Source organism: Actinacidiphila sp. DG2A-62 (assembly GCF_035825295.1).
In the GTDB taxonomy this organism is placed as follows: Bacteria; Actinomycetota; Actinomycetes; order Streptomycetales; family Streptomycetaceae; genus Actinacidiphila.
Genome location: NZ_JAYMGI010000002.1, coordinates 2,903,003 through 3,017,390 on the forward strand (window position 1 = coordinate 2,903,003; position 114,388 = coordinate 3,017,390).

89 protein-coding genes, 3 tRNA genes and 10 pseudogenes (2 of these 102 cut by a window edge) are annotated in these 114,388 nt (G+C 74.1%); 43 read left to right on the top strand and 59 right to left on the bottom strand.

From position 1 onward, the window contains the following. Window positions 1-837: the 5' portion of a M6 family metalloprotease domain-containing protein gene (locus tag VSR01_RS12820; RefSeq protein ID WP_326449364.1), read on the bottom strand. It extends 402 nt beyond the left edge of the window; 837 of the gene's 1,239 nt are visible here — the first part of the coding sequence; its start codon is at window positions 835-837; its stop codon lies beyond the left edge, outside the window. Window positions 838-842: 5 nt separating this feature from the next. Next, on the bottom strand, window positions 843-2,135 hold the full coding sequence (locus VSR01_RS12825) for a M6 family metalloprotease domain-containing protein (protein WP_442785445.1): 1,293 nt from the start codon (window positions 2,133-2,135) through the stop codon (window positions 843-845). Window positions 2,136-2,485: 350 nt separating this feature from the next. Here VSR01_RS12825 and VSR01_RS12830 point away from each other — a divergent pair, with 350 nt between their 5' ends. Further along, window positions 2,486-4,354 carry a putative bifunctional diguanylate cyclase/phosphodiesterase gene (locus VSR01_RS12830; protein WP_442785446.1) on the top strand — a complete coding sequence of 623 codons (1,869 nt, stop codon included), beginning with the start codon at window positions 2,486-2,488 and terminating at the stop codon, window positions 4,352-4,354. Between the two features lie 199 nt (window positions 4,355-4,553). Here VSR01_RS12830 and VSR01_RS12835 read toward each other — a convergent pair whose 3' ends face one another. Both VSR01_RS12835 and VSR01_RS12840 read right to left on the bottom strand, forming a co-directional pair. Next, window positions 4,554-6,371 carry a glycosyl hydrolase family 18 protein gene (locus VSR01_RS12835; protein WP_326453630.1) on the bottom strand — a complete coding sequence of 606 codons (1,818 nt, stop codon included), beginning with the start codon at window positions 6,369-6,371 and terminating at the stop codon, window positions 4,554-4,556. Between the two features lie 334 nt (window positions 6,372-6,705). Next, complete coding sequence (locus VSR01_RS12840) at window positions 6,706-7,908, bottom strand: LLM class flavin-dependent oxidoreductase (protein WP_326449365.1); 1,203 nt, start codon at window positions 7,906-7,908, stop codon at window positions 6,706-6,708. A gap of 583 nt (window positions 7,909-8,491) precedes the next feature. On the opposite strand from VSR01_RS12840, the gene VSR01_RS12845 reads away from it, so the two are divergent. The 3 genes from VSR01_RS12845 to VSR01_RS12855 all read left to right on the top strand — a co-directional run bounded on the left by VSR01_RS12845 (window position 8,492) and on the right by VSR01_RS12855 (window position 10,683). After that, window positions 8,492-8,983, top strand: coding sequence for a hypothetical protein (locus VSR01_RS12845; protein ID WP_326449366.1), 492 nt, complete (start codon window positions 8,492-8,494; stop codon window positions 8,981-8,983). Window positions 8,984-9,055: 72 nt separating this feature from the next. Further along, window positions 9,056-9,889, top strand: a complete 834-nt coding sequence (locus VSR01_RS12850; RefSeq protein ID WP_326449367.1) for a transposase family protein — start codon at window positions 9,056-9,058, stop codon at window positions 9,887-9,889. Window positions 9,890-9,978: 89 nt separating this feature from the next. Next, window positions 9,979-10,683, top strand: coding sequence for an IclR family transcriptional regulator (locus VSR01_RS12855; protein WP_326449368.1), 705 nt, complete (start codon window positions 9,979-9,981; stop codon window positions 10,681-10,683). Window positions 10,684-10,739: 56 nt separating this feature from the next. Here the strand turns inward: VSR01_RS12855 and VSR01_RS12860 are convergent. The 3 genes from VSR01_RS12860 to VSR01_RS12870 all read right to left on the bottom strand — a co-directional run bounded on the left by VSR01_RS12860 (window position 10,740) and on the right by VSR01_RS12870 (window position 13,407). Then, window positions 10,740-10,813 (bottom strand) — tRNA-Lys (locus VSR01_RS12860). Window positions 10,814-10,825: 12 nt separating this feature from the next. Further along, the gene (locus tag VSR01_RS12865; protein WP_326453631.1) at window positions 10,826-11,704 is read right to left on the bottom strand and encodes a pentapeptide repeat-containing protein; all 879 of its coding nucleotides are present in this window, start codon (window positions 11,702-11,704) and stop codon (window positions 10,826-10,828) included. Window positions 11,705-11,994: 290 nt separating this feature from the next. Next, window positions 11,995-13,407: a M1 family metallopeptidase gene (locus VSR01_RS12870; protein ID WP_326449369.1), complete on the bottom strand. Its 1,413-nt coding sequence runs from the start codon at window positions 13,405-13,407 to the stop codon at window positions 11,995-11,997. A gap of 380 nt (window positions 13,408-13,787) precedes the next feature. On the opposite strand from VSR01_RS12870, the gene VSR01_RS12875 reads away from it, so the two are divergent. Further along, entirely contained in the window at window positions 13,788-14,963 is a 1,176-nt protein-coding gene (locus tag VSR01_RS12875; protein ID WP_326449370.1) for a PP2C family protein-serine/threonine phosphatase, read from the top strand. Between the two features lie 223 nt (window positions 14,964-15,186). Then, window positions 15,187-16,368, top strand: a complete 1,182-nt coding sequence (locus VSR01_RS12880; RefSeq protein ID WP_326449371.1) for an MFS transporter — start codon at window positions 15,187-15,189, stop codon at window positions 16,366-16,368. A 485-nt stretch (window positions 16,369-16,853) separates the two neighbouring features. Here the strand turns inward: VSR01_RS12880 and VSR01_RS12885 are convergent. From VSR01_RS12885 to VSR01_RS12915, 7 genes and pseudogenes are all read right to left on the bottom strand, one after another. Further along, a pseudogene (locus VSR01_RS12885) lies at window positions 16,854-18,632 on the bottom strand (FAD-linked oxidase C-terminal domain-containing protein); the annotation flags it as partial. Between the two features lie 228 nt (window positions 18,633-18,860). Next, window positions 18,861-20,089 (bottom strand): annotated as a pseudogene (locus tag VSR01_RS12890) (FAD-binding oxidoreductase); the annotation flags it as partial. A 160-nt stretch (window positions 20,090-20,249) separates the two neighbouring features. Beyond that, the gene (locus VSR01_RS12895; RefSeq protein ID WP_326453632.1) at window positions 20,250-20,804 is read right to left on the bottom strand and encodes a Uma2 family endonuclease; all 555 of its coding nucleotides are present in this window, start codon (window positions 20,802-20,804) and stop codon (window positions 20,250-20,252) included. Between the two features lie 89 nt (window positions 20,805-20,893). Then, window positions 20,894-21,604 (bottom strand): class F sortase, encoded by a 711-nt coding sequence (locus VSR01_RS12900; protein WP_326449372.1) that lies wholly within the window; start codon window positions 21,602-21,604, stop codon window positions 20,894-20,896. A 5-nt stretch (window positions 21,605-21,609) separates the two neighbouring features. Next, window positions 21,610-22,731, bottom strand: a complete 1,122-nt coding sequence (locus VSR01_RS12905; protein ID WP_326449373.1) for a hypothetical protein — start codon at window positions 22,729-22,731, stop codon at window positions 21,610-21,612. A 240-nt stretch (window positions 22,732-22,971) separates the two neighbouring features. Continuing rightward, window positions 22,972-23,751 carry an HAD-IIA family hydrolase gene (locus VSR01_RS12910; protein WP_326449374.1) on the bottom strand — a complete coding sequence of 260 codons (780 nt, stop codon included), beginning with the start codon at window positions 23,749-23,751 and terminating at the stop codon, window positions 22,972-22,974. A gap of 291 nt (window positions 23,752-24,042) precedes the next feature. Next, window positions 24,043-25,527 (bottom strand): ROK family transcriptional regulator, encoded by a 1,485-nt coding sequence (locus VSR01_RS12915; RefSeq protein WP_326449375.1) that lies wholly within the window; start codon window positions 25,525-25,527, stop codon window positions 24,043-24,045. Window positions 25,528-25,761: 234 nt separating this feature from the next. On the opposite strand from VSR01_RS12915, the gene VSR01_RS12920 reads away from it, so the two are divergent. Both VSR01_RS12920 and VSR01_RS12925 read left to right on the top strand, forming a co-directional pair. Then, entirely contained in the window at window positions 25,762-26,805 is a 1,044-nt protein-coding gene (locus tag VSR01_RS12920; protein ID WP_326453633.1) for a Gfo/Idh/MocA family oxidoreductase, read from the top strand. Then, on the top strand, window positions 26,802-27,308 hold the full coding sequence (locus VSR01_RS12925; RefSeq protein ID WP_326449376.1) for a heme-degrading domain-containing protein: 507 nt from the start codon (window positions 26,802-26,804) through the stop codon (window positions 27,306-27,308). Before VSR01_RS12920 ends, VSR01_RS12925 begins: the two co-directional genes overlap by 4 nt. Window positions 27,309-27,322: 14 nt before the next feature. Here the strand turns inward: VSR01_RS12925 and VSR01_RS12930 are convergent, their stop codons facing one another. Together VSR01_RS12930 and VSR01_RS12935 are read right to left on the bottom strand one after the other, a co-directional pair. Beyond that, window positions 27,323-27,625 (bottom strand): GroES family chaperonin, encoded by a 303-nt coding sequence (locus VSR01_RS12930; protein ID WP_326453634.1) that lies wholly within the window; start codon window positions 27,623-27,625, stop codon window positions 27,323-27,325. 49 nt (window positions 27,626-27,674) lie between these two features. Beyond that, window positions 27,675-28,001 carry a DUF3618 domain-containing protein gene (locus VSR01_RS12935; RefSeq protein WP_326449377.1) on the bottom strand — a complete coding sequence of 109 codons (327 nt, stop codon included), beginning with the start codon at window positions 27,999-28,001 and terminating at the stop codon, window positions 27,675-27,677. Window positions 28,002-28,110: 109 nt separating this feature from the next. Between VSR01_RS12935 and bcp the strand changes: the two genes are divergently transcribed. The 3 genes from bcp to VSR01_RS12950 all read left to right on the top strand — a co-directional run bounded on the left by bcp (window position 28,111) and on the right by VSR01_RS12950 (window position 29,648). Further along, a complete protein-coding gene (bcp, locus tag VSR01_RS12940; protein WP_326449378.1) occupies window positions 28,111-28,578 on the top strand; it encodes a thioredoxin-dependent thiol peroxidase in 468 nt (155 codons plus the stop codon). Between the two features lie 84 nt (window positions 28,579-28,662). Further along, window positions 28,663-29,517 (top strand): HNH endonuclease signature motif containing protein, encoded by an 855-nt coding sequence (locus tag VSR01_RS12945; RefSeq protein WP_326449379.1) that lies wholly within the window; start codon window positions 28,663-28,665, stop codon window positions 29,515-29,517. Window positions 29,518-29,562: 45 nt separating this feature from the next. After that, window positions 29,563-29,648: transfer RNA gene (locus VSR01_RS12950), tRNA-Leu, on the top strand. A gap of 87 nt (window positions 29,649-29,735) precedes the next feature. Here the strand turns inward: VSR01_RS12950 and rdgB are convergent. From rdgB to VSR01_RS12965, 3 genes are all read right to left on the bottom strand, one after another. After that, a complete protein-coding gene (gene rdgB / locus VSR01_RS12955) occupies window positions 29,736-30,356 on the bottom strand; it encodes an RdgB/HAM1 family non-canonical purine NTP pyrophosphatase (RefSeq protein WP_326449380.1) in 621 nt (206 codons plus the stop codon). 158 nt (window positions 30,357-30,514) lie between these two features. Beyond that, on the bottom strand, window positions 30,515-31,057 hold the full coding sequence (locus tag VSR01_RS12960; protein WP_326449381.1) for a hypothetical protein: 543 nt from the start codon (window positions 31,055-31,057) through the stop codon (window positions 30,515-30,517). A gap of 152 nt (window positions 31,058-31,209) precedes the next feature. Then, window positions 31,210-32,343, bottom strand: coding sequence for an aminotransferase class V-fold PLP-dependent enzyme (locus tag VSR01_RS12965; RefSeq protein WP_326449382.1), 1,134 nt, complete (start codon window positions 32,341-32,343; stop codon window positions 31,210-31,212). Between the two features lie 472 nt (window positions 32,344-32,815). Between VSR01_RS12965 and VSR01_RS12970 the strand changes: the two genes are divergently transcribed. Both VSR01_RS12970 and VSR01_RS12975 read left to right on the top strand, forming a co-directional pair. Then, window positions 32,816-34,279 carry a DUF445 domain-containing protein gene (locus VSR01_RS12970; protein WP_326449383.1) on the top strand — a complete coding sequence of 488 codons (1,464 nt, stop codon included), beginning with the start codon at window positions 32,816-32,818 and terminating at the stop codon, window positions 34,277-34,279. Window positions 34,280-34,487: 208 nt separating this feature from the next. After that, window positions 34,488-35,342, top strand: coding sequence for a fumarylacetoacetate hydrolase family protein (locus tag VSR01_RS12975; protein ID WP_326449384.1), 855 nt, complete (start codon window positions 34,488-34,490; stop codon window positions 35,340-35,342). 51 nt (window positions 35,343-35,393) lie between these two features. Here the strand turns inward: VSR01_RS12975 and VSR01_RS12980 are convergent, their stop codons facing one another. Continuing rightward, window positions 35,394-37,715: a transglycosylase domain-containing protein gene (locus tag VSR01_RS12980; RefSeq protein ID WP_326449385.1), complete on the bottom strand. Its 2,322-nt coding sequence runs from the start codon at window positions 37,713-37,715 to the stop codon at window positions 35,394-35,396. A gap of 268 nt (window positions 37,716-37,983) precedes the next feature. On the opposite strand from VSR01_RS12980, the gene VSR01_RS12985 reads away from it, so the two are divergent. The 3 genes from VSR01_RS12985 to VSR01_RS12995 are packed head-to-tail and all read left to right on the top strand — an operon-like array spanning window position 37,984 to window position 40,697. Further along, window positions 37,984-38,790: an ABC transporter permease gene (locus VSR01_RS12985; RefSeq protein ID WP_326449386.1), complete on the top strand. Its 807-nt coding sequence runs from the start codon at window positions 37,984-37,986 to the stop codon at window positions 38,788-38,790. Further along, on the top strand, window positions 38,783-39,691 hold the full coding sequence (locus VSR01_RS12990) for an ABC transporter permease (protein WP_326449387.1): 909 nt from the start codon (window positions 38,783-38,785) through the stop codon (window positions 39,689-39,691). The genes VSR01_RS12985 and VSR01_RS12990 overlap by 8 nt, the downstream gene beginning before the upstream one ends. 4 nt (window positions 39,692-39,695) lie before the next feature. Next, a complete protein-coding gene (locus VSR01_RS12995; RefSeq protein WP_326449388.1) occupies window positions 39,696-40,697 on the top strand; it encodes an ABC transporter ATP-binding protein in 1,002 nt (333 codons plus the stop codon). A 30-nt stretch (window positions 40,698-40,727) separates the two neighbouring features. Here the strand turns inward: VSR01_RS12995 and rph are convergent, their stop codons facing one another. Continuing rightward, window positions 40,728-41,450: a ribonuclease PH gene (gene rph / locus VSR01_RS13000; protein WP_326449389.1), complete on the bottom strand. Its 723-nt coding sequence runs from the start codon at window positions 41,448-41,450 to the stop codon at window positions 40,728-40,730. Between the two features lie 46 nt (window positions 41,451-41,496). Next, entirely contained in the window at window positions 41,497-41,730 is a 234-nt protein-coding gene (locus VSR01_RS13005; protein WP_326449390.1) for a PTS glucose/sucrose transporter subunit IIB, read from the bottom strand. 149 nt (window positions 41,731-41,879) lie between these two features. Here VSR01_RS13005 and VSR01_RS13010 point away from each other — a divergent pair, with 149 nt between their 5' ends. Further along, window positions 41,880-43,196, top strand: coding sequence for a PTS transporter subunit EIIC (locus VSR01_RS13010; RefSeq protein ID WP_326449391.1), 1,317 nt, complete (start codon window positions 41,880-41,882; stop codon window positions 43,194-43,196). Window positions 43,197-43,211: 15 nt separating this feature from the next. On the opposite strand, the gene VSR01_RS13015 is transcribed toward VSR01_RS13010, so the two are convergent. The 7 genes from VSR01_RS13015 to clpS all read right to left on the bottom strand — a co-directional run bounded on the left by VSR01_RS13015 (window position 43,212) and on the right by clpS (window position 48,716). After that, window positions 43,212-43,961 carry an MBL fold metallo-hydrolase gene (locus tag VSR01_RS13015; RefSeq protein WP_326449392.1) on the bottom strand — a complete coding sequence of 250 codons (750 nt, stop codon included), beginning with the start codon at window positions 43,959-43,961 and terminating at the stop codon, window positions 43,212-43,214. 278 nt (window positions 43,962-44,239) lie between these two features. After that, complete coding sequence (locus VSR01_RS13020; RefSeq protein WP_326449393.1) at window positions 44,240-45,190, bottom strand: PLP-dependent cysteine synthase family protein; 951 nt, start codon at window positions 45,188-45,190, stop codon at window positions 44,240-44,242. Beyond that, window positions 45,190-45,516 carry a MoaD/ThiS family protein gene (locus VSR01_RS13025; protein ID WP_326449394.1) on the bottom strand — a complete coding sequence of 109 codons (327 nt, stop codon included), beginning with the start codon at window positions 45,514-45,516 and terminating at the stop codon, window positions 45,190-45,192. The genes VSR01_RS13020 and VSR01_RS13025 overlap by 1 nt, the downstream gene beginning before the upstream one ends. A gap of 111 nt (window positions 45,517-45,627) precedes the next feature. After that, window positions 45,628-46,038 (bottom strand): M67 family metallopeptidase, encoded by a 411-nt coding sequence (locus tag VSR01_RS13030; RefSeq protein WP_326449395.1) that lies wholly within the window; start codon window positions 46,036-46,038, stop codon window positions 45,628-45,630. An 81-nt stretch (window positions 46,039-46,119) separates the two neighbouring features. After that, window positions 46,120-47,658, bottom strand: a complete 1,539-nt coding sequence (locus VSR01_RS13035) for an amino acid permease (protein ID WP_326449396.1) — start codon at window positions 47,656-47,658, stop codon at window positions 46,120-46,122. A gap of 174 nt (window positions 47,659-47,832) precedes the next feature. After that, complete coding sequence (locus VSR01_RS13040; protein ID WP_326449397.1) at window positions 47,833-48,405, bottom strand: DUF2017 domain-containing protein; 573 nt, start codon at window positions 48,403-48,405, stop codon at window positions 47,833-47,835. Next, window positions 48,405-48,716, bottom strand: a complete 312-nt coding sequence (gene clpS, locus VSR01_RS13045; RefSeq protein ID WP_326449398.1) for an ATP-dependent Clp protease adapter ClpS — start codon at window positions 48,714-48,716, stop codon at window positions 48,405-48,407. Before clpS ends, VSR01_RS13040 begins: the two co-directional genes overlap by 1 nt. A gap of 88 nt (window positions 48,717-48,804) precedes the next feature. Between clpS and VSR01_RS13050 the strand changes: the two genes are divergently transcribed. Both VSR01_RS13050 and VSR01_RS13055 read left to right on the top strand, forming a co-directional pair. After that, window positions 48,805-50,142, top strand: a complete 1,338-nt coding sequence (locus VSR01_RS13050) for a nicotinate phosphoribosyltransferase (protein WP_326449399.1) — start codon at window positions 48,805-48,807, stop codon at window positions 50,140-50,142. A 338-nt stretch (window positions 50,143-50,480) separates the two neighbouring features. Beyond that, window positions 50,481-51,074 carry an isochorismatase family protein gene (locus tag VSR01_RS13055; RefSeq protein WP_326453635.1) on the top strand — a complete coding sequence of 198 codons (594 nt, stop codon included), beginning with the start codon at window positions 50,481-50,483 and terminating at the stop codon, window positions 51,072-51,074. Between the two features lie 39 nt (window positions 51,075-51,113). Here VSR01_RS13055 and VSR01_RS13060 read toward each other — a convergent pair whose 3' ends face one another. After that, window positions 51,114-51,437: a hypothetical protein gene (locus VSR01_RS13060; protein WP_326449400.1), complete on the bottom strand. Its 324-nt coding sequence runs from the start codon at window positions 51,435-51,437 to the stop codon at window positions 51,114-51,116. A gap of 106 nt (window positions 51,438-51,543) precedes the next feature. Next, window positions 51,544-53,970 carry an immune inhibitor A domain-containing protein gene (locus VSR01_RS13065; protein ID WP_326449401.1) on the bottom strand — a complete coding sequence of 809 codons (2,427 nt, stop codon included), beginning with the start codon at window positions 53,968-53,970 and terminating at the stop codon, window positions 51,544-51,546. A gap of 374 nt (window positions 53,971-54,344) precedes the next feature. On the opposite strand from VSR01_RS13065, the gene VSR01_RS13070 reads away from it, so the two are divergent. Beyond that, complete coding sequence (locus tag VSR01_RS13070) at window positions 54,345-54,647, top strand: hypothetical protein (protein ID WP_326449402.1); 303 nt, start codon at window positions 54,345-54,347, stop codon at window positions 54,645-54,647. A 17-nt stretch (window positions 54,648-54,664) separates the two neighbouring features. Here VSR01_RS13070 and VSR01_RS13075 read toward each other — a convergent pair whose 3' ends face one another. From VSR01_RS13075 to VSR01_RS13085, 3 genes are all read right to left on the bottom strand, one after another. Next, the gene (locus VSR01_RS13075) at window positions 54,665-55,138 is read right to left on the bottom strand and encodes an RDD family protein (protein WP_326449403.1); all 474 of its coding nucleotides are present in this window, start codon (window positions 55,136-55,138) and stop codon (window positions 54,665-54,667) included. Window positions 55,139-55,300: 162 nt separating this feature from the next. After that, complete coding sequence (locus VSR01_RS13080; protein WP_326449404.1) at window positions 55,301-55,732, bottom strand: RDD family protein; 432 nt, start codon at window positions 55,730-55,732, stop codon at window positions 55,301-55,303. A gap of 578 nt (window positions 55,733-56,310) precedes the next feature. After that, a complete protein-coding gene (locus VSR01_RS13085) occupies window positions 56,311-58,185 on the bottom strand; it encodes an RDD family protein (RefSeq protein WP_326449405.1) in 1,875 nt (624 codons plus the stop codon). Between the two features lie 317 nt (window positions 58,186-58,502). Between VSR01_RS13085 and VSR01_RS13090 the strand changes: the two genes are divergently transcribed. Beyond that, window positions 58,503-58,991, top strand: a complete 489-nt coding sequence (locus tag VSR01_RS13090; protein ID WP_326449406.1) for an SsgA family sporulation/cell division regulator — start codon at window positions 58,503-58,505, stop codon at window positions 58,989-58,991. 20 nt (window positions 58,992-59,011) lie between these two features. Here the strand turns inward: VSR01_RS13090 and VSR01_RS13095 are convergent, their stop codons facing one another. After that, window positions 59,012-60,382, bottom strand: a complete 1,371-nt coding sequence (locus tag VSR01_RS13095) for an FAD-binding oxidoreductase (protein WP_326449407.1) — start codon at window positions 60,380-60,382, stop codon at window positions 59,012-59,014. A gap of 118 nt (window positions 60,383-60,500) precedes the next feature. Then, window positions 60,501-61,625, bottom strand: a complete 1,125-nt coding sequence (gene hppD, locus VSR01_RS13100; protein WP_326449408.1) for a 4-hydroxyphenylpyruvate dioxygenase — start codon at window positions 61,623-61,625, stop codon at window positions 60,501-60,503. Window positions 61,626-61,779: 154 nt separating this feature from the next. Between hppD and VSR01_RS13105 the strand changes: the two genes are divergently transcribed. The 5 genes from VSR01_RS13105 (at window position 61,780) to VSR01_RS13125 (ending at window position 66,281) form a co-directional block, all read left to right on the top strand. Beyond that, the gene (locus VSR01_RS13105; RefSeq protein WP_326449409.1) at window positions 61,780-62,250 is read left to right on the top strand and encodes an Lrp/AsnC family transcriptional regulator; all 471 of its coding nucleotides are present in this window, start codon (window positions 61,780-61,782) and stop codon (window positions 62,248-62,250) included. Between the two features lie 42 nt (window positions 62,251-62,292). After that, entirely contained in the window at window positions 62,293-62,940 is a 648-nt protein-coding gene (locus tag VSR01_RS13110) for an ABC transporter permease (RefSeq protein ID WP_326449410.1), read from the top strand. Window positions 62,941-63,085: 145 nt separating this feature from the next. Then, window positions 63,086-64,345 (top strand): ABC transporter ATP-binding protein, encoded by a 1,260-nt coding sequence (locus VSR01_RS13115; RefSeq protein ID WP_326453636.1) that lies wholly within the window; start codon window positions 63,086-63,088, stop codon window positions 64,343-64,345. 59 nt (window positions 64,346-64,404) lie between these two features. Further along, window positions 64,405-65,262 carry an ABC transporter permease gene (locus VSR01_RS13120; protein ID WP_442785669.1) on the top strand — a complete coding sequence of 286 codons (858 nt, stop codon included), beginning with the start codon at window positions 64,405-64,407 and terminating at the stop codon, window positions 65,260-65,262. A 59-nt stretch (window positions 65,263-65,321) separates the two neighbouring features. Beyond that, entirely contained in the window at window positions 65,322-66,281 is a 960-nt protein-coding gene (locus VSR01_RS13125; protein WP_326453637.1) for a glycine betaine ABC transporter substrate-binding protein, read from the top strand. A 137-nt stretch (window positions 66,282-66,418) separates the two neighbouring features. Here the strand turns inward: VSR01_RS13125 and VSR01_RS13130 are convergent, their stop codons facing one another. The 8 genes and pseudogenes from VSR01_RS13130 to VSR01_RS13165 form a co-directional block, all read right to left on the bottom strand. After that, window positions 66,419-67,243 (bottom strand): S16 family serine protease, encoded by an 825-nt coding sequence (locus VSR01_RS13130; RefSeq protein ID WP_326449412.1) that lies wholly within the window; start codon window positions 67,241-67,243, stop codon window positions 66,419-66,421. A gap of 47 nt (window positions 67,244-67,290) precedes the next feature. Beyond that, window positions 67,291-67,467: pseudogene (locus VSR01_RS13135) on the bottom strand (IclR family transcriptional regulator); the annotation flags it as partial. A 75-nt stretch (window positions 67,468-67,542) separates the two neighbouring features. Beyond that, window positions 67,543-68,157: pseudogene (locus VSR01_RS13140) on the bottom strand (IclR family transcriptional regulator); the annotation flags it as partial. Between the two features lie 447 nt (window positions 68,158-68,604). Then, on the bottom strand, window positions 68,605-70,410 hold the full coding sequence (locus VSR01_RS13145; RefSeq protein ID WP_326449413.1) for a DEAD/DEAH box helicase: 1,806 nt from the start codon (window positions 70,408-70,410) through the stop codon (window positions 68,605-68,607). Between the two features lie 198 nt (window positions 70,411-70,608). Further along, a complete protein-coding gene (locus VSR01_RS13150) occupies window positions 70,609-70,980 on the bottom strand; it encodes a type II toxin-antitoxin system death-on-curing family toxin (protein WP_326449414.1) in 372 nt (123 codons plus the stop codon). Continuing rightward, entirely contained in the window at window positions 70,977-71,174 is a 198-nt protein-coding gene (locus tag VSR01_RS13155) for a hypothetical protein (RefSeq protein WP_326449415.1), read from the bottom strand. The genes VSR01_RS13150 and VSR01_RS13155 overlap by 4 nt, the downstream gene beginning before the upstream one ends. A gap of 26 nt (window positions 71,175-71,200) precedes the next feature. Further along, window positions 71,201-72,808 carry an MFS transporter gene (locus VSR01_RS13160; protein ID WP_326449416.1) on the bottom strand — a complete coding sequence of 536 codons (1,608 nt, stop codon included), beginning with the start codon at window positions 72,806-72,808 and terminating at the stop codon, window positions 71,201-71,203. Between the two features lie 105 nt (window positions 72,809-72,913). After that, the gene (locus tag VSR01_RS13165; protein WP_326449417.1) at window positions 72,914-73,744 is read right to left on the bottom strand and encodes a helix-turn-helix transcriptional regulator; all 831 of its coding nucleotides are present in this window, start codon (window positions 73,742-73,744) and stop codon (window positions 72,914-72,916) included. 251 nt (window positions 73,745-73,995) lie between these two features. Between VSR01_RS13165 and VSR01_RS13170 the strand changes: the two genes are divergently transcribed. The 9 genes and pseudogenes from VSR01_RS13170 to VSR01_RS13210 all read left to right on the top strand — a co-directional run bounded on the left by VSR01_RS13170 (window position 73,996) and on the right by VSR01_RS13210 (window position 80,128). Beyond that, the gene (locus tag VSR01_RS13170) at window positions 73,996-74,778 is read left to right on the top strand and encodes an SDR family NAD(P)-dependent oxidoreductase (RefSeq protein WP_326449418.1); all 783 of its coding nucleotides are present in this window, start codon (window positions 73,996-73,998) and stop codon (window positions 74,776-74,778) included. Between the two features lie 186 nt (window positions 74,779-74,964). Next, window positions 74,965-75,036: transfer RNA gene (locus VSR01_RS13175), tRNA-Cys, on the top strand. Between the two features lie 363 nt (window positions 75,037-75,399). Continuing rightward, window positions 75,400-75,594 (top strand): hypothetical protein, encoded by a 195-nt coding sequence (locus tag VSR01_RS13180; protein ID WP_326449419.1) that lies wholly within the window; start codon window positions 75,400-75,402, stop codon window positions 75,592-75,594. After that, the gene (locus VSR01_RS13185; protein WP_326449420.1) at window positions 75,587-76,105 is read left to right on the top strand and encodes a DUF6879 family protein; all 519 of its coding nucleotides are present in this window, start codon (window positions 75,587-75,589) and stop codon (window positions 76,103-76,105) included. The genes VSR01_RS13180 and VSR01_RS13185 overlap by 8 nt, the downstream gene beginning before the upstream one ends. Then, the gene (locus VSR01_RS13190) at window positions 76,102-76,932 is read left to right on the top strand and encodes a helix-turn-helix domain-containing protein (protein WP_326449421.1); all 831 of its coding nucleotides are present in this window, start codon (window positions 76,102-76,104) and stop codon (window positions 76,930-76,932) included. Before VSR01_RS13185 ends, VSR01_RS13190 begins: the two co-directional genes overlap by 4 nt. A gap of 162 nt (window positions 76,933-77,094) precedes the next feature. Next, the gene (locus VSR01_RS13195) at window positions 77,095-77,577 is read left to right on the top strand and encodes a hypothetical protein (protein ID WP_326449422.1); all 483 of its coding nucleotides are present in this window, start codon (window positions 77,095-77,097) and stop codon (window positions 77,575-77,577) included. Between the two features lie 77 nt (window positions 77,578-77,654). Further along, window positions 77,655-78,316: pseudogene (locus VSR01_RS13200) on the top strand (class I SAM-dependent methyltransferase). A gap of 146 nt (window positions 78,317-78,462) precedes the next feature. After that, window positions 78,463-79,034 (top strand): annotated as a pseudogene (locus VSR01_RS13205) (dihydrofolate reductase family protein). Window positions 79,035-79,135: 101 nt separating this feature from the next. Next, window positions 79,136-80,128 (top strand): GNAT family N-acetyltransferase, encoded by a 993-nt coding sequence (locus tag VSR01_RS13210; protein WP_326449423.1) that lies wholly within the window; start codon window positions 79,136-79,138, stop codon window positions 80,126-80,128. Window positions 80,129-80,139: 11 nt separating this feature from the next. On the opposite strand, the gene VSR01_RS13215 is transcribed toward VSR01_RS13210, so the two are convergent. After that, the gene (locus VSR01_RS13215; protein ID WP_326449424.1) at window positions 80,140-81,153 is read right to left on the bottom strand and encodes an alpha/beta fold hydrolase; all 1,014 of its coding nucleotides are present in this window, start codon (window positions 81,151-81,153) and stop codon (window positions 80,140-80,142) included. A 342-nt stretch (window positions 81,154-81,495) separates the two neighbouring features. Between VSR01_RS13215 and VSR01_RS13220 the strand changes: the two genes are divergently transcribed. The 4 genes and pseudogenes from VSR01_RS13220 to VSR01_RS13235 all read left to right on the top strand — a co-directional run bounded on the left by VSR01_RS13220 (window position 81,496) and on the right by VSR01_RS13235 (window position 84,451). Beyond that, window positions 81,496-82,212, top strand: a complete 717-nt coding sequence (locus tag VSR01_RS13220) for a TetR/AcrR family transcriptional regulator (protein WP_326449425.1) — start codon at window positions 81,496-81,498, stop codon at window positions 82,210-82,212. Window positions 82,213-82,537: 325 nt separating this feature from the next. Continuing rightward, on the top strand, window positions 82,538-83,086 hold the full coding sequence (locus tag VSR01_RS13225) for an AAA family ATPase (RefSeq protein WP_326449426.1): 549 nt from the start codon (window positions 82,538-82,540) through the stop codon (window positions 83,084-83,086). A 152-nt stretch (window positions 83,087-83,238) separates the two neighbouring features. Next, window positions 83,239-83,694, top strand: a complete 456-nt coding sequence (locus tag VSR01_RS13230; RefSeq protein ID WP_326449427.1) for a carboxymuconolactone decarboxylase family protein — start codon at window positions 83,239-83,241, stop codon at window positions 83,692-83,694. Continuing rightward, window positions 83,691-84,451, top strand: a pseudogene (locus VSR01_RS13235) (isocitrate lyase/PEP mutase family protein). The gene VSR01_RS13230 and the pseudogene VSR01_RS13235 overlap by 4 nt, the downstream one beginning before the upstream one ends. Before the next feature lie 148 nt (window positions 84,452-84,599). Here VSR01_RS13235 and VSR01_RS13240 read toward each other — a convergent pair. The 8 genes from VSR01_RS13240 to VSR01_RS13275 all read right to left on the bottom strand — a co-directional run bounded on the left by VSR01_RS13240 (window position 84,600) and on the right by VSR01_RS13275 (window position 95,059). Further along, entirely contained in the window at window positions 84,600-86,840 is a 2,241-nt protein-coding gene (locus VSR01_RS13240) for a xanthine dehydrogenase family protein molybdopterin-binding subunit (protein WP_326453638.1), read from the bottom strand. Between the two features lie 172 nt (window positions 86,841-87,012). After that, window positions 87,013-89,352, bottom strand: a complete 2,340-nt coding sequence (locus VSR01_RS13245) for a 2Fe-2S iron-sulfur cluster-binding protein (RefSeq protein WP_326449428.1) — start codon at window positions 89,350-89,352, stop codon at window positions 87,013-87,015. Then, complete coding sequence (locus VSR01_RS13250; RefSeq protein WP_326449429.1) at window positions 89,349-90,221, bottom strand: FAD binding domain-containing protein; 873 nt, start codon at window positions 90,219-90,221, stop codon at window positions 89,349-89,351. The genes VSR01_RS13245 and VSR01_RS13250 overlap by 4 nt, the downstream gene beginning before the upstream one ends. Before the next feature lie 302 nt (window positions 90,222-90,523). Further along, window positions 90,524-92,230, bottom strand: coding sequence for a beta-N-acetylhexosaminidase (locus VSR01_RS13255; protein ID WP_326449430.1), 1,707 nt, complete (start codon window positions 92,228-92,230; stop codon window positions 90,524-90,526). Window positions 92,231-92,465: 235 nt separating this feature from the next. Next, the gene (locus VSR01_RS13260; RefSeq protein ID WP_326449431.1) at window positions 92,466-93,839 is read right to left on the bottom strand and encodes a hypothetical protein; all 1,374 of its coding nucleotides are present in this window, start codon (window positions 93,837-93,839) and stop codon (window positions 92,466-92,468) included. 143 nt (window positions 93,840-93,982) lie between these two features. After that, window positions 93,983-94,147 (bottom strand): hypothetical protein, encoded by a 165-nt coding sequence (locus tag VSR01_RS13265; RefSeq protein ID WP_326449432.1) that lies wholly within the window; start codon window positions 94,145-94,147, stop codon window positions 93,983-93,985. Window positions 94,148-94,154: 7 nt separating this feature from the next. Then, window positions 94,155-94,454: a DUF3039 domain-containing protein gene (locus tag VSR01_RS13270; protein WP_326449433.1), complete on the bottom strand. Its 300-nt coding sequence runs from the start codon at window positions 94,452-94,454 to the stop codon at window positions 94,155-94,157. Between the two features lie 11 nt (window positions 94,455-94,465). Further along, window positions 94,466-95,059, bottom strand: coding sequence for a YqgE/AlgH family protein (locus VSR01_RS13275; RefSeq protein WP_326449434.1), 594 nt, complete (start codon window positions 95,057-95,059; stop codon window positions 94,466-94,468). 253 nt (window positions 95,060-95,312) lie between these two features. Between VSR01_RS13275 and murA the strand changes: the two genes are divergently transcribed. Beyond that, complete coding sequence (gene murA / locus VSR01_RS13280) at window positions 95,313-96,662, top strand: UDP-N-acetylglucosamine 1-carboxyvinyltransferase (protein WP_326449435.1); 1,350 nt, start codon at window positions 95,313-95,315, stop codon at window positions 96,660-96,662. Window positions 96,663-96,759: 97 nt separating this feature from the next. On the opposite strand, the gene VSR01_RS13285 is transcribed toward murA, so the two are convergent. The 4 genes and pseudogenes from VSR01_RS13285 to VSR01_RS13305 all read right to left on the bottom strand — a co-directional run bounded on the left by VSR01_RS13285 (window position 96,760) and on the right by VSR01_RS13305 (window position 102,807). Further along, entirely contained in the window at window positions 96,760-97,041 is a 282-nt protein-coding gene (locus tag VSR01_RS13285) for an HU family DNA-binding protein (protein WP_326449436.1), read from the bottom strand. Window positions 97,042-97,400: 359 nt separating this feature from the next. Further along, window positions 97,401-98,858 (bottom strand): NAD-dependent malic enzyme, encoded by a 1,458-nt coding sequence (locus tag VSR01_RS13290; protein WP_326449437.1) that lies wholly within the window; start codon window positions 98,856-98,858, stop codon window positions 97,401-97,403. A 455-nt stretch (window positions 98,859-99,313) separates the two neighbouring features. After that, on the bottom strand, window positions 99,314-101,581 hold the full coding sequence (locus VSR01_RS13295; protein ID WP_326449438.1) for a HelD family protein: 2,268 nt from the start codon (window positions 101,579-101,581) through the stop codon (window positions 99,314-99,316). 372 nt (window positions 101,582-101,953) lie between these two features. Further along, window positions 101,954-102,807 (bottom strand): annotated as a pseudogene (locus VSR01_RS13305) (LysR family transcriptional regulator). A gap of 244 nt (window positions 102,808-103,051) precedes the next feature. On the opposite strand from VSR01_RS13305, the gene VSR01_RS13310 reads away from it, so the two are divergent. The 3 genes and pseudogenes from VSR01_RS13310 (at window position 103,052) to VSR01_RS13320 (ending at window position 107,075) form a co-directional block, all read left to right on the top strand. Then, a complete protein-coding gene (locus VSR01_RS13310; protein WP_326449441.1) occupies window positions 103,052-103,801 on the top strand; it encodes an SDR family NAD(P)-dependent oxidoreductase in 750 nt (249 codons plus the stop codon). 373 nt (window positions 103,802-104,174) lie between these two features. Then, a pseudogene (locus tag VSR01_RS13315) lies at window positions 104,175-105,562 on the top strand (nitrate/nitrite transporter). A gap of 327 nt (window positions 105,563-105,889) precedes the next feature. Then, a pseudogene (locus tag VSR01_RS13320) lies at window positions 105,890-107,075 on the top strand (uroporphyrinogen-III synthase). Between the two features lie 71 nt (window positions 107,076-107,146). Here the strand turns inward: VSR01_RS13320 and VSR01_RS13325 are convergent. Together VSR01_RS13325 and VSR01_RS13330 are read right to left on the bottom strand one after the other, a co-directional pair. After that, window positions 107,147-107,878: a hypothetical protein gene (locus VSR01_RS13325; protein WP_326449442.1), complete on the bottom strand. Its 732-nt coding sequence runs from the start codon at window positions 107,876-107,878 to the stop codon at window positions 107,147-107,149. A gap of 117 nt (window positions 107,879-107,995) precedes the next feature. Continuing rightward, window positions 107,996-114,388, bottom strand: partial view of a polymorphic toxin-type HINT domain-containing protein gene (locus VSR01_RS13330; protein WP_326449443.1) — the 3' portion only. The gene runs 510 nt beyond the window's last position; only the last 6,393 of its 6,903 coding nucleotides appear in the window; the start codon falls outside the window, past its right edge — the gene reads right to left on this strand; its stop codon occupies window positions 107,996-107,998.

Sequence of the window (114,388 nt, forward strand, 5' to 3'; positions counted from 1 at the left end):
GCGGTCGGTGATCCAGCCGAGGCGGTACTTGTGCCAGGCGAACAGGTCCCCCTGCAGGCCCCAGTCGAGCGACATGCTGTCCCACTGCCCGGCCAGGACGTCGGTGCGCTGGAAGTCGTCGGCGGCGTAGAGGTCGGGCAGGCCCAGCGCGTGGCCGTTCTCGTGGCTGAGCACGCGTGAACCGGACTGGTCGTGGCCGTAGATGAGCGAGACCTTGTTCAACTGGGCGCCGTCGTCGGTGGTCGCGGCGGACGCGCCGGTCCAGGTGACCGAGAGCACGGCCTCGTCGGCGGAGGGCCCGGCGTTGGGCGTGACGAGGATGTTGACCAGGTCGTAGCCGCGGAAGTCGATGTCCTTGTCGGCCACTTGCAGCAGGTCGCGCATCATCGCGGTGTGCGCGTCCCAGCCGTAGCCGCGGCCGATCCCGTACGCGGAGAACGGCCGCGGCATGCGTATCCAGCGCAGCACCGGCGTGGAGTGATAGTCGAGCTTGCCGTAGGAGGCGGCGGCGTACCACTGCTTGACGGCGGGGAAGAACTCGCCGTAGCGCTCGCGGGCGCTGTACGGCGCGTGGGCGTCGGGGAAGTCGATGAGCAGCGTCAGCGCGCGCACCGTCCCGGTGGAGCGGGCGAACTCGCCGTCCGGGCCGGTGGTGGCGTGGTCGGGGAAGCCCTCCGACATCGCGACCCCGGGCACCGCGCGCAGCGCGCAGGGCCAGGCCGGCGGCGGGCCGTTGAGCACGCGGCGGTGCGCGCCCGCCGAGACCGTGGAGCTGACGGCGAGCGCCGCGAGGGCGGCCAGCGCGGCGATGCGCAGCCCGACCCGGGCCGTGGGCACGGCGGTCAGCCCCCGAGTCCGTGGTCGGCGGCGGCGCCCGGCGCGCGCTGGGTGACCCGGACCGCGTAGGAGCCGTCGGACTCCCGGCCGGTGACGGTGACCTGGGTGAGGCCCCCGGGCACGGTGTAGCTCTCGCCGACGTCCAGCGGGGCGTCGGCCAGCCGCGGGTAGACGGAGGTGGCCGGGCACGCGGAGGTGCGCGGATGGGTGTCGACCACGTCGATCGGGCCGTCGCCGGACTCGCGGTCCGAGCGCACCGTGTACAGCAGCACGCCCGGCCGGCACAGGGTGCGGTCGTTGCCGGCCGCGGTGCGCGCCTCGACGGCCAGCACGCTGTCCTGCCCGGTGCGCACCACGAGCAGCTTGCTGCCGCCGGGAGTCTCCAGCGGGCTGAGGTCGTGGTAGGTGATGCCGGTGCGGTCGACGCAGCCGACCTGCGCGGGCCACAGCCAGCCCAGCCGCCACTTGTGCCAGGCGAACGGCTCGGGGGCCAGGCCGAACTGGCTGCCCATCAGGTCCCAGTCGCCGACGTGGGTGTCCCAGTCGGCGTTGCTGCCGGCCGGCGGCCGGTAGTACAGGTCGGGCAGGTCGAAGACGTGGCCGGTCTCGTGGGCGAGCACGTCGCGGTCCGGCGGGTGGTGCTCGAAGACGGTGACCAGGCGGCGCAGCGGGGTGCCGTCGACCTCGATGGGCCGGGAGAGGTTGACGACCTTGGTGGCGTCGGAGTCCACGCCGGGCGCGTCCGGGTCGGCGACCAGGTAGACGACGTCGTAGCCGCGGAAGTCGACCACCGGGTCGGCGGCGGCGATGGCGTCGCGCAGGTAGCGGGTGCGGTCGGCGGCGTTCCAGTCCCGGTCGATGGCGTAGTCGGTGGACGGCCGCGGCATCCGCAGCCAGGTGGTCCGCGGGTGGACGTGCAGCCGGAACTGCCCGTAGGACGCGCTCTCCCAGAACCGCGCGGTGTGCGGGAAGTGGTCGGCGGCGATCTCGGCGGGGGTCAGCTCGGGCACGGAGTCGGGGAAGGACAGGAACACCATCAGCGCCTTGATGTCGCCGGACGGGCGGGCGTAGGAGCCGTCCCAGCTGTCGACGCCCTCCGAGTGGTGCACGTCGGTGCGCGGCAGCAGGCAGGCGGCGCCCTCGGCGGCGTGCGCGGCCGGCCCGGTCATCAGCGTCCAGGCCACCAGCCCGGCGAAGCCGGTGACCGCGGCCGCCGCCGAGCGCAGCAGGCGCCGGCGCAGGCCCGCGGGGCCGGCCGCGCCGGGGGGCGCGTTGTCGGAGCGCCGCACGAGCCGCACGTGAACCTCCGGGGAAGGGCTGGCAGGACCGTTCTGGAGACTTCCTCGCGTCGTGACCCGGCGTCGGCACGCCGGGTCGCACTGTCACCTTGCTATGGAATGGGGTGATATGAGGCGTTCGGATGCTCCGAGCGGGTGTCGGCCGCAGGGGCGCTGGTGTTCGTACCCCCACCCGTCCGGACGACTACACAGCGTCATGGCATGCGCAGTGTGGTCGGAGAGGTGAAGGAAACGAGCGGAATCGGTCATTCCGTCAGCATGGGTGCCGAGAATCACCGCGGCGGCGCTGGAACACCAACTCCGCCAGCCCATATGATCGCGGTGACGACATCGCGAACAGGGAGCAGGCCATGGGCGGACCCTCGGGCAGCCCCGGAAGCACGCCCGAGAGTACGGCACACGTCATCACACAGAGTCACCTCCAGGAGTGGTCCGCGCCCTCCGACGAGCTGGCCGGCGGCCCCCGGGACGCGGCGCTCCCGGACACCGGCCTCCCCGGCGCGGCGCTCCCGGGCGCCGGTCTCCCGGACACCGGCCTTCCCAACGCCGGCCCGCACGACTACCGCGCCGCCTTCGCCGTGGCCGGCACGGCGATGGCGCTGCTCGGCCCGGACGGCGCGGTGCTCGCGGCCAACCCCGCGCTCGCCGACCTGCTGGGCACCGCGCCCGAGCGGATGGTCGCGATGGGCGCGGCGGCGCTGCTGGGGCTGGGCGGCGACCCGCACGCGCACGCCGCCTTCCACGAGGTGCTCACCGGCCGGCGCCGGCGGCTGCGCTGCACCCGCAGGCTGGCCCGGCTCGACGGCGGCACGGTCCGCGCCGAGATCACCCTGGCCCGCACCGACGGCGCGCCGCTGCTGCTGACCGTCCAGGACGTCGGCGAACGCGACGGCCTGCGCGAGGAGTTGCGGCACCTGCGGATGCACGACCCGGTGACCCGGCTGCCGAACCGGGCGCTGTTCTTCGAGCGGCTCGCCGTGGCCTGCGACCGCGCGCAGCCGCCGGACGCGGACGGCACCGGCCGGATCGGGCTGTGCTACCTGGACCTGGACGGCTTCAAGGCGGTCAATGACACGCTCGGCCACCGGGTCGGCGACGAGCTGCTCGCGGCGGTGGCCGGGCTCCTGGAGATCGCGGAGCCCGGCGGCCACCTGGTGGCGCGCCTGGGCGGCGACGAGTTCGCGGTGCTGCTGCAGGACTCCACCGGCACCGGTCAGGCCACCGCGCTGGCCGCGGCGGCGCTGGAGGCGCTCCAGCGGCCGTTCGACGTGGCCGGGCACCGGCTGGCGGTGTCGGCGAGCATCGGCGTGGTGGAGCGGGAGGCGGCCGGCACCACCGCGACGCTGCTGATGCAGGCCGCGGACACCACGCTGTACTGGGCGAAGGCCGACGGCAAGGCGCGCTGGACGCTCTTCGACCCCGAGCGCAACGAGCACCGGATGACCCGCCAGGCGCTGTCGCGCACCCTGCGGCAGGCCGTCGAGCGCGGCGAGTTCGTCCTGGACTACCAGCCGCTGGTGGCGCTGGACACCGGCGAACTGCGCGGCGTGGAGGCGCTGGTGCGCTGGGAGCACCCGCACTTCGGGCGGCTGGCGCCGAACCGCTTCATCGGGCTGGCCGAGGAGGACGGCTCGATCGTGCAGCTGGGCCGCTGGGTGCTGGCCGAGTCCTGCCGCCAGGCGCGGGCCTGGGAGCAGGCGTTCCCCGCCGCGCCGCCGGTGGTGAGCGTCAACGTGGCGGTGCGGCAGGTGTGGGACTCCGACCTGGTGGCCGATGTGGCGGCGATCCTGCGGGAGACCGGGCTGCCGCCGCGGCTGCTGCAGTTGGAGCTGACCGAGTCGGCGCTGATGGGCTCGGCCGGGCGGCCGTTGCAGGCGCTGCACGCGCTGCACGAGATGGGCGTGCGGATCGCCATCGACGACTTCGGCACCGGCTACTCCAACCTCGCCTACATGAGCAGGCTTCCGGTGTCCGCGCTGAAGCTGGACGGCTCCTTCGTGCAGGGCTTCCGGTCCGCCGAGCACCCCAACCCGGCCGACGAGACGATCGTGGTGGCGCTGGTCGACCTCGCCCACCGGCTCGGCCTGACAGTGACCGCGGAGTGCGTGGAGAACGCCGAGCAGGCCGAGCGGCTGCGCCGGATCGGCTGCGACACCGGCCAGGGCTGGCACTGGTCCCGGCCGGTGGGCGCGGACGCGATCTCCGCGCTGCTGAACTGACGGCGCGGGCGCGTTCCCGGCCCCGCGCGGGCCCGGCCGCGAACGCGAGGCGGCCCGCGTCCTCGGGGGGAGTAAGGACGCGGGCCTGGTCAGGCGCCGGGCGCCTGGGTCTCGGCGGTGGTGCGGTCGTGCGCTGGTGAGGTGGTGCGGTGGTGCGGTCACGCGCTGGTTCGGTCGTGCAGTGGCGCGCCGACGCGGATCAGCAGGCGCCGAGGTCCAGCCAGACGCCCCACTCACCGGTGGTGCCGGGCACCTCGTTGGTGGTCCACCACTTGGCCTGCCAGTTGTGGCCGTTGTAGGAGACCTTGTCGCCGTTGACGTAGATGGCGGTGGAGCTCCAGGCCGGCAGCGTGCAGCCGCCGGTGCCGCCGGTCGTGCTGCCCGTGGTGGTGCCGGTGCTGGTGCCGGTCGTGGTGCCGGTGGTGGTGCCGGTGGTCGTGCCGGTCGTGGTGCCCGTGGTCGTGCCCGACGTGGTGCCGGACGTCGTGCCCGAGCTGGTGCCGGTCGACGTACCGGTGCTGGTGCCGGTCGACGTGCCGGTGGACGTGCCGCCGCTGGTGCCGCCGGTGCCGGAGCAGTCGGCCGGGGCGGACCCGTTGGTGGCGGTCACGATCTTGTTGAAGAGCGTGGCCGAGGCGTCCAGGTCGAGCAGCGAGTACATCATCGAGCCGCCGAGACCGTGGCAGTGCGCGTAGTCCGCCTTGGCCTGGATGCCCTGGCTGCCCAGTCCGGTCCAGAACTCGGTGCCGTTGTAGAAGTAGTTGGAGCCCGAGGCCGCGTCCCAGAAGGTGGTCGAGGCGTTGTCGACGATGCCGGACAGCTCCTTGTAGTACGCGGTGCCCGCGACCTGGCTGATGCCGCGCGCCGAGGCGGGTCCGGTGGCCGACTGGTACAGGCCGTGGTTGCTGCCGGCCGGCACGCCGGTCCAGCCGCGGTAGTACAGCGGGTAGCCCATGGTGATCTTGTTGGCCGGGAAGCCGCCGGGGATGCCGTACGCGGGGTCGCCGGTGGTCCAGGCCTTGATCGCCTCGTCGGTGCTGTACTTCGAGGTCCCGGGGCTGATCGCCGAGGACGGGTCGCTCGCCGACTGGTACGTGGGGTCCTGGTGGTTGGTCGGACCGGTCGCGTCCCAGGCGCCGTGCATGTCGTAGGTCATGATGTTCGCGTAGTCCAGGTACTGCCCGAGCTTGTCGGTCTGGAGGTTCGCGATCTTGTCCTGGCCGGACGGCAGCGCCGCGGTGAGCAGCATGTGCTTGCCGCCGTTGGCCGCGCCGTACGCGTCCAGCTCGGAGCGGAACTCGGCCGCCAGCGCGGTGTAGTTGGCCTTGTCGGCCGCGCTGTAGTGGTTGCCCACGTGGCCGTTGGGCGAGCCGGGGTACTCCCAGTCGAGGTCGAAGCCGTCGAAGATGCCGGCCGCCGAGCCGGTGCCCCCGTAGCCACCCTGGACCGGCAGGTTGCCCTTGATGAACATGTCGATGCAGGAGCTGACGAACTTCTTGCGGGAGGCGTCGGTGGCCGCGACGTCGGAGAAGTACTTGGAGTAGGTCCAGCCGCCGATGGAGGCGACGATCTTCAGCTTCGGGTACTTCGCCTTCAGCTCCTTGAGCTGGTTGAAGTTGCCCACGATCGGCTGGTTCCAGGTGTCCGCGGTGCCGTTGACGCTGATGTCGGCGCCGAAGGACTTCTGGTAGTCGGCGAACGCGTCGCCCGCGCCGTCACCGGCGTTGGGGTCGCTCTCGTTCGTGGAGTCCGACGCCTTGGTCGCCTCGAAACACGTGAGATTGGTCGGATCGATGTTCTCGAACGAGTAGTTGAGGATGTCCAGCTTGCCCGCGATGCCCTCGGTGTCGAGGTTCTTGGGGTAGAACGCGTTGCCGTACACGCTCCACTGGTCGTAGTAGGCGATCTTGACGCCGCCGCTGCTCGTGGCCGCGGCGGCGGCCGGCTTGGCGGCGGCGGTGTCCGCCTGCGCGGTGCCTCCGCCGAAGGCCAGCGCGGCCAGCGCACCGGCGGTCATCGCCGCGCTCGCGGCGGCGGCCACGAACGCTTTCTTCCTGGAATGCACGAGAACCTCCGGGGAGAAGGAGGAACGACGGGGGACTCGGGGGGAGTCGGCCCGAGGGCCCAAAGATGCGTCAACCCTCGTATTGATAGGGCCTCGTCAAGTGCACGTCAATGGTACGAACCAAGGTTGGGTCTAGACCAATTCGGCCCGGACCGACCGGACGGTAGCTTTCCGCGGCAACGACAAAGCCGCTCGTCAGGCGGGTGACGAGCGGCTTTAATCCTGGGTTAACCCAAGACCCGCGGTCGGTCGTCCGTTGGACCACCGCGGGTACGGACATCAGTTGTCAGGGAGCGGACACTCCTGTCGGGGCCCCGCGCCCGACGTCCGCGCCGCCGTCCGCGCCGGCCTCCTCGCCAGCGCCGGCGGCGGCGCCGGCGTCGACGCCGGCGGTGGCGTCCTGCGGGAAGCCGTAGGCGTCGGCGACGAGTTCGTACGAGCGCAGCCGGGCCGCCGGCGTGTGCGCGTTGGCGGTGATCACCAGCTCGTCCGCGCCGGTCCGCGCGACCAGCTCGTCCAGCCCGCGGCGCACCGACTCCGGGTCGCCGTAGATGACGTTCGCCAGCCAGGAGTCGACGAACTCCCGTTCCATCGGCCGGAACTCGTAGTCCGCCGCCTCCTCCGGGGTGGGCACCAGGCCGGGCCGGCCGGTGCGCAGCCGCAGCATCGACAGCGCGCCGGCCAGCACCTGGCGGCGGGCCTGCTCCGGGTCCTCGGCGGCCAGCGCGGACACCCCGATCGAGGCGTAGGGGCGGTCCAGCACCTCCGAGGGCCGGAACGACTCGCGGTACAGGGCCAGCGCGGGCACAGTGTTGGCGGCGGAGAAGTGGTGCGCGAAGGAGAACGGCAGCCCGAGCGCGCCGGCCAGCTGGGCGCTGAAGCCGGAGGAGCCCAGCAGCCACACGCTCGGCCGGTGCGGCGACTGCACCCCGCCCTCCGCGCTGCCCTGGACCGGGCCGGGGATGGCGTGGATGCGGGCGTAGGGGTGGCCGTCGGGGAAGTCGTCGTCCAGGAACCGGGTCAGCTCGGCGAGCTGGCGCGGGAAGTCGTCGGCGCCCTCGTGCAGCGACTCCAGCCGGCGCAGCGCGGCGGCGGTCGCCCCGTCGGTGCCGGGCGCGCGGCCCAGCCCGAGGTCGATCCGGCCGGGCGCGAGCGCCTCCAGCGTGCCGAACTGCTCGGCGATCACCAGCGGCGCGTGGTTGGGCAGCATCACCCCGCCCGAGCCGAGCCGCAGGGTGCGGGTGTGGGCGGCCAGGTGGGCGAGGATCACCGCGGGCGAGGAGCTGGCGACGCCGGGCATGGAGTGGTGCTCGGCCACCCACATCCGGTGGTAGCCGCGCCGCTCGGCGGTCCGTGCGATCGCCACGCTGGTGCGCAGCGCGTCGGTGGCGGTGAGCCCCTTGCCGACGGTGGCCAGGTCCAAAACCGACAGCGGTACGGGCGCGGTTCCGCGGGCCGGTCCGCGGATGCCCAGTCGTTCGTCACCCACGGCGGGCGCCTCCCAGTTCGTGCTCGGTGATCGTTCGTGCTCGGTGGTGCAGGTGCGGTTGCCCTTGCGCCAACCGGAGTGAGCGTCCGGTTGTTCCCGGGGGCGAGCCGACGGCTCCGGCGCACCCCGGAAATAGGGCAGTGACAACGGCATATGCCAGAGTGGCCCCTTCCTGCACAGACGCCCGGGGCCGCCGCTGTGCCCGCTCAACGCCCGCATCTGACAAGGGCTTTGGGGTTATCGTGGAGTTCCGGCCACGCGCCGTGGCCAGGCCCTTGCTCCTGGCCCGTGACCAGGCGTGAGGCGGGGGTCGCAGACGGTCTTACCGGCAGGGGGCTACCGTGGCGCTGGAACACCGACGCATCGGGCCGGTGCATGCGGTGCAGCACGCACTGCGCGTACTGGAATGATCGATTTTCATCCTGAATTCGCAGGTCGGGCCGCTGGTGTGGGTGGCGATTGACGCGCTCGCGCTGCTCTCGGCCGTGATCGTTAGCAGGTGATCATCTGCCACGGGCCGGTTCGCGGATTCTGGGGTGGCGCATCCGGGCGTCTCGTAGGTTCCGCAGCGGGAGGGAGGCGCATGGTGGACGTGCTGACGTGGACGATCGAGCGGCGGATGCGGCTGACGGAGCGGGCGGAGCTGCTGCGCAAGGAACTGGCGGAGATCGACGTCGAGCTGGGCCGGCTGGAGGCGGCCGAGGTGGTGTTCGGGCAGTGGGCCGAGGCGACGGACGGAGGAAGGCGGCCGTCGGGCATCGTGGAGCCGGAGCCGGAGCCGGAGCCGGAGCCGGAGCCGGAGCGGGTGGTGGTGGTGACGCCGGGGGCGGCCGGGATGCGGCTGGTTCCCGACCGTGAGGAGGGCATGGGGGTGGAGGTGCTGACGCCGGAGTACCGGCGGATCATGGAGATCGTGACGGCTGCGGCGGGGCCGGTGATGGCCAAGGACGTCGCGCTCGCGCTGGGCCGGGAGAACACCCCGGGGAAGGTCGAGCCGGTCCGAGGGCAGTTGCGCAAGCTGTCCGGCCGGGGCTGGCTGGCCCGGAACGGCTCCGGGCGCTATCTGCCGTGCTGACCACGCTGACGCCGGGCGGATCGGCCGGTTTCGGCCGTAACGTGAGGACCCCCGGCAGGAGTTGGCGCCTGTGTGAAGAAGCAGCCGCCCGCCGGGGGCTCTCCCGGTGTTGTCTACCAGGTCCGGCTTCCCGTGTCGAAGCGGACCGTCGATCTCGTCGCCGGACTGATACGCCGGCGCCGCAAGCAGCTGGGCACGCGCTGGCGCAAGGCCGCCCCCGGCACCCAGGCGATCGTCGTGCTCGCTGTCCTGCGTCACGACCAGCGCCTGGCCGACATGGCCGGCGGCAACGCGGTCTCGGCCGCCACCGTCCGACGCTGGGTCCTCGAAGTACTCGACCTGCTGGCCGCGAAGGCCCCACGTCTGGACCGCGCCCTGAAGAAGATCGCCCGTTCCGGCGGTGCGGTGGTCCTGCTGGACGGCACCCTGGTCCGCACCCGCCGCCGCACCGGGGCGGCCAACCGCAAGAACTACAGCGGGAAACACAAGGCCCACGGCCTGCTCTTCCTTGCTCTCACCGATGAGAAGGGCAACCTGATCTGGATCTCCTCGGCCCGTCCCGGCCGGGCCAGCGAGATCACCGCCGCCCGCCACGACCACATCACCGCGCATCTGCGCGAGGCCGGCCTCGGCGCCCTTGCCGACCTCGGCTTCGTCGGACTGGACGACGACCCTGACGACAATCCCGTGATCATCACCGGCCGCAAGGCGACGCGCTCCCGCCGCCTCACCGACGCCGAGAGGGAGGCGAACCGGCTGGTCAGCCGCGAACGCGCCGCCGTTGAGCACGGCTTCGCGAACCTGAAGACCTGGCGCGTCCTGACCAAGGTCCGCATGAACGCCCGTCACGCCACCACCCTGCTGCGGGCCCTGCTCGTCCTAGCGAACTCCGAGGTCCGACGGTGACGAACGATCACCCCAAGACGATCAGGCCCTCGGCCTGCACGAGCACCCCGTCACGGACTCACACCAGTACCGCGACCTGCGAATTCAGGGTGAAACGATCTCAATCCGTCGACTCGCACCGGCACGGCGTCACCGCCGAGCAGCTGGCGCGGGAGATCGGCGTGCCGATGGCGTATCTGGAACAGCTCCTGGGCATGCTGCGGCACGAGCGCTATCTCGGTTTCCTGCCCGGCGGCGGCTACGTAGTCGGCGAGTCCCTGGTGCTGCTCGGCGCGGCGGACCGCGACGCGGCGCTGGCCGAGAAGCTCAAGGCGGTGCTGGCCGAGCTGCGCGACGAGGTCGGCGCGGCGGTCTACTTCAGCCGCTACGACGACGGCGAAGTCAAGATCATCGACTTCGCCGACGGCCCGAACGCGCCGAAGGTCAACGAGTGGGTGGACTTCCGCTCCTCCGCCCACGCCAGCGCGGTCGGCAAGTGCCTGCTGGCGCAGCTGGACCACAACGGCCGGCTGGAGCACCTGTCCCGGCACCGCCCGGCCCGGCTCACCTCGCGCACCGAGGTCGACGACCGGGTGCTGCTGACGAAGCTGGAGCGGCAGCCGGCCACCGTCCCCACCCTGGACCTCCAGGAGTACGCGGTGGGCACGGTCTGCGCCGCCATCCCGGTGACCATCGGCAAGACGGTGGCCTGCCTGGCGCTGTCCATGCCGTACGCCCAGGCGCACCGGCTGCGGCCCGCGGCCGACACCCTGCACGAGCGCGCCGCGCCGGTGCTGCTGTCGATGAGCATCTGAACCTTGTCCGCGTACGCTGAAGGCCCCCCGCTTCCGCGAGGAGCCTTCAAACCAGGTGCGCCGCCAGGGACTCGAACCCCGGACCCGCTGATTAAGAGTCAGCTGCTCTAACCAACTGAGCTAGCGGCGCCCGCGAGGACAACTATACGTGATCTGCGGGGGTGCTCATGACCATGTCCGCGTCCGCCCAGTGGGCCGGCCGCGCCGGGCGGGCCGGCACGCGGGTGCGCGCGTCGCCCCTGGCGGCGTTCAGCTGGGCCTGGGTGACGAACAGCGCGCCGGTCAGGTCGGCGCCGCGCAGATCGGCCGCGCGCAGATCGGCGCCGATCAGGTCGGCCAGCCGCAGGTCCGCGCCGCGCAGGTCGGCGCCGATGAGGTAGGCGCCGCGCAGGTCCGCCGCGCGCAGGTCGGCGCCGCGCAGCCGGGCCCCGATCAGGTCGGCGCCCGGCCGTGCACGGGCGCCGCCGCGGCGGGCCCCGCGGCCCGGGGCCCCGGCCCTGACCAGCGCGCTCGCCCGCCGCAGCAGGCCGCCGACCGCGGCCCGCTCGGCGGCCGGGTCCACCGCGAGCAGCCCGGTGGGGTCGGTGTCGGTGAGCGCGCGCAGGCGGGCCAGCTCCCGGGCGGCCGGGCCGTGCAGCTCGGCGGCGGCCGGCCGGTCCAGCACGTCGGTGAGGTACCACAGCAGCTCGTGCAGCTGGCGCATCACCGGCAGTGCGGCGAACATCGCGGCGCCCCCGTCGGCGGCGTCCCGCCAGTCCGCGCCGCCGAAGGTGCGGCGGGAGACCTTCTGGCCGGCGCCGATGCAGTCGTAGACCGAGCAGCCGGTCCAGCCGGTGGCGCGCAGCCGGCCGTGGACGCCGCAGCGGTGGTCCGCGCCGAGGTTGCCGCAGGGCTCGCCGGCCGCCTTGTCGCGGGCGAAGTCCGCGGACCGGGTGAAGGCCAGGCCGACGCAGCACAGCGCGAAGCACGCGGCGCAGTCCGCCCGCAGCTCAGCGTCCGTCGGCAGCTCGGCGTCCGTCAGCGGATCGGCGTCCGTCGGCGGATCGGCGTCCGCCGCGCCCGCCCCCGCCGTGTCCTCGTCCGTGTCCACGTGCCCGTACGCTCCCCATGTGCCGCGGGCGGGTCGTCGGTCGGCCCGCCCGCGGTCCATGGTGCCTCACGCCCTCCCGCGCCGGCGTGTCCGTCGGCGCGGCGTGAGGACCCGCGGCGTGAGGGGGCGCGGCGTGAGGGGGCGCGGCGTGAGGGGGCGCGGCGTGAAAACCCGCGGCGTGAGGACCCGCGGCGCGAAGGGGCGCCGCATCTGGCCAGGGCTCAGGACCCGGCCGGGAAGCTCGCCGGCTTGGCCGGGGTGAACAGCCAGGTCTGGAAGAAGTCGTGCAGGTTCCGGCCGGACAGGTGCTCGGCGAGCGTCTCGAACTGCGCGATCGTGCCGTTGCCGTAGCGGTGCTGCGCGGGCCACGCCTTGAGCAGCGCGCGGAACGCGGGGTCGCCGATGGTGTCGCGCAGCGCCTGGACGGCGACCGCGCCCCGGTCGTAGACCGCGTCGTCGAACTGGTTGGCCGCGCCCGGGTCGCCGGGCTTCACCGTCCAGAACGGGTCGTCGGCCGGGTGCGCGTCGTAGACCTGCCGCGCGAGCTGCTGCGGGGTGCCCTTGCCCTCGTGCTCGGCCCACAGCCACTCGGCGTAGCTGGCGAAGCCCTCGTTGAGCCAGATGTCCGACCAGCGCTCCAGCGAGACGTCGTCGCCCCACCACTGGTGGGTCAGCTCGTGCGCGACGACGTCGGTGTTCACGCCCTTGGCGAAGAACGCCGGGCTGTAGAAGACGCGGGTCTGCGCCTCCAGGGAGAAGTGCGAGGTCACGTTCGGCACGTAGCCGCCGGCGGCGTCGAACGGGTAGGGGCCGAACCAGCCGCTGAGGAAGTCGATGATCTCGCCGGTGCGCTCGACCGACGCCCGGGCGTTGGCGGCGACGGTCGGGTCCAGTGCGGTGCTGTACGCGTTGATCACCGGCACGCCCGCGCCGGTGCGGCTGTGCGTGAGGTCGAAGCGGCCGACCGCGAGGGTGGCCAGGTACGTGGCCTGCTGCTCGTCCTGCCGCCAGTGGAAGGAGGTCCAGCCGTTCCGGGTCCGCGAGGAGACCAGCAGGCCGTTGCTGATCGCCTGCTCGCCGGACGGCACCTTCACGGTGACGTCGTAGGTGGCCTTGTCCGCGGGGTGGTCGTTGCTGGGGAACCACCACCACGCCGACTCCGGCTCGTTGACCGCCACTCCCCCGTCCGGGGTGCGCTGCCAGGAGGTGAACCCGTACCGCTGCACGGTCGACGGCACCCCGGAGTAGGTGACGGCGACCGAGATCCGCTGGCCGCGGGCCAGCGGGTGCCGCGGGGTGACCACCAGCTCCTGCTCGCCGCTGGTGGCGAACGCCGCGGGCCTGCCGTTCACCGTGACCTTGCTGACGTCCAGCGCGAAGTCCAGGTCGAAGCTGGTCAGGCCCTGCGTCGCGGTCGCGGTGACCGTCGTGGTGCCGCTGAGCGTGTCCGTCGCCGGCTGGTAGGACAGGTCCAGGTCGTAGTGGGAGACGTCGTAGCCGCCGTTGCCGTACGTCGGGTAGTACGGGTCGCCGATCCCGGGCGCGCCCGGGCCCGCGGTGCCGGCCGCGGCTGCCGGGATCACCAGCAGGCCCGCGAGGGCGGCGGTGGCGGTTGCGATCAGTGCCTTGCGCACAAGGTCCTCCAGCGCGTCGTGCCGTGGTCCGGGCCCGCCGACGGGCCCGAGTGGCAGGTACACGGCGACCCTAGGAAGTCCCGTGCGTCCCGGCCACCCCGAGGGCCCCCGCTGTCGCAGAACCTTCACCGGGCGCAACACAGGCGGCCGAAAACAGGCGGCTGAACACCGTCGGACGGGCACTCGGCCGAACACAGGCGCGTGCCGCCGCGCCCGATGAGTTGCGCGCGGCCCGCGGCTGGCTTGAGATGGGAGGACGCGGCGGACCGCGGGAGCGAGCGGCAGGCGGGCATCGAACGGACAGCAGCCGGGCGGCGGACGGGCAGCGGGCCGGACGCCGCGGGGACCGGCGGACCGACGAGCGCAGATGGGTGCACCGTGTGAAGAAGGCCTGGTTCACCCGGACAGTGGCGCGGCTGGAGAGCGAGCACCTGTCCCGGATGGGCATGTCGCTCCCGATCGGCGCGCTGCTCGTCGTGGTGGCCGCGGACCTGATGGCCGGCCGGGACCACTTCCTCACCCCGGGCATCGTCGTGGCGCCCGCGCTGGCCTCCATCACCGTCAACTGGCGCCGCACCCTGGTGGTCAGCCTGCTCGGCGCGGCCGTGCAGGCCGCGCTGTCGCCGTACGACGGGGTGACCGACATCCCCGACCACGACGTGCTCTTCGGCCAGCTCTTCGCCTACGGGCTGGTGTGCGTCTTCAGCGTCTACATCGCCTGGCGGCGGGAGACCGGCGCGAAGGCGTACACCGCGATCTCCTCGGTCGCCGAGGCCGCGCAGCACGCGCTGATGCAGCCGCCCGCGCCCCGGGTCGGCCCGGTGCGGGTCGCCGCGCGCTACGTCTCGGCGGCCGACGCCGCGCAGATCGGCGGCGATCTGTACGCGGTGCTGGAGACCCCGCACGGGGTGCGCGCGCTGATCGGGGACGTGCGCGGCAAGGGCCTCGCGGCGGTGCAGACCTCGGCGGTGGTGCTCGGCGCGTTCCGCGAGGCCGCCTACGACGAGGGCGGCCTGGACCGGCTGGCGGCCCGGGTGGACACCAGCGTGCGCCGGCACGTCACCGGCGGCGACTTCATCACCGCGCTGTTCGCGCAGTTCGACGCCCCTTGCGGCAGCGTGGAGCTGCTGCACTACGGGCACGTGCCGCCGCTGCTGGTGTCCCGCGACGGCAGCGTGACCAGGGCCGACCCGGCCGAGCCCTGGCTGCCGCTGGGACTGGCCGACATGGTGGCCGGCGGCCCGACGCCGTGGCGGGTGCCGCTGCGCCCCGGGGACGTGCTGGTGCTGTGCACGGACGGCGTGATCGAGGCCCGCGACCCGCGCGACGGCGCGTTCTACCCGCTGGCCGAGCGGGTCGGGCCACTGGTCGCGGGCCGCGGCGGCGACCTGGACTCGGCGGTGGAGGGCCTGTACGCGGACCTGCTGCGGCACGCCGGAGGGTCGCTGTCCGACGACGTGATCCTGCTGCTGCTGGCGCCCGACGGTCCGGGGGACGGCGCGGGGGAGGCGGCGCGGGCGGGGGACGCGAAGGCCGCGGGGGACGCGGAGACGTAGCGCCGGGGCGACACGGCGGCGGCCGGCGGGGCGGGGTTGCCCGCGGCGGGGCGGGACGCCTATGGTGCGCCGGCCGGGCGGACCGGCGGGGCGCCGCCGCGACGTCGGGCGGGCCCGCGGCCGACCGGCGTGCCCGCCCGCACGCGACCGTCCCGACCTGCGGTTTCCTGCCGCACGCAGCGCGCCGCACGACCTGGCGTCCGATCCGGCCAAGGAGGACCTCGTGAGCGGGCCACGGCTCGGACCGGCGCCGGCCTTCTTCTGCGTTGTCCTGTCGTTCACGGTGGTCATGGTCGGCACCACCATGCCGACGCCGATATACCCCCTGTACGAGCACCGGCTCGGCTTCTCCACCCTGGTGCAGACGGTGGTGTTCGCCGTCTACGCGGTGGGCGTGCTGGCCACGCTGCTGCTGTGCGGACGCTGGTCGGACGTGGTGGGCCGGCGGCCGATGCTGCTCGCCGGGCTCGGCGCGGCGCTGGCCTCCAGCCTGGTCTTCCTGGGCGCGGACCGGGTGTGGGTGCTGCTGGTCGGGCGGTTCCTGTCGGGGGTGTCGGCCGGGGTGTTCCTCGGCGCGGCGACCGCGGCGGTGATCGAGGCGGCGCCGCCGCGGTGGAGCCGGCGGGCCGCGCCCGTCGCCACGGCGGCCAACATCGGCGGGCTCGGGCTCGGCCCGCTGCTCGCGGGCCTCGCGGTGCGGTACCTGCCGGCGCCGCTGCGGCTGTCCTTCGCGGTGCACGCGGGCTGCGTGGTGGTCTGCGCGGCGCTGGTCCTGCTGGTGCCGGAGACCGTGGACGTGGCGCCGGGGGCGCGGCTGCGGCCGCAGCGGCCGTCGGTGCCGGCGGGGCTGCGGGGGACGTTCGTGACGTCCGCGACGGCCGGGTTCGCGGGGTTCGCGCTGCTCGGGCTGTTCACCGCGGTGTCCCCGCAGGTGGTCGCGCACGTCTTCGGCAGGTCCAGCGCGGCGGTCGCCGGGCTGGTGGTGTTCCTGCTGCTCGGCGCGTCGGCGGCGGTGCAGCTCGGCTCGCGGCGGCTGCCGGGGCGCGGGGCGCTGGTCGGGGGGTGCGCGCTGCTGGTGGCCGGGGTGCTCCTGGTCGGGGTCTCGGTGGAGGTCGCGAGCTTTCCGCTGCTGGTGGCCGGGGCGGTGGTGGCCGGGGCCGGCCAGGGCATGAGCTTCACGAAGGCGCTGGGGGCGCTGTCGACCGGGGCGGCGCCGGAACGCCGGGCCGGCGTCACGTCCAGCTACTTCCTGGTCCTCTACGTCGCGCTGGCCGTGCCGGTCGTCGCGCTCGGCGCGGCCACGCAGGCGTGGGGGCTGGTCACGACGACCTTCGCGTTCTCCGTGGCGGTGGCCGCGCTCTGTGCGGCGGCGCTTCTCCGCCTCCTTCGCTCGCGCGAGCGCTGATCCCGGGCTCCGGCCCCGCCCCCCACTCGGCTCCGCCGCCCGCGCCCCGGGGTCCCGGCGGGCTCCCGGCTGTCCCGCTCGGCCTCGTCGCCGTCCCCGGCTGCGCGGTGGTTGCTCGCGCAGTTCCCCGCGCCCCTCTCGGGGTCCCGACTGCCCCGCTGAGGCCCGCCGCCGTCCACCCGCCCGCAACGGTTGCTCGCGCAGTTCCCCGCGCCCCTGACGGGGCTCGGGTCGCCGCTGAGGTGACGTACGTTGCCGCGACCGCGTAGGTCAAGCACTCAGGGGCGCGGGGAACGGCGCGACCAGCCACCCGCCGGGGCGCACCCGGCAAACCACCCCGGCGGGGCACGACGCGACCCGAAGGGGCGCGGGGAACTGCGCGACCAGCCACCCACGAACCCGCACCCGGCAGACCACCCCGGCGGGGCAGGACCTGACCCGAAGGGGCGCGGGCCGGGAGGAGGCCGACCGGGGCAGCCGGGGGGTCAGGGGAGACGCTGCGCGCGGCACAACGCGGCGAAGACGGACTCGTACACCTCCCCCGTAGCGCGCTCCAGCGCAACCTCGCAGAGCCGGTTGCACGACAGATACGCGTCGTAGCCGCGCCCCGCGACCTCCTCCGCCTCGCGCCGCGTCGCAGACGCCGTCAGCTCCGGGTGGAGCATCCCGCGGTCCCCCGCGAAGCCGCAGCACCCCGCGTCGTCCGGCACCACGACCTCCTCCGCGCAGGCCTCCGCCAGGCCCCGCAGCGCCGCGTCGGCGCCCGGCCCGCCCACGCACGTGGGGTGCAGCACGACCGCCCCCGCCCGCGCCCCGGCGGGCAGCTTCGGCAGCAGGTGCTCCGCCGCCCACACCACCGCGTCGACCACGGCCAGCTCCGCGTGCAGCTCCCGGTTCGCCTCGGTGAGGTGCGGGACGACGTCGCGGCCCAGCCCCACCGCGCACGACCCGGAGTCGACCACGACCGGCAGCCGGCCGCCGCCGGTCCACGCCCAGGCGTGCTCCACCACCCGGTTGGCCATCACCGCGTCGGCCCCGGCGAACCCCTTGGAGCGGAACACCGTGGCGCAGCACGTCCCCGCCACGTCCGGCGGGATCCACAGCGGGACGCCGGCCCGTTCGGCGAGCGCGACCAGGGCCGCGGGGGCCCAGCCGCCGGTCCGCGCGGGCGGCCCGAAGATCCGGTTGACGCACGAGGGGAAGTAGACCGCCGCCGCGCCCTGTCGCCGGGTCCGCGGCAGCGCGGGCGCCGCGCCCGGGAGCTCCGGCAGCCAGCCGGGTATCAGCTCCCGCCCCGGCAGCCCCGCCGCCTCCGCCGCCGAGCGGGCCAGCGCCGTCGCGGCGGCCGGCGGCCGGTCGCCGGCCCGGCCGCGTACCGCGGCGGCGGTGGCGAGCGCGGCCCGCGCGGCGCGCTCGGCGGTGCGCCAGTGCGCCGCGGTGAACGCCGCCGCGCGCCGCGCGCCCGCCGGGTGCCGCTCCCGCCGGAAGCCCTTCATCAGCGCGCCGGTGTCGATGCCGACCGGGCAGGCCGGCCCGCACAGCGAGTCGCCCGCGCAGGTGTCGACCGCGTCGTAGCCGTACGCGTCGAGCAGCGCCCGGCGCACCGGGGAGCCGGCCGGCTGGCGGGCCATCTCCCGGCGCAGCACGATGCGCTGGCGCGGCGTGGTGGTCAGGTCGCGGCTGGGGCAGACCGGCTCGCACAGCCCGCACTCGATGCAGGGGTCGGCGGCGGCCTCGGCCGCGGGCAGCACCGGCAGCGTCTTCAGGCCGCGCAGATGGCCGCGCGGGTCCTGGTCGAGCACCACTCGCGGGGCGAGCACGCCGTCGGGGTCGAGCAGCCGCTTGACCCGCCACATCAGCGCGGTGGCCTTGGCGCCCCACTCCAGCTCCAGGTAGGGCGCGAGGTTGCGGCCGGTGCCGTGCTCGGCCTTGAGCGAGCCGTCGAACCGCTCGGCGACCAGGTGGCAGAAGTCGTCCATGAACGCGGCGTAGCGCGCGGTGTCGGCCGGGTCGGCGGCGTCGAAGGCGAGCAGGAAGTGCAGGTTGCCGTGGGCGGCGTGGCCGGCGACGGCCGCGTCGAAGCCGTGGGCGCGCTGGAGCGCGAGAAGTTCGGCGCACGCCTCGGCCAGCCGCTCGGGCGGCACCGCGAAGTCCTCGGTGATCAGCGTGGTCCCGGGCCGCCGCGCGCCTCCCACCGCCGACACGAACGCCTTGCGGGCCCGCCACAGCGCGGCGATCCGCTCGGGGTCGCGGGTGAAGGCGTTGTGCCCGTACGGGTCGGCGGGCCGGCCGCGGACCCGGCGCCGGGACGCGCGCCGGGACCGGCCACGCGGTCGGCGGCGGACCCGGCGGCGAACCCGGCGGCGAACCCGGCGGCGAACCCGGCCGCGGGACCCGCGGACCCGGCTGCCGGACCGGCCGGGCGCTCGGCACCGGCCCCGGCACCCGCTCCGGCGCCCGTCCCAGCACCCGTCCGGGCACCGGCACCGGCACGCGCCGGCGGCGGGGAGATCAGGCCGAGGTCGTCGCAGATCCGGCGGGCCGCCCGCTCGTACGCCGCCAGCTCCGTGTCGTCCGCCGCCCGGAACTCCACCAGCAGCGCCGCGCTGCCCGCCGGCAGGTCCGCCCACTGCGCGGGCGCGCCGGAGCGGCCGGCGCAGGCGGCGAGGGTGTCGCGGTCCATCAGCTCGACCGCCTCCGCGCCGGCCTGCGCGAACAGCGGCACCGCGGCCGCGGCGGCCGGGAGCGACGGGAAGAGCAGCAGCCCGGCGCTGACCGCGCGGCGCAGCGGCAGCGTGTCGTAGACCGCCTCGGCGACGAAGCCCAGCGTGCCCTGCGAGCCGATCATCAGCCCGCGCAGGATCTGCGCCGGGGTCTCGCCGTCGAGGAAGGCGTCCAGGCGGTAGCCGGAGGTGTTCTTGATCGCGTGCTTGGCGCGGATGCGCGCGACCAGCTCCGGGTCGCCCTCGATCTCGTCGCGCAGGTCCAGCAGCCCCTGGTACAGCTCGGGCTCGGCGGCGGCCAGCGCGCTGTCCGCGTCGGGGTCGCCGGTGTCCACGACGGTGCTGGAGGGCAGGACGACGGTCAGCGAGGCGACCGTGCGGTAGGAGTCGCGGGCGGTGCCGGCGGTCATGCCGGAGGCGTTGCAGGCGATGACGCCGCCGACGGTCGCGGCGGCGGCGCTGGCCGGGTCGGGGCCGAGCACCCGGCCGTGGCGGGCCAGCGCGGCGTTCACCCGGGCGAGGACGGTGCCGGGCAGCACCCGCACCCGGGCGCCGTCCGCCTCGACCTCCGCGCCGCTGAAGTGGCGCCGCACGTCCACCAGGACGTCCTCGCCCTGGGCCTGGCCGTTCAGGCTGGTGCAGGCCGAGCGGAAGACCAGGTTGCGGCGGTGGGCGCGGGCGTAGGCCATGAGCCTGACCACGTCCTGCACGCTGTCCGGCACGGCCACCGCCTGCGGCACGAAGCGGTACGGGCTCGCGTCCGAGGCGTACGCCACCAGGTCGGTGATCCGCCCGAGCACCTTGTGCGGGCCGCCGAGCGCCGCGGCCAGTCCGGCGGCCAGCCCCGCGGGCGTCCCCGCGGCCCTGACCTCCTCCACGGCGTCCACCGCGGCGTCCACCGCGCCGTCCGTGCGCGGCGCTCGCGCGCCCGCTCCCGCTCCCGTGCGCCCGGCACGCGGCGCTCCCCCGCTCCCCAGCTCCTCCTTGCGCACGGACATCAGGACCTCCGCAGACGGACGATCACCTGGCGATCACATGGAGCAGCCACGATAAGCCGCCCCCGCCCCGCCCGCGCGCCGGGAGACGGCCGCGCGGGCGTAAGGCCGTCCGCGACGTTCCTCAGCGCCGTCCGCGACGTTCCTCAGCGGTCCCCGCGCGTCAGCGCACCCACCCCTTGAGCGGCTCGGTGTCCAGCACCACCCCGACCGGCGCGGGCAGCTCCACCCGCTTGCCGAACAGGTAGCGGTCCAGGTGGCTGTACACGCCGCGGCTGTCCGGCGAGCTGTGCACCACGACCTCGCCGAGGGTGCGGTCGATCAGCAGGTAGACCGGAATACCCGTCTCGGCGTACGCCCGCGGCTTGTCCTCACGGTCCCGCTTGTCGGTGTCGCTGTCGTAGGACGTCACCTCGACCACCATCAGCACCTGGTCGGCGGCGGCCCACTCGCCCTGGCCGGCGAAAGCGCCCTCGGGAGCGAGCGCTCCGTCCGGCCTGGCGTGACCCGTGCGGTACGCCTCGACCTTCAGCCCCCGCTCCGGGTAGAGCCACAGCTCGGGACGCTGCTGCAGGCAGTGCTTCATGACGAAGCGGATGATCTCGTCGTGGTCCCCGTCCGGCACTGCTTTGACCCCGAGCTTTCCGTCGATGAACTCCAGGCGGATGTCGTCGCGTTCCGCCGCGGCGGCGAGCCGCTCGAACTCCTCGGCTCCCATCTGCGGCCGGTCGTGGGTGATCGTCACGGGACCCCTCCGTCCTTCTGGCAGCGCACGAACCCGACAGCACGTACCTTACCGGCTGCCGCCTATGCCCCGCGGGCTCCGGTGAGGGGGGCGGTGACGACGAGGTTCGCGGTGTAAGCGCGGGTCGCGGGGTCGAAGGCGCCGCCGCAGGTGATGAGGCGCAGCTGCGGGGGGCCGGTCGGAGAGCCGTAGGCGCGGGCGGGGTCGAAGTGGGCCCTGGGGACGGTGTCCACGGTGCGGGCGGTGAACTCGGCGACCGTGCCGTCCGCGCGGGTCACGTCGATGGCCGCGCCCGGCTTGACGGTGCGCAGCGGGAAGAAGACGGCGGGGCCGGTGTCGGTGTCGACGTGGCCGACGATCAGCGCCGCGCCCGCCGAGCCCGGCGCCGGGCCGCCGCGATACCAGCCGGTGGTCCCCGGGGTGGAGTACGGCGGCGGGTCCACCGTGCCGTCGGTCAGGCCGCGCGGGACGACCGGCGCGTGGATGCCCAGCGAGGCGATGTCCAGGCGCACCGGGTCGGCGGCGGCCAGCGGCGCGTGCGTCCCGCCGGCGCCGGACGCGGAGTGGCCCGCGGCGCCCGGCCCGGCCTCGGCGCCCGCGCCCGCCGCGGTGCCGGACCCGCCGTCCGCGCCGGGCTGGAGGCCGGCCTGGGACGGTCCGGCGGGCGCCGCGCCCGCCGGACCGTGGCCGGAGCCGAGCAGCCACGCCGTCAGCAGCAGCGCCGCCGCGCAGGCCGCCCAGGCGCGGCGCCCGGCCGCGGACTCCTCGGCCACCGGCGTCAGCCGCGCGTCGCGGCGCCGCGGGCGGCGCGCGCGGCCCTGCGGCGGACCGCGGCGACGCCCAGCCCCGCCAGCACGAACCCGCCGGTGGCCAGCAGCGGCCCGGTGCTGGAGCCGGCCGCGGCCGGGCCCGCCGCGAGCTGCGCCGCGCCGCCGGTGCGGTCGACCGCCAGGTGGGCCGCGCCGCCCCCGCCCGCGGGCACCGGCCGGACCGGCTGCGGCGGCGTCACCGGGGTCAGCGGCGTCGCCGAGGCGGTGACGGTGATCGACGCCGTCGCGGAGGCCGACGCGGAGTCCCCGTCGCACCACACCGAGACGGTGTACGAGCCGTCCGCCGCGTCGGACTTGATGAACGCGCTGGCTTCCAGGCCGCCCCGGCCGTCGGTGGCCGGGGCGAGCGTGACGCTGTCCACGAAGACGCTGGCGCTGGCCTTGGCGGTGTGGCCGGCGCTGCACGCGGTCGCCAGGTGCAGGGTGACCTGGCCACCGGGGGCGACGGTGGCCGGGCTGACGTCCATCGCGGCGGCGCCCGCGGCGCCGCCCGCCGTCAAGTCGGAGCCGGAGCCGGAGTCCGTGCCGGACGCGGTGTCCGGGTCGGCGCCGGGATCGACGGTGGCGTCCATCCCGGGGTCGGTGGCGGAGTCGGCGCCTGCACCGGAGTCCGCGCCCGTGCTCGTACCGGAGTCCGCGCCCGTGCTCGTACCGGAGTCCGCGCCCGTGCTCGTACCGGTGTCCGTGCCCGTACCGGAGTCCGCCGGGAGTCCGGTGCTGGGGTCGACCGCCTGGTCGGTGGCCGCGCCCGCGCCCGGATCGGTCAGCGTGCCCGCCCCCGCGTCGGAGCCGGTGCCGACACCGGCTCCGGCGTCCGAGCCCGTGCCGGCGTCCGGCGCCGTCGCGTCGGCGGGGACGCCGAGCGCCGCGAGGCCGGTCAGGGCGCCCGCCGGCGCGGGCGCCCGGGTCGAAGGGGACGCCGCAGCCGGGGCTCTGCCCGGTCCCGTGCCGGACTCGTCGGCGGCCGCGGCGGCGGCACACGGTGCTGCGGACAGGCCGCCGAGCGCGGCGGCGACCACCACGGCGGCGGCCGCGGGCAACGCGGCCACGGGCAGGGTGCGACGGGACATCAGGGGGACCTCCGCTCGGCCGGCCGCGGCGTTCCGCGCCCGGTGCTTACGAAGATCCCGGCGCCCGCCGCCGCCCGCACCCCGGGCGGCCCCTCACTGCGCCGCGCGGGTGACGTACGGCCTACGCAGCGTCACCGGCCGGCGATCCGGCGCCCGCTCCCCGCACCCGTCACCGGGACACGCGCGGCGGCCGGCCGCCGACGTCCGCGCGGACGGCGTCGAAGGCCCCCGACGTCGCCCTCAGATCTCGGCGACCAGGTCCGCGATCGAGTCCACGACCCGCGACGGCCGGAACGGGTAGCGGTCGATGTCCGGCACCGCGGTGAGCCCGGTGAGCACCAGGAACGTCTCCATCCCGGACTCCAGCCCGGCCAGCACGTCGGTGTCCATCCGGTCGCCGATCATCGCGCTGCTCTCGGAGTGCGCGCCGATCACGTTGAGCCCGGCCCGCATCATCAGGGGGTTGGGCTTGCCGACGAAGTACGGCGCCTTGCCGGTGGCCTTGGTGATCAGCGCGGCCACCGATCCCGCCGCGGGCAGCACGCCCTCCGGCGAGGGGCCGGTCTCGTCGGGGTTGGTGCAGATGAACCGCGCGCCGCCGTTGATCAGCCGGATCGCCTTGGTCAGCGCCTCGAAGCTGTAGGTGCGGGTCTCGCCGAGCACCACGTAGTCCGGGTCGTGGTCGGTGAGCACGTAGCCCACGTCGTGCAGCGCGGTGGTCAGGCCCGCCTCGCCGATCACGTACGCGGTGCCGCCGGGGCGCTGGTCGTCCAGGAACTTCGCGGTCGCCAGCGCGGACGTCCAGATGTTGGCGACCGGCACGTCCAGGCCCATCCGGGTCAGCCGGGCGTGCAGGTCGCGCGGGGTGTAGATGGAGTTGTTGGTCAGCACCAGGAACGGCTTGCCCGACTCCTTCAGGCCCTTGAGGAACGCGTCGGCCCCCGGGATCGGCGTGCCCTCGTGGATCAGCACCCCGTCCATGTCGGTGAGCCACGACTCGATCGGCTTGCGTGTCGACACGGTCCGGTCTCCTTGCTGCGCGGTCTGCTGCATGCGGGTGTACGTGGGTGGCGTGGGTGTACGCGGGCGTCCGCGCCCGGCTTCAGCGTAGCCGGGGCGGGTCGGGGGCCGCGCCGGGCGTCTCGCGGGCTGGGCAGGGCGCGGGCGGACGGCGGCGGGCGCGGGCTCGGTGGCGACGCGCGGGGGGCCACGCGGGGGGGCCGCGCTCGGCGGACCCGGGCTCGGCGGGCGCGGGCCGGACCCGGACCGGACCCGGGTTCGAGCTCGGGCTCGGCGGGCGCGGGCCGCGGCTCAGCGGAAGGGGCCGGCGGTGAAGAAGGGCTGAAGCACCAGCAGCGCCGCGCCCTCCGCGACGGCCCGCGGCGGCGCGACGTCCACGGGCACGCTCCGGCCGCGCTCGGCCAGCACCGCGGCGACCCCCGCGCGGTACGCCCGCGGCGCGGCGCGGACCCCGCCGCCGCCCAGCACGACCCGGTCGATGTCGAGCAGCGCCACGAGGTTCGCGGCGCCCACGCCCAGCAGCCGGGCCGCGCCCGCGGTGTCGCCGCGGTCCGCCGCGGCCAGGCACAGCGCCTCCAGGCAGCCGCGGTTGCCGCACTTGCACAGCGGCCCGTCGAGCTGCACCGCCTGGTGCCCGAACTCCCCCGCGCCGGTCCGTCCGCCCCGGTACACCGCTCCCTCCAGCACCAGCGCCGCGCCGAGCCCCGTGCCGAGGTGCAGGTACGCGAAGGACTCCGCGCGGCCGCGGTGCCCGGGTGCGTCCGCTGCCTCGGCGGGCGCGTCGACGCCGGAGGCCGCGGGGCCGGGGGCGTCCCGCCGGTCGGGCCCGGCTCCCGCAGGACCGGGGCCACCAGCCGACCCCCCGGGGTCGCCAGCCGAGGGGCCGCCAGCCGACCGCCCGGGGCCGCCAGCCGAGGGATCGCCCGCCGACCGCCCGGGGCCGCCAGCCGAGGGGCCGCCAGCCGACCCCCCGGGGTCGCCAACCGAGGGGCCGCCAGCCGACCCCCCGGGGCCGTCCGCCGAGGGGTCTCCCGCCGACCCCCCGGGGCCGTCCGCCGAGGGATCGCCCGCCGACCGTCCGGGGCCGCGCGCGGGCTCGTCCGTACCGCCCGGCGGACGCCGCGCGTCGGACGCCGGCCGCTCCGGGTCCGCCGGCGCGGCCAGCAGCGCGAGCGCCGCCGCGTTCGTGTTCTTGTCGACGGCGACCGGCAGGCCGAGGCGGCGGGTGAGTTCGGCGCGCAGCGGGCAGCCCTGCCAGTGCGGGAAGCCGGTGACGCGGTGCAGCACACCGGTGCGGTGGTCCAGCGGCCCGCGAACGCCGACGCCCGCGCCCAGCACCGGGCCGGGGGCGAGCGCGGCGGCCTCGCGTATGCCGTCGGCGATCGCCGCGAGCGCCTCGTCGACCGGGCGGCCGAGGTCCAGCGGCACGGCGAGGTCGGCCACCGGCCGGCCCGCCAGGTCGCTGACCACCGCGGTGAGCCGTACGCCGTCCAAATGCGCGCCGACCGCGTACCGCGCCCCGGCCGCCAGCCGCAGCCCGGCGCGCGGCTTGCCGCCGGTCGGGGCCCGGTGACCGGAGTCCTCGACCAGGCCCTCGGCGCGCAGCCGCGCGGTGATCTTGCTGATCGCCTGCGGGGTCAGGCCGGTGCGCTCGGCGAGGCCGGCCCGGCTGAGCCCGCCGCCGGCGCGGGCCGCGGCGCGCAGCAGGTCGAGCACGAGGGCGGCGTTGTGGTCGCGCAGTGCGGGCAGGTTCGCCCCGGAGGCTGACGGGTGCACGGTGCCATTGTGCCGCGCGCTTGCGCTTCGGCAACGCTGTTGCAAAAGTGGTCGGCATGAGTTCTGCCCAGACCCCCGGCGGCCGGCGCCGCCCCCGCCGCCTCCGCCGCCCCGGACGGCGCACGGGACCAGCACCCCGGTTCCGTACCGGGCCGGCGCCCGGAGGACGCGCCCGCGTCCGGACCGGGCACCCGGCCGGAACCCCGGCCGGAAGCCCGACCGGACCCCGCGCCGCTGCGCGTCGCGCTGGTCGGATACGGACCGGCCGGGTCGTTCTTCCACGCGCCGCTGATCGCCGCCACGCCCGGCCTGGAACTGGACACCGTCGTCACCCGCAGCCCCGAGCGCCGCGCGCACGCCCGCGCCGAGCACCCGGGCGCGGCCTTCGCCGACTCCGCCGACGAGCTGTGGGCCCGCGCCGGCGACCTCGACCTGGTGGTGCTCGCCTCCCCCAACCGCACCCACGTGCCGCTGGCCACCGCCGCGCTGGAGGCCGGCCTGCCGGTCGTCGTGGACAAGCCGCTGGCCGGCACCGCCGCGCAGGCCCGCGCGCTCGCCGCGCTCGCCGACGCGCGCGGCCTGATGCTGAGCGTCTTCCACAACCGCCGCTGGGACAGCGACTTCCTCACCCTGCGCGCGCTGCTGGAGCAGGGCGGCATCGGCGAGCCGTACCGCTTCGAGTCCCGCTTCGAGCGCTGGCGGCCGCGGCTCAAGGGCGGCTGGCGCGAGTCGGGCGACCCGGCCGACATCGGCGGGCTGCTCTACGACCTCGGCAGCCACCTCGTCGACCAGGCGCTCGCCCTGTTCGGCCCGGCCCGCCGGGTCTACGCCGAGGCCGACGCGCGCCGGGCCGGCACCACCGCGGACGACGACTCGTTCATCGCGATCACCCACGCCTCGGGCGTCCGCTCGCACCTGTGGATGAGCGCCACCGCCGCGCGCCTCGGCCCGCGGCTGCGCATACTCGGCAGCGAGGGCGGTTTCGTCACCTACGGGCTCGACCCGCAGGAGGCGGCGCTGCGCGAGGGCCTGCGGCCCGGCGAGGGCACGGCCTGGGGCGCCGAGCCGGAGCCGGCGTGGGGCACGCTCGGCACGGACGGCTCGGCCCGCCCGGTGCCGTCGGTCCCCGGCGACTACCCCGCCTTCTACGCGGCCGTCGTCGCGGCCCTGCGCGACGGCGCCCCGCCCCCGGTCACCGCGCTGGAGGCGGCGGCGGCCCTGGAGGTCATCGAAGCGGCGCGCCGCTCGGCGCACGAGGGAAGGGTGGTGGAGCTGTGAGCACGCGGGACGCGCGCGGCGGCGACGGGCTGCTGGAGGAACTCGCCGCGCAGGAGGAGGCGCTGGTCCTCCCGCGCTTCACCCACGACGACGCGTGGCGGCTGGGCTCCCTGCTGGTGGGCCTGGCCCGCGAGCGCCGGGCCGCGGTCACCGTCGACATCCGCCGCGGCGGCCAGCGGCTCTTCCACTACGCGCTGGAGGGCACCACCCCCGACAACGACGCGTGGCTGGAGCGCAAGGCCCGGGTGGTCGAGCGCTACGCCGCCAGCTCCCTGCGGGTCGGCGAACGGTTCCGGTCCAGGGGCACGACCTTCGAGGAGTCCTCCCGGCTCGACCCGGACCGGTACGCCGCACACGGCGGCGCCTTCCCGCTGCGGGTCACCGGCGCGGGCGTGATCGGCGTGGTCGGCGTCTCCGGCCTGCCGCAGGCGGAGGACCACGCGCTGGTGGTGGACGGACTCACCGCGTTCCTGGAGGAGTTGCGGACGTCCTGGACGGCGTGAGGGCGCGACGGCGGTCACAGATACAACCCCGTGGAGTCGTCCGTGCCCTGGAGCCGCTCGGCGGCCACCGCGTGCAGGTCGCGCTCGCGCATCAGCACGTACGCGACCCCGCGGACCTCGACCTCCGCGCGGTCCTCGGGGTCGTACAGCACCCGGTCGCCGACCTCGACGGTGCGCACGTTCTGGCCGATCGCGACGACTTCCGCCCAGGCCAGCCGCTTGCCGACGGCCGCCGTGGCCGGGATGAGGATGCCGCCGCCGCTGCGGCGCTCGCCTTCGGTTCTGTCCTGCCGGACCAGCACCCGGTCGTGCAGCATGCGGATCGGCAGCTTGTCGTGTTCACTGTTCGAGCTCACGACGACGACGTTACCGGCGGCGGCGCCGCACCGAGAGGCCGACCACCGTACCGACGACCACGGCCGCGGCGACCGCCGCCGGGACGATGCGGTCCGGCCGCGGCCGGCCCTTCTCGTCCACGAACTGCGCGCGGGCGCTGCTGATCGCGCGGTTCGCCGCGGCGTAGGCCTGGCCGACCGTGCGGTCCAGCGCCGACACCGCCTTGGCCTTGGTGTCCCGCGCGATCGTCGCCGGGTGCACCCGTACCGCGATCTCGTCGAGCGTCGCCGCGAGATCCTCGCGCCTGCGGGCAATCTCCGCCTCGATCTGGGCGGGCGTCCTGGCACCTTCGGGCACCGCACTGCCTCCATCGGCTCGTCGAACGATTCGGTAGCGTTCGGACAGTCTCTCAGCATGACGGGGTGCACGCCTCGTCGGCACCCCGTTCCTTGCCCTAGGAGCTTGCATGTCCGAGCGCCTCGCCCCCGGCGACACCGCACCCGACTTCACCCTGCCGGACGCCGACGGCAAGCCCGTCGCGCTGGCCGACCACCGCGGCCGCAAGACCATCGTGTACTTCTACCCGGCCGCGCTGACGCCCGGCTGCACCAAGCAGGCGTGCGACTTCACCGACAACCTCGACGTGCTGGCCGCCGCCGGCTACGACGTGATCGGGGTGTCGCCGGACAAGCCGGAGAAGCTGGCGAAGTTCCGCGAGAAGGAGTCCCTGAAGGTCACCCTGGTCTCCGACCCGGACAAGTCCGTGCTGACCGCCTACGGCGCGTACGGCGAGAAGACGATGTACGGCAAGACGGTGACCGGCGTGATCCGCTCCACCGTCGTCGTCGACGAGACCGGCCACGTGGCCCACGCCTTCTACAACGTCCGCGCCACCGGCCACGTCGCCAAACTCCTCCGCGACCTCGCCGTCTGACCCCGCCCGTGCCCTCGGGCCGCGCCCGTCGTTGACCGTTCGAACGCATCGAACGGATGTGTCGTACGGGAAGGGCGGGAGCCGATGGCGGGGGCGGGGAGCGCGCGCCGCAGGTACTCGGACGACGAACTGGCCGCGGCCGTCGCCGCGTCGACGTGCCTGCGCGAGGTCGCCGTCGCCCTCGGCGCGGAGCCGGCCAGCGGCACGCTGTCGCATCTGTCGCGACGGATCGACGCCGCGCGGATCGACCGAAGCCACTTCCCGGCCCGGCGACGGCAGCCGCCGCTGCCGTCCTTCGGCGAGGCGGAGCTTGCTTCCGCCGCCGCCCGCGCCACCAGCATCCGGGGCGTGGCGCGGGCGCTGGGCGTGCCGGACGACGGCCGCGCCCGGGCGGCACTCGGCCGGATGCTGCGGGCGCACGGCACGGACACCTCCCACTTCGGCGGCGTGCGCCGCGACGTCCCCGACGCGCGCCTGCGGCAGGCCGTGGCGGCGTCGACCGGCTACGCCGCGGTGGCCCGGGCACTCGGCCTCGAAGCGGGATACGCCACGCACCGGTGGCTGCGCCGGCAGGTGTCGCGGCTGGGGCTGGACACCGCGCACTTCGTCCGGCGTCCGTGGGCCGCGGCCCGGCCGCCCCGGAGCCGCGCGAGCGCGGAAGGGGTCCTGGTGGTGCTGCCCGCGGGTTCCGCGCGGACGAACCGCGCACGCCTCCACCGGGCGCTCCAGGAGATCGGCGTACCGCACCGCTGTGCGGAGTGCGGCAACAGCGGGCAGTGGCGGGGGCGGCCGATCACGCTCCAGATCGACCACGCGAACGGCGACTGGCGCGACAACCGGGCCGCCAACCTCCGCTACCTGTGCCCGAACTGCCATGCCGTCACCGAGACCTGGGGGCGGGGAGGGCGGCGGGCGGCGCGGGAAGCGGACGGACCGTGAACGGTGTATCGCGTGCCGTACCGCATGGCTACCATGGTGGGACGAGCGGCCGTGTCGAAATCAGGCAGCCGAGCTGGGTTTAGGTCCCAGTGGGGTAACCCCCCGTGTGGGTTCGAATCCCACCGGCCGCACATGGTGGGCCCGTCCCCGGGTGGGGGCGGGCCTTTTCGCGTGCCCGGGCCGGGGCCCGGACGACATCGGCGCCGCGTTTTTGTCGGTCAGGCCAGGAGTTCGGTGATGTGGGGGGTGAGGGCGCGGAAGGCCTTGCCGCGGTGGCTGATGGAGTTCTTCTCCTCGGGGGTCAGCTCGGCACAGGTGCGGCCGCGGAAGGCGTCGGGGCCCTCGTCGGGTTCGAGGATCGGGTCGTAGCCGAAGCCGCCGGTGCCGGCGGGGGTGTGGCGGAGGGTTCCGGTGAGGCGGCCCTCGGTGACGCGGGTGGCGCCGCCGGGCAGCGCGAGGGCGGCGGCGCAGGCGAAGTGGGCGCCGCGGTGCGGGTGGTCGATGTCGCCGAGCTGGGCGAGCAGCAGGTCGAGGTTGGCGAGGTCGTCGCCGTGCTTGCCGGCCCAGCGCGCGGAGAAGATGCCGGGGGCGCCGCCGAGGACGTCGACGCAGAGCCCCGAGTCGTCGGCGACCGCGGGCAGGCCGGTGGCGTCGGCGAGCGCGCGGGCCTTGAGCAGCGCGTTCTCGGCGAAGGTGACGCCGGTCTCCTTGACGTCGGGGATCTCGGGGTAGGCGTCGGCGCCGACGAGTTCGACGTCGAGCCCGGCGGCGCCGAGGATCGCGCGCAGTTCTCCGACCTTGTGGGCGTTGCGGGTGGCGAGGACGAGGCGGGTGGTCATGCGCCGATTATCCCGGTGGGCGGGGGCGGGTCCGCGGCGCGGTGGGCGGGGGCGCGCGTTCCGGCCCGGCGGGCGCGCGTTCCGGCGCGGTGGGGGTACGGGGAGCGGGCGGTGCTCCGCCGGCGGACCCGCGCGGCCGGCCGGCGGACCGGGTCGGCTCAGCCCCCGGCGCACACGTCGGTGAAGTGCCCGGCGGCCGACGCGACCGGCTTCAGGTCGGGGGTGCGGCCGTCCGCCGCCTGGTCGCGTGCCGCGCGCACGGAGTCCGACAGCCGGGTGACCGCTTTCTTCGTGTCGCCGTCCCCGTCCCCGCCGCCGTCGCGCTTGCCGATCCGGTCCAGGTCGTCTTGGAGCCGGTCGAGCGCGTCGACGGTGTCGTGGCGGCGCTCGGCCTCGGAGACCTGGCCGATGTTGGTGGCGGTGCTCTGCAGGTCCTGGACGTCTCCGGCGATGGTCGCGGCGGTCTTGGCGCAGTCCCAGGCGCGGGCGGCGGCGCCGTCGCAGGCGGTCGCGCCGACCGCGAGGACGAGGGCGGCGAGCACGGCCGCGGCGGCGGTCGCCGCAGGCCCGCGGGCCGGTCGGGCCCCGCGCGCGCCGGTACGGCGGCCGGCCCGCACCCCGGTGTCCCGGCCGCGGGCCGCGGGTCCGGCGGCGTGGACGGCGCCGCGTGCCGCGGGTCCGGTCTTCCGGCGACGCTTCACTGGCGGTGCCCCCTTCGCCCCCCGCGCGACCCCGCGCCCCGCGGCTACCCCTGAACACGCGGTACGCGCCCGGAGGGTTGCTCGCCGCGGGCCGGCGCGTCCCGCGCCCCGAGTGCGCGGCCGGCTCCGCGGGACCCGCCGCCCCCCTGCGGCTAGCGCAGCGACCCGAGCGCCGCGCTCACTCGCTCCGCCGCCGATCGCGGCGTCGACGCGTGGGGCGACAGGCGGACGGAGTCGACGCGGACGGTCGGGGCGATGCCGTGGGCGTGCAGGGCCCGCGCGATGTCCGCGGGGGCGGTGCCGGGGAGGGCGAAGGAGACGATGCCGGCGCGGCGCGCGGGCTCGGTCGGGGAGAGCACCCGGCCGCCGTGGCGGCGTACGGCGTCGAGGAGCTCGCCCACCCGCTCGGCGACGTGCGCCTCGATCGCGGCGACGGTGGTGCGCTCGACCAGCGCGAGGGCCGCGGCGAGGGCGGCCGCGGCGACCGGGCTGAGGTTGGTGATGCTCCAGCGCCGTGCGTCGGCGGCCGGCGGGTGCTCCTCGTCGTCGAAGAGGGCGACGTCCTCGATGCCGGTCCAGCCGGTGAGGACGGGTTCGAGGCGGTCCAGGGCGCGTTGGCCGAGCACGGCGAAGCCGGTGGACCAGCCGGCCCGCAGCCATTTCTGGCCGCCGGTGACGAGGACGTCGGCGGCCTGCCAGGGCAGGTCGGCGACGCCGAAGCCCTGGACGGCGTCGACGATCAGCAGCCGGTCGGGGCCGATGGCCTCGCGCAGCCCGGCGAGGTCGGCGCGGAAGCCGGTGCGGAAGTCGACGGCGCTGACGGACAGGGCCACGGTGTCGTCGGTGAGCGCGGCGCGGACCGCGTCGGGGGTGATCCGGCCGAGCGGGTCGGGCGGCAGCATCCGGGGGCGGACCCGGCCGAGCGCGGCGGCGCGGCGCCACGGGTAGTGGTTGGCCGGGAACTCCCCCGCGGGCACCAGCACGGTTCCCTCGGGGAGGCCGAACGCCGCGTGGAACAGCCCGGTCGAGGTGTTCGGCAGCAGCACGGTGTGCGCGGGGTCGGCGCCGGCGAGCCGGGCGGCGGCGCCGCGGGCCTCGGCGTCGGCGCGCATCAGGTCGTTCACGGTGTGCTGGTCGGCGCGCGCGGAGCGGCCGAGCGCGCCGGCGACGGCGTCGAGCACGTCGCGGGACGGCGGCCCGTAGCGGGCGAAGTCGAGGTAGCCGTCGGGCGCCTCGAAGCGTTCGGCGTATCCGGCCAGGCCGCCGGTGGACTGCGGGGCGGTCATGCTGCGCTGCTCCTCGGTGCGGGTGATGGTCGTACGGGATGGTCGTTCTACGGGCTGCTGGTCGTACGGGGTGCTGGTCGTACGGGGTGCTGGTCCTGCGGGTGGCTGGTCCCGCCGGCCGGTCGTACGAAGCCGGCCGGTCGTACGGCGCCGGGCGGTCGTACGGCGTTGCGCGGGGTCCCGGGTGCGCGGGCACGCCCGCCGGTCAGGTGCGCGCCCGCGGGGACGCGTCCTGCCCGGTGCGCGGGGCCCGCGTGCCGTACGGGTCCGTGCGTGGGTTCCGTCCGTACGTCTCCGTCCGTGGGTTCCGTCCGTGGCTGATGCTCGCATCCGTGCCGGTCGGGGCGGCGCTCCGGGGTCCCGGTGGTGTGCCGCGGGGAGGCGCAGGGAACCTGTCGTACGTTCACACAGGTACGGGCGGCCCGCGGGCGGTCGCGGCGAGGCGAGGACACGCGGGGAACGGATGGCGCGGATGGCTGGGGACGAAGCGGCGGGCGCGGCGGCGCGGGATCGGCCCGCACCGCATGGCGGCGGATCGGCGCCGCCCGGCGGCGGGCTCGCGGGCCGGGCCGGGCAGCCGGCGCGACCGGGCGGACCCGGTGCGACGCCGACGCGGTCGACGGGTCCGGCGGGGCCGGCAGGTCCGGCGCGGCCGGCGGGGCCGGCGGGGCCGGGCGGACCCGGCGGCGGGGAGCCGGACGCGGAGCGGATGCGCGGCGTGCGGCGGATGAAGCTGATCGCGACCGCGTTCCTGCTGACCGCGACGCTCGTGTACGCGCTGGGCAAGTGGGCCGACGCGCGCGGCGCGGGCGCGTGGGCCGGTTATGTCGCGGCGGCGGCCGAGGCGGGCATGGTGGGCGCGCTCGCGGACTGGTTCGCGGTCACCGCGCTGTTCCGCCGGCCGCTCGGGCTGCCGATCCCGCACACCGCGATCATCCCGACGAAGAAGGACGCGCTGGGCGAGAGCCTCGGCGACTTCGTCGGCGAGAACTTCCTGTCCTCGGACGTGGTGCGGGCGCGGCTGCGCTCGGTGGGCGTGGGCGCGCGGCTGGGCCGCTGGGTGGGCGAGCCGGGGAACGCCGACAAGGTGACCGAGCAGGCCGCGGCGGCGCTGCGCGGGGTGCTGACGGTGCTGCGCGACTCCGATGTGCAGGCGGTGGTGAGCGAGGCGATCACGCGGCGCGCGGAGGCGCGGGAGGTGGCGCCAGGTCTGGGCCGGCTGCTGGACCGGGTGGTGGCGGACGGCGGCCATCACCGGGTGGTGGACCTGGTGTGCGTGCGCGCGCACGACTGGCTGGTGGCGCACGGCGACTCGGTGATGCAGGCGGTGCAGGGCGGCGCGCCGGGGTGGACGCCGCGGTTCGTGGACCGCAGGGTCGGCGAGCGGGTCTACAAGGAGCTGCTGCGGTTCGTCACCGAGATGCGGGACTCCCCCGGGCACCCGGCGCGCGGCGCGGTGGACCGGTTCCTGGCGGACTTCGCGGGCGAGCTGCAGGAGGACCCGGAGACCCGGGCGCGGGTGGAGCGACTGAAGAAGGACCTGCTGGCGCGGGGCGAGGTGCAGGAGCTGATCGGCTCGGCGTGGGGCGCGGTGCGCGCGATGGTGGTGGCCGCGGCGGAGGACGAGCGCAGCGAGCTGCGGTTGCGCACGCGGGCGTCGCTGCTGGCGCTGGGCGCGCGGCTGGACTGCGATCCGCGGCTGCAGGCGAAGGTGGACGGGTGGCTGGAGGACGCGGCGACGTATCTGGTCACCACCTACCGGGACGAGATCACGTCGCTGATCAGCGAGACGGTGGCGGGGTGGGACGCGGAGGTGACGTCCCGCAAGGTCGAGGCGCACGTGGGGCGTGATCTGCAGTTCATCCGCATCAACGGCACGGTCGTCGGAGCCCTGGCCGGCCTGCTGATCTACGCCCTCACCCGGCTGGCCACGTGACCGCCGGGCGCTGGGCCGCTGTCCCGGGGCCGCGGATACGCCGGGCGCCGCGCCGTTTTCAGGGGCGCGGGGAGCTGCGCGACCAGCCACCGGCGGCCGGTGGTCCGGATCACACCGAACAGCCCCTTCGAGACGGAGACGACGCTGAGCCCTACCGTGGCGTCGACGCCACGACGCCAACCACCTCGACCTGCGACGGAGAGTCATCGTGAAACTGCTGCGGATCGGCCCCGCCGGGGCAGAGCGGCCGGCCCTGCTGGACCCGGAGGGCACGCTGCGCGACCTGTCCGGGCTGGTCGCCGACATCGACGGCGGACTGCTCGCGGACGCCGCCGCGCTGGAGCGGATCGCCGCCGCGGCGAGCGACGGCTCGCTGCCCGCGCTGGAGCCCGGCGACCGGATCGGCCCGCCGCTGGCCCGGATCGGCAAGATCGTCTGCATCGGCCTGAACTACCACGACCACGCGGCGGAGACCGGCGCCGAGCCCCCGGCCGAGCCGGTGGTGTTCATGAAGGCGCCGGACACCGTGGTCGGCCCCGACGACACCGTGCTGGTGCCGCGCGGCAGCACCAAAACCGACTGGGAGGTGGAGCTGGCCGTGGTGATCGGGCGGGAGCTGCGGTACGCGGCCGACCACGGGGAGGCGATGGCCGCGGTGGCCGGCTACGCGATCGCGCACGACGTCTCGGAGCGGGAGTTCCAGATCGAGCGCGGCGGCCAGTGGGACAAGGGCAAGAACTGCGAGACGTTCAACCCGCTGGGCCCGTGGCTGGTCACCGCGGACGAGGTGCCGGACCCGCAGGCGCTTGCGCTGAAGCTGTGGGTGAACGGGGAGCTGAAGCAGGACGGCTCGACCGCGCGGCAGATCTTCCCGGTGGCCGAGGTGGTGCGCTATCTCAGCCACTTCATGACGCTGTACCCGGGGGACGTGATCAACACCGGCACCCCGGCGGGCGTCGCGATGGGGCATCCGGAGCCCAAGCCGTATCTGCGTCCGGGAGATGTGGTGGAGCTGAGCGTGGCGGGCCTGGGCACGCAGCGCCAGGAGCTGAAGCAGGCCTGACGCGCACGGGCGCTCAGCCGGCGCCTGGGCACCCGGCCGCCCGGGGCCGTCTCACCCGCCCCCGCCGCCCGGCTGCGCGCCGCCGCCGTCCGTGGTGCCGCCGGAACCGCCGTCTCCGGGCCCGGCTCCCCCGGTCCCGGTGCCGCCCGTGCCACCGCCTGCTCCTCCGTCCGTGCCGCCGCCCGCGCCGCCCGCGCCGCCGCCGTCGCCGCCGCCGGTGAGCCCGCCGATCGGGTTGAGGGTCTGGGTCGGCGGGGGCGTCGTCGGGGGCTCGGTGGTGGGCGGCTGGCTGGTCGGCGGGGTGGTGGGCGGCGTCGTGGTGGTGGCCGGCGGCGGCGTGGTGGTCGCCGGTCCCGTGGTGGTGGGCGGCTGGCTGCTCGGCGGCTCGGTGTCCTGCGGCGGCGGGCTCGCGCCGGCCTGGAGCTGCAGGTCGAAGTCCTGCTTGGGGGTGCCGGCCAGCGCGTCGGCGGTGTACTGGGCCCAGACCTGGCCGGGCTGGCCGCCGCCGTTGACGCGGCCGGGGCCGAGCGAGTCGGTCAGCGGGACCTGGCTGCCCTTGTCCGGGTCCATGCCCATGATCGCGACGACGGTGGCGAGCTTGGGCGTGTAGCCGGCGAACCAGGCGGCCTTGTCGCTGTCGGCGGTGCCGGTCTTGGCCGCGGACTGCCAGCCGGAGGCGCGGGCCACGGTGGCGGTGCCGTGCGGGCTCTCCACGACGCTGCGCAGCATCGCGGTGGTGGTGTCGACGGCCGCGCGCGGCACCGACTGGACCGGCTTGCGGTCGGGCAGCCCGATGTCCCTGCCGTCCTTGCTCACCTTGACGACCAGCGAGTACGGGACGGACTTCCCGTGGTCGGCGAGGGTGGCGTAGACCTGCGCCATGTCCAGCGGGCTGGCGCTGTGCTCGCCGAACGCGCCGAGCGCCATCGCGGGCGTCTTGGGGATGTCGACGTCGTCGGGCATGCCCAGGTCGTGGGCGGTGTCGATGACCTTGCCCGTGCCGACGTCCTGGGCCATCTGGGCGAAGACCGCGTTGACGGACTTGTCCATGGCGTAGGTGACGCTGATCTCGCCGTAGGTGGCGTCGTCCTCGTTGGGCGGGGCGTAGCCGACCGGGCCGTCGGGGCCCTGGACGGGCCGGCGGTTGCGGCCGCTGTAGAGGGTGCGCGGGGTGATCCGCTCGCCGGCCTGGGTCTGCGACTCGTGCTGGAGCGCGGCGGTGAAGATCACCGGCTTGAAGGTGGAGCCGGGCTGGTAGGTGTGGTTGGTGGCGGTGCTGACGTACTGCTTGGTGTAGTCGACGCCGCCGTAGAGGGCGACCACGTCGCCGGTGGCGGGGTCGATGGACACCGCGCCGGCGTGCACCGCGCGGCCGGCCTTGTTGTCGCTGCGCTTGTCGTAGACGTGTCGCTGGGCGGCCGTGGTGAGGGCGTCCTCCTTGGGCTTCTGGATGGTGGTGACGATGCGGTAGCCGCCGGCCTGGAGGTCCTCGCTGCTGACGATGTGGTGGTCGGTGAGGTACTGGTCGACCGCCTCGACGATGTAGCCGCGCTGCCCGGCCTTACTGGCGATCGGCCGGGGCTTGCCGATGGCGGGGAAGGGCGTGGCGTCGCGCTCGGACCGGGTGAGCCAGCCCTCCTTGACCATGCCGTCCAGGACGTAGTTCCAGCGGGCCTTGGCGGCCGGGGCGTTCTCCGGGTGCGCGGCCAGGTCGTACTCGCTGGGCGCGTTGAGGAGGGTGGCCAGGTACGCGCCCTGCGCGGTGGTCAGGTCGGCGGCGTCCTTGCCGAAGTAGGCCTGGGAGGCGGCCTGGATGCCGTAGGCGTTGCGGCCGTAGTAGCTGGTGTTGAGGTAGCCCTCCAGGATCTGGTCCTTGGTCTCGTTGCGGTCCAGCTTGATCGCGATGAAGAACTCCTTGATCTTCCGCGACGCCGTCTGGTTCTGGTTGAGGTAGTAGTTCTTGACGTACTGCTGGGTGATCGTCGAGCCGGACTGGCGGCCCTTGCCGGTCGCGGTGTTCCAGGCGGCGCGCAGCATCGCCTTCGGGCTGACCGCGGACTCGTGGTAGAAGGTGCGGTCCTCCGCGGAGAGCACCGCGTACTGCGCGGTCTTGGCGACGTCGGCGAGCGGGACGTTCTGCCGGTTGACCGCGCCGTCGCGGGTGATCTCGGTCTTGCCGTCGGCGTAGAGGTAGACGTTGTTCTGCGCGACGGCGGCGGCGTTCGGGTCGGGGACCGACACCAGCGCGTAGCCGACGAAGAACGCGCCGACGAGCAGCAGCAGGGCGATCAGCGTGCCGCCGACCAGCATCCGCCACGTGGGCAGCAGGCGGCGCAGGCCGGTGCGGCCGGAGGCGCTCGACGCTTCACTCATGTCTAGTGGGACTCCTCGGCCGCCGCTGGGGTTGGTCCACCGCAGTACATGGTGGACGAATCGTTACGTACGCTCCCGTACGCCCACGTAGGCATCCGAGACACACTGTCGCATCATCTGCCCGCCCCTGAACACCGGCACGCATCCGTGACAGGGCTGTGACAGGCCGCCCGGGGGAAAACCAGTGGCGGCCGCGGAGCGCCGCGCACTAGGGTCGGCGGCTCGTGTGCCGAGAAGGCCGGTGTGCCGACGAGGAGGGCGCGGGGCGGTGCGGGACGGTTTCTACGCGGCGGTGGCGGCGCGCGGCTTCCGGCGGTACGCGACGTACCGCACGGCGACCGCGGCGGGGGTGTTCACCAACACGGTCTTCGGCTTCATCATCTCCTACAGCTACATCGCGCTGTGGGACCAGCGGCCGCACCTGGGCGGCTACTCGCAGGGGCAGGCGCTGACCTTCGTGTGGGTGGGCCAGGCGCTGCTGATGACGATGGTGCTGATGGGCGGCGGCTTCGAGGACGAGTTGATGGAGCGCATCCGCTCCGGCGACATCGCGGTGGACCTGTACCGGCCGGCCGACCTGCAGGCGTGGTGGCTGGCGGCGGACCTGGGCCGGGCCGGCTTCCACCTGCTGGGCCGCGGGGTGGCGCCGATGGTGTGCGGGGCGCTGGTCTTCGACCTGGCGCTGCCCGCGGACCCGCTGACCTGGCTGCTGTTCACCGTGTCGGTGGCGCTGGGCGCGGTGGTGAGCTTCGGGCTGCGGTTCCTGGTGGCGCTGGCGTCGTTCTGGCTGCTGGACGGCGCGGGGGTGAGCCAGATGGCGTGGCTGCTCGGGCTGTTCTTCTCCGGGATGCTGCTGCCGCTGAGCGTGTTCCCCGGGGCGCTGGGCGAGATCGCGCGGGCGCTGCCGTGGGCGGCGGTGCTCCAGGTGCCGGCGGACGTGCTGCTGGGCCGGCACCGCGGCGCGGGCGCGGCCGGCGCGCTGGGCTTCCAGGCGGCCTGGGCGCTGGCGCTGCTGGCCGCGGGCCGGGCGCTGCAGTCGGTGGCGGCCCGCAGGGTGGTGGTCCAGGGTGGCTGAGACCGCGCTCGCGCGGGCGGCGGGAGCGGAGCCGGCCGGGACCCCGGGCCAGGAGCGGCCCCCGGCGCGCACCGCGCTGGGCCGGGCGGCGCGCGGCGCCGCCGAGAGCCTGCGCGCCTACCGGCTGATCGTGGCGATGTGGGTGCGCTCGACGATGGCCTACCGGGCGTCGTTCGTGATGACGGCGCTGGGCAACTTCGCCGCGACCGGCCTGGACTTCGTGACGATTATGATGATGTTCTCGCACATCACCGTGCTCGGCGGCTTCACGCTGCCGGAGGTGGCGTTCCTGTACGGCACCACGTCCACCGCCTTCGGCCTGACGGACCTGGCGCTGGGGTCGATGGACCGGCTGGGGCGGCGGGTGCGCGACGGCACCCTGGACACGCTGCTGCTGCGGCCGGCACCGGTGCTCGCGCAGGTCGCGGCGGACCGCTTCGCGCTGCGCCGGCTGGGCCGGGTGGTCCAGGGGCTGCTGGTGCTGGGCTGGGCGGTGGCCCGGGTGGACGTGGCGTGGACGCCGCTGAAGGTGCTGCTGCTGCCGGTGTCGCTGGTGTCGGGGGCGGCGATCTTCGGCGCGGTGTTCGTGGCCGGCGCGGCGTTCCAGTTCCGGGCCGGCGACGCGTCGGAGGTGCAGAGCTCGGTGACGTATGGCGGCAACACGATGCTGCAGTACCCGCCGACGGTGTTCTCCAAGGAGCTGGTCCGCGGCGTGGTGTTCGTGGTGCCGCTGGCGTTCGTCAACTGGCTGCCCGCGCTGTACGTGCTGGGCCGACCCGATCCGCTCGGCCTGCCGCGCTGGGTGGACTTCCTCTCGCCGCCGGTCGCCCTGGTGTGCTGCGCGCTGGCCGGCGCGGCATGGCGGGCGGGCCTGCGGTCGTACCGCAGCACAGGGAGCTGAGCCGATGGACACCATGCCGTCCGCGCCGGGAACGCCGGCCGACCCGCCGCCGGTCATCGCGCTGGAGGGGGTGGAGAAGGTCTTCGACGTGCGCCGCAAGGCGGGCGCGCTGCGCCGCGTGCGCGAGCAGGTGCGGGCGGTGGACGGTGTGACGTTCACCGTGCCGCCGGGCGAGATGGTCGGCTACATCGGGCCGAACGGCGCGGGGAAGTCCACCACGATCAAGATGCTGACCGGCATCCTCAACCCCAGTGCCGGCCGGATCAGGATCTGCGGGATCGACCCGACCCGCGAGCGCACCCGGCTGGCCCGGCGGATCGGCGTGGTCTTCGGGCAGCGCACCACGCTGTGGTGGGACCTGCCGCTGCGCGACTCCTACGAGCTGGTGCGGCGGATGTACCGGGTGCCGCCGGCCCGCTACGCGGCGAACCTGGCGGCCTGCGTGGAGCTGCTGGAGCTGGGGCCGCTGCTGCGCACCCCGGTGCGGCAGCTGTCGCTGGGGCAGCGGATGCGCGGGGACATCGCGGCGGCGCTGCTGCACGACCCGGAGGTGCTGTACCTGGACGAGCCGACGATCGGCCTGGACGTGATCAGCAAGACCCGGGTGCGGGAGTTCCTGCGCACGGTCAACGCCGAGCGGGGCACGACGGTGCTGCTGACCACGCACGACCTGACCGACATCGAGACGCTGTGCCGCCGGGTGATGGTGATCGACCACGGGCGGCTGATGTACGACGGGGACCTGGCCGGGCTGCACGCGGCCGGCGAGAGCGAGCGGACGCTGGTGGTGGACTTCGCCCGCGAGCTGCCGCCGGCCGAGGTCGGCGGCGCCCGCTTCGTGCGGGCCGAGGGCCCGCGGCAGTGGTTCGCCTTCCCGGCCGCCGCGAGCGCCGCGCCACTGGTCGCGGCGCTGGCCGCCCGCTACCCGCTGGTGGACCTGTCGGTGCGCGAGCCGGCCATCGAGGACGTGATCGCCCGGATGTACGGGGACCGCGCGGCGGACTAGCGGGGCGGCCGGGTCGGGTGCGGCGTCCGCTCAGGCCAGGGCGAGCTTCTGCGCCGCGGTCAGCTCGGTGCAGCCGGCCGCCGCGAGGGCGAGCAGCGCGTCGAGTTCGGCGCGGTCGAAGGGCTGGCCCTCGGCGGTGCCCTGGACCTCCACGAAGCGGCCGTCGCCGGTGCAGACCACGTTCATGTCGGTCTCGGCCCTGACGTCCTCCTCGTAGGCGAGGTCGAGCAGCGGGACGCCGTCGACGATGCCGACGCTGACCGCGGCGACCGAGCCGGTGACCGGCTGCGCCTTGGCCCGGAAGAAGTGGTGCTCGCGCATCCAGTCCACCGCGTCGACCAGCGCGATGTACGCGCCGGTGATGGCCGCGGTGCGGGTGCCGCCGTCGGCCTGCAGGACGTCGCAGTCCAGGACCACGGTGTTCTCGCCGAGCGCCTTGTAGTCGATCACCGCGCGCAGCGAGCGGCCGATCAGCCGGGAGATCTCGTGGGTGCGGCCGCCGATCTTGCCGCGGACGGACTCGCGGTCGCCGCGGGTGTTGGTCGCCCGCGGCAGCATCGAGTACTCGGCGGTGACCCAGCCCTCGCCGCTGCCCTTGCGCCAGCGCGGGACGCCCTGGGAGGCGCTGGCGGTGCACAGCACGCGGGTGTCGCCGAAGGAGACCAGGACGGAGCCTTCTGCGTGCTTGCTCCAGCTCCGCTCGATGGTGACCGGGCGGAGCTGGTCGGGGGTGCGGCCGTCGAATCGTGACATGGCATGAGCCTATCCGGGTGAGCGCCCGCGGCTTCACGCCCGCCGGTCACATCATGTCTTCGATGTCCGCGGCGATCGGGTCCGCGTCGGTGCCGATGACGACCTGGATCGCGTTGCCCATCTTGACCACGCCGTGCGCGCCGGCCGCCTTGAGCGCGGCCTCGTCCACCAGCCCGGGGTCCCTGACCTCGGTGCGCAGCCGGGTGATGCAGCCCTCGATCTCGTCGATGTTCCCGAGTCCCCCGAGACCTGCGACGATCTTCTCTGCCTTCGTGGCCATCTGCGTGTCTCCGTTCCTCCTGACCCACCGGCGGGTCCGTTTCGTCACCGTAACCCACGGTTGGCCCAACTTCACGGGCGGTCCGTGCCGCCCCGGACCAGCATGGCGATCACCGGCGGGGAGGACGAGGCAGGACGAGAGGGACACCGATGGGCACGGACAGCGCCGCGGCCGCACTCCCCGGGCCGTCCTGGGGCAGCCGCTTCTTCCAGGGCCTGCAGAAGATGGGCCGCAGCCTGCAGTTGCCGATCGCGGTGCTGCCAGCGGCAGGCATCCTCAACCGGCTGGGCCAGGACGACGTGTTCGGCAGCACCGGGCTCGGCTGGGACCGGCTGGCGAAGGTCTTCGTCGGGGCCGGCGGCGCGCTGCTGGACGGCAGCTTCGGGCTGCCGCTGCTGTTCTGCGTGGGCGTGGCCATCGGCATGGCGAAGAAGTCCGACGGGTCCACCGCGCTGGCCGCGGTCGCCGGGTTCCTGGTCTACTTCGGCATCCTCACCCGCTTCCCCAAGGACTGCCCCCCGGGCAGCCACTACACCCAGCTCGGCCAGCTCGCGGGCGCCTGCACGCTCAAGGACGGCACCACCACGCTGGCGAGCTTCCAGACCCCCGGCGTCTTCGGCGGCATCGTGATGGGCCTGCTCACGGCGTTCTTCTGGCAGCGCTTCCACCGCACCCGGCTGGTGGACTGGCTGGGCTTCTTCAACGGCCGCCGGCTGGTGCCGATCATCATGTCGGGCGTCGCGATCGTCTTCGCGCTGCTGTGCCTGTGGGTGTGGCCGCCGATCGGCGACGGCCTGACCAGCTTCAGCAAGTGGCTCGCCGACCGCGGCGCGTGGGGCGCGGGCATCTTCGGCGTGGCCAACCGGGCGCTGCTGACGGTGGGCCTGCACCAGTTCCTGAACACCTTCGTCTGGTTCCAGTTCGGCGACTTCACCAAGCCCGACGGCACGGTGGTGCACGGCGACATCCCCCGCTTCCTGGCCGGCGACCCCAGCGGCGGGCAGTTCCAGACCGGCTTCTTCCCGATCATGATGTTCGCGCTGCCCGCGGCGGCGCTGGCGATCGCGCACACCGCGCGGCCCGAGCGCCGCAAGGAGGTCGGCGGCCTGATGCTGTCGGTGGCGCTGACCTCGTTCGTGACCGGCATCACCGAGCCGATCGAGTACTCGTTCCTGTTCATCGCGCCCGCCCTGTACGCGCTGCACGCGGTGCTCACCGGGGTGTCGATGGCGGTGTGCTGGGGGCTCGGGGTCAAGGACGGCTTCAGCTTCTCGGCCGGCGTGATCGACTACGGGCTGAACTGGAACCTGGCCACCAAGCCGTGGATGATCCTGGTCATCGGCGCGTGCTTCGCGGTGGTCTACTACCTGCTCTTCCGCTTCGTGATCACGTTCTTCGATCTGAGGACGCCGGGCCGCGAGCCGCCGGAGATCGGCGAGCAGATGGAGCGCGACAACGTGAAGTAGCGGGGCTTTCGGCCGTCAGATCTCGTAGACCGCGCCGGACTTGGCCAGTTCCACCGGGCCGCCGAAGGCGTGCTGCGCGTCGCGGAGGTTGACCGCCGGGTTGGTCCACGGCGGGATGTGGGTGAGCACCGGCCGGGCTCCCGCCCGCCGCGCGCACTGCCCGGCCTCCAGGCCGTTCAGGTGCAGCTCGGGGATGTCCTCCTTGCCGTGCGTGAAGGACGCCTCGCACAGGAAGAGGTCGGCTCCGTCGGCGAGCCCGTGCAGCGACTCGCACGGCCCGGTGTCGCCCGAGTACGCCAGCGTCCGGCCGTCGTGCTCGATCCGGAAGCCGTACGCCTCCACCGGGTGGCTGACCGCGTCGGTGGTGACGGTGAGCGGGCCGAGGCGGAACGAACCGGGCTCCAGGGTGCGGAAGTCGAAGACCTCGCTCATGCACTTCTCGTCCGGCACGTCGCCGTACGCGATGTTCAGCCGCCGTTCGGTGCCGGCCGGGCCGTAGACCGGGATCGCCGCCGCCGGGCCGCCGTCGTGGCGGTAGTAACGGGCCACGAAGTAGGCGCACATGTCGATGCAGTGGTCGGCGTGCAGGTGGCTGAGCAGCACCGCGTCCAGGTCGTACAGCCCGCAGTGGCGCTGGAGTTCGCCCAGCGCGCCGTTGCCCATGTCGATCAGCAGCCGGAAGCCGTCGGCCTCGACGAGATAGCTCGAACAGGCCGAGTCGGCGGACGGGAACGAGCCCGAGCAGCCGACGACGGTGAGCTTCATGCCGGGAAACACCTCCGTGGGCGCGCCGCATCCCCCCGGTCCCGGCCGGGGTGGGGGTGGCGGGCCCGTCCGCCGCCTGTCCTGGACCTGTCCTGCACCTGTTTCGACCCTGCCGGGCCCTGTTCTGGAAGGGTAAGCGTCCGCCGGGGCCGCCGCTCCTCCACAGCGCTCCGTTGTGGGCGGAATCACCAGGACGGGCGGCGGTTCGAAGGCGCGGACGGCCCGCAGACCCGCAGAAGACTGCCCGCGGGCCCGGGCCCGGGCCCGGGCCCGCGGGCTCAGGCCCAGAGCTGGCCGTGCAGCGCGGCGACCGCCGCCTCGGTGGAGGGCGCGGTGTAGATCCCGGTCGACAGGTACTTCCAGCCGCCGTCGGCGACCACGAAGACGACGTCCGCCCGCTGCCCCGCGCGCAGCGCCTTGTTCGCCGTGCCCAGCGCGGCGTGCAGCGCCGCGCCGGTGGACACGCCCGCGAAGATGCCCTCCAGCGCGAGGAGTTCACGGGTGCGGCGCACCGCGTCCTGCGAGCCGACGGAGTAGCGGGTGGTCAGCACGCTCTCGTCGTACAGCTCCGGCACGAAGCCCTCGTCGAGGTTGCGCAGCCCGTAGACCACGTCGTCGTAGCGCGGCTCGGCGGCGACGATCGCCACGCCCGGAACCTTCTCCCGCAGGTAGCGGCCGACGCCCATCAGGGTGCCGGTGGTGCCCAGGCCCGCCACGAAGTGGGTGATGGTCGGCAGGTCGGCGAGGATCTCCGGGCCGGTGGTGGCGTAGTGCGCGCCGGGGTTCGCGGCGTTGCCGTACTGGTAGAGCATCACCCAGTCGGGGTGCTCGGCGGCCAGCTCCTTGGCGACGCGCACCGCGGTGTTGGAGCCGCCGGCCGCGGGCGAGGAGATGATCTCCGCGCCCCACATCGCCAGCAGCTCTCGGCGCTCGGCGGAGGTGTTCTCCGGCATCACGCACACGATGCGGTAGCCCTTGAGCTTCGCGGCCATCGCCAGCGAGATGCCGGTGTTGCCGGAGGTGGGCTCCAGGATGGTGCAGCCGGGGGTGAGCACGCCGTCGGCCTCGGCCCGCTCGATCATGTGCAGCGCGGGCCGGTCCTTGACCGAACCGGTGGGGTTGCGGTCCTCCAGCTTGGCCCAGACGCTCACCTCGTCCGACGGCGACAGGCGCGGCAGGCGGACCAGCGGGGTGTTGCCGACCGCCGCCAGCGGGCTGTCGTAGCGCATCAGCGCCCGCCGGCCGAGGCGCCGCGGCGCGGCCGGGCGCCGGAACCGTCCGCGGACCCGCCGGCCACCGCGGGCAGGATGGTCACGCTGTCGCCGTCGCCGACCTCGGTGGCGATGCCCTTGAGGAAGCGGACGTCCTCGTCGTTGAGGTACACGTTCACGAAGCGGCGCAGCTCGCCGCCGTCCACCACTCGCTCGCGCAGCCCGGCGTGCCGGCTGTCCAGGTCGGTGAGCAGCTCGTCGAGCGTGCTCCCGGTGCCCTCCACGGCCTTCTGGCCGTCCGTGTAGGTGCGGAGGATGGTCGGGATGCGGACCTCGATGGCCATGACAGCGCTCCTGATGAGTGCGTTCGACGCGGGTTGACGTCCAGGGACAACCTCGCCGTCATGGTATCGATTCCCCCGGCCTGCCGAGATGCCGGTCCCGCATGCCGGACATCAGGCGTAGGAGGCCACCACCCGCACGGGTTCCTCGGTGACCGTGCCGTCCACGATGCGGAACGAGCGGAACTGGAACTCCTCCGCGGTGGACACCAGGACGTAGTGCGCGCCCGGCTCGTTGGCGTAGGAGACGTCGGTGCGCGAGGGGTAGGCCTCGGTCGCGGTGTGCGAGTGGTAGACGACCACCGGCTCCTCGTCGCGGTCGTCCATGTCCCGGTAGAGCGTGAGCAGGTCGGCGGAGTCGAACTCGTAGAAGGTGGGCGAGCGGGCCGCGTTCAGCATCGGCACGAACCGCTCGGGGCGGTCGCTGCCCTCGGGGCCCGCCACGATGCCGCACGCCTCGTCGGGGTGGTCGGCACGGGCGTGCGCGACGATCGCGTCGTACAGCTCCTGCGTGATGGTCAGCATGCCGGAAAGGTAACAAGACCCCGCGGCGCGCGGTCCGGGGCCCCGGCTCCCGCGCCGGGCTCCCCGCCGGCCCGGGGGGCGCTACGGCGCCGGGTCCGCGACCGGCCGCGGGCCGGCGCCGGGACCCGGCTCGCCGGCGGGCTCGGGGCCGGGGCCGGGTCGGGGCTCGGAGCCGGGGCCGGAGCCGGTGCGGGGGCCGGTGCGGGGGCCCGCCGGCCGCCCGGGGCGCGCCCGGCGGCGCAGCGCCGCGTACCCCGCGGCCAGCGCCGCCGCCCACACCGGCGCGCCGTACAGCGAGACGCGGGCCTGGGCGTCGGCGCCGATGAGCACCACGACCGCCGCGAGGAAGACCAGCGCGCACCAGCTCGCGGCGGCCCCGCCGGGCGCGGCGAACCACGCCTGCTCCGCCCGGCCGGCCCGCACCGCCGCCCGGTAGCGGATGTGCGCGGCCAGGATCACCCCCCAGGTCCACACGCCGGCGACCGTCGCGAACGCGGTGATGTACGTGAACGCGCCCTGCGGATCGGCGTAGTTGAGCCACACACCGGTGCTCATCACGGCGACCGAGGCGAGGATGCCGGCCGCGGGGGTGCGGCGGCCGGTGAGCCGGGCGAAGATCCGCGGCCCCTGCCCGTTGGCGGCCAGGTCGCGCAGCATCCGGCCGGTGGAGTACATCCCGGAGTTGCAGGAGGACAGCGCCGCGGAGAGCACCACGAAGTTGACGATGCCCGCGCCGAAGGGGATGCCGATGCGCGCAAACGCCTCGACGAAGGGGCTCACGCCCGGCCGGAAGACCGTCCACGGCACCACGCACAGGATGACCGCGAGCGCGCCCACGTAGAACAGCGCGATCCGCCACGGCAGCGTGTTGATCGCCTTCGGCAGGGTGCGCCGCGGGTCCTTCGCCTCGCCGGCGGTGACGCCGACCAGCTCCACCGCGACGTAGGCGAACATCACGATCTGCAGGGTCAGCAGCGCGCGCCCGACGCCGTGCGGGAAGAAGCCGCCGTCGCGCCACAGGTGGCCGACGGACGCGGTGTCGCCGGCCGCGCCCAGGCCCAGGGTGAGCACGCCCACGCCGATCAGGATCATGCCGACGATCGCGGTCACCTTGATCATCGACAGCCAGTACTCCAGCTCGCCGAACAGCCGCACCGAGATCATGTTGGCGGCCAGCAGCAGCACCAGGAAGCCCAGCGCGGCCAGCCACTGCGGGACGGCCGGCCACCAGTACGCGAGGTAGGTCGCGGCGGCCGTGACCTCGGCCATCCCGGTCACCACCCACATCAGCCAGTACGTCCAGCCGGTGGCGAAGCCGGCGAAGGGGCCGAGGAACTCGCGCGCGTAGTCGGCGAAGGACCCGGCCACCGGGCGGTAGGACAGCAGCTCGCCGAGCGCCCGCATGATGCAGAAGATCACCGCGCCGGCGACCGCGTAGATCAGCACCAGGCCGGGGCCGGCCTGGTGGATGGCGCGCCCGGCGCCCAGGAAGAGCCCGGTGCCGATGGCGCCGCCGATGGCGATCATGCGGACCTGGCGGCTGCCGAGCCCCCGCTCGTAGCCTTCGTCGCCCGCGCCGCGGCCGGCGTCCGTGCTGGCGTCCGTGCTGGCGTCCGTCATGCCCGATCCGTACCCGGCGGGCGGCCGGCGCGCCGCACCCGCCGCCCGCGGCCACCGGAACGGCCCAGCCGCCGCAGCGGCGTCGCGGTGGTACGGGCGGGGGCGGCGTCGCGGTCCGCTAGGAGCGGGGGCGGCGTCGCGGTCCGCTACGGGCGCGCGGTCACGGGCGCACCGTCACGGGTGCAGCGTCGCGACCAGGGACTCCTGGAGGCCGCCGAGCCACAGGTACGCCATCACCAGCGGCTTGCGCGGGTCGCTGTCCGGCAGCCGGTACAGCTCGTCGTTCTCCTCCTCGGTGACCTCCAGCCGGGTGCCGAGGGTCAGCCGCAGGTCGTTGAGCGCGCCGAGCCACTGCCGGGACTGCTCGGGCGTCAGCCGCAGCTCGTCGCCGCCGGCGTCCAGCGCGCGGATCACCGCCAGCGCGTCGTCGCGCTTGCGGGCCCGCAGGTCGTTCTCGGTGAACCGGCGGAACTCGGCGGCGTCCTTGCCGTCCTCGTAGGCGTCCGGGAACAGCCGGGCCAGCGCCGGGTCCTCCGGCGGCTTGGACGGGCCCTCGGCGAACAGCTCGGCCAGCGGGTCCCGCTCGGCGCCGTCGGCGTCGGCCGGACCGTCGCCGGGGCCGATCAGCTCCATCATCTGCACCGCGAGGCTGCGCAGGATGGACGTCTCCACCTCGTCCAGCGCGATGGCCGCGCCGCCGCCGGAGACCGACCGGAAGAGGCCCGCGCGGGCGCGTCGGCGCGCCATCAGCGGTCCTGCGACAGCGTCGCCCACAGGCCGTAGCCGTGCATCGCCTGCACGTCGCGCTCCATCTCCTCGCGGGTGCCGCTGGAGACCACGGCCCGGCCCTTGTAGTGGACGTCCTTCATCAGTTCCGTGGCCTTGCTCTTGGAGTAGCCGAAGTACGCCTGGAAGACGTAGGTGACGTAGCTCATCAGGTTGACGGGGTCGTTGTGGACGATCGTGACCCACGGAACGTCCGGGTCGGGGACCTCGAAGGGCGCTTCGCGCGACTCGGGACGTTCGATCTCGGTGGGGGCAACACTCACGTAACCCATGCTGCCGCTCCTGTGGCGTGTCGCACAAATGGCCCGCGGACCGCCCGAGATCTCGTCAGTTTGACGAGATGTGGGGTAGCATCGTCGTATGAGCACAGCAGAGCTGGGTTTGCCGGTGGACGTGCCGTCCACCGCGCTGTTCACCGACCGGTACGAGCTGACCATGCTGCAGGCGGCGCTGAACAGCGGCGCGGCGCACCGCCGCTCGGTCTTCGAGGTCTTCACCCGCCGGCTGCCCGAGGGACGGCGCTACGGCGTGGTCGCCGGCACCGGCCGGGTGCTGGACGCGATCGAGAACTTCCGCTTCGACGCGCCGGTGCTGGACTTCCTGGAGCGCGAGGGCGTGGTCGACGCCCGCACCCTCGACTGGCTGTCCCGCTACCACTTCACCGGCGACGTCTGGGGCTACCCCGAGGGCGAGGTGTACTTCCCCGGCTCGCCGATCCTGCGGGTGGAGGGCAGCTTCGCCGAGGCGGTGGCGCTGGAGACGGTGGTGCTGTCGATCCTCAACCACGACTCGGCGATCGCCGCGGCGGCCTCCCGGATGGCGGTGGCCGCCGGCGGCCGGCCGCTGATGGAGATGGGCGCCCGGCGCACCCACGAGCTGGCCGCGGTGGCCGCCTCGCGGGCCGCCTACGTGGGCGGCTTCCGCTCCTCCTCCAACCTCGCGGCCGGCTTCCGCTACGGGCTGCCGACCATCGGCACCAGCGCGCACGCGTTCACCCTGCTGCACGACAGCGAGCGGGACGCCTTCACCGCGCAGGTCGAGTCCCTGGGCCGCGGCACCACGCTGCTGGTCGACACCTACGACGTGGCCGCCGCGGTGCGCACCGCCGTCGACATCGCCGGGCCCGAGCTGGGCTCGGTCCGGATCGACTCCGGCGACCTGCTGCTGCTCGCGCACCGGGTGCGGCAGCAGCTGGACGACCTGGGCGCGAAGCACACCAAGATCGTGGTCACCTCCGACCTGGACGAGTACGCGATCGCGTCGCTGGCCGCGGCGCCGGTGGACGCGTACGGGGTCGGCACGTCGCTGGTCACCGGCAGCGGGTACCCGACCTGCTCGATGGTCTACAAGCTGGTGGCCCGGGCCGCCTCCGACGCGCCGGACGCGCCGCTGGCGCCGGTGGCCAAGAAGTCCATGGGCGGCAAGACGAGCGTCGGCGGGCGCAAGTGGGCGGCGCGGCGGCTGGACGAGGACGGGGTCGCGGAGGCGGAGGTGGTCGGCACCGGGCCGGTGCCGGACTCGCTCGTGGAGCGGCAGCTCCTGGTGCCTCTCGTGCGGGGCGGCGTCGTCACCGGGCGCGAGCCGCTCGACGCGGCGCGCAGCCGGCACATCGAGGCGCGCGCGGGTCTGCCGCTGTCCGCCACGCAGCTCTCCCGGGGCGAGCCCGTCCTCCCCACGGAGTACGTGGCCGGCACGTAGTGGGCTGCGCCGTCTTTTCAGGGGCGCGGGGAACTGCGCGACAAGCCACCGCGCGCCCGCGGGTCGTCACCGCCCCGAAGGGGCTGTTCGGTCCTCCCCCAGAGCTTCGCCTGGGAGGTGCCCCCAGGACCACCGGCATGTGGGTGGTTGCTCGCGCAGTTCCCCGCGCCCCTGGGGGTTGAGGCCCAGTGCCGAGCTGACGGGCGGGGGCAAGGCCCGGCGTCGGGTTGGCCTACCGCCGGGGTGCGGGGCGGCCTACGCTCGGCCACGTACACGAGGAGCACATGAAGCAGTCACGCGACTGCGGCTCCGTCCCCGCAATCCGCCGGAAGGGCACCATGCACCGCGCACTCATCGTCGTCGACGTGCAGAACGACTTCTGCGAGGGCGGCAGCCTCGCGGTCCCCGGCGGAGCCGACGTCGCCGCCGCGATCACGGACCTGATCGGCGAGGCGGCCGGCACCGCGTACCGCCACATCGTGGCGACGCGCGACCACCACATCGACCCCGGCCCGCACTTCTCCGCCGAGCCGGACTTCGTGCAGTCGTGGCCGCCGCACTGCGTGGCCGGCACCGAGGGCGTCGGGTTCCACCCGAACTTCGCGCCCGCGGTCGCCTCCGGCGCGATCGACGCGGTGTTCGACAAGGGCGCCTACGCCGCCGCGTACAGCGGTTTCGAGGGCGCCGACGAGCACGGCTCGGCGCTGGCGGACTGGCTGCGGGCGCGGGAGGTGACCGAGGTGGACGTCGTGGGCATCGCCACCGACCACTGCGTGCGGGCCACCGCGCTGGACGCGGCCCGCGAGGGCTTCACCGCCCGGGTGCTGCTCGACCTGACCGCGGGCGTCGCCGCGGCCACCACCGAGCGCGCGCTGGCCGAGCTGCGCGACAACGGCGTGCGGCTGACCGGCAACCCCGTCGTCGCGGGCTGACGCCCGCCGGGCGGCCCCACGGCGGGCCGTGCGCGGCGGCTACGGCGGCGGGACCGGTCCCGTCACCCGCCCGAGGGCGGAGATCGGGTGCCAGGGGTCCGCGCCGCGCGCGCGGTAGTCCCGCCAGATCAGCCCGTCCGGGTGGTGCAGCACGGCCGACGTCTCGTCCGGCGTCGGCGGCTCCGCGTTGCCGCTGATGCGGGCGCCGCGGAAGCCGAGGTTGCTCAGCCGGGTCAGCGCGCGCTGCCGGCTGCGGGCGTGCACCACCACGCGCACGGTGTGCTCCGGGTAGCCGGGGTGCGGCAGCCTGAGCGCGACGACGACCGTGCCGCTGGGGAGCCTGGTGAATCCGCCGACGGCCATGCCCCCATGGTCCGGCCTCCGGCCGCCGCCCACCAGGGGACGACGGCCGGACGCGGTATCCGCGCAGGTCGGCGACGTGCGCGAGGTGAGTCGCGGAAGCGGCGGATCAGCGGTGCGACGGGCCGACCCGGACCGTCATCGTGCTGCCGTCGAACGCCTCGTTCACGATGGTGATCCTGGTGTTGGTGTCCGGCACCTTGACGCCGCCGGTCGGGTTGCCGCTGGACCAGTACGTGCCGCTGTGGTCGTCGAAGACCGGCGAGCCGAGCTTGGCGGGGACACGGGCGGTGACGCCGTCGTCGTGCAGCGTGAAGCCGTCGGTCGGGTACCAGCTGAACGGCGAGTCGTAGGCCTGGATGCGGTTGCGCATGACCGTGCCGTCCGACCACTTCTCCGGCTTGGCGTGCGCGTCGATCGGCAGGATCTCGCCGGAGCCGGGGTGGACGCCGACGTTGTTGTCGGGCTGCGAGGTGTCCCACAGCCAGATCAGCAGGCCGTTCTGGTACGGGTAGTGCTCGACCCAGTCGGGCCGGCTGCCGGCCCAGCCGAAGTTGTACGGGCCGGTGCGCAAGGTGGCGTCGTAGGAGACGTACTGCCGGTTCTCCGCGATGTAGAACTGCGGGTAGTCGCTGGTCAGGGAGGCGCCGATGCGGGAGAAGCCCTTGGCGGTCCAGCCGTTGTCGTCGCCCTCGGCGCCGTCGCTGACGACGGTGGCGCCGTCGGCGGTGACGGTGATCGCGTCGGCCGCGAAGCCCTTCTGCGCCACGCCGCCGTCGGTGAGGTAGCGGAAGCGCAGCTGGATCTGCTTCCCGGCGTAGGCGTCCAGCGGGAAGGACAGGTCCTCGTAGCCGCCGGAGGTGCCGGTCAGCGCGGGCACGTCGCCGCCGTCGCGCGGCAGCGCCTTGCCGTTCGCGGTGCCGTCCAGCGCGGTCCAGGTGGCGCCGCCGTCCGCGGAGACCTCGGTGTAGAGGTAGTCGTAGTTCTCCTCGATGTCCCACCAGCCCTTGAGGTCCAGGGAGGCGGTGGAGGCGCCGGTGAGGTCGACCGGGCGGGTCAGGGTGTTGGCGAGGTTGTCGCCCATGCCGCTCCACCACTGCTTGGCGCCCTCGGGCGGGGTGGCGACGGGGGTGGTGACGGCCTTGTCGGGCAGCTGGACGACCAGCGCCTGCTTGTCCTTGGTGTTGTACTCGGCGACGCCCAGCTTCGTCGTGGACGGCGTCGCGGCCTTCGCCGAGGCGTAGTTGAGCCAGCCGAGCTGGAGCTTGTCCCAGGCGCTCATGTCGTCGGGCAGGTCGCCGATGGCGTTCTTGCCGGTGCCCATCCAGGAGCCGGAGGACATCAGCGACCAGAAGGCGACGTTGGACTCGCCGACGTAGGTGGTGTCGTACTCGTCCGGCAGGCCCAGGTCGTGGCCGTACTCGTGGGCGAAGACGCCGAGTCCGCCGTTCTCCGGCTGGAGGGTGTAGTCGCCGACCCAGATGCCGGTGTCGCCGATCTGGGTGCCGCCGGCCTTGTTGCCGGCCGGGCCGGTGCGGCCGGCGTCGGTGCCGTAGGCGTACCAGCGGTGCGCCCACAGCGCGTCCTCGCCCTGCGCGCCGCCGCCCGCGGACTCGTCCTCGCCGGCGTGCACGATCTGGAAGTGGTCGATGTAGCCGTCCGGCTCGTTGAAGTTCCCGTCGCCGTCGTAGTCGTAGCGGTCCCACTGGTCGTACTGCGCCAGGTCGGCCTTGATCTGCGCGTCGGTGCGGCCCTGCGCCTTCTGGTCGCTGACGTACGCGGTGGTGGCGTCGCGGATCAGGTCCCAGGCGTTGGAGCAGATCGAGGAGCCGCAGTAGTTGGAGCCGTAACGGGCCTCGTTCCAGGGCACCTTGACCCAGTCGGCGACCTCGCCGTCCACCGAGTAGCGGCCGGAGGACTGCTTCTCGTAGTACTTCGCCAGCGACTCGGTGTCCTTGGCGTGCGAGAAGTACAGGTCCTGGAAGTGCTGCCGGTTGTAGTCGGCCTGCCAGGCGGTGGAGTTGTCGTTCGCCCGGTCGGGCGCGGCGATGGTGTTGTGCGCGGGTCCCGCGGTGCCGCCGTACTTGGCGGCCGGGGGCTGCGGACCGTCCGGGCCGTCCGGGTCGTAGGTGGTGGTGTCGTCGACCTGGTCGCCGAACTCGGCGAGGATGGTGAAGATCTTGTCGGTCTTCTCCCGGCCCAGCTCCACGTACTTGCTCTTCTTGCCCTTGGAGCCGCGCAGTTGGACGACCTGGGAGCCGCCGCGCTGCTGGACGGCGGTCTGCCCGGCGACGACCTGCTGGAGCGCGGCGTCGTGCTCGGCGGCCTGCTGCTTGCTGAACGGGCCCGGCAGGTCGTGCGGTTCGCTCGCCGCCGGGTCGTGCGCGGCCGACGCGGCGGCCGACGTCGCGGGGGTCGCCGGCGCCTGGCCGGGGGTCGCCGCCCAGGCGCCCGAGGCGGTGGCCGCGGGCACGGCCAACGCGGCTATCGCCAGGGCCAGTACCGCGGGTTGGGTGATCCGCTGCTGTCTGTTCACAATTCCTTGACCTCCCCTTGGGAAAGGCCATTGCACCGGCTGCGCCGGGGAAAAGACAGATCTTGACTTGAGCATGGCACACCAGTACGGTTGCCGGTTTCCGGGGATCGCGGTCCGCTCAGCGGACGGCACGTCGGCGCGCGGACATCCGTCAGGCGTGCGACCCCGTGCGCCCCCTTGTGCTCCGTGCCGCAGGTGAGGCAAGGCTTACCCGGTGTCGGGGACGGGCATGCGCATCCGTAGAGTTCGTGCGGACGCCGCTCCCCCGCGGCGCCGCCCCGCCCCGCGCCACCGCCAGACCCCGCACCGACACCAGCCCTTGAGCTCCCGTCATGTGCCCCCGCACCGACGTACCCCGAGGATGGATCGCCGCCATGCCGCGTCCTACGCCCGCGCACATCGCCTACGGTTCGCTGACCGTCGTCCTGGCCACCCTCGTGCTGCTGCTGGCCACCGGCGCACGCTCCGGCGCCGCGGTCGCGGGCCTGGCCGCGGCCGGGCTGGCGCTCGGCCTCGGCGTCGCGGTGGCGCTGGCGCGCGGCAGCGGCAGCGGCAGCGGCAGCGGCAGCGGCAGCGGCAGGGTGACGGCCGCCGCTCCCGCCACGGCCGCGGTGCCGCGGGCCCGGGTCGCCGACCGCGCGCAGGCCGCCGCGCGCGAGCCGTCGCTGCGCCGCTGACGCGCCCGGCCGCCGGCTCAGACGGCCGTGACCACCACGGTCCTGGCCGCCTTGTCGTGCAGGCACTGCCGGTACGGCCGGTCCCACACGCACCACAGCGAGTTCAGCAGCCAGAACAGCGGTCCGACCAGCAGCACGGCGAGCGCGCCCGGCAGCGCGTAGACCGCGGCCCTGGTCCAGCCGGCCTGCCCGGGTACCGCGCCGTCGGCCAGCCGGGCGGCGCGGATGCGCAGCATCAGCTTGCCCAGTGTCTGGCCGCGCGCGGCGGTCATCGCGCCCTCGTAGGCGAAGTACAGGGCGAACGTCAGCACCCCGACCAGCACCTGACGGCCGTACGAGACGTCGTCCGGCCGCGACATCGCGCCGCCGAGCACCGCGGCGGACATCAGCAGGTCCAGCCCGACCAGGACCGCGGTGTCCACGAGCCGGGCCAGGACGCGCTGTCCGAGGGTCGCGAGCGGGGCCATGCCGGTGGGCTGCGCAGCGGTCATGCCTGTCGAGTAAACCAGCCGTCCGGGGGACGGTACAGGGCGCGTGCGCATCCCCCGCGGGGGCGCACGCCGCCCCCGCGGGCCCGCGGCGCACGGGATGTGACTCGGCGTCGGCCCGCCGGCGACCGCTCCCGCCGCCGCCCCCGGGCCGGGGCCCGGGGGTCAGGCCGCCTCCACGACCACGGTCTTGGCCGCCTTGTCGTGCAGGCCCTGCTTGTACGGCCGGTCGAAGGCGACGGTGATCCCGATGATCAGGAACCACACGCAGCTGCAGCAGAACGCCGGCAGCCACAGCACGAGCGCGCGCAGCGCGGACGCCTGCGCGGTGGGCACCGCGCCGTTGTCCAGCATCGCCGCGCGCAGGCCCATCGCCCGCTTGCCGAAGGTCTGCCCGGTGGACCGGGTCATCACGAACTCGTAGAGGAAGCCGATCCCGGCGGTGAACACCCCGCCCACCGCGGAGCGCCCGGCCGTGAAGTCGCTGCCGTGCAGGCCGACCGAGGCCCAGTCCAGCAGGAACGCGGGGATCAGCACGATGACGATGTCGATGATCCGGGCGAGGACACGCTTGCCGCCGGCCGCGAGCGGGGGCATCCCGGCCAGCGGGTCCTGCCCCCCGCCGGGACCGCCGCCGGGACCGCCGGCGTAGGGGTTCCGGCCGTACGGGTCCTGGCCGCCGCCGTACGGGTCCTGGCCGCCGTAGGGGTTCTGGTCGTACGGGTTCTGCCCGCCCGGACCTCCCGGGCCCGGACCGCCCGGACCTCCCGGTGGGGGCTGGTCGTACGGGTTCTGGGCGCTGTACGGGTCCCGGTCGTACGGGCTGCGGCCGCCGGGGACCTCGGGGCCGCCCGGCGGGGGCGCGCCGTGCGGGCCGCTGCCGTAGGGGCTGCCGGGCGGGGGCTGGTCCGGCGGCGGGTCGGGGGGCCGACCGGAGCCGGCGTCCCCCGGGGCTTGGCGGACGGGTCGTCAGGGGGCCCGGGCGGCGGCTGGTCGGTGCTCATGCACCGAGTCAAACCCGGGGGCGGGCCGCCCGCGCGCCGCGCGACCCGTTCGGGCGACGCGGGCGCGGCGGCGGGGTCGTCCCCGGCCGGGGGCGATGCGGGCGCGGCGGCCGGATCGTCCCCGGGCGGGGGCGACGAGCGCGCGGCGGACGGGCCGGCCGGGCCCGCCGGTCAGCCGCCGGCCACGAAGGTGCGGGCCGCCTTGTCGTGCCAGCCCTGCTTCCACGGCCGGTCGAACAGGCACCACGCGACGCCGACGAGGCCGACGACGAGCGCGTTGAGCACGTTCCTGGCCAGCCAGCGGCGCAGGCTCGCGCCGAAGCCGGGCGGCAGCTGGGCCTCGATGTCCAGCACCCGCAGCCCGACCAGCTTCTTGCCCAGGGTGCGGCCCCACTTCGCGGTGGGCAGCACCTCCAGCAGGATGCCGGCCAGCAGGAAGACGGCGAGGACGGCGGCGAGTTCGGCGCCGGTGGTGCTGTCGATCAGCCACACCTTGACGGTCTCGCCGGTCAGCTTCGCCTGGTCGACCTTGTCCTTGGCGTGGTGGTACGCCGCCGAGCCCAGCGGGACCGCCGCGGCGGCGGTCAGCGCGCCCACCACCACGCCGTCGATCACCCGGGCGGCGAAGCGCCGGACCAGGCCGCCGGGCCGGTCGCTGCCCCGGTCGAGCCCGAACGGGTCCGGGGGCGGCGGGCGCCACCCCTGCGCGCCGCCCTCCCGCGCCAGCCCCTGCACCCGTGCCGCCCACCCGCCCTCGCCCCCGAACGGCTGCGCCTGCGGCGCGGCTTCCCCGGCGAACGGCCGAGGCTGCGCCTGCGCCTGGGCTTCCGCGGAAAACGCACGAGGCTGCGCCTGCGGCGGGGCTTCAGCGCCGAACGGGCGCGCCGCCGGCGGCGTTCCCGGCTGTCCGGACAGCGCCTGCGACTGGGGCTGCGCACCGGGCTGCGCGGGCTGCCCCGCCTGCGGCCCGGGCTGTTGCCGCGCGTCCCCGGCGAAGGGCTGCGGCCGCGCCACGGGCTGCCCCGGCCGCAGTTGCGGCAGCGCGCCGCGCCCGCCGGCCGCCTCCCCCGCCGGGCCGCCGCCCTGCCCGGGCACAGCCTGGGGCCTGCCCCGCGGGCCGGGCCAGGCCCCGCCCTCCTCGGGCGCGGACGCCGCGGAGGGCCACCCGGCCCCGCGCCCGTCCGGGCCGGACGGCGCGTCCGCCCTGGGCGTGCCGCCCGAAGGACCGCCGGTCCGCGGCTCGGGCCAGGCCCCGGGCTCACCGGAACCCGCAGAACCCGCAGAACCCGCAGGCGCGTCCGCGCCGGGCGGACCGGCCGGCGGACCGGCGGTCTCCGGGTCGGGCCAGGCGCCGGGTTGCCGGGCCTGGGCGCCCCATGAGATGGCCGGGCGTTCGGCGCCCGGGGGCAGGACGCGCGGCCAGGACGGGGTGTCCGCGGACGCCGAGCGCGGGTCGCTCGCCCGCGGGTCGCTCGCGCCCGGGTCCTGCGGGGCCGGCGCGGCGTAGGGCTCGGGCGCGGCGTAGTGGTCGGGCGCGGCGTACGGGCTCTGCGGGGCGGGCGCGGACGCGGCGGACAGGGCCGAGGGCGCGGAGGGGTCGGCGTCGGCCGGAGGGCCGGGGCGGTCGGCCGGGCGCGGCTGCGGCACCTGCGGCGCCCTGCCGAACTGCGCGCGCGGCGCCGACGGGTCCTCGTCCAGGAACATCGGCCCCGACTCGTCCAGTCCCGCCCCCGCCGCACCGGCGGCTCCGGAAACTCCGGACGCCCCGGGAACCCCGGACGCCCCGGCCCGCGGACCCTGCGCCCCCGGCGCGGCGTTCGCCGCGCCCGCCACGCCGGACGCCCCCGCCGCCCCCGCCTCCCCCGTCTCCGGGACCGGGAGATCCGCCGGCGCGGGGCGGCTGGTTCCCGGCACCCAGGCGGAGCCGTTCCAGTAGCGGATGTAGCCGGGGATCGACGGATCGGGGTAGTAACCGGGAACCGGGGAACCGGACGACGAGGAGGGCGTGGCGGAAGAACCGGAGGAGCCAGACGTGGGTGCGCTCATGGTTCACGATTCCGTATCTGCTCGGCCGGGGCATGGATGCACGTCCACATCTACCAGACCGGCGCAGCGCCCGGGCCCGCCCTGCCGGACACCACCCCGCGACTGCGCGCGTGCCGCCCCGCGCGCCGCCCGGCCGCGGGCAGAGCGTCACTCCCCGTCTTACTCCCCCGAGCGCCCGCGCACCCGGGCTTCCGAGAAGTTGAGGGAAATTCGCGGAACCCGCGTAATGGTTGGAGAGGCACGCGCTCTCTTCCAGGTGCAGGGTCCATGCGCACACCGCCCAGGGGCCACCGCGCCAAGGAAAGGACGTCGGACACATGCAGACCGTGGTGGAACGCGAACTCGAGATGCAGCTCGTACTCTCACCGGAGCGCAGCATTCCGGTTCCGGCCAGGCTGGCCTACCGCACGGACGACCCGTACGCGGTGCACATCACCTTCCACATCGGCTCGGACGCCCCGGTGAACTGGACGTTCGCCCGCGAACTGCTCGTCGAGGGGGTGTTCCGGCCGTGCGGCCACGGTGATGTGCGGATCTGGCCGACGAAGGTCAACGCCCGCAGCGTGATCTGCCTCGCCCTCAGCTCCCCCGACGGCGACGCGCTGCTGGAGGCGCCGTCCTCGGTCGTCGCGGCGTGGCTGGAGCGCACCCTGCGCATGGTGCCGCCGGGCACCGAGCACGAGCAGCTGGGCCTGGACGACGCGCTGGGCGCGCTGCTCGCGCCGGCCGCTGGCGACGAGGGGTGGCCGCGGGACCCTTCGCGGCGGCCCGGCAGCCGGGACGACACCCCGGACGCGAGCGCCTGACCGCCCCGCGCGTGCCGCGGTCAGAACAGCTTGCCCGGATTGAGCAGCCCGAGCGGGTCGAAGACCGCCTTCAGCCCGCGCTGCAGCTCAAGGCCGGTCGGGCCCAGCTCGCGTGCCAGCCATTCCTTCTTCAGCAGGCCCACCCCGTGCTCGCCGGTGATCGTGCCGCCCAGCTCCAGGCCGAGCGCCATGATCGCGTCGAAGGACTCGCGGGCCCGCCGCGACTCCTCGGGGTCCCGCGCGTCGAAGCACACCACGGGGTGGGTGTTGCCGTCGCCGGCGTGCGCGCAGACCCCGATCGTCAGGCCGTACGCCTCGGCGATCCCGGCGACGCCCTCCAGCATGTCCGCGAGCCGGCCGCGCGGCACGCACACGTCGTCGATCATCGTGGCCGTGGACACCCGCTCCAGCGCGGTCAGCGACATCCGCCGCGCCTGGAGCAGCAGTTCGGACTCGGCGGCGTCCTCGGCCGGCACCACCTCGGTGGCGCCCGCGGCCGTGCACAGCGCGCCGACCGCGGCCAGGTCGGCGGCCGGGTCCGGGGTGTCGAAGGCGGCGAGCAGCAGCGCCTCGGTGGTCTCCGGCAGGCCCATGTTCGCCATCGCGTTGACCGCGCGGACGGTGGTGGCGTCCATCAGCTCCAGCAGGGACGGCACATGACCGCTCTCCATGATCGAGCAGACCGCCGCGCCCGCGGCGGCGGTGGACGGGAACTCGGCGGCCAGCGCGAGCTGCCGGGGCGGCGCGGGCTTGAGCGCGACCACCGCCCGGACCACGACGCCGAGCGTCCCCTCGGAGCCGACGAACAGCCGGGTCAGGTCGTATCCGGCGACGCCCTTGGCGGTGCGCCGGCCGGTGCGCAGCAGCCGCCCGTCGGCGAGCACCACGTCGAGACCGAGCACGTACTCGGCGGTGACCCCGTACTTCACGCAGCACAGGCCGCCGGCGCCGGTGCCGATGTTGCCGCCGATGGTGCACATCTCCCAGCTGGAGGGGTCCGGCGGGTAGGACAGGCCGCGCTCGGCGACCGCGCGCGAGAGCACCGCGTTGACCACGCCGGGCTCGACCACCGCGATCCGGTCGACCGGGTCGATCTCCAGGATGCGGTCCATCTTCGCCGTGGACAGCACGATGCAGCCCTCGACGGCGTTGGCGCCGCCGGACAGGCCGGTGCGGGCGCCCTGCGGCACCACCGGGACCCGCAGCGCGGTCGCGGTGCGCATCACGTGCCGCACCTGTTCGACGGTGCGCGGCAGCACCACCACCGCGGGCGTCCCGGCCTCGGAGAAGCTCGCCATGTCGTGGGCGTAGGAGGCGGTGACGTCGGGGTCGACGAGCACCGCCTCCGGCGGCAGGGCCTCGCGCAGCGCGGCGGTCAGTTCGTCATGCATGCGATCAGCCTCGCAGGAGGGTCCGTCCCGCGGAAGTGGCTGCGCCGCAGGCCGGCGCGGGCCCGCGGCACCCGGCCACGGGCCCGGCGCACGGCGCCGCGGGTCGGGCGCGGGGGCGTCAGAGGTTGCCGCGGCGCTCCTGCTCGCGCTCGATCGCCTCGAACAGCGCCTTGAAGTTGCCCTTGCCGAAGCCCATCGAGCCGTGCCGCTCGATCATCTCGAAGAACACGGTGGGCCGGTCCTGCACCGGCTTGGTGAAGATCTGCAGCAGGTAGCCGTCCTCGTCGCGGTCGGCGAGGATCTTCAGCTCGCGCAGGGTGTCCACCGGCACGCGGGTGTCGCCGACCCACTCGCCGAGGGTGTCGTAGTAGGAGTCCGGGGTGTCGAGGAACTCCACGCCCGCCGCCCGCATCTGCCGCACCGAGGCGACGATGTCGTTGGTGGCCAGCGCGATGTGCTGCACGCCGGGGCCGCCGTAGAACTCCAGGTACTCGTCGATCTGCGACTTCTTCTTGCCAGCCGCCGGCTCGTTGAGCGGGAACTTGACCTTGCGCGAGCCGTCCGCGACGACCTTGGACATCAGCGCGGAGTACTCGGTGGCGATGTCGTCGCCGACGAACTCCTTCATGTTGGTGAAGCCCATGACCCGGTTGTAGAAGGCCACCCACTCGTCCATCCGGCCCAGTTCGACGTTGCCCACGCAGTGGTCGACGGCCTGGAAAAAACGGCGGGCCGGCGGCTCCATTATGGGCTCCGCGGCGGCGTACCCGGGCAGGTAGGGGCCGTCGTAGCCGGAGCGGTCGACCAGGGTGTGCCGGGTCTGGCCGTAGGTGGCGATCGCGGCGAGCACGACCGTGCCGTGCTCGTCCTTCAGCTCGTACGGCTCCTCCAGGCCGGTGGCGCCGTGCTCGACCGCGTAGGCGTAGGCGGCGCGGGCGTCGGGGACCTCGATGGCGAGGTCGACCACGCCGTCGCCGTGCTCGGCGACGTGCCCGGCCAGGAACCGGCCGTACTCGGTCTCGGCCTTGATCACCGAGGTGAAGACGAACCGGGCGCCGCCGGACTCCAGTACGTACGAGGCGGTCTCGCGGCTGCCGTTCTCGGGTCCCGCGTAGGCCACGCGGCGCATGCCGAACGCGGTGGAGTAGTAGTGGGCCGCCTGCTTGGCGTTGCCCACGGCGAAGACGACGGCGTCCATGCCGTTGACGGGGAAGGCATCCTGGGTCCCACTGGGTGCAGTCATGGGAAAAGCGTCTCCCCGCCCTTCAGAGTGCGCAACAGTTCCGGATTTCCCTGGACAGGATGCATAGCCGGAGCCAGGATCGTACGGTCAATCTGTACACAGTGACCACGCTGCACCGCGGACTGCCGCGGCAAACCTGGGGAGGCGGGCGGGGATGGGGATCGACGCGCTGGACGGGCGGCTGATCACGCTGCTGGACCGGGAGCCGCGGATCGGGGTGCTGGAGGCGTCGCGGCGGCTCGGCGTGGCCCGCGGCACGGTGCAGGCCCGGCTCGACCGGTTGAGGGCCAACGGGGTGATCCGCGGGTTCGGCCCGCAGGTGGACCCGGCGGCGCTCGGATACCCCGTCACCGCCTTCGCGACGCTGGAGATCAAGCAGGGCCAAGGACCCGATGTACGGGCGCACTTGGCGGGTGTGCCGGAGGTGCTGGAGCTGCACACCACCACCGGCCAGGGCGACATGCTGTGCCGGCTGGTGGCCCGCTCCAACGCCGATCTCCAGCGGGTGATCGATCGCGTCGTGGGCTTTGATGGGATTGTCAGAGCGGCCACGGCGATCGTGATGGAGAACCCGGTGCCGCTGCGGATCATCCCGCTGGTCGAACAGGCGGCCCGGGACGTGTGAGCGGTCCGGAACGCGAGGCCGCGGCGCGGGAGGCGGCGGGACGTGAGCTTCTGGTCGTACCTGTCACACCGTCATCAGCAACTGCTCGCCGACGCCTACCAGCACGCCAGCGCCGTCTTCCAGTGCATGGTGGTGGCCACCGTGCTGGGCGTGCTGATCGGCGTCGTCACGTACCGCAGCCGCTGGGCCGGCGACCTGGCCACCACCACGACCGCGACGATCCTGACCATCCCCTCGCTGGCCCTGATCGGCCTGCTGATCCCGGTGCTCGGCCTCGGCGTGCCGCCCACGGTGACCGCGCTGGTGCTGTACGGGCTGCTGCCGATCGTCCGCAACGCGATCGTCGGGCTGCGCGGGGTGGAGGCGACGCTGGTGGAGGCCGCCCGCGGCATCGGCATGTCGCGCACCGCCCGGCTGCTGCGGGTGGAGCTGCCGCTGGCCTGGCCGCCGATCCTGACCGGCATCCGGGTCGCCACCCAGATGCTGATGGGCATCGCCGCGGTCGCCGCGTACGCCTCCGGTCCGGGCCTGGGCAACGAGATCTTCCGCGGCATCGCCTCCCTCGGCAGCGCCAACGCGCTCAACGAGGTGCTCGCCGGCACCCTCGGCATCGTGGTGCTCGCGCTGCTCTTCGACGCCGCGTACGTGCTCATCGGACGGCTGACCATCCCGAGGGGGATCCGTGGCTGAACCCGTCACCGCGTCCGGGGCGGCGTCCGGAGACGCGTCCGCCGCTTCCGGGACCGCTTCCGGGACCGCTTCCGGGACCGCTTCCGGGACCGCCTCCAAGTCCGCCTCCCCAGCCGGCTCCGGAACCCAGGCGGCGGGCGCCCCGATCGCCCTGGAGGACCTGACCAAGCGCTACCCCGGCAACCCGCGGCCCGCGGTGGAGAGCGTCACGATGGAGATCAAGGCCGGCGAGACGGTGATCCTGGTCGGGCCGTCCGGCTGCGGCAAGTCCACCACGCTGAAGATGATCAACCGGCTGATCGAGCCCTCCTCGGGCCGCATCCGCATCGGCGACGAGGACGTGACCGACATCGACCCGGTGCGGCTGCGCCGCAAGATCGGCTACGCGATCCAGTCCTCCGGGCTCTTCCCGCACATGACGGTCGCCGAGAACATCGCGCTGGTGCCGAAGATGGTCGGCTGGGGCAAGTCCCGGGTCAGGGACCGGGTGGAGGAGATGCTCGACCTGGTCGGCCTCGACCCGCGCGAGTTCCACGGCCGCTACCCGCGGCAGCTGTCCGGCGGGCAGCAGCAGCGGGTGGGCGTGGCGCGGGCGCTGGCCGCCGATCCGCCGGTGCTGCTGATGGACGAGCCGTTCGGCGCGGTCGACCCGATCACCCGCGACCACCTCCAGGACGAGCTGATCCGGCTCCAGCACGAACTGCACAAGACGATCGTCTTCGTCACCCACGACTTCGACGAGGCGATCAAGCTGGGCGACCGGATCGCGGTGCTGCGCGAGCGCTCGCACATCGCGCAGTTCGACACCCCGGAGGCGATCCTCACCAACCCGGCCGACGAGTTCGTCTCCGGCTTCGTCGGCGCCGGCGCGGCGCTCAAGCGGCTCAACCTGACCCGGGTGCGGGACGTGGAGATCGCCGACTTCGCCGCGCTGACGGTGGACGAGCCGCTGCAGTCGATCTTCGACCGGCTGCGGATGAGCCAGCACAACGAGCTGCTGCTGCTCGACCACCGCAGGCGCCCGTACAAGTGGCTGCGGCGCGGCGACCTGATGCGGGCCAGGGGCTCGCTGGCCCGCTCCGGCACCCCGGTCACGCACACGGTGACCCGGGACGCCACGCTGCGCGACGCGCTGGAGGCGGTGCTCACCGACAGCGGCGGACGCGTCGCGGTCACCGGGCGGCGCGGGGAGTTCATCGGCGTGGTGGACATGGAGACGCTGATGAACTCGGTGCACGAGATGCTGGAGGCCGACCGCCTGGCCGCCGCGGAGCACCGCCACGAGCTGGCGGAGGTCAAGGCGCGGCAGGAGTCCGGCCGGGCGCCCGGCGAGGGCGAGGAGCCCGGCGGGAGCGGGACCGGCGGCAGCGGGGCGACCGGCGGGGGCGGGGAGCAGGCGCCGTGACCGCCCCCGAGCGCTACCGCACCGAGCGCCGGGGCGTGCGGCGCACCGGTTCGCGCCGGATGGACGCCGCCGAGGCGCTCGGCCTCCCGGAGGACGGGGACGGCCGGGACGACGCGGACGACCGGGACGACCGGGAGGCGGCCGCCGAGGGCGCGGTGGGCCCGCCGCACCGGCCCGCGCGCAAGGTGACCTGGCAGAAGCTGGTGTTCATGCCGGCCCTGCTGGCCGTCGCGCTGGTCGCCACCTACCTGTGGATCACGCACATCCACCTGGACGCGATCGAGCACAACTCCCTGGACAACGGCAACGTCCAGCTGCGGCTGTGGCAGCACGTCAGGCTGACCGCGATCTCCACCTTCTGGGTGCTGCTGATCGCGATCCCGCTGGGCGTCGCGCTGACCCGGCGCCGGCTGCGGCCGGTCGCGCCGCTGTTCACCGCGCTGGCCAACATCGGCCAGGCCACCCCGGCGATCGGCCTGCTGGCGCTGCTGGTGATCTGGCTGGGCATCGGCGCCCGCACCGCGATCATCGGCATCGTCATCTACGCGGTGCTGCCGGTGCTCTCCAACACCGTCGCCGGCCTGCGAGCGATCGACCCGACGATGGTGGAGGCCGCGCGCGGCATCGGCATGTCCGCGCTGGGGGTGCTGACCCGGGTGGAGCTGCCGCTGGCGGTGCCGCTGATCCTGGCCGGGGTGCGCACCGCGCTGGTGCTCAACGTCGGCACCGCGACTCTCGCCACCTTCGGGGGCGGCGGCGGTCTCGGCGACCTGATCACCTCGGGCATCGTCAACCAGCGCATGCCGGTGCTGGTCCTCGGGTCGATCCTGACGGTGGTGCTGGCGCTGTTCGTGGACTGGCTCGCCTCGGTCGCCGAGGCGCTGCTGCGCCCGCGCGGCCTGGAGGCCGGGAGGTGAGGGGCGTCGGGCGACGGGCGGCGCGCGGGCGGGACGCCGGGAGGGCGCGGCGGGGAGTCCTGGCGGCCGGAGCCGGCGGCCTCGCGCTGACCTGCCTCGCCGCCTGCGGCCTGACCAGCGGCAGCCCGCTGGTGGACGACGTGGAGCCGGGGTCGGTCGGCGCGGGCAGGCCGCTGAAGGGCGCCTCGCTCACCATCACCTCGAAGAACTTCAGCGAGAACATCATTCTCGGCGAGATGATCGGCCTGGTGTTCAAGGCGGCCGGCGCCTCGGTGCTGGACCGCACCAACATCACCGGTTCCATCGGCGCCCGCGAGGCCGTCAAGTCCGGCCAGGCGGACGCGATGTACGAGTACACCGGCACCGCCTGGATCACCTACCTCGGGCACACCGAGCCGGTGAAGGACCCGCACGCGCAGTGGCGGGCGGTGCGCGACGCGGACGTGCGCAACGGCCTGACCTGGCTGCGTCCGTCCACCCTGGACAACACCTACTCGCTCGCCATCAGCGCCCGCGACAACGCCCGCTACCACCTGCGCACGCTCTCCGACGTGGCCGCGCTCGCCCGCCGCGACCCGGGCGCGGTCACGCTGTGCGTGGAGAACGAGTTCGCCTCCCGGCAGGACGGCCTGGTCGGCATGGAGAAGGCGTACGGCATGAACCTGCGGTCGGGGAACATCCAGAAGATGGACGCCGGGATCATCTACACGCAGATCAACAAGAGCAACTCGTGCCTGCTCGGCGAGGTGTACACCACCGACGGCCGGATCAGGTCCATGCACCTGACCGTCATGAAGGACGACAGGGGCTTCTTCCCGCACTACAACGCGGCGCCGGTGATCTACTCCAAGGCGTTCCGCGAGCACCCGGTGATCGCGAAGCTCCTCGACCCGGTCAGCGCCCGGCTCACCACCGCGGTCGCCCAGCAGCTCAACGCCAAGGTGGACGTCGACGGCCAGGACCCGCACGACGTGGCGAAGGACTGGCTGATCCAGGAGGGCTTCATCAAGGAGGGCTGAGCGGGGGCCGGGCGTCGGCCCGGGTCGGGGGCCGGCCGAGGTGGTGGCGGAGGCGGCAGCCGAGGAGGAGGAGGAGGAGGCCGAGGCGGAGGAGGAGGCGGCGGCCGAGTGGGTCGCCGAGGGACCGCCCGCGCCCGTCAGCAGGCCGGCGTCGGCTGTCCCGCGCGCAGCGCCGACAGCGCCGACAGCGCGGTGTCCAGGCTGGTGACGGGCACCAGCGTCAGCCCCTTGGGGAGCCGGGCCTTGGCGTCGGCGCACTCCGCGCGCGGGACCAGGAAGACGGTGGCGCCGTCGCGCCGCGCGGCCTGCTCCTTCAGCGGCACCCCGCCGACCGCGCCGACCTTGCCCGAGGCGTCGATCGTGCCGGTGCCGGCGATGACCCGGCCGCCGGTGAGGTCGCCGCCGTGGCCGTCGCCCCGGATCTTGTCGATGATGCCGAGGGTGAACAGCAGGCCCGCGCTCGGGCCGCCCACGTCGGTCAGCCGCAGCGTCACGGTGACCTTCGACGGCGACAGGCCGAGCTCGTGCAGCGCGGCGGCGGTCGCGGCGTCCTGCGACTCGGTCATCTGCCGCTGGTTGGCCTTCTCGATCTCCTTGACCGAGCCGCCGCCGGGGTAGACCGAGTCGCGCGGCATCACGGCCTGGTCGGTGGCGAACCAGGCGTGCCACACGTCGCCGAGGTGCACCGAGGCGTCGGGCGCGGTGGCCTCGATGGTCACCATCCGCAGCTGCCCGCCGGTCCTGCGCACCGCGGCGCCCTCGACCGTGATGATCTGGGTGCCCTTGTCCGCGCCCAGCACGTTCGCGGTCATGCCCGGCGCGACGATGGTCAGCGGCAGCGGCGCGAACGCGGCCACCGCGAACAGCGCGACGAGCACCGCGCCGCACACCGCGAGCGCCACCGGCCGCCGCGGCGGGCGGAGGCGGAGCACGGGACGCGGAGCGCGCAAGGTTTCAGCCATGCGCCGAACCCTATTTCACCGCCCGCCCGAGCACCGCACGCCCCCGGTCAGCGCAACGCGTCCGCGACCTCGGTGGCCGCCTCGACGACCCGGGCGCCGACCCGCTCCGGCACCGAGTCCGACAGCATCACCACGCCCACGCTGCCCTCGATGCCCGGCACCCCGATCAGCGGGGCCGCCGCGCCGCTCGCCCCGGCCTCCAGCTCGCCGGTGGTGATCACGTAGCGGGGCCTGGGCAGCGGGGCGTCGCCGATCGCACGCTCGCCGCCGTCGCCGAGCCCGTCGATCATGCCCACGGCCGGCACGGCGGCGGCCAGTTCCGCGTACGAGGACGGGCCGGACGGCGCGGAGGGCCCGGCGGCCCCGCCCGCCGCCGCGGACGACGGCGCGGCCGGGTCGTAGGGCGTCGCGGGGTCGTACGGGGCCTCGGCGAACCGCTCCCAGCCGACGCCGTCCGGGCTGGGCTGCAGTCCCCGCCCGGCCAGGATCGCGCGGCCGGCCGCGCCGCGGTCCAGCGGATGGCGGAAGCCGGTGCGGTAGGCGACGTGGTAGTCCGTCCAGGTCGGCTCCACCACCGCGACGGCCAGCGCCTCCGTGCCGTCGACCAGGGTGAGGTGGGCGGTCGCGCCGATGTCCTCGGCGAGCGAGCGCAGCGCCGGCAGCGCGGCCTCGCGCAGCAGCGGGTGCACCTGGTGGGCCAGGCCCAGCACGCCCAGGCCCACCCTGGCCCGGCCGCCGAGGTCCCTGCGGACCAGCGAGTGCTGTTCGAGCGTGGCCAGCAGGCGGTAGACCACCGTGCGGTTCACGCCCAGCTTGGCCGCCAGCTCGGTCACGGTCAGCCCGTGGTCGGTGTCGGCGAGCAGCTTCAGGACCCGCAGGCCCCGGTCGAGCGTTTGAGACGTCTCCGCGGTCACGACGCCCCCTCCTCGTGAAATCGGCGGCGCATCTCGGTCCCGATCGGGTACGCACTGCCGGTCCCGCGGCAGTGCGCGGAGAGGCCGCCGGTCGGTTCTTGCGTACCGGCTGCGCTCCGCGGCAGCACTGCCACGGCGCGTGCGTGACCGGCACCGTAGCGAGGGAGTACCGCTCAGCGGAAGGGGTCGTCCACAATCCGGGCGCGGTTTTGACCTCTTCACCAGGGGAGATCCCCGGGCAATCCCGGTGATCCCCCCGCAATCCGACGGAGATTTTCCGGTGTGTCCCCGCGCGGAGTGTCACTCGTTCCAGTGACACCACGCGTCGGGGTGACACCTCCCGGGGCGGGGCGGGAGTGGTCCCGGGGGCGTGCCCGGAGCCGGACCGCAGCGAGCCCGGAGCGCTGTCCGGGCCACTGTCCGGGACCGCTGTCCGCACGGCGCGGTTCAGCGCATCCGGGTCGCCCATTCCTTGATCTTCTTGATCCGCTCGCCCAGCTGCCCCGCGGTCGCCTCCGCGCTCGGCGGGCCGCCGCACACCCGGCGCAGCTCGTTGTGGATCACGCCGTGCGGCTTGCCGCTCTGGTGGTTGTAGGCGGCCACCAGGGTGTTGAGCTGCTTGCGCAGCTCCAGCAGCTGGCGGTGGCTGACCACCGGCCTGCGGTCGGCGGGCAGCTCCAGCAGGTCGGCCTCCTCGTCCGGCTTCTTCCTGCTGTGCGCGATCTGCCGGGCCTGCCGCCGCTGCAGCAGTATCTGCACCTGGTCGGGCTCCAGCAGGCCGGGGATGCCGAGATAGTCCTGCTCCTCCTCGCTGCCGGGGTGGGCCTGCATGCCGAACTCGGCGCCGTCGTAGAGCACCCGGTCGAAGACCGCGTCGGACTCCAGCGCCTCGAACGGCAGCATGTCGTCCTCGGTGGCCTCGTCCTCGGCCCGCTCGGCCTCGGCCAGCAGCTTGTCCTCCTCGGCGAACGGGTCCTCCTCGCCGGCCTTCTTCGGCTTGTCGAGCACGTGGTCGCGCTCGACCTCCATCTCGCCCGCGAACTCCAGCAGCATCGGGATCGTCGGCACGAACACCGACGCGGTCTCGCCGCGCCGCCGCGACCGCACGAAGCGGCCCACCGCCTGGGCGAAGAACAGCGGCGTGGAGATCGTGGTGGCGTAGACGCCGACCGCGAGCCGCGGCACGTCGACGCCCTCGGAGACCATCCGGACCGCGACCATCCAGCGGTCCTCCGAGGCGCTGAACTCCTCGATCCGCTTGGAGGCGCCGGTGTCGTCGGAGAGCACCACGGTCGCCTTGTGGCCGGTGATCTCCTTGAGCAGCTTGGCGTAGGCGCGGGCGGAGTCCTGGTCGGTGGCGATGACCAGGCCGCCGGCGTCCGGGATGCCCTTGCGGACCTCGGTCAGCCGCTGGTCGGCGGCGCGCAGCACGTTGGGGATCCACTCGCCGGTCGGCGCGAGCGCGGTGCGCCAGGCCTGCGCGGTGGCGTCCTTGGTCATCGGCTCGCCCAGGCGCGCGGACAGCTCGTCGCCGGCCTTGGTGCGCCAGCGCATGTTGCCGCTGTAGCTGAGGAAGATCACCGGGCGCACGACGCCGTCGGCGAGCGCGTTGCCGTAGCCGTAGGTGTAGTCGGCGGCCGAGCGGCGGATGCCGTCGGCGCCCTCCTCGTAGGTGACGAAGGGGATCGGGTTGGTGTCCGAGCGGAACGGCGTGCCGGTCAGCGCCAGCCGCCGGGCCGCCGGGTCGAACGCCTCCAGGCACGCCTCGCCCCACGACTTGCTGTCGCCGGCGTGGTGGATCTCGTCCAGGATCACCAGCGTCTTGCGCTGCTCGCAGCGGTTGCGGTGCAGCATCGGGCGCACCCCGACGCCGGCGTACGTGACCGCGACGCCGTGGTACTCCCGGCCGACCGGCCCGGCGCTGTAGTCGGGGTCGAGTCTGATCCCTATCCGCGCGGCGGCGTCCGCCCACTGCGTCTTCAGGTGCTCGGTCGGCGCGACGACGGTGATCTGCTGCACCAGGTGGTTGTGCAGCAGGTACGAGGCCAGGGTGAGCGCGAAGGTGGTCTTGCCCGCGCCGGGGGTGGCGACCGCGAGGAAGTCGCGCGGCTGCCGGGCCACATACGCGTCGATGGCCCCTTGCTGCCAGGCGCGCAGCTTGTTCGCCGTCCCCCACGGCGCGCGGCCGGGGAACGCGGGCGACAGATGGTGGTTCGACGGGTGCGACGAGGCGGTGGTAGTCACGGTCTCCATACGGGGGTCGGCGGCACGTACGGGTCGGCGGGCGCGGTGCGGCGCGCCCGGTACGGGCCTGCGCCGGCCGTGCTCGCGGGTCCGCCGCGCCCGTACGAAAACCGCCTCAGCCTACCGGCCCGTGGCCCGCCGCCGCGGACCGACGCCGCCCGGGCGAGGAGTGCGAGCCAGGTCACACATCCCGCGCGACGCAGTCCCTCACTCCCCGAACCGCGGCAGGGTCCCGGCGGTCTTCGGCACGTCCAGCTGCCCCTGGCTGACCGCGAGCACGAACGCCTCGGCCTCGTCCACGTCGAAGTCCGGTGCGAGCCGGTGGCCGTTGATCTGGAGGAAGACCCAGGTCGCGTACCAGGCGGTGCGCTTGTTGCCGTCCACGAGCGCGTGGTTGCGCGCCAGGGACTCCATCAACGAGGCCGCCTTCTGCCAGATGTCCGGATAGGCGTCCTGCCCGAAGACGCTGGCCCTGGGACGGGCGAGCGCCGACTCCAGCAGCCCGTAGTCGCGTACCTCGTCGGCGCCGAGACGGCGAGCCAGCTCCAGCAGCTCGGGAAGCGTGAGGTAGTACGTCACGCCAACCGTCGGTTCAACTCGTCGCTGACGTCGAGCACGTGAGCCGCCGCGTCCTCGAAGAGGCGGCTGCGCTCACTGACGGCCCGCACCACGGCGTCATGGGCGAGCGACTGCATGCTGACCCCCTCGGAGTCGGCGCGCTCGCGCAGGGCTTCCAGCTCTTCCTCGGTGAAGCGCACGTTCAGGCCGGGCATGAACTCATGGTACCAAGCGGTACCACCTAGTGTTCCGCCGTCGGGCGGAGCCGGCCGGCGAGGACGACGCCGATCAGGGCGATCGCCGCGGCCGGGAGGAAGACGCAGGTGAACGCGAGCGGATGCGCGGACGTGGTCGCCGCCACGTCGTCGGCGGACGGCGCGATCGATCCGCCGCCGAGCGCGGCGAAGACCGTGCCGGCCGCGGCGACCAGCAGCACGTTCGACAGCGCGTCGGACACCTGGAGCGCCGCCGAGTTCGCCCCCGCGTCCCGCGGCTGCGACACCTGCAGCAGCAGCACGCTCAGCGACGAGATCACCAGTCCCATGCCGAGGCCGCCGACCAGCCACGCCACCGCGACCACGGCCGGCGGCACCGCGTGGTCCAGCGCCAGCGGCACCGCCGCGATGGCGGTCGCGCTGAGCACCATGCCGACCCGCACCAGCCGCACCCGGTGCGGCCCGAGCCGGGGCCGCGCCTGGACGTAGGAGCCCAGCGCCCAGCTGAGCCCGCCGCCGGCCAGCGACAGCCCGGCCAGCGTCGCGGACAGCCCGCGCTGGGTCACCAGCATGAGCGGGACGAACGACTCGGCGGCCAGGAAGGACCCCGCCGCGATGCCGCGCATCAGCACCACCGTGGGCAGCCCGCGGGCCGCGCGGAACGTGCCGCGCGGCAGCAGCCGCACCGCCGCGGGCGCGAGCAGCGCCGCGCCGGCCGCCGCGGGCACCGCGGACAACGGGCGCAGGTCCTGGCCGGCGTACTGCAGCAGCGCCGCGCCCGTCGCGAGCGCGGCCGCGTACCAGACGCGGCGCGCGTCCATCGGCCGGCGGTCCGCGGGCGTGTGCGCGGTGCGCCGCAGCGCCGGGAACATCACCGCCAGCGGCAGCACGACCAGCACCGGGATGGCCAGGAACACCCAGCGCCAGCCCAGCTGCTCGGTCACCGTCCCGGACACCAGCGGCCCGACGATCGACGGCACCACCCACGACGCGGCGAACGCCGCCATCACCGCCGGGCGCAGCCGGTCGGGGTAGGCGCGGCCCACCACCACGTACAGCGCCACGATCACCAGGCCGCCGCCGAGGCCCTGCACCGCGCGGCCGAGCACGAACACCCCCATGGACTGCGCGGTGCCGCTGACCACGAGCCCGGCCGCGAAGCCGGCGACGCCCGCGGCGAGCGGGGGCACCGGGCCGCTGCGGTCGCACCACTGGCCGCTGACCACCATGGCCAGCAGGGAGGTGGTGAAGAAGCCGGAGAACGCGAACGCGTAGAGCCCGAGGCCGTCCAGGTCCCGCGCGGCGATCGGCATCGCGGTGCCGACCGCGGTCGCCTCGAAGGCGATCATCAGGACGACGGAGACGATGCCGAGGGTCAGGGCGCGGTAGCGCGGGCCGAGGACGCCTTCCGCCGCGTCCGGCTCCGCCTGCGACTCCGGCTGGAGCTGCGGCTGCGGGTCCGGCTGCGACCGGGGCTGCGACTCCCGCTGCGACTCCGGCTGGGGCTGCGAGTCCGGCTCGGGCGGGGGCGCGGAGGCGTGAGCCTGGGCCTGCCCCGTCGCTCGCGCCTGCGCCGCGGACGCGGATATCGCCTGGTCGTCTCGCTTCCCGCCCGGGGCCCGTACCTCAGTCACCCGCCCAGCGTAAGGGGCGAACCCTGCTTTTGCCCCTGCCCTGCGACCGTTGTCACCTCGGCCGTCGGTCCTAGGACCGCAGGTCCGCCCGGGCCGGCGGACGGCTCACTCGACCAGCGACTGCGTCCCGATGACGTGCAGCAGGGCCAGGCGTTCGGCGTCCTCGGTGCCGGGCTGCGCGGTGTAGACCATGATCCGCAGATGGCTGCCGGCCACGTGCAGCACGTCGCAGTCGAGGGTGAGCGCGCCGACCTGCGGGTGGTCGATCGTCTTGCGGGCCGCCCGGTGCTCCGCGGTGTTGCCGGTGTCCCACAGCTCCGCGAAGCGCGGGCTGCGCGCGCGCAGGTCGGCCAGCAGGTCGCGCAGCACCGGGTCGTGCGGATACAGCGCGGCGGTGCGCCGCAGATCGGCGGCCAGGAGTTCCTGCAGCGCGCCGTTGGATTCCGGGGTGTGCCGGACCCGCGTGGTCGAGGTGACGAAAGCGCGCCAGGCGGCATTGAGGTCCCTGCCGTCCCACTGCCCTATCAGCGCGGTGTAGAGCGGATTGGCGAGCAGTTGCGTCCACGTGGCGTCGTAGACGGCGACGGCGGTGCCGGCCAGCCGGTCGAGGATGCGGTGCACGCCGGGCGTGATGTGGCGCGGGATCGTGCCGGGGCCGGGCACGGCCAGCCCGGCGAGGCGGAACAGGTGCTCGCGGTCGCCCGCGTCCAGCCGCAGCGCGCGAGCCAGCGCCTCGACGACCTGCGCGGACGGGTTGGCGGCGCGGCCCTGCTCCAGCCGGATGACGTAGTCCGCGGAGATCCCGGCGAGCTGCGAGAGCTCCTCGCGGCGCAGCCCGCGGGCCCGCCGCCGGCCGCCCGCGGGCAGCCCCACGCTGTCCGGGGTGACACGGTCGCGCCAGACGCGCAGGGCCTCTCCGAGTTCGCTGCGGGGCATGCCGCCATTGTGACAAGAGGCCGCGCGCTTTTCCTGGTACTGGTGGTCCCAGGAAAAAGGATGCGCTGCCTGTTCCGTGGAATTGCGCGGACGCTGGAGGGGACAGCGGAAACCGTTCCGCGGACGCTCGACGGGACGGTTCCTCGAACCCGCGGAACCGTTCCGCGGATTCGGGGAGCATCGTCCTGGTCCTGTCGTCCGCGGGTTCGACGAGCATCAGGTTCGACGAGCAACAAGGGAAAGGCACCGTCATGAGCAAGCTCGCCCTCGTCACCGGCGCGACCTCCGGCATCGGGAAGGCGTTCGCCGAGCGGTTCGCCGCGGACGGCCACGACCTGATCGTCGTCGGCCGCCGGGAGGACCGCCTCGCCGCGTTCGCCGCGGCGCACCCGGAGGTGGCGGTGCGTACCGTCGCGGCCGACCTGGCCACCGAGGAGGGCGTCGACGCGGTCGCCGCGCTGTGCGCCGACGAGCCGCTGGACGTGCTGGTCAACAACGCCGGTGTCGCGCACTACATGCCGCTGGCCGAGCTGCCCGCCGCCAAGGCCCGCGAACTGGTCGGCGTCAAGGTGCTCGCGCCCACCCAGCTGATGCGCGCGGCGGTGGGCGGGATGCGCGAGCGCGGCGCGGGCACGATCGTGAACGTCGCGGGCATGATCGCGTTCAGCGGCCCGGCCGACCCGTCGGTGATGCCGCGCCGCGCGGTCTACGCGGGGTCGCTGGCCTATCTGGTGACCATGACGCAGACGCTGGCCGCGGAGATGGCCGGCACGGGCGTGCGGGTCCACGTGGTGTGCCCGGGCGTGGTGGCCACGGAGTTCCACACGGTGCAGGGGATGGACCTGAGCGCGGTGCCGCGGATGAGCGCGGAGGACGTGGTCACCGGGGCCCTGCGCGGCCTGGAGCTCGGCGAGACGGTCAGCGCGCCGGGCGTGGGGGACCCCGCGCTGCTTCGTGACGTCTTCGCGGCGGAGCTGGCGGCGTTCGGGGGCCAGTCCCCCGCGCTGGCGAGCCGCTACCGCAGCGCCTCCTGACCACCCGGCCGCCGGGCCAGGGTCCGGGCGGCCCGGCCCGCCGGGGTCGACCTGACCGCCCGCCGCCCGGCCCGCCCGGCCCATGGCGTTTCATGAACGCCGTGTGGCAGTCCCGTTGCACCCCCGGCCGTCCCCTTGACCCACTCCCGCCGGCCCCGCGAAGGTCGAAGCACGCACCAAGCACACGGCCGTGTGCCCGAGTGGTTGAGGGACTCGCCTGCAAAGCGAGTTACGCCGGTTCGATTCCGGTCACGGCCTCCGCGCTGGTCTGGCCGGCAGGTACAAGCGGAACAGAGCGGTTGTCGCACCGTGGCCGCGATGCACGGCCTGCGGCAGGGCCTCTCCGTTCCGTCCGCACGCGCGCCGACATGGCGAAGAACCTGGCGGTCACGTCCGTCCAACCGACCGGGTGACCGCCACCGAGGCGCTGACAGGCCCGCAGAGAGCCCCGGCAAGGCCCCGGGGCTCTCGTGCTGCTCGCCCTCCGGCGCGCTCGGCGTCCACAGGATCATTCGTCCAGGCCCGGGTTTCCTGTTGTGGAAACTCATGCCTCTTGCGCACACAGTGACGTGCTCGCGAACATCGAACGGGACAAGAGGCCGCCGGCCGGGAGGGTGCCCCGTGAAGACCACGAAGCTCGTCAGCACGTGCGATGTGAAGGACTGCCCGACCATCTATGCCACGGACAGGGGCACGCTGCTCGTTCAGGGAGAGACACCCAGCGACCACGGCTTGGCGATTCCCGCTCATGAAACGGTCGTCGAGATTCCGGCGGAACTTCTCCTCGACCTGGTGCGGAAGGGTATCAGTGCCTAAGAGCCTCGGTGAACTCTTCGACACCTTCGAACGTGAGGCATTCCGACTGGAAACGCTGGACGACTACAGCAGGTCGGGAAACGTCGCCGCCTACGGGGCATTCCTTGCAGGGGAGCCTCAGCCGGAGGACTACAACGAAGCATGGGTATCCGAGGTCCGCGCGCACACGAGTAAGGGAAGGCGCGTGTACCGGGTGCATGTCCTCGCACGCCCACTGACCCCATATCTCCGGTTCGAACTCGGATGGGGCTACCAAAAGAACATGACGGGCGGCGAAGAGTTCTACATCCTCGACACCACCGAGCAGGCCAACCCCGTCGCCGGAGCGCCGGATTTCTGGCTCTTCGACGAGTCCATCACCGCGCGAATGAGTTACACCGAGAGCGGGGCTTTCCAGGGAGCCGATGTCCTACCCGAGGACCGTGCGGCAGAGTTCATCGCCTACCGGGACAGGAGCATGGCGCACGCCGCGCCTTTCGCGGAATGGTGGGCGAGACACTCAGGCGAATGAACAGGGGGCAACTCGGCGCGGCGTTGCGGGCGCTACGGCAGGCATCCGGCATGGAGGCCAAGGTCGTCGCCCGCAGCGCCGTCATGTCCACAAGCAAGCTCAGTAAAATCGAAACCGGGAAAATCGCTCCGTCCACGGCGGACGTGGAGCGTATCCTGACGGCAATCGGCGTCTCGGACGAGGTGAAGTCCGAATACCTCGAAGCCGCCAGGTCGGCAAGCACTGAGACAATCGCGTGGCGACTAGTACGCCGAATGGGCGTCCACAAAGCCCAGCAACAGACGAGGGCACTGGAAGCTCACATGTCGCTGCTGCGGCTCTTCCAACCGGCACTGATACCCGGGCTGCTGCAAACCCCCGAGTACATTCGTGCCGTTCTCGTGAGGCACAAGCTGGGCGAAGACGTTCTCACACGCACGATCAACGCCCGCATCGAGCGGCAACAGATCCTCTACGACTCGGCGAAGGAGCTGCACTTCGTCATCACCGAACCCGTGCTCCGGTGGCGGATCGTCTCCGCCTCACGGATGGCCGAGCAGCTGGACCGGCTGGTGTCCCTCTCTCGCCTACCCCATATAGATCTTCGGATTGTTCCACTTTCCGCGAGACAACACGACATTGCCAATCATGCGTTCGTCATCCGCGACGACAGAACTGTCACGGTCGAAACCGTGCACGCCGAGGTCGTCGTGACGGACCCTCGGGACGTTGAATTGTACGTGCACAAGTTCGAAGGCTTCGCCTCGATGGCACTTGCGGGTGACGCCATGCGCGACGTGCTCGAAGATCTCCGTAACGAGTTCTTGACAGAACAGGAAACTCGCTAGAGATACGTCGAAATCCCTTTTACCTTGGTCGCACGACCAAGACGGAGGGGACCACGGAGCCGTCGCACAAGGTTGAACGCCCGCCTCAGCCCTCTTGTGGAAACGGTCGGCCGGGGCGGGTTCCCAATGGCTCTACGCAATTCTCCAACAGGAGGACGCACCATGAGCACCGCAGTACAGACCCGTACGCGCGACCCGCGCGTCTTGCTGAATGGGCTCGCGCACCGCGTGCCCCAGCTCGTCACCGACAAAGAACCCACTCTCTGGGACCGGGAGGTCGCGCTCCTCACCCGCGACAACCCGATCATGACCAAGGACACCGCCGAACGCCTTCTCGGGCAGGCCATCGCCTACACCCTCACCGCCATGGAACGCCCCGGCACCGACATGGGCGTGGGATACACGGTGGACGTGGCCGTGCACGCCCTGATCCTGGACACGCCGCTGTACTTCGCCCTGTGCGACGAGTACAACGGCGGCCGGTACAAGCACCACGCCCCGCTGATCGAACGGCGCCGCGACGGCACCGTCACGCGCACGGCCGAACTCCTGCGGCAGAACGGCTTCACGGTGGACGATGAGCTGTGGGCGATGGACGCGGCCGACTGCTCGCCGTGCAACGACAAGGTTCCCGACAGCCACTGACCGGCCGTTCGAGAAACTCAATAAGGCGCCCCCGCCGCCTCTGGCGGGGGCGCCTCCGACATGAACCGAGGGACGCATTGCCCGCTCAGCACATCATCGAATCCGAACGCGAGCTGTGGAACGCGTTCGCCGAGAGCACGAGAGAAAGGCTCTCCACGACGATCCGGTGTTCTGCTGGACGCAGTACCCCGGGCACGGCCCCGGTCCGGAACTCCTCGGCGAACCCGGCGCGACTCTGGAACTCGGCTTCGGCACGGGCCGCGCCCTGGGCTACCTGCTCGGCCAGGGCGTGAAAGTCTCGGGAGTGGACCTGTCACCGGTCGCCGTCGAGGCCGTGGAACGCCGCTGGGGGACGCAGGGCGCCCGGCTGGTGTGCGGGGAAGTGCTCGACCACCTGTCGAGCGCTACAGAGACGTACGACGCTGCTTACTCCATCTTCGGGGCCGTGTGGTTCACCGACCCCGCGCGGCTCTTCCCGCTCATCCGCAGGCGGCTCAACCCCGGCGGAGTACTGGCCTTCTCCCAGCCCCCCGCCATCCCCGGCGCCTACGGGCCCCAGGGCATGTACAAGGGCGGCTTCGCCGGGCCCGCGATGTTCACCTATCGGTACTCCTACACGCCCCGTAAATGGGCCTCCTTGCTGCGCAACGCGGGCTTCGGCGACGTCGACGTCCACGTTCTCGACGCGCCGACACCCGGCCACATCGGAACCTTGATCGCCCGAGCGGTCGCGTCCTGAAGGCAGAAAAGGCGGCCGCGTACCCGATGACGCGGGCTCGATTCGGTCACGGCCTCCGCGTCCTCCTGACGCACGGTCGTGTCCGGCGCCCAGGTGTCCGGCCCCGGTCGTATGGTCGGACCCTGCGACGCGGAAGGGGTTCGGCGATGCGCGAGGTGACCTGTTCGATGAGCGTCTCGCTCGACGGCTACATCGTCGGGCCGGACGGCCGGTTCGACTGGTCGGTGCCGGACGAGGAGGTCTTCCGCCTCGCCACCGACGAGGTCCGGGGGCCGGCGTCCACCTGCTGGGGCGCCGGCTGTACGAGACGATGCTGTACTGGGAGACCGCCGAGGAGGACCCCTCGCTCGGCTTCTCCACCGCGGAGTTCGCCGAGCTCTGGAAAGCGCTGCCCAAAGTGGTGTTCTCGACCACGCTGACCGCGGTGGAGGGCAACGCCCGGCTGGCCTCGGGCAGCCTGGCCGAGGAGATCGAGCGGCTGCGCGCCGAGCCGGGCGAGGGCGGCATCGCGATCGGCGGCGCGGACCTCGCCGCCCAGGCGGCCGCGTCGGGGCTGGTCGACGAGTACCGGATCAGGGTCCACCCCGTGCTCGTCGGCGGCGGCACGCCGTTCTTCCCCCGCGACGAGCGCCGGGTGGACCTCGACCTCGCCGAGACCCGCGCCCTGGGCTCGAAGGTCGTCTACCTCCGCTACCGCGTCGCGCGCCGGTCGCGCTGACCCCAGGGCCTCTTGCGTCCGATGGGCCGTCAGAACACGCTTTTCCGGGTGGTCCCGTATGCGCGTGGTCCCGGTAGGTCCGTCCAGTGGGGGGTGAGCGCGTGACCGCGCAGGCTCAGTCGGGGATCGAGATCGTGCGGGCGGCTCCGGAACACGTCCCGATGATCTACGCGCTGGCGCAGTCCCGGAATCTGGACGCGATCGATCCGCTGGTGGCCGGCCAGGAGGGCTTTCTGGTCTCGGAGTACACCGCCGAGGTGTACCAGAGGCGGCTGACCGGCGCCGAGCACTTCTACGTGGCCGTCAAGGGAACCGACGTCCTCGGATTCCTGCTCGCCTACAGCGACGCGCAGATCGAACCCGACGAGTGGCTGAACCACCGGATCAAGACCACCCTCGGCAGCTTTCTGGTGATCAAGCAGGTGTGCGTGGCCCGCGACGCCGCGCGGCAGGGCATCGCCTCGCGGCTGTACCACCACGTGCTGGAGCAGTGGTCGGCCGACCCGGTGATCGCCGCGGTGGTCAACGAACCGCACAACGAGGCATCGAGCCGCTTCCACCGGAAAATGGGCTTCGAGGAACTGACACGGCTACGGCCGCCGGACGGCCGGCTCCGCGTGGTGTGGGTCGCGCGCAAGCCGCGCGAATCGATGCTGCAGACGCAGTACGAGATCGCGGTGGACTTATACAAACACGAGGATCTCCTCAACTGGAACAAGCTCAACAATTTCCTCTACATCACCGCGGGCCTCGCCGCCACCTTGGCATTCACCCTCGGTAAAGAGGGCGCGCAGTCACGGGAAGTGGCCCGCGGAGTCGGCGCGGTCATCACGGTGATCGGTTTCCTGTCCGGGCTGGCCTTCGCCGTCATGCTGCGCTACGGCCGCCGTTACCTGCAGGCCCGCAAGAGCACCGTCGTGGAGCTGGAGGAGCACATGGCGTGGCATGGCGGCCAGCGCATCGTAGGACGCCAGCTGGCGGAACCTGGATCGGCGTGGCTTCAGGCCTCCCCGACCGGCCTGGTGATGGTGCTGCTCCCCGTCCTCGTCTCACTGGGCTGGCTGGCGATGCTGGGCGTGGTGCTGACGAACTGACGCCCGGCGCGTCACCCGGCGGCGTCCCGGCCGGAGGCCCGGTCGGCGCTCCGGCCGGAGGCCCGGTCGGCGCTCCGATGAGCGTCCCGGTGAGCGTCCCGGTACGGCGCGAGGAAAGGGCCCAGCGCCGCGAGCACCGCCTCGGGCGCCTCCTCGGCCGGGTAGTGACCGCAGCCGGGGACCACCACGCTCTCGACATGTTCCGCCGCGGCCCGCATCGTCGCGGCGACCAGCTCCCCGGAGTTCTCCGCGCCCGCGATCGCGAGGACCGGGAGGGTCAGGCGGCGGCCGAGGCGGCGGCGGTTCTGCGCGATGGTCGCGTCCAGGGCGCGGTACGGCGCGAAGCTGGCCCGCAGCGCCTCGGGATCGCCGGCGAGCATGTCGACGTAGTGCGCCACCGCGGCCTCGGGCAGCGGCCGCGCCGCCTTCGAGGCGAACTGCGCGCCGAAGTAGAGGTGTTCGCGGCCGCGGACGAGCTGCTCGTTCAGCTCGGGCAGGCGGTTGAAGCCGAAGTGCCACAGCCGCTCGTTGGCGCGCGCGTCGCCGAACAGCGGCGGCGACGCCGAGACCCCCGGGATCGTGGCCTCGGCGACGGCCAGCCGCTCCAGCCGCCCGGGGTGGTCGGCGGCCAGCGCGTAGCCGGCCCACATGCCGACGTCGTGCCCGACCATGGCGAACCGCCGGTGCCCCAGGGCGGTCATCAACGCGGCCATGTCGTCGGCGAGCGACCCGGTGTCGTAGCCGTCGCGCGGCTTGTCCGACAGGCCGACGCCGCGCGGGTCGACCGCCACGACGCGGAAGTCCCGGGCCAGCGCGGGCATCACCAGCCGCCACGCGTACCAGGTCTGCGGCCAGCCGGCGAGCAGCAGCAGCGGTGGCCCGTCCCCGCCGACCACGGCGTGCAGCCGGGTCCCGGCCGCGTCGACGTAGCGGCCGGCGAACGTCCCCGCGAAGCCCTCCGGCAGGTCCGGCGCGCCGAGGACCGAGCCGGGGCCCGTCGGCTCGGGGCGGGGTGTGGTGTGCATGAGCGGTCTCCTCCGGTACGTGGTCCGGTCCGTGTGGTCCGGTCCGTGTTTTTCCGGTACGTGGCTTCGGCACGCGGTTCGAGCGGCCTGGCGCGACCGCGCGGCTGGAAAGGCAGCCGGGCAGGTGGACAGCCGGACAGGTGGACGGGCGGACAGGTGGCCTGCAGCCGCGGGCTCGGCGCCTTCCGCTCACGCTAACTCATCTTGGATCGATCGGTCCATGATTCTTGGACTGATCGATCCAGGAAGCTGGTAGCCTCGGAGCGGCAGGGCCGCCGCCACGCCCCGGCGGCGGACGGGCGGGCGAGACAGCCGAGGCAACTGAGACAGCGGAGGCCGGACATGTCGGGGCGCAAGCAGTTCGACGTCACGCTGGCCCTCGACCGGGCGATGCGGGTGTTCTGGGAGCGCGGGTACGCCGACGCCTCCCTCGACGCGCTCGGCGCCGCGACGGGCCTGGGCCGCGGCTCGTTCTACGGCGCCTTCGGCAGCAAGGACGCGCTGTTCCGGCAGTGCCTCGACCGCTACGCCGCCACGTACGGCGCGCGGTACGAGCACGCGCTCGGCGCCCACCCCGGCGAACCGATGCGCGCGGTCGAGGCGTTCTTCGACGTGGTGCTCGCCCGCATCGCCGATCCCGCGCTGCCCGCGGGCTGCCTGATCGCCCAGTCCGCCGCGCAGGCGCCGACCCTGCGCGAGGAGAACGCCGCGCGGGTACGGGCCCTGCTCGACGCCCAGCGCGCGCGGGTGCGGGCCGCGCTCGCGGACACCACGACGGCCGCCGGCGCCGCGGACACCGCCGACGCCGGGTCCACGACCGCGACGGACGCCCCCGCAGCCGCAGACGCCCCCGCGGCCCCGGACGCCCCCGCCCCCGACCCCCAGACCCTCGACGACCTCGCCTGCTACGTGGTCGCCGTCAACCAGTCCCTCGCCGTCCTCAGCCGGGCCGGCGCCGCCCCCGCCGACCTGCGCGCCGTGGCCCGCCTGGCCTGTACGACGGTGGCGGACACCCTCGCCCGCGCGAGCGCGCGGCCCTCGCCGGTGCCGTCCACGTAGCGCCCCGCCCGCGCCATCCGCCCGACGCCCCGCGCCATCCGCCCGACGCCCCGCGCCACCCGCCCGACGCCCCGCGCCATCCGCCCGACGCCCCGCGCCGTCCGCGCGACGCCGCCCGCCTGCCCGCCTGCCCGCCACGCACCCCCGCCTGCGCCTTCGCGCACCCGCGTCGCGCGAGGCGCCGGGGCCGCGGGGGCATGGGTGATACCGCTGGGTCCCGATTGGCCCAATTGGGGCCCGGACGGGGGGTAGGACGGTTGAGCGGGCGGGCCGGGGCTGGAATGCTCGTCGGCGGACGGGGGCGTCCACCGGAAGGGGGCGAACGATGGGTGACGTCGCGCTGGAGCGCGCGGTGCTGGTCATCACGGGCGTGATGGCGTCGGGCAAGTCGACGGTCGCGCAACTGCTGGCGGAGCGGCTGCCGCGCGCGGTGCACGTACGCGGCGACGTGTTCCGCCGGATGCTGGTGTCCGGGCGGCGCGACCTGCTGCCGCAGGACGACGAGGAAGCGGTCACGCAACTGCGGCTGCGCTACCGGGTGTCGGCGCACACCGCCGACCTGTACGCGGCGGCCGGCTGGACCGCGGTGGTCCAGGACGTGGTGCTCGGCGAGCACCTGGAACCGTATCTGGAGGCCATCGCCACCCGCCCGCTCTACCTGGTGGTGCTGGCGCCCTCCCGCGAGGCCGTCGCCGCGCGCGAGGCGGCCCGCGCCAAGTCCGGCTACGGCTCGTGGACCGTCGGCGACCTCGACCACGTGCTGCGCGACCGGACACCGCGGCTCGGCCTGTGGCTGGACAGCAGCGACCAGACCCCGGACGAGACGGTGGACGCGGTGCTGGACCGCCTCGACGAAGCCCTGGTCAAGGGCTGAGGCGGCGGCAGGAGACCGGCCGGGGCCGCGGCGAGACCGCGGGGCGCCCGGCGACAGGCGCCCGTGTCCCGTCCCACGTGCGGGAATTGGCCCAGGAAGCGGGCCGCCGACTGGTCCACGGAGCGCGGGCCGCGGGGCCGTACCGTCGGGGTATGAGCGAAGAGATCGAGCGTACGAACTACGCCGTGCAGGCCCCCGACATGTTCCGCGCGATGCGTGCGTTCAGCCAGGCCGCCGGCAAGGGGCTGGACCCGGTGGTCGCCGAGCTGGTCAAGATCCGCGCCTCCCAGATCAACCGCTGCGCGTTCTGCCTGGACATGCACATCGCCGAGGCCCGCAAGGCCGGTGAGACCGACGAGCGGCTGAACCTGCTGCCCGCCTGGGCCGAGGTGCGCGGCGTCTACACCGACAAGGAGCGCGCGGCCCTCGCGCTGACCGAGGCGATCACACTGCTCACCGACGGCTTCGTGCCGGACGACGTCTACGCGCGGGCCGCCGCGCACTTCGACGAGGCCGAACTGTCCCGCCTGGTCGGCACGATCACCGCGATCAACGCGTGGAACCGCTTCAACGTCGCCTTCCAGGTGCAGCCGGGCGGCCTCTCGTGAGCCCTGCCCCGGACGGCGGCGCGGCCCCCTCGGGGGCCGCGCTGCTGCGGGCGCTCCACCACGGCCGGGCGGCCGGCGACCCGCTGGTGCTGCCCGGGCCGTGGGACGCGGCCAGCGCCCGGGTCTTCGCCCACGCCGGCTTCGAGGCGCTCGCCACGCCCAGCGCCGGCGTCGCGGCGTCGCTCGGCTACGCGGACGGGCAGGGCACGCCGCCCGACGAGATGTTCGGCGCGATCCGCCGCATCGCCCGGGTCGTCGACATCCCGGTCAGCGCCGACGTCGAGGCCGATACGGGCTGCCCGCCCCCGAGTTGGTCGACCGCCTGCTGGAGGCGGGTGCGGTCGGCTGCAACCTGGAGGACTCGGTCGACGGCGTCCTGCGCGACCCGCGGCGGCAGGCGGACTGGCTCGCGCAGGTGCGCGCGGCGGCGGGCGACGCGCTCGTGCTCAACGCGCGCGTCGACTCCTACCTGCGGGCGGGCGCGGACCGTACGGTCGAGGCGGTCGCGGCCAGGGCGCGGCTGTACGTCGCGGCGGGGGCGGACTGCGTGTACCCCATCGGGTGCCCTCCAGAGGTCCTCGCGGACCTCGCGGCGGCGGTCGGGGCGCCGCTCAACGCGTTGTGCCCTCCCGGCGGGGTGAGCCCTTCCGCACTGGGTGCGCTGGGGGCTTCCCGTGTGACCTTCGGCGGTACGCTCCAGGCCCGCGCGCTCGACGCGGTCCGCACGCTCGCCGCCCAGCTCGGCGCTGGGCGCTGAGCCGTCAGGGGCGGACCGATCTGCCCCTTCGGGACGGTGACGACCTGCGGGCCGCAGGTGGGTTGCTCGCGCAGTTCCCCGCGCCCCTGATGTGCTGACGTCCAGCGCACAAGGAACCCCGCGCCCCTGACCGGCTCGGCGCCCGGCGTCAGCCTGACGCAGGGGGTTTGACGATGGCGGCCTGGGGGCGGATGGGCAGGCGGTTGACGGGGCGTCCGGTGGCGGCGCGCACCGCCGCGGCGACCGCGGCCGGGGAGGTGACCACCGGAACCGCCGAGACCGCCTTCGCGCCGAACGGCGCGACCACGTCCCGCTCCTCGACCAGCCGCACGATGCGGATGTCCGGCGCGTCCAGCGCCGTGGGGATCGGGTAGCCGGTGAACGAGGGCCGTTTGACGACGCCGCGCGGCGCCCGCAGGTCCTCCATGAGCGCCATGCCGACGCCCTGCGTCACCCCGGCCTCGATGCGGGCGGCGAGCTGGCGGGGGTTGAGGACCCGGCCGACGTCCTGCGCGACCGCGAGCTCCACCACCCGCACCGCGCCCAGCTCGATGTCCACGTCGACCACCGCGCGGATCGCGCAGAAGGTGAGCCCGACGAACGCGTCGCCCTGGCCGTTCTCGTCCAGCCGGTCGGTGGGGTGCGGCCGGCACTGCGCGGTCGCCCACAGCTCCTTGCCGTCGAGCGTCTCGGCGACCGTGGTGGACAGCACCCCGTCGTACGAGGTGATCTTGCCGTCGGCGATGGTCAGCAGCTCCACGGACATGCCGAAGTTCGCGGCCAGCGGCTGCAGCAGCTGGGTGCGGACCATCTTCGCCGCCCGCTCCACTGCGCCGGCGGACACCCAGGTGTGCCGGCCCCGGGCGGCCTGCCCGGCCGGCGGCTGGTCGGTGTCGGACGGCAGCACGCGCACGTCCTCCACGCCCAGCACCTCCTGCACCACCTGGCGGGCCAGCGTGGCGAAGCCCTGGCCGGTCTCGACGGCGGCGCAGATCACGGTGGCGCGGCCGTCGTGCACCCGCACGGTCGCCGTGGACACCTCGTCCGCGCCCTCCGCGCCGAGCACGTGGACCATGCCGAGCGCGTAGCCGACGCCGCGGCGGACCGCGCCGGGCTCGCCCGCGCCCGCGGTGCCGCCGGGCAGCAGCCACTGGGACTCGTCGTCCTCGTCGGGCAGCGGCGGCAGCTCGGCGTCGCGCACCGCTTTGAGCAGCTCGCCGACCGGCGCGGGGCAGGTCACGCTCTGCCCGGTGGGCAGCAGGTCGCCGGTCGCCAGCACGTTGCGCATCCGCAGTTCGGCCGGGTCCAGGCCGAGCCGGGCGGCGAGCTTGTCCATCTGGCCCTCGTAGGCCGCGCAGACCTGCATCGCGCCCTCGCCGCGGACATGGCCGGACGGCGGGTTGTTGGTGCGCACCGCCCAGCCCTCGACGAAGACGTGCGGCACCACGTAGGGGCCGGCCGCGAAGGCCACCGCGGCGGCGAGCGCGTCGGAGGACGCGTCGGCGTAGGCGCCGGCGTCGAGCAGGATCTGCGCCTCGACCTTGACCAGCCGGCCCTCGGCGTCGGCGTGGTGGCGGTAGCGCAGCAGCGTGGGGTGGCGGTGGGCGTGGCCGAGGAAGGACTCCTCGCGGGTGGCCACGAACTTCACCGGGCAGCCGGTCTTCAGCGCCAGCAGCCCGAGCGGGAGTTGGACGCCGGAGTCCTCGCGGTCGCCCATCGCGCCGGGCACGCCGGTGACCACGACCTTGACCCGGTCGGGCTCCAGGCCGAAGCAGGCGGCGGCGATGTCGCGGTCGGCGTGCGGGTCGGTGGAGGCGATGTACAGCTCCACGCCGCCGTCCGGGCGCGGCACCGCGAGCCCGGCCTCGGCGCCGATCGGCGCGGGGTCCTGGCGGCCCACCCGGTACAGGCCCTCGACGACGACCTCGCCGACCGCCTCCGGGTCGCCGAAGCGCAGCGGGATGTGCCGGATCAGATTGCCGTCGGGGTGCAGCGGCTCGGCGGCGAACGCCTTCTCCGGGTCGGTGACGGGTTCCTCGACCTCGTACTCGACCAGGATCGCGGCCGCCGCGAGCCGCGCGGTGTCGGGGTGGTCGGCGGCGACCGCGGCGATCGGCTCGCCGTGGTGGCGCACCGCGCCGGCGGCGAACACCGGGCGGTCGGCGACGGTGCGGCCGTGCATCGCGTCGCCCGGCACGTCCTCGTGGGTGAGCACCGCGCGCACGCCGGGCATCGCGGCGGCCTCCGCGGTGTCGATCCGCACGATGCGGGCGCGCGGGTGCGGGGAGCGCAGCACCGCGGCCCACAGCAGGCCCTCGGCCCACAGGTCGGCCGCGTAGGGGTAGGTGCCCTGCGTCTTGGCCAGCGCGTCGGCGGGCGGCACCGACATCCCGATGCCGTGCTGCGCGGGCCCCTCGGCGAGCGTCTCGGCCACCGAGCCCGTTCCGTCCGCGATGCTCACCGGCTGCCGCCTCCCGTCCGGACGTGGCCGCGCGGGGGACGCGGCGGGTGCGGGACGCTGCGGGCGTACGCGGTGCGGCCGTACGCGGTGCGGGCGGGGGTCACTGGTCGGCCTCCGGGGTGGCGGGTCCGCCCTGGTGGGGGACGCGGAGGGACGGGTCGTCGGCGCCGCCGTCCTCGGCGTCGCGCGCGTCGCGGTCGGCGACCACCTGGCGGACCGCCTCCAGCACGCCGCGGTAGCCGCTGCACCGGCACAGGTTGCCGGACAGCGCCTGGCGGATGTCCAGATCGGTCGGCCGGTGGTTGCCCTCCAGCAGGTCGTGCACGGTCATCGCCATGCCGGGGATGCAGAAGCCGCACTGCACCGCGCCGCTGTCGGCGAGCGCGCGCTGCACGGCCGAGGGCCGGCCCTCGACGGTCAGCCCCTCGACGGTGCGCACGTCGCTGCCGGCCGCGGTGGCCGCGGGGACCAGGCAGGAGGCGACCAGCCGGCCGTCCACCTGCACCGAGCAGGCGCCGCACTCCCCCTGCTCGCAGCCGTCCTTGGCGCCGGCCAGGCCGAGCCGCTCGCGCAGCACGTAGAGCAGCGACTCGCCGAGCCAGGCGTCGGTGACCGGGCGCTCGGCGCCGTTGACGCGCAGCATGTACGAGGCGAGCGGGTGCTCGCTGCGGGTGTCCTCGGCGGGAACCTGCTCGGCCGGGGCGCCGTCCGCGCCGGGCGGCTGCGCGGCGGCGTCCGGGTCCGCGTCCGGGCCGCCGCCGGGGGCCGCGTCCGCGGCGGGCGCGTCGCCGCCGGGCCCGGCGGCGTCCGCGCCGTCGTGCCGCCCGTCCCCGCCGGACGCCTCGAGGCGGGTCTCGGGGCGGGTCTCGGAGTGAGGTCCGGGGTGGGTCTCGGGGGCGTGCGGGGCCTGGTCGCCGTCCGCGGCGGTGTCCGCCGAGTCCTGGCCGTCGCCGTAGGGGCCGCCGCCGGCCGCCGTGCCGGGCGGGTGCGCGTCGTCCGGGCCGCCGGGCGGGTCCGTCGGTTCGCCGTACGCGTCCGCAACGTTGTCGACCGCGCCCGGCGCGTGGCCGTACGCGTCGGCGCCGTCTCCGCCGTCGGACCGCTCGCCGCCGGCCGGGCCGTACGAGCCCGCCGGGCCCGCGTCGGGACCGCCGGGGACGGCGTCGCCCGGGTGCGGGACCGCCCCCGGGTGTGCGCCGTAGGCGTCCGGGCGCGCCGCGCCGTTTGCCGCGCCGAACTCCCCGCCGCCGGACGGGTCCGAGGGGTGCTCGACGTACGCCCGCGCGGCGGAGTCGCCGGGCGCGGGGGCCGGGGAGCCGTACCCGCCGGGGGCGTGGCCGTAGGGGTCGGCGTCCGCGGCCGGCGCTCCCGCGTACGGGTCGGTGTAGAGGTCGGTCTGCGGGTCGTCGTCGTAGGAGGCGGCGGCCGGGGACGAGGTGTCGGCGCGGTCCGGGTGGTCCGCCGCGTAGGACGCGTCGCCGGGGTGGTCGGCGCCGCCGGGGGCGGTGCGCGCGGCCTCGGGGTCGTCCACGACGGCGGACCAGGCCGCGTCGGCGGCCGGCGGCGAGGACGGCAGCCACGGCACCGCGTCGCCGCCCTCGGGGCCGGTGAACGCGGGCCACTCGCCGCTGTAATCGGCCGGCGCGGGCCCTCCGCGCAGGTCCGCGCCGGGCGCGCCGCCGTGCCCCGGGCCGTCCTGCCGGTCCCGCTGCTCCTGCTCCTGCTGCTGTGCGGCCCGGGCCTGCGCCCTGGCCGCCGACGCGGCCGCCGCGCCCTGGCCGAACATGCCCGCGGCGAAGGACTGCGTGGGCGGGGCGGGCGACGGCGCCTGGTCCCAGGCGCCGGGCAGCGCGCCCACCGAGTACTCGCCGGAGTCGCCGTCCGCGTCGTCCCGTATCACCGGGATCGACCAGGTGGTGGCGGGGTCGCCGTCGCGCGCCTCGCCCGGGGGTCCGGCCGGGCCGTGGGCGCCGAGCGGGTCCTCGCCGGGCCGCGGCTCGGGCGGCAGCTGCGCGGCGAAGGAGACGTGCATGGTCTGGTCGGGGTCGTAGTCCCCGCCGCCCGGAACGGGCTGCCACGCGCCGAAGTTGCCCTGCCCGGCGGCCTCGCCCTGACCGCCCGGGCCGGCGTGAGCGCCCGGACCGGCGTGACCGCTCGGACCGGCGTGACCGCTCGGGCCGGCGTGACCGCCCGGGCCGCCGTGCGCCTGCTGACCCGGCCGGCCCGCGGAGTCGTCGTACCCCCCCGCGCCGTAGCCGGGCGCGCCCTCGTAGCCCGCCGGGTCCGCCGGGTCGTGACCGGCGCCCTCGTAACCGGCCGCCTCGTCGTAGCCGGGCGCGCCCTCGTAGCCGCCCGCGCCCTCGAAACCGGCGGAGTCCCCGTAGCCGGCCGAGCCCTCGCGGCCTGCGGACGGGGTGCCAGCGTGCGACTGGTCGGTCATGCCAGGGCCCTCCCGAGCGCTCGGCGGGACAGTGCGGCCACGGTACGCCGCAGCTGCAGCGCGGCGGGCGGCAACTCCACCCCCGGCTGGTCGGGGATGCACGCCGCGGCCACGTACTCCCCGAAGGCCGTGCACGCCTCGTCGGCGAGGGAGCGCTCGCCGTCCCAGTCGATCAGCCCGGCCACCCACTGCTCGGCCTCCAGCGGCCGCAGCGGGACCTGGGCCACCGCGCCGACCGCGCAGCGCACCTGGCGCCGGGCGGGGTCGACGACCAGCGCGACCGAGGCGACCGCGCGGCCGGGGCCGGTGCGGCCGGTGGCCTTGAGGAAGGTCTGCGGCGCGTGCAGCAGCGGGATGCGCACGAACGCCAGGAGTTCGCCGGGGCGCAGCGGGTCCATGCCGGTCAGCAGGTGGCTGACCGGGATCTCCCGGTCGCCGTCCGGTCCGGCCAGGATCACGCCGGCCTCCAGCGCGGCCAGCACCGGCAGCGCGTCGCCGGTCGGGGCGGCGGTGACGATGTTGCCGCCGAGGGTGCCGGCGTTGCGGATCTGCGGCGGTCCGGCCGAGCGGGCGGCGGCGGCGAGCGCGGGGATCAGCGCCGCGAAGTCCGGGCGGCCCATCCGGGCGTGGGTCAGTCCGGCGCCGAGCAGCGCGGCGCCGTCGGCGTACTGCCAGCCGCGGATCTCGCTGATCCGGCCGAGGCCGACCAGCGCGGCCGGGCGCAGCAGACCGGAGTTGACCGCGGCCATCAGGTCGGTGCCGCCGGCGACGGGCACGGTGCTGGGCATGGCGGCGAGCGCCGCCACCGCCTCGTCGAGCGAGGACGGCAGCGTGACGTTCTCCGCCGCCTGCCGTGCATACGTGCTCACGCCGCTGCCCCTTCCCGGCCCTCCCGCCGTCACGCGGTAGCCGTACCGTACGTGCTGACAGCCCGGACGTGGCAACTCTGGCACATGTTCACCGGCGGTCGGCGCGAGGGTCCGCGAAGTACCGATCCACCCCTCCCGAGGCTGATCGTACGACTGGTCCCGGCACGGCTGTTGTGCCCTTATCGCTCCCCTTCTGCGCTTTCGGGCTGATAGGTGCGTACGGCTCCACGGTGCCACCGGCGGGCGGCGCCCGGCCCGCTGTTCGGGGCCGGGTCACCTGAACGGGGTTCGGACCGCCGCGGTCACCTGATCGGGGGCGGCCCCTCCTTGGGGCGGCCGACCACGCCGGGGCGCCGCTGCCAGGGGCGGGGCCCCGCGGCCGGGCGGTACTCCACGCCGAGCGCGTCGAGCCTGGCGTAGTGCGCGGCCATCCGGCGTTCGAAATCGGCCCAGTCGCGGTCCGCGGGCGCGGGCAGCGCGGACCAGGCGACCTCGGCGAAGGCGGCGAGCCGCGGGAAGACCATGTAGTCCACCACCCGCACCGAGTCCATCACCTCGGTCCAGGCGTTGGCCTGGGTGCCGATGACCCGCCGGGCCTCCTCCGCGGTCAGCTCGGCCGGCACCGGCTCGAACCGGTAGACGTCCTCCAGGGTGCGCACGTGCGCGATCGGCACCGGCTCGTCGGGGTCCGCTGACTGCCGCCAGTCCAGGTAGACATGGGACTCCGGGCACATCACCACGTCGTGCCCGGCGCGGGCCGCGGCGATGCCGCCGGCGTAGCCGCGCCAGGAGGCGACCGCGGCGCCGGGCGCGAGGCCGCCCTCCAGGATCTCGTCCCAGCCGATCAGCCGCCGGCCGCGCTCGGCCAGCCAGGCGTCGAAGTGCCGGATGATCCAGCTCTGCAGCTCGTGCTCGTCGGCCAGGTCGAGTTCCTTGATGCGGGCCTGCGCGATCCCGGACGCGCGCCACTGGTCCTTGGGGCACTCGTCGCCGCCGACGTGCACGAAGGTGCCGGGGAACAGCTCCAGGATCTCGGTGAGCACGTCCTCGTAGAAGGCGATCATCTGCTCGGTGGGGGCGAGCACGTTGGGGTTGACGCCCCACTTCGTCAGCACGCCCAGCGCCTCGGTGTCGACCACGTCGGAGTTGCCGAGGTCGGGGTACGCGGCGATGGCCGCCTGCGAGTGCCCGGGGATGTCGATCTCGGGGACGACGGTGATGTGCCGGCGGGCCGCGTACGCGACGATCTCGCGGATGTCGTCCTGGGTGTAGTAGCCGCCGTGCGGGCGCTCGTCCCACAGCGGGGACTCGCGCAGGCCCACCTTGGTGCGCTCGCGCCAGCCGCCGACCTCGGTCAGCTTCGGGTAGCGGCGGATCTCCACGCGCCAGCCCTGGTCGTCGGTCAGGTGCAGGTGCAGCACGTTGAGTTTGTGCGCGGCCATCAGGTCCACGTAACGCAGCACCACGTCCTTGGGCATGAAGTGGCGGGCCACGTCCAGCATGAAGCCGCGCCAGCCGAACCGCGGGGCGTCGGTCAGGTGGCAGGCGGGGACGCGCCATGCGCGCGCGGCGTCGGTGGGGGCGCGGCGGAAGGCCTCCGGGCCGAGGAGCTGGCGGAAGGTCTGCGCGCCCCAGAACAGCCCGGCCGGGCTCGCGCCGGTGATCCGCACGCCGGAGGCGGGGTCGACGGTGATGCGGTAGGCCTCCGGGCCGCCGGGGACCGTCTCGTCCACGGCCAGCCGCACGACGCCGGCGGGGGCGCCGCTCGGGCTTCCGGCGGCGGTCCCGGCCGCGCTCGCGGAGGCGCTCCTGGGCAGGCCCGCGGACGCGGTGACGGGCCACTCCCCCGGGGCGAGCGGCAGACCCGTCGCCGCGCCCACGGTCGCCCGCAGCCACTGCGCGGTGTCCTCCGCGCCGGGGCCTGCGGCCAGCACGGTACGGGGGGTCAGGGCGAAGCCGGCGCCGGGGTCGTACGCGGTGGTGTGGGTGGGGGTGGGGATGAGATCCATGGGACCACCATGCAACATAATCCGCGATTGGCATAGACCAATTTCACGCAGCGCCCACGCTGGGCGTCGACATCAGCCGCGCGGGCCGGCGTGGGTCAGCTCGGCGCTGGACCTCAACCCCCAGGGGCGCGGGGAACTGCGCGAGCAACCCCTGCGGCGCCCAACGTGGCCACCGTCCCGAAGGGGCAGATCGGTCCTCCCCCACCGGCCGGTCATGGGTTGCGCCCCTGACGGGTCAGCGCCCGGCGTCGAGGCGGCGGGTGGTGTGGAGGTGCGCGGCGTAGGGGAGCGCCACCGCGCACCCCGCGACCGTCCACGCGAGATCCCCGAGCGCGAGATCGCCCCACGCGCGGGCGGACGTGCCCCCGCGGACCGCGAGCGCGAGCGCGGCGCCGAGGAAGGCGACCCCCACGCCCGTCTGGAGCCGGACCAGCCCCCGGTAGCGGACGATCCGCCGCGCGAACCCCGCGCCGTACCACCACCGCGTCCCCGCGAGCACCGCCGCGACCCCGGCGAGCCCGACCGCGGTGACCGGCGCCACCGCCCACAGCGGCCACGGCTCGCCGCGCCGCCCGCGGTCCGCCGCCAGCCCCGCGGTGACCAGCACCGGCGCCGGCAGCGCCGCCGCGACCTGCACCGCGGCGATGCGCCACAGCCAGTCGTCGCCGACCATCTCGGTGCGGGTGGTCGCGCGGATCGCCCGCAGCCGGGTGCGCGCGCCGACCCCCGAGCGGCGGGTGCCGGAGACGACCAGGAACGCGACGAGCACCAGCGTCGCCGCCAGCACCGCGCCCGCGGCCAGCAGTTGCCACCGCCCGCCGGACTCCAGGCGGTAGAGCTGGACGCCCCAGAACAGCGCCAGGCCGACGCCGCCGACCACCACGCCGGCCCGTGGCGCGACCAGTTGGCCGGGCTCCGCGCCCAGCGTCAGCGCGCGCTCGACCGCGTACGTGTACTCGCCGCGCTGCCGCCGCGGCATCCGGCCGAACAGCCCGCGGCCCGCGGACAGCGAGCGGGCCAGCGCGACCTGGGCCTCGGCCTCGTGCGGGGCGAGCGCCACCGCCCTGCGGGCCGCTGCCGCCGCGTCGGCCACCCGGCCGAGCCTGCGGTAGACGTCGGAGAGCAGTACCGAGGGCTCCCAGCCGTCGGGGTCCGCGCCCTGCGCGCGCAGCGCGACGGTCAGCGCGGCGTGCGCCTCGTCCAGCGCCAGCAGCACCACGCCGGCCAGGACGAACACGTCGGCGGTCTCGTCGGGGCCGGCCAGCGCCAGCGCCCAGTCGACGGCCTCGCGGGCCTCGGCGGGCCGCTGCTCCTGGGCCAGCACCCAGGCGCGCAGCAGATAGCCCGCGCTGCCGTTGCGCTCCACGAAGGCGTCGCTGACCACGGCGTGGGCCTCGGCGAACCGGCCCTGGCCGACCAGCGCGTGCACCCGCTCGCCGCTGCGAGCGTCGTCGGGCGCGGGCCCCTCCGGCCGGACGGCGTCGCCGACCGCGGCGTCGGCGCGTCCGGCGTCGCCCGCCGCGCCGTCGGCGAGGGGTACGTCACCGGTCGGGCCGTCGGCGAGGGGGCCGTCGCCCGCGGGGAGGTCCGGCCACGCGGCATCGTTCATGGCCGCCTCGGTCCAGGCCTCAGCCCAGGCCGCCTCGGCCCACGCGGCGTCGCTGAGCGCGGCGTCGCTGAGCCCGGCGTCGCCAGGCCCGGCCTCACCGAGCGCGGCGTCGCTCGGACCGGCCTCGCCGAGACCGGCTCCGCTCAGCGCCGCGTCGCCGCGCGCCGCATCACGCGCCGCGTCGCCGCGCGCCGGCCCCGGCGGGCGTCGCCGACCGGGTCCGGGGCGCCCGGGACGCCGCCCTGGGCGTCCGGGGTGTCGCCGTCGGACACGCCGTCCGTGCCGTCGGCGCCGTTCGCGCCGGGCACGCGGTCCTCAGCCGTTGCCGCCCTTGCCGGACGAGCTGCGGTCGCCGTCGCCGCCGCCGACCGGCATGCCCTCGTAGATCTCCTTGCAGATCGGGCAGACCGGGTACTTCTTGGGGTCGCGCCCGGGGACCCAGACCTTGCCGCAGAGAGCGACGACGGGCGTGCCTTCCAGCGCGCTCGCCATGATCTTGTCCTTCTGGACATAGTGCGCGTAGCGCTCGTGGTCGCCGTCACCGTGGGAGAGCTGCGGAGTCGGCTCGACCAGGGTGCCGGTGCCCGCCCCGCGCTCGGGCTCAAGAGTGCTCATGACCCTCAAGCCTAATTGAGACTCGGATCGTCGGGATACGTGGCCACCATGGCCAGCTCGCCGCGCTGGCGGCGCAGCACCGCCCGCCACAGCCGCTCCGGGTCCGGCGCGGAGACGTCGCCCGGCTCGGACTCCACCACGTACCACGCGCCGTCGGCCAGCTCGCGTTCCAGCTGGCCCGGTCCCCAGCCGGCGTAACCGGCGAAGATCCGCAGCGAGCCCAGCTCGGCGGCCAGCAGCTCCGGCGGGGCCTCCAGGTCGACCAGGCCGATCGCGCCGTGCACCCGCCGCCAGCCGAGCACGCCGTCCCGGCCGGCCGCGCGCGCCTCGCCGGCGCCGGGCACCACCGCGAGGGCGAGCGCGGAGTCCAGCGCGACGGGCCCGCCCTGGAAGACCACCTGCGGCGGGACCGCCAGCTCCGCCCACGGCTCCAGCACGTCGCCGACGCCGACCGGGGTGGGCCGGTTCAGGACCACGCCGAGCGTGCCCTTCGCGTCGTGGTCGAGCAGCAGGACCACGGTGCGGTCGAAGTTGGGGTCGGCCAGCTTCGGGGTGGCCACCAGCAGCCGGCCGGTGAGCGACGACACCTCGGTCATGCGGGACATGATCCCCCAATCGGCGGCAAGACGTGGTGTCAGCACGGGAATCCGGGCGCGAACCGGACGCACTCCCGGCGCGATCCGGACACGTGCGCCGGGCACGGTCCGGGCGCGCGTCCGGGCCGGGTCCGGGCACGGTCCGGGCCGGGCCCGGGCGTGCGCCCGGAAGCCGACCGGTCGCACGCCGGGCGCGCGGGCCGCGCCCGGCGTCGGACTACCATGTGCCTCCCGCACACCGCTCACGACGATCGCGAGTTCCATGAACGACAACGCCGATGTTCTGCTTGTCCATGGCGGCACCCCTCTGGAAGGCGAGATCCGGGTCAGAGGCGCGAAGAACCTCGTGCCGAAGGCGATGGTCGCCGCGCTGCTGGGCAGCGAGCCCAGCAGACTGCGCAACGTCCCGGAGATCCGCGACGTGCGCGTGGTGCGCGGTCTGCTGCAACTGCACGGCGTCACGGTGGAGAACGGCGAGGAACCCGGTGAGCTGGTGCTCGACCCGACCCGGGTGGAGAGCGCGAACGTCGCCGACATCGACGCGCACGCCGGCTCGTCGCGCATCCCGATCCTGTTCTGCGGCCCGCTGCTGCACCGGCTCGGCCACGCGTTCATCCCGGGGCTGGGCGGCTGCGACATCGGCGGCCTGCCCATCGACTTCCACTTCGACGTGCTGCGCAAGTTCGGCGCGACGATCGACAAGCGCGCCGACGGGCAGTACCTGGAGGCCCCGCAGCGGCTGCGCGGCTGCAAGATCCGGCTGCCGTACCCGTCGGTCGGCTCGACCGAGCAGGTGCTGCTGACCGCGGTGCTCGCCGAGGGCGTGACGGAACTCACCAACGCCGCGGTGGAGCCGGAGATCGAGGACCTGATCTGCGTCCTGCAGAAGATGGGCGCGATCATCTCCATGGACACCGACCGGACCATCCGGATCACCGGCGTGGAGCGGCTCGGCGGCTACACCCACCGCGCGCTGCCGGACCGCCTGGAGGCGGCGTCGTGGGCGAGCGCGGCGCTGGCCACCGAGGGCGACATCTACGTGCGCGGCGCGCAGCAGCGCTCGATGATGACCTTCCTCAACACCTACCGGAAGGTCGGCGGCGCCTTCGAGATCGACGACGAGGGCATCCGCTTCTGGCACCCGGGCGGCCCGCTGGACGCCATCGCGCTGGAGACCGACGTGCACCCGGGCTTCCAGACCGACTGGCAGCAGCCGCTGGTGGTCGCGCTGACCCAGGCGTCGGGGCTGTCGATCGTGCACGAGACGGTCTACGAGTCGCGGCTGGGCTTCACCGAGGCGCTCAACCAGATGGGCGCGCACATCCAGCTCTACCGCGAGTGCCTGGGCGGCAGCGCCTGCCGGTTCGGGCAGCGCAACTTCCTGCACTCCGCGGTGGTCTCGGGCCCGACCAAGCTGCAGGGCGCCGACCTGGTCATCCCCGATCTGCGCGGCGGCTTCTCGTACCTGATCGCGGCGCTGGCCGCGCAGGGCACCTCGCGGGTGCACGGGATCAGCCTGATCAACCGCGGCTACGAGAACTTCCTCGACAAGCTGGAGGAGTTGGGCGCCCACATCGACCGGCCCGACCGGGAAATCGTCGCGGTGGCCTGACGCACCGTCGGATTTCGGCCATGCGGGACGCTGTACACGGCGAAGGGCGGCCGCCCCTCCGATGGGGGGCGGCCGCCCTTCGTGTCGCTGCCGGGGGTCACTTGCCCTTGGCGGCGTCCTTCAGCTTGGAACCCGCGGAGACCTTGACGCTGTAGCCGGCCGGGATGTTGATCGGCTCGCCGGTCTGCGGGTTGCGGGCGGTGCGGGCGGCACGGTGGGTGCGCTCGAAGGTCAGGAAGCCGGGGATGGTGACCTTCTCGTCGCCCTTGGCCACGATCTCACCGACGGTCTCGGCGAACGCGGCCAGAACGGCGTCGGCGTCCTTGCGGGTCACCTCGGCGCGGTCTGCCAGCGCGGCCACCAGCTCACTGCGGTTCATATCTGTACTCCCGTGTTCTTTCTGCCATGGGGGCGCGAGCTCGAAGCTGATGCTGTGTGCCTCACTGCCCAGGTGTGCATCCTGCCCCCATATATGGGGGAAAGCCAATCGCCCGCCCGCGCGAGTCGCGGAAAAACCGCAGCGGAAGCCCCATGATGACGGAATGTCGCGGCCGGTCGACGCTCGGGATCGACCTCCGCCGCCATTTCGGCCGTTTCGGTCCTTCCCTCCGCGCGCGGGTGGTGCTAAAGCGTGCGCCCGCGCCTTTCCGACCGACCGTCACGCCGTCACGCCGCCGCGCTCACGCCGTCGCGCCATCGCGCCGCCGCGCTCACGCCGTCACGCGTTCCGTCGCGCACTCACGCCGGGACCGGGCCGGAGCCGGCCGCGGCGGCGACCGCCGGGCCCTGCGCCTTGGCGGCGTCCCGCACCGCGCCGGCCACCGCGCCGGCCACCTTGTCGTTGAAGACGCTGGGGATGATGTAGTTGGGGTTCAGCTCGCCGTCCCCCACCACGCCCGCCAGCGCCCGCGCCGCGGCCAGCATCATCTCGGTGTTGACCGTGCGGGACTGGGCGTCCAGCAGGCCGCGGAAGACGCCGGGGAAGACCAGCACGTTGTTGATCTGGTTGGGGAAGTCGCTGCGCCCGGTGGCGACCACCGCGGCGTGCTCGCGGGCCGCGCCGGGGTCGACCTCGGGGTCGGGGTTGGCGAGCGCGAAGACGATCGCGCCGTCGGCCATCCGGGCGATGTCCGAGCCGTCCAGCACGTCCGGCGCGGAGACGCCGATGAAGACGTCGGCGCCCACCACGGCCTCCTTCAGGGTGCCGGTGACGCCCTCGGGGTTGGTGTTGTCGGCGATCCAGCGCAGCGCGGCGCCGCTCGGGCCGTCCCCGTCGGCCTTGATGTCCGCGCGCTCGGCGTGCACCACGCCGTGGATGTCGGCGACCACCGCGTGCTTGACGCCGGCCGCCAGCAGCAGCTTCAGGATGGCCGTGCCGGCCGCGCCCGCCCCCGACATGACCACCCGCAGCGCGCCGATCTCCTTGCCGACGCAGCGCAGCGCGTTGGTCAGCGCGGCCAGCACCACGATGGCGGTGCCGTGCTGGTCGTCGTGGAAGACCGGGATGTCCAGCGCCTCGCGCAGCCGCGCCTCGATCTCGAAGCAGCGCGGCGCGGAGATGTCCTCCAGGTTGATGCCCGCGAAGCCGGGCGCGATGGCCGTGACGATCTCCACGATCTGGTCGGTGTCCTGGGTGTCCAGGCACAGCGGCCACGCGTCGATCCCGGCGAACCGCTTGAACAGCGCGGCCTTGCCCTCCATCACCGGCAGCGCCGCCCTGGGCCCGATGTTGCCCAGGCCCAGCACCGCGGAGCCGTCGGTCACCACGGCGACCGAGTTGCGCTTGATGGTCAGCCGGCGGGCGTCCTCGGGGTTCTCCGCGATGGCCATGCAGACCCGGGCGACGCCCGGGGTGTAGACCATGGACAGGTCGTCGCGGTTGCGGATCGGGTGCTTGGACTGCATCTCGATCTTGCCGCCGAGGTGCATCAGGAACGTACGGTCGGAGACCTTGCCGATCGCCACGCCCTCGATCGACCGCAGCTTGCCGACGATCTCGTCGGCGTGCTCGGTCGAGGTCGCGGCGATCGTCACGTCGATGCGCAGCTTCTCGTGACCCGAGGCGGTGACGTCCAGACCGGTGACCGAGCCGCCGGAGGACTCCACGGCGGTGGTGAGCCGGCCGACCGCGGTCCCGCTGGCCGGGACCTCCAGCCGCACGGTGATCGAGTACGAGACGCTTGGCGCCGTTGCCATGACGACCTTCTTCCGGTTCCTGCGAGGGTGGTTCGCTGTGCGTGTCGATCGTCGCACTTACCTGCGGGTACGGGTGAATCCGACGACCCCTGGGCGTCAGGTAAGCACCGCCGACGGTGGAAGGCTACTTCCACGATGTGAAGGGCGGGCAACGCGCAGGCGTGCGGCACGGTTTTCCGCCGGACGGGGGCCCGCGGGGGCCGACGCGCACGAAGACGCGCACGAAGGGGACGCGAACGGGAATCGCATCCCCCGCGGGTTTGTTAGCCTGGATACGGCACCGGCTCGATCCAAGCCCCCGGGCCCAACCTTAGGCGCTTCGAGCGCCCACTTGCCGCGAGGCGAGCATGGCGGGCCGGTGTCACAGCTTCACGCCGCGGGCCCCTCCCCCAGGGAGGGGCCCGCGGTGGTTTCGCTCTGCGGCCGCGGAAGCCCTTGCGTCGGACGCCGCCCGCTCAGTCGGCCCGCAGCAGATCCGGGACGCCCGCCGCGTCCGGCAGATCCGCCTCCCGCGCCAGCACGACCAGCCGCTGCGTCGCCCGCGTGAGGGCGACGTACAGCACCCGCAACCCCGCGGGGGACTCCTCCGCGATCTCCGCGGGCGAGACCACGACCGTCGCGTCGTACTCCAGCCCCTTCGCCTCCAGGCTGCCGAGGGCCACCACGCGCTCGCCGAGCCCGGCCACCCATTCCCGCGCCTGCTCCCGGCGGGCCATGGCCACGACGACGCCGACCGTCCCGTCGACCTCCTCCAGCAGCCGCGCGGCAGCGCCCCGCACCCGCGCGGCCAGATCCTCGGAGGCGTCCGCGACCTCGTACCGCGGCAGCGCCCCGGTCGAGCGGACCGCCCGCGGCGGCTCGCTGCCGGGCATCGCCAGCGCCAGCACCGTGGCCGCGACCTCCGCGATCTCCGCCGGGTTGCGGTAGTTGACGGTGAGCGTGAACCGCCGCCGCGGCCTGCTGCCGAGCGCCTCGTCGCGCGCCCGGGCCGCCTCGTCCACGTCGGACCACGAACTCTGCGCGGGGTCCCCGACCACCGTCCACGTCGCGGTGCGCCCGCGCCGCCCGACCATCCGCCACTGCATCGGCGTGAGGTCCTGGGCCTCGTCCACGATCACGTGCGCGTACTCCGTGCGCTCCTGCGCCAGCCGCTCGGCCCGCTCGCGCCGGCTCTCCTCGCGGGCCTGCGGCATCAGCTCCTCCAGGCCGGTGAGCTGGTCCAGCGGGTCCAGCTCGCGCGGCCTGCGCTCGCGCGGCGGCGCGCCCAGCAGCGTGGCCAGCTCGTCCAGCAGCGCCACGTCGTGCACGGAGAAGCCGTCGCGGCGCAGCGAGCGCGCCACCCGGCGCACCTCCGGCGGGGTCAGCACCCGCCGGGCCCAGCGCGACAGCCGCCGCTCGTCGGCGAGCGCGGCCAGCACCGCGGCCGGCTCCAGCACCGGCCACCAGGCGTCGAGGAAGCCGGTGAAGTCCGGCTCGGAGCTGATGTCCTCGTCGAAGCCCTGTCGCTCCTCCGCGGCCAGCTCCGCGTCGTCGAAGCGGCGGCCGGTCCTGCGCCACAGCGCGTCGAGCAGCAGCCTGCGGGCACGCGGGCGCAGCAGGTTGATGGGCGCGGTGCCGCCGAGCGCCTGCTGCCTGACCCGGGCCAGCTCCTGCGCGTCCAGCTCCAGCCGGCGGCCGAAGGCCACCACGCGCAGCGAGGCGGGGACGTCCTCCGCGCGGTCCAGGCAGCCGCGCGCGGCGTTGCGCAGCACCTTCTGCATCCGCAGCGAGCCCTTGACCCGGGCGACGGCCGGCTCGTCGTACAGCTCCGCGCTCACGCCGTCCACCAGCGAGCCGACCGCGCGGATCGCGACCTGGCCCTCCTCCCCCAGCGACGGCAGCACGCCCTCGGTGTACGCGACCAGCAGCGGCGTCGGGCTGACGCACAGGATGCCGCCGGAGTAGCGCCGCCGGTCCTGGTAGAGCAGGTACGCCGCGCGGTGCAGCGCCACGGCGGTCTTGCCGGTGCCGGGGCCGCCGGTGACCTCGGTGACCGACGCGGCCGGCGCGCGGATCACCAGGTCCTGCTCGGCCTGGATGCTGGAGACGATGTCGCGCATGGAGTGGGTGCGGGCCTGGCCGAGCGCGGCCATCAGCGCGCCGTCGCCGACCACCGGCAGCCCGGTGGTCAGCTCGGGCCTGAGCAGGTCGTCCTCGACGCCGAGCACCCGGCGGCCCTTGGACCGGATCACCCGGCGGCGCACCACCCGGCCGGGCGCGACCGGCGTCGAGCGGTAGAACGGCGCGGCGGCGGGCGCCCGCCAGTCGATCACCAGCGGCGCGTAGTCGCTGTCCAGCACGCCGATCCGGCCGATGTGCAGCGTCTCGGCGACGTCCGCGGTGGCGTCCGGGCGGACCGCGTCGTCGGCGGGCTCGACGGAGGTGTACGCGCCGTCCGCGCCCTTCTGGCCGTCCTTGCCGCGCAGCAGGTCGATCCGGCCGAACAGGAAGTCCTCGAACTCGCTGTTCAGCCGGTTGAGGTGGACGCCGGCGCGGAAGACCTGCGCGTCGCGTTCGGCCAGTGCGCCGGGCGTGCCGACCTGGCCGCGCTTGGCGGCGTCGTCCATCAGGAACTCCGCCTCGTGGATCTTCTCCTCCAGGCGGCGGTACACCCGGTCCAGGTGCGCCTGCTCGGCGGCGATCTCCTGTTCCCGGACACCCGGTGCTGTGGTCTGCGCGGCCACGCAGGACCCCCTTCGGCGTGTGTGCTCGTCCCTGGCACGACCGCGTCAGGGACAGCCGTCCACCCTACGCTGCCCGACGCTCGGCGCTGTGCCCCAACGCCCACGTCAACTCAACGCCGAGCGTTTTTCTTGGGCACCCCCTCCTACCCCGGCTCAGCGCTGGACGCTGAGTTCAGGGGCGCGCCCCCGTACGCCGGCCCGGCGCCGGACCTGTTTTTCAGGGGCGCGGGGAACTGCGCGACCAGCCCTCGCGGCGCGCAACGTCGCCACCGCCCCAAAGGGGCTGTTCGGTGCGATCCGGACCACCGGCCCGGTGGGTGGTTGCTGGGGGTACCTCCCGGACGGAGTCTGGGGGAGCCGTTCCCCGCGCCCCTAATGGCTCGCGCCCAGCGTCTTCGCGTGCGCGACGTCGAGCGCCGTGCGGACGAACGACGCCAGCGCGAGCGACCCCGTGCGCTCGGGCCACGCGAGCAGCACGGACGCGGCCGGGGCGTCGAGCACGGGCACGTACGCCACCCCCGGCTGCGGATGCCGCCGCACCGTCTCCGGCAGCACCGCGACCACCTGCCCGAGCGCGACCAACTGCATCAGCTGCGCGGAGTCGCGCACCTCGGGCCCCTCGGCGTCCGGCCGGAGCGACCCGGGCCACCGGGGAAGGTCTCGCCGTCGAGATCGGAGAGCACCAGCGCCGCCCGGTCCGCCAGCCGGTGCCCCCGCGCCAGCGCCACGACCTGGTCGAGCCGCAGCAGCTCCTCCGTGTCGAACCCGCTCAGATCGTCGTGCGGCGCGTGCAGGAACGCCACGTCCGCGCGCCCGTCGCGCAGCATGCCCGCCTGCTCGCCGATCCCGCACACGACGAAGTCGACCTCCACCGCGTCGGGGTCGGCGCGGTACACCGGCAGGATGCGCTCCAGCAGGCCGCCGTCCCCGCCCGCCTTCATCACCACCGTCAGCCGCCGCTCCTCCTGCCCGGCCCGCCGCGCCCGCCGTACCGCCGCGGCGACCGCGTCCAGCGCCTTGCCGCTCTCGGCGAGGAAGACCGCGCCGGCCGGGGTGAGCCGCACCGCCCTGCTGGTGCGCTCCAGCAGGCGCACGCCGAGCCGCCGCTCGACCCGCTGCACGGCGCGCGAGAGCGCCGGCTGGGCCACGCCGAGCCGCTCGGCCGCCCGGCCGAAGTGCAGCTCCTGGGCCACGGCCACGAAGTACGCCAGCTCGCGCGTCTCCAGCAGGCCCCCGGCCGCGCTTCCGGCCGCGCTTCCGGACATGCCCGCGCCGGCGCCCGCATCCACGTCCCCGGCCGTTCCGGACCCCGCTGCCGTCCCGGGCCCCGCCGCCCCGGACCCCGCCGTCCCGACGACCCTCGCCGCCTCCGCTGCCCCCGGCCTTCCCGCCACATCCATGCTTCCAGCGTATCGATCCAGGCCGAGCCGGTCTTGGCCCGCGGGGGCGCCGCGGTGGTGTGCTGGAGACATGAACGCATCCACCACCACGATCACCCTGGTCACCGGCGCCAACAAGGGCATCGGCCGCGAGATCGCCGGACAGCTCGCCGCCCTCGGCCACACCGTCGTCGTGGCCGCGCGCAGCGCCGAGCGCGGCGAGCAGGCCGCGCGGGAGCTGCGCGAGGCCGGCGGCGACGCCACCTCCGTCGTGCTCGACGTGACCGACGCCGCCTCCGTCGCCGCGGCCGCCGACACCGTCGAGAAGCGCTACGGCCGGCTCGACGTCCTGGTCAACAACGCCGGCATCAGCCGCCCGAACGGCGGCGGCCTGGTGGACCAGCAGCCCGGCACGGTCGACGTCGACACCATCCGTACGATCTTCGAGACCAACGTCTTCGGCGTCATCGCGGTCACCGAGGCCATGCTGCCGCTGCTGCGCCGCTCCGACGCGCCGCGCGTCGTCAACGTCTCCAGCTCCGCGGGCTCGCTCGCCGGCATGGCCGACATGGACGCCGGCAGCGAGCGGCCGATCGCGGTCGGCTACGCCCCCTCGAAGACGACGGAGACCGCCGTCACCCTCCAGTACGCCCGCGCGCTCAAGCCCGAGAACATCCTCGTCAACGCGGTCTGCCCCGGCTTCGTCGCCACCGACCTGAACAACTTCGCCGGCCACCGCACGCCCGCCCAGGGCGCCGTCGCGGCGGTGCGGATGGCGACCGTCGGCCCGGACGGCCCCACCGGCACCTTCACCGACGAGGACGGCCCGGCGCCCTGGTGAGCCGTCGCCCCTGGTGAGCCGCCGCCCCTGGTGAGCCGCCGCCGGTGAGCCCGCGCCCTGGTGAGCCGCCGCCGCGGGCCGCCCGAACCTGACGGAGCCGCCGCGACCCGGCCGCGACCTGACGGAGAAGCGCGGCCCGGCGCGGCGGTCGGCCCGCCCGCGGGTACGCAGCTCACACCGCCGCCGCGCCGCGGGTGAGTCCGTGGTTGCCGCCGCGTCACGCCGCGGGCCATCGGGCCGAAACCCGCGGTTCCTATGGTCGGCGGCAACTTCGACGCAGGGAGTGGCGATGAGCGGCACGACGGCAGCGGGCGGGGAGCGCGGGGACCGGCCCCGTACCACCGGAGGACCGGCGGAGGGCGCGAGGGCCCGCATGACGCTCAGGGGCCGGTGGATCGAGCACTGGGACCCCGAGGACACGACGTTCTGGACCGAGGGCGGCGGGCGCGGGACCGCCGCGCGCAACCTCGCCTTCTCCGTGCTGTCCGAGCACATCGGCTTCTCGGTGTGGAGCCTGTGGTCGGTCATGGTGCTCTTCATGGGTTCCGGCTACGGAGTCGACCCGGCCGGCAAGTTCTTCCTGGTGGCCGTTCCCACGCTGGTCGGCGGCGTGCTGCGGGTGCCCTACACGTTCGCCGTGGCGATCTTCGGCGGCCGCAACTGGACCGTGGTCAGCGCCCTGTTGCTGCTGGTGCCGACGGTCACCGCGGCGTTCGTGATGAAGCCCGGCGTCTCGTACACCACGCTCATGGTCGTCGCGGCGCTCACCGGCGTCGGCGGCGGCAACTTCGCGTCGTCGATGACGAACATCAACTCCTTCTACCCGCTGCGGGAGAAGGGCTGGGCGCTCGGCCTCAACGCGGGCGGCGGCAACATCGGCGTGGCCGCGATCCAGCTGGTCGGCCTCGCGGTGATCGCCGGCGCCGGGCCGGCCACCCGCGGGTGGTGCTGGCGATCTACATCCCGCTGATCGTGGTCGCGGCGCTGCTGTCCGCGCTGTTCATGGACAACCTCGCGGCGGTCCGCAACGACACCGGCGCCGCGGTCGCCGCCGCCAAGGAGCCGCACACCTGGATCATGTCGCTGCTGTACGTCGGCACGTTCGGCTCGTTCATCGGCTACAGCTTCGCCTTCGGGCTGGTGCTGCAGAACCAGTTCGGGCGCACCCCGCTGCACGCGGCGTACCTGACGTTCATCGGGCCGCTGCTCGGCTCGCTGGTGCGGCCGGTCGGCGGGCGGCTCGCGGACCGGTTCGGCGGCGCGCGGATCTCGCTGGGCACGTTCCTGGCGATGGCGGCGGCCACCGGCGTGGTCGTCACGGCCTCGGCGCAGAAGTCCCTCGGGCTGTTCCTGACCGGCTTCATCGCGCTGTTCGTGCTCACCGGGGTCGGCAACGGGTCGACGTACAAGATGATCCCCGGCATCTTCCACCGGCGGGCGCTGGCCGAGGGGCTGACCGGCGAGGCCGCGGTGGCGTGGGGGCGGCGGCTGTCGGGCGCGTCGATGGGGCTGATCGGCGCGGTGGGCGCGCTGGGCGGCGTCGGCATCAACCTGGCCTTCCGCGAGTCGTTCCTGAGCCGGGGCACGGGGACGCCGGCGTTCGTGGCGTTCCTGGCGTATTACGCGGTGTGTTTCGCGGTCACCTGGGCCGTATACCTGCGCGGGGCGGTCGTCCAGGGCGGTGCCGCGGCCTCGCGCGAGGCCGCGGGCGCGGGGCGGCCGGGCGATCCGGCGGCGGCGTCCGCCTACGCTGAGGTGTGAGCGCGGGGGGCGGGCGCGGGGGCGCGCGCCCCAGGACCCGGGTCCGGGGACGCGTCCGTAACGCCCGGGAAACGCGGGCGAACCGGGGGCGTCACCCGGCGTTGGGACGATGCGGGTGCCCGGGGGGCAACCCGGCTCCCGGGCGACTCACGCGACGCAGGGAGCGCGGGCGGCGCGGGGAAGCGGCGCGGCGCGGGAACGCGGCGCGACGCGGCGGGCGCAACGCGGCGCGGGAACGCGCGCAACGCGGGAATGCGGCGCAACGCGGCAACGCGGCGGGCGGGACGTGCAAGGCAAGGGGAACGCAGCCAGGTGGGACGTGGCCAGATGGAGCCGAACAGCAGTGGGGCCCGCGCGCGGGGTGCTCAGGAGCCGGGCGCGGTGCCGCCGCTGGCCGGGTTCACGGTGGGCGTGACCGCGGCGCGGCGGGCGGACGAGTTGGCGGCGCTGCTGGAGCGGCGCGGCGCGGCGGTGCTGCGGGCGCCGGTGCTGCGGATCGTGCCGCTGTCGGACGACGCGGAGCTGCTCGCCGTGACCAAGCGGCTGATCGACCGGCCGCCGGACGTGGTGGTCGCGACGACCGCGATCGGCTTCCGCGGCTGGGTCGAGGCGGCCGACGGCTGGGGGCTCGGCGAGGTGCTGCTGTCCCGGCTGACCGGCGTGGAACTGCTGGCCCGCGGCCCGAAGGTGCGCGGCGCGGTGCGCGCGGCCGGGCTGACCGAGACGTGGTCGCCGGCCTCGGAGTCGATGGCCGAGGTGCTGGAGCGCCTGCTGGAGGAGGGCGTCGAGGGCCGCTGCGTGGCGGTGCAGCTGCACGGTGAGCCGCTGCCGGGCTTCAGCGAGGCGCTGCGCGAGGCGGGCGCGACGGTGGTGGGCGTGCCGGTCTACCGGTGGATGCCGCCGGACGACCTGGCGCCGGTGGACCGGCTGCTGGAGGCGGTGTTCTCGCGGTCGCTGGACGCGGTGAGCTTCACCTCGGCGCCGGCCGCGGCGTCGCTGCTGGAGCGGGCCGAGCGGCTCGGCCGGATCGGCGAACTCCTGGACGCCTTCCGCTCCGACGTGCTCGCGGCGTGCGTCGGGCCGGTGACGGCGCTGCCGTTGCAGTCGCGGGACGTGCCCACGCGGGAGCCCGAGCGCTTCCGCCTGGGTCCGCTCGTGCAGCTCATCGCCAACGAACTCCCGGGCCGGGTGCGCCCGTTGCCCGTTGCCGGGCACCGCGTGGAGATCCGCGGCCACGCCGCGGTGGTGGACGGCGTGCTGCGTCCGGTCCCCCCGGCCTGGCATGTCCCTGCTGCGCGCGCTGGCCCGCCGCCCCGGCTGGGTGGTCCCCCGCGCCGACCTGCTGCGCGCGCTGCCCGGCGCGGGCCGCGACGAGCACGCCGTCGAGACGGCGATGGCCCGCCTCCGCACCGCCCTGGGCGCCCCCCGCCTCATCCAGACCGTCGTCAAACGCGGCTACCGCCTGGCCCTGGACCCCCACGCCGACCACAAATACGCCACCCCGGGCACGTAGCGGAGGACTCTCGCGCCTCCGCTCACCCGCGCGCCGCTACACGAATTCAGGACATCGAAATCGATCGAATTTCAGAGCAGGCCTAGGACCTCGCCGCTCCACCCCAGAGCCTGCGGAGAATGCCAGTTTGCACGCCCGCCACCAATGGCGAGATCGCGACCTTCGGAAATTGCATCGCGATACGAATCACCGAGAGAAATAACTCGCCGAATCAGAGACCTGGCTTCCCCATGGAATCCTCGGCTAACCAGGAACTCCAGCAGGTCTTGCCCAAAGCCGGTTGGGCGGAGGAGCGCGTCTGGCACCGCATCAGCCAAATTCTCAGGGTCCTCAGAAGAGCTGAACCATGGCAATGCAACCTCTCGTGCGTGTTCACACAGCCTATCGACGACTGCAATCCTGTCGGAAGGCAGGGTGACGATCGCCTTGGCCTCCCGCGAGATGTCAAGGAAGCTGGTGGCGCAAACAATACCCTCTACAGATTCAGGACGCTCAACCGTGAGGCCAGGATTGGACTTCCTCCATGCTTTGAGTCCTTCATCGAAGACTTCCAGGCCCACGATACTGAACTCGATCAACTTTCCCGCCTTGTTCCAGCGGCTGCCTTCGAGGCGCATGCACTCAAGTCGCCCGTCAAGGCGACGCTCCAAGCTAGTTCGTCCCTTGAGCCAACGAAAGCCGTCCCGCTCCAACCGATACGCCATCCACTCTCCGGCAGCCAGAAGGACTTCCTTGGGGCCTTCGAGTTCGATCAACCGTTCAGCCAGGTGTGTCGCCGAACGCCCTTGCTCATTGGTAGCCATGATCCTCATTATGCCGCATCCATCGAAGCTTGCGCAGTGGAGCTTTCCCCGCCTGGCGGTAGATGAGTAACCAAAAAATGGGCCCGGAGCGCCAAAGCACTCCGAGCCCATTTCTTATCACGGATTACATACGCCACATCGCCAATGGTCGATCTCCAGGGGCATCGTCACCGTACTGCCCTTTTTCAGCCCATACTGTTCAAGCTTGCTCGTATTGAGAATTGCCCCACGGCTCGTTAGCTCTGGGTATCCGACGGCTTGATGATCTGTCACCGTCGCTCCACCCACCTTGGATTCAACAGCAACCCAGTTGCCGTTCGGATTTCGCGCGACGAAGTCTGCAATGAAGACATCGCCATTGCCGTTGATGAATCGCACCTGTGGGGTGATGTCCGTGTATCCACCCTTCTGGAGTCGATCAAGCGACGCCGCTTCGCCGATCGCGCCGTGCGGAACCCCATCTATAGGGCATTCTCCGACGTTGTGCACCAGTACCGGCGTATTTCCAGCAAGCACATAGTACGTGTGGAGCTGGTCCACCGTGAGGTTCCACATCTCCGCGGTGCCGGGGCGGAGGCGGACCGCCATGACGCGGACGTGCTGGTCGGCGGCGGTCTCCAGGACGTGGCCGGGCTTCAAACGGCCTGCGGGGACCCAGACGTGGAGGGTGGCGTCCCAGAAGGGGTGCTTGGAGGTGGTGTGCAGGACGCCGGCGTGGCCGGCTTCGGTCTCGACCGTCACGTCGACGAGGTCGTGGTCGTGGTTGATGTGCGTCGCCGTGACCTCGCGGGAGCCGACGTGCTTCCCTGTGTCGGGGTCCGCGGCCTCCACCTGGTCCCCGACGCGCAGATCCCCGATCTTCTTGGTCTTGCCGTCCTCCACGAGAACAGGCGTGTCGGGTCGGAAGCTGTTGCAACCGGTCCCGCCCTTCAGGGATCGGCCGTTCCCCGTCTTGAAGAGATCCCCTTCTCCGGCCACGTCGCCCGGACCGGACAGCGCGGCGGCATTCGCAGCGATCACCGCCCCGGCACCGGCCCCGTGGATGGTCGCTGGGCACCCTCCGATGTCGCTGCAGGCCATGAAGACGTCGGTCGTCAGCGTCTGGGTGACGCCGGCACGCGCACCCTCGCGGTCGTACTGGGAAGGGTCGTCGCAGTAGAAGTCCTGAAACTCGCAGTCCTTGGCGATGCGCTTGTCCAGTGCGGTCGCGAAGTCCAGCCATCCGTCCCAGTCCCTGGGCACGACGACGGTGGGGTAGACCTCCACGGTCGACGGCGGCGCGGTGTCGGCCGGGTCCTGCGATCCGTGGGGCGCGGAGTCGGAGCACCCGCCGTGGGCGCATGTGGTGTCGGCCGTTGTCGTCGCGTCGTTGACGTGGTGGTTGTCCCCGCTGCACGTGGCCGCACCCGTACCGCATTCCTCGATGCGCGTGCCGGCCGGATCGGAAAGGGTCACCGGGTTGTCGTCGGCATAGGTGTAGCCGTTGAGAGCCTGCGGATCGCTCGCGGTCAGCAGCGGATCGACGCTCAGGAAACGGCCGGTGGCCGGGTCGTACTGGCGGGCGCCGAGCTGTGTGAGACCGGTACCGGTGTCAGCGGGCGCGCCGAGGAAGGACTTGTCGTCGGGCCACGTGCCGCTGCCGCCCGCCCGGGGCGCGCCGAAAGGCGTCAGGTAGCGCTTGACCGGGTTCTGGTTCGCGGAGGTGTCGACGGCGAGACTGCTCGTCCCGTGCTGGTCGCCGGCCAGCCAGGTCAGCCCCGGCATGCCCGTCTGCGTGGTGCGGGCGGCGACCGGCTGGCCGTCGAACACGTACGTGCGCTGGCCCCATGTAACAGGCTTGCCGCTCACGCTCGTCGTGTGGATCTCCGTGGCGCCGTCGAGGTAGAGGACGGTCTCCCCGTCGACGTTGCGGCGGATGAGGAGTCTGCCCTGGGCGTCGTAGACGTAGTCGGTCGTGCTGGTGACCGCGGAGCCGGACTTCTCCTTCAGCTGGGACAGGTTCCCTTCCACGTCCCAGGCCAGATCCTGGGTGCCGCCGCCGTGCGGCCGCGTCGTGGTGTCGCCCGCACCGTCGTACGTGTACGCCGCAGGTACGCCGTCGCAGGTGGCCGAGGCGGTGAGGACGGCGGTCAGCGCGTGCGGCCGCGCCGGGTCGTAGCAGTAGGTGCTCAGGACGTCGCCCGACGCGGTGTGGTCGGTCTGCGTGGAGCGCAGCCCTCCTGCGGTGTAGGCGTACGAGGTCCAGTACGGGCTCGCGCCCCCGAGCCCGCCGGTGGACGGCTGCGCGGCGGAGCAGTCGGGGTCGGTCGGGGTCCAGGCCTGTGCCAGACGCTGGTGGCCGTCATACGAGAAGCACTGGTTGTCCGCGGCGCCGGTGCCGCCCAGGGTGGCCTCGTCCTCGACGGAGGTGACGTCGCCCGCGTCGTCGTAGGTGTAGCCGAGGCTCTGCAGGTCGTACGGGTGCGTCTGGTCGGTGACCCGGGACTGCGTGAGCCGGTCGGTGCCCTCCTCGTAGGTGTTGCTGACGAAGAGGTGCTTGACGGTGAGGGCGTTCGACACGCCCAGGGTGAGCTGGTCGACCTGCCCCAGCGCCGAATAGGAGGTGGCGAGGACGTATCCGCCGGAACCACTGGACAGGGCGGTGGGCAGCCCGACGGCATCGTAGGCAGGCGTGAGGCTCTCGTCGGGAAGCCCGGCTGCGGCCGGCTCCTCCGAGTAGGAGGGCGTTCCGTCGGGGTTGTAGCCGGTGTGGAAGGTATAGGTGGTGGCGGTGGCGCCGGACGTGACGAGCGGATCGGTCTTGTCGAGCGTGAGGGTCGTCGTGGTCGGACGGTGCCGTGCGTCGTAGACGGAGACGGCGGTGGTGTAGGCCCTGCCGCCGGTGGTGTTGCCCCCCACGTAGCGGGTGGACGACGTCAACTGCCCCTTGGCCACGCTGTCGTACACATAGCCGGTCAGCTGGTTCTGCGGCGTCTGCTGGGCCGGTATCCCGGCGCTGTCGGTAGCGGCCGACGCGTCGTAGGTGCCGGTGGGCCGGCCCAGTTTGTCGTACGCGGTGGCGACGACCGAACCGTCGGCGTCCTTGGTCCACACGGCCCGGTCGAGAGTGTCGTATCCGGTGGTCGTGGTCCCCGAATCCGGGTCGGTGCTGCTCGTTTGCCGCCCGTAGACGTCGTAGGCGTACGTCCAGCGGGTGCTGTCCGGGCCGGTGATCGTGGCCTGTTTGCCGTCGCGGGTGTAGCTGAACTTCGTCGAGGTGTAGGCCGCTCCGGCGCCGGCGCCGTACTGCGCGTCGGCCGGTGACGTGCTCGCGTACTGGCGCTGCTCGACGGTGCGTCCCAGCACGTCCGTGATGGTCCGCACGGCCGAGCCGCCCTGCAGGGCCGAACTCGCGACGCTGTCCCCCGTGTAGCTGGACGTGGTCGTCCACTTCAGGTCGCCGAAGACCGAGAACGTGCTGGTGGTCGGCCGTCCGACCCCGTCGTACGCGGTCTGCGTGTACTTCGGTACCTGTCCCGGGTCCGTGGTCTGGAAGGTGCCGTCGGGGGCGCTGGTGTCGTCGAACACGTCCTGTGAGGTACGGAACGGCAGCCCGCGGGAGTCGTACTCGGTCCTGGTCAGCAGCCGGCCGCCCAGCGGCGTGGGCGACTGGGTCTGGATCGGCCTGAGCAGGGCGTCGTACAGGGAGTAGCTCGTGGTGTAGCCGCCGTCGTTGTCGTGGACGGCGCCGGTCGACGTCCACGACGGGAGGGTGTTGCTGACGCCGTAGGCGTAGACGTAGCTGGCGGTCTGCTGTCCTGCGTGGCTGCGGTCCGGCAGCCAGGTGGCGGTGACCCGGCCGAGGGCGTCGTACGTGTTCTCGGTGATCTTCAGGTCGACGTCGTAGGACTTCAGGAGGCTGCCGCGCCCCGGGTCCAAATAGGTGTAACTGTTCTGGTTCGCCGCGTTGGTGACCGCGGTCTTGGTCAGCGGCCCTACGCCGGCAGGTGTGTAGACCGTGGTCGTGGACGCGCCCGCCGCGTCGGTGACGACTCTGGGGCGGCCCAGCTTGACGGTGTCCGTCGCGATGTCGGTGTCGTACTGGACCGTGGCAACGGTCTGCCAGGCGGTGGGGTTGCGCTCGCCGCCGGTGGCCGTCGCCGGATAGGACGCGGCCCGTCCCGTCCAGTTGGCCTGGCCCTTCGTGGGCGTCTGGCCGGCGCTCCACGCCGTGGCCGAGGTGTTGTCGTAGACCGTGGCGGTGTCGGACAGGACGTCCCCGCGGTTCGCGGTCCCGGTCGGCAGGTCGAGGTCGTTCTCGGCGGTGGAGCAGTCCCGGCCGGTGACCCGGGTGCGGGAGACCAGGGCGGTGATCCCGACGTCAGCGGCCGTGTTGCGGGCGTACCAGGTACGGGTGCAGGTCTCGTCCCCGCTGACGCCCAGTTGGCCGGAGTCGTCCACCTCGGTGGCCATTCCGTAGTCGTCGTACGTCGTCCCGACACTGCGGGTGCGCCACGAGGAGGTGGCGGTGAGATAGGTCGACGTCCGGGTCCTCGCCGTGCGGACGTAAGTCGCCGCGACGTCGGCGTAGGACTTGTGCTGCGTCGCCGTGTTCCGCGACCAGGGGTCGTTGACCACGACCGAGACGGCCGTGGGCCCGTCGTAGGTGATCTTCTCGCGCAGGAAGCTCGCGTAGGGGTCGCTGTCCGTCTGGTCGGCGACGTCCAGCCCGGGGAGGTCGACGCCCGCGACGGTCGCCGAGCGCGGTGTGGAGGTGCCCTTCTGCTTGTCCCCGTTCATGCCCTGCAGGTAGACGGACGTCGTCTTCGACGTCGTGGCCGCGTTGCCGCTGGTGACGGTGACCGTTCCGTAGCCGCGCCACCGTGACCAGGTCCGCTCGTCGGCCGGCGTGAAGGGGTCGTCGTCGTAGTGCCAGGCCGGGTCGCCGTAGGTGTAGCTGCTGATCAGATCGAGGTTTCCGGCCGTGGTGTCGGAGACCGTGACGCTCTTGACGCTGTACTTGTTGAACCAGTCGAGTCCGGCCGTCTCGGCGCCGTTGATGTGCCAGTACTGGGGGAAGCAGCTCTTGGTGTCCTGGTCCTCCGAGGCGGGCATCGTGCCGCCGCGGTGGCACTCGGGCGTGGACAGGGTGACCTTGGTCCGCGCCCCGGTCTCGGTGGTGATGGTGGCGATCCGTGGGCGGTAGTACGGCAGGATGTCGTCGGCGGCGCCGTCGACGCGGTTGGGCGGGGACTGGTAGGTGAAGGTCGTGGGCGGCAGCGACAGCGTCGATGTGCCGTTCTCCCCGGTCCGGCGGATCGAGTCGAGGATCAGGATCTGGTCGCTGCTGTCGGCGAGTTCCTGTTCGTCGAGGAACTCCTGGACCAGATCCCACCTGTCCACGGGCTTGTAGGCGGCGCCGGTGGCCGACCACGCGGACGTCTCGACCCTGGTGAGCCGTTTGCGTGTGAAGAACGACGGTCCGGTCGCGTCACAGGTGGCGCCGGACGCGCAGATCGCGTCGAACGGCACATCGGGCCATCGCGCCGCGGTGTCCTTCGTCAGCGAACTGCAGTCGGTCGCCAGGCAGCGTTCGTCGTAGCCGAAGACGATTTTGTCCGAGTAGGTGCCCGAGAAGAGCGTGTCGGACCGCTGGCCGTAGTGGATCTCGGTGAGGTATCCGCCCCTGGTGTAGGCGGCGGTGGCGGTCGACGCACCGTTCTGGGCGTAGTAGTTGGTCTCCGGCGTGTACCAGTACGACATGGCGTTGCCGTGCAGGTCGACGACGTAGTCCAGGTTCCAGCGCCATGCCTGGGTGACGGCACGCCCGGAGAAGCCGGTGCCGTGGGTGTAGCCCGGCTCGTTCGGATCGTTGCCGAAGACCGGGACGGTCCATACCGAGTTGGTGCGCTGCGTGGTGGCTCCGGGCAGCTTGTTCAGACCGAAGACGTAACGGGTTCCGTCGCCGGTCGTGATGGTCCAGTACTCCCCGGCGCCGTCGATGGTCGCGTCGCCCGCGTCCCCGTTGTCCGCGCCGGTGGAGTGGACGACGGTGGAGGCGTCGTCGTCCTTCAGCCGCCACACGCCGCTGGTGTCGTCCCTGACCAGTTCCGTCGAGGCGCCGTTGAGCACCAGCGAGGCGTTGTCGAACTTCCAGCACAGGTCCTGCTTGTCCGTCGTACCGTCGTCGTCGCAGGTGGCGTAGGAGCGCTCGATGTAGGACGAGGTGAGGTCGAAGCCCTCTCCGACGACCGATCCCTGGTTGTTCGTCGACGAGGTACGCCCGTCGACGCTTCCGGAGTCGTAGGACAGCCCGAGCTTCGGTTGCGGACCCGCCGCTGCCGGGGGCGCTCCGAAGTCGTACGACCAGGTGAAGGAGCCGGAGGACGATCCGGCGGCCCACGTCGACTCCGACGACAGGGCCGTCGCGGCGTATGTGCCCGAGCCGGTGGGGGACTCGCCCGACATGTCCGCCGTCAGTGCCAGGACCACCGGGCTCGCGGCGGGCGCGGTCCCCTGCGTTCCGGCCCG

What these genes read in the sequence shown, in the direction of transcription:
- VSR01_RS12830 (WP_442785446.1), top strand. Translation starts at nt 2,486, where the DNA reads ATGGGCGGACCCTCGGGCAGCCCCGGAAGCACGCCCGAGAGTACGGCA.
- VSR01_RS12835 (WP_326453630.1), bottom strand. Translation starts at nt 6,371, where the DNA reads ATGACCGCCGGTGCGCTGGCCGCGCTGGCCTTCGGCGGAGGCACCGCG.
- VSR01_RS12845 (WP_326449366.1), top strand. Translation starts at nt 8,492, where the DNA reads ATGGTGGACGTGCTGACGTGGACGATCGAGCGGCGGATGCGGCTGACG.
- VSR01_RS12895 (WP_326453632.1), bottom strand. Translation starts at nt 20,804, where the DNA reads ATGGGAGCCGAGGAGTTCGAGCGGCTCGCCGCCGCGGCGGAACGCGAC.
- VSR01_RS12905 (WP_326449373.1), bottom strand. Translation starts at nt 22,731, where the DNA reads ATGTCCCGTCGCACCCTGCCCGTGGCCGCGTTGCCCGCGGCCGCCGCC.
- VSR01_RS12930 (WP_326453634.1), bottom strand. Translation starts at nt 27,625, where the DNA reads ATGCTGCACGACCGGGTGCTGGTCCGGCAGGACAGAACCGAAGGCGAG.
- bcp (WP_326449378.1), top strand. Translation starts at nt 28,111, where the DNA reads ATGTCCGAGCGCCTCGCCCCCGGCGACACCGCACCCGACTTCACCCTG.
- VSR01_RS12945 (WP_326449379.1), top strand. Translation starts at nt 28,663, where the DNA reads ATGGCGGGGGCGGGGAGCGCGCGCCGCAGGTACTCGGACGACGAACTG.
- rdgB (WP_326449380.1), bottom strand. Translation starts at nt 30,356, where the DNA reads ATGACCACCCGCCTCGTCCTCGCCACCCGCAACGCCCACAAGGTCGGA.
- VSR01_RS12965 (WP_326449382.1), bottom strand. Translation starts at nt 32,343, where the DNA reads ATGACCGCCCCGCAGTCCACCGGCGGCCTGGCCGGATACGCCGAACGC.
- VSR01_RS12970 (WP_326449383.1), top strand. Translation starts at nt 32,816, where the DNA reads ATGGCTGGGGACGAAGCGGCGGGCGCGGCGGCGCGGGATCGGCCCGCA.
- VSR01_RS12980 (WP_326449385.1), bottom strand. Translation starts at nt 37,715, where the DNA reads ATGAGTGAAGCGTCGAGCGCCTCCGGCCGCACCGGCCTGCGCCGCCTG.
- VSR01_RS12995 (WP_326449388.1), top strand. Translation starts at nt 39,696, where the DNA reads ATGGACACCATGCCGTCCGCGCCGGGAACGCCGGCCGACCCGCCGCCG.
- rph (WP_326449389.1), bottom strand. Translation starts at nt 41,450, where the DNA reads ATGTCACGATTCGACGGCCGCACCCCCGACCAGCTCCGCCCGGTCACC.
- VSR01_RS13005 (WP_326449390.1), bottom strand. Translation starts at nt 41,730, where the DNA reads ATGGCCACGAAGGCAGAGAAGATCGTCGCAGGTCTCGGGGGACTCGGG.
- VSR01_RS13010 (WP_326449391.1), top strand. Translation starts at nt 41,880, where the DNA reads ATGGGCACGGACAGCGCCGCGGCCGCACTCCCCGGGCCGTCCTGGGGC.
- VSR01_RS13015 (WP_326449392.1), bottom strand. Translation starts at nt 43,961, where the DNA reads ATGAAGCTCACCGTCGTCGGCTGCTCGGGCTCGTTCCCGTCCGCCGAC.
- VSR01_RS13020 (WP_326449393.1), bottom strand. Translation starts at nt 45,190, where the DNA reads ATGCGCTACGACAGCCCGCTGGCGGCGGTCGGCAACACCCCGCTGGTC.
- VSR01_RS13025 (WP_326449394.1), bottom strand. Translation starts at nt 45,516, where the DNA reads ATGGCCATCGAGGTCCGCATCCCGACCATCCTCCGCACCTACACGGAC.
- VSR01_RS13030 (WP_326449395.1), bottom strand. Translation starts at nt 46,038, where the DNA reads ATGCTGACCATCACGCAGGAGCTGTACGACGCGATCGTCGCGCACGCC.
- VSR01_RS13035 (WP_326449396.1), bottom strand. Translation starts at nt 47,658, where the DNA reads ATGACGGACGCCAGCACGGACGCCAGCACGGACGCCGGCCGCGGCGCG.
- VSR01_RS13040 (WP_326449397.1), bottom strand. Translation starts at nt 48,405, where the DNA reads ATGGCGCGCCGACGCGCCCGCGCGGGCCTCTTCCGGTCGGTCTCCGGC.
- clpS (WP_326449398.1), bottom strand. Translation starts at nt 48,716, where the DNA reads ATGGGTTACGTGAGTGTTGCCCCCACCGAGATCGAACGTCCCGAGTCG.
- VSR01_RS13050 (WP_326449399.1), top strand. Translation starts at nt 48,805, where the DNA reads ATGAGCACAGCAGAGCTGGGTTTGCCGGTGGACGTGCCGTCCACCGCG.
- VSR01_RS13055 (WP_326453635.1), top strand. Translation starts at nt 50,481, where the DNA reads ATGCACCGCGCACTCATCGTCGTCGACGTGCAGAACGACTTCTGCGAG.
- VSR01_RS13060 (WP_326449400.1), bottom strand. Translation starts at nt 51,437, where the DNA reads ATGGCCGTCGGCGGATTCACCAGGCTCCCCAGCGGCACGGTCGTCGTC.
- VSR01_RS13070 (WP_326449402.1), top strand. Translation starts at nt 54,345, where the DNA reads ATGCCGCGTCCTACGCCCGCGCACATCGCCTACGGTTCGCTGACCGTC.
- VSR01_RS13075 (WP_326449403.1), bottom strand. Translation starts at nt 55,138, where the DNA reads ATGACCGCTGCGCAGCCCACCGGCATGGCCCCGCTCGCGACCCTCGGA.
- VSR01_RS13080 (WP_326449404.1), bottom strand. Translation starts at nt 55,732, where the DNA reads ATGCCCCCGCTCGCGGCCGGCGGCAAGCGTGTCCTCGCCCGGATCATC.
- VSR01_RS13085 (WP_326449405.1), bottom strand. Translation starts at nt 58,185, where the DNA reads ATGAGCGCACCCACGTCTGGCTCCTCCGGTTCTTCCGCCACGCCCTCC.
- VSR01_RS13090 (WP_326449406.1), top strand. Translation starts at nt 58,503, where the DNA reads ATGCAGACCGTGGTGGAACGCGAACTCGAGATGCAGCTCGTACTCTCA.
- VSR01_RS13095 (WP_326449407.1), bottom strand. Translation starts at nt 60,382, where the DNA reads ATGCATGACGAACTGACCGCCGCGCTGCGCGAGGCCCTGCCGCCGGAG.
- hppD (WP_326449408.1), bottom strand. Translation starts at nt 61,625, where the DNA reads ATGACTGCACCCAGTGGGACCCAGGATGCCTTCCCCGTCAACGGCATG.
- VSR01_RS13105 (WP_326449409.1), top strand. Translation starts at nt 61,780, where the DNA reads ATGGGGATCGACGCGCTGGACGGGCGGCTGATCACGCTGCTGGACCGG.
- VSR01_RS13120 (WP_442785669.1), top strand. Translation starts at nt 64,405, where the DNA reads ATGGACGCCGCCGAGGCGCTCGGCCTCCCGGAGGACGGGGACGGCCGG.
- VSR01_RS13130 (WP_326449412.1), bottom strand. Translation starts at nt 67,243, where the DNA reads ATGGCTGAAACCTTGCGCGCTCCGCGTCCCGTGCTCCGCCTCCGCCCG.
- VSR01_RS13145 (WP_326449413.1), bottom strand. Translation starts at nt 70,410, where the DNA reads ATGGAGACCGTGACTACCACCGCCTCGTCGCACCCGTCGAACCACCAT.
- VSR01_RS13155 (WP_326449415.1), bottom strand. Translation starts at nt 71,174, where the DNA reads ATGCCCGGCCTGAACGTGCGCTTCACCGAGGAAGAGCTGGAAGCCCTG.
- VSR01_RS13165 (WP_326449417.1), bottom strand. Translation starts at nt 73,744, where the DNA reads ATGCCCCGCAGCGAACTCGGAGAGGCCCTGCGCGTCTGGCGCGACCGT.
- VSR01_RS13170 (WP_326449418.1), top strand. Translation starts at nt 73,996, where the DNA reads ATGAGCAAGCTCGCCCTCGTCACCGGCGCGACCTCCGGCATCGGGAAG.
- VSR01_RS13190 (WP_326449421.1), top strand. Translation starts at nt 76,102, where the DNA reads ATGAACAGGGGGCAACTCGGCGCGGCGTTGCGGGCGCTACGGCAGGCA.
- VSR01_RS13195 (WP_326449422.1), top strand. Translation starts at nt 77,095, where the DNA reads ATGAGCACCGCAGTACAGACCCGTACGCGCGACCCGCGCGTCTTGCTG.
- VSR01_RS13215 (WP_326449424.1), bottom strand. Translation starts at nt 81,153, where the DNA reads ATGCACACCACACCCCGCCCCGAGCCGACGGGCCCCGGCTCGGTCCTC.
- VSR01_RS13220 (WP_326449425.1), top strand. Translation starts at nt 81,496, where the DNA reads ATGTCGGGGCGCAAGCAGTTCGACGTCACGCTGGCCCTCGACCGGGCG.
- VSR01_RS13225 (WP_326449426.1), top strand. Translation starts at nt 82,538, where the DNA reads ATGGGTGACGTCGCGCTGGAGCGCGCGGTGCTGGTCATCACGGGCGTG.
- VSR01_RS13230 (WP_326449427.1), top strand. Translation starts at nt 83,239, where the DNA reads ATGAGCGAAGAGATCGAGCGTACGAACTACGCCGTGCAGGCCCCCGAC.
- VSR01_RS13240 (WP_326453638.1), bottom strand. Translation starts at nt 86,840, where the DNA reads ATGTCGGTGCCGCCCGCCGACGCGCTGGCCAAGACGCAGGGCACCTAC.
- VSR01_RS13245 (WP_326449428.1), bottom strand. Translation starts at nt 89,352, where the DNA reads ATGACCGACCAGTCGCACGCTGGCACCCCGTCCGCAGGCCGCGAGGGC.
- VSR01_RS13255 (WP_326449430.1), bottom strand. Translation starts at nt 92,230, where the DNA reads ATGGATCTCATCCCCACCCCCACCCACACCACCGCGTACGACCCCGGC.
- VSR01_RS13260 (WP_326449431.1), bottom strand. Translation starts at nt 93,839, where the DNA reads ATGAACGATGCCGCGTGGCCGGACCTCCCCGCGGGCGACGGCCCCCTC.
- VSR01_RS13270 (WP_326449433.1), bottom strand. Translation starts at nt 94,454, where the DNA reads ATGAGCACTCTTGAGCCCGAGCGCGGGGCGGGCACCGGCACCCTGGTC.
- VSR01_RS13275 (WP_326449434.1), bottom strand. Translation starts at nt 95,059, where the DNA reads ATGTCCCGCATGACCGAGGTGTCGTCGCTCACCGGCCGGCTGCTGGTG.
- murA (WP_326449435.1), top strand. Translation starts at nt 95,313, where the DNA reads ATGAACGACAACGCCGATGTTCTGCTTGTCCATGGCGGCACCCCTCTG.
- VSR01_RS13285 (WP_326449436.1), bottom strand. Translation starts at nt 97,041, where the DNA reads ATGAACCGCAGTGAGCTGGTGGCCGCGCTGGCAGACCGCGCCGAGGTG.
- VSR01_RS13290 (WP_326449437.1), bottom strand. Translation starts at nt 98,858, where the DNA reads ATGGCAACGGCGCCAAGCGTCTCGTACTCGATCACCGTGCGGCTGGAG.
- VSR01_RS13310 (WP_326449441.1), top strand. Translation starts at nt 103,052, where the DNA reads ATGAACGCATCCACCACCACGATCACCCTGGTCACCGGCGCCAACAAG.
- VSR01_RS13325 (WP_326449442.1), bottom strand. Translation starts at nt 107,878, where the DNA reads ATGGCTACCAATGAGCAAGGGCGTTCGGCGACACACCTGGCTGAACGG.